The sequence below is a fragment of the Rhizobium sp. T1470 genome, assembly GCF_042140505.1.
GTDB lineage: Bacteria > Pseudomonadota > Alphaproteobacteria > Rhizobiales > Rhizobiaceae > Rhizobium > Rhizobium favelukesii.
Genome location: NZ_CP148094.1, coordinates 56,515 through 171,857 on the forward strand (window position 1 = coordinate 56,515; position 115,343 = coordinate 171,857).

Sequence of the window (115,343 nt, forward strand, 5' to 3'; positions counted from 1 at the left end):
ACATGTTTTTGACGCGGTGATTGAGCTCGGCAATCAGGACTTGCTTGTGCTGCTCGGCCTCTGCAAGTTCTGTGACGTCCACGAAGGTGACGACGACGCCGTCGATGCCATCTCCGCCGTCCCGATAGGGAATCAACCGTACCAAGTAATGTCTTCCCGCCGCATCGCGCGTTAGGTGATGGTTGAGCTCCGTTCCCGTATCGAAGACCCTTTGGATGTCGTCCTTCAAGCCGGCGTATTCAGTTTGGCTCGACAAATCGGTCAATGGCCGGCCGACATCGGTAGGTCTCAGGTTGAAGAACGACGCAGCAGCGGGAGTGAACGTCCGGATTACCAAAGAGCGATCAAGGAATATCGTGGCAATCCGAGTGCTTTCAAAGAGATTGCGGAGATCGCTATTGGCCCGATCCAATTCCTCGATCTTTCCGTTCAGCTCCGCATTGATCGTATTCAGCTCCTCGTTCAGCGATTGCGTCTCTTCCTTTGACGCTTCGAGTTCCTCATTGCTGGACTGGACCTCCTCGTTGACGGAGATGAGTTCCTCGTTGGATGATTTCAATTCCTCCAACGCAGTCTCATATTCCTCGATCGTGGATTGCAAGCGCTCGCGCGTGTCCCGTAGCTTACGCTCAAGCTCACTGATGCTGTCTATCGGCCCAATTATTGGCTTGTTGTAGTCCGCTGGATGGCGGGGCCCCGAAGGCCGGAAAACGACCATAAAGAGGTTCGCTAGTGCTGCGGTCCTTTAGCGGCTCGACGGTGAAGTCGACAAACTGCAATTGGTCATCATCACCTTCCATGGCGATGTTGTGCCGAACCACGGGCCTCTGCGTTTTGAGCATTCCTTTAGCGCCGATCTTAAATCGAGGCGCAGGCCTTTCCTTGCGAGCGTCAGCAATTGCCTGCTTGGTACACCCTGCGGAACCTCGAGGTATTTCCCCGTTCCGCCCGAATAATAGAAAATATCGGCATCGACGCTTATGACCACGTGGGCCGGAGAATATTGATCCAGGATTCGCGCTTCTACGATTTGACGCAGCGAGTGCCCCGTCTCACGGGTCGACTTGTTGCCGTCCTGCAAGGCCGGCGACCGGTCATGACCGGACAATGATGGCAGACGTGGTAACTTCGCTGGATGTTCCCGTGCCTGGAAGAGTCTTTGCTTCTTATCCAACGTGGCGAAGAGATCGCTATGTTGCCCGAGGCTTTCGGAGCTCCCCAAGAACAGAAATCCGCCCGGCTTCAAAGCGTAATGGAATGTAGGGATGAGGTGCCGTTGAACGACTGGTCCGAAGTAGATGAGGAGGTTCCGGCAAGATATCAGGTCCATTCGGGAGAAGGGTGGATCGCGTATCAGACTGTGAGGAGAAAAGACGCACAGCTCGCGCACATCGTTGCTGATCACATAGCTTTCGGAATCGATCCTGAAGAAGCGTTGACGACGCTCCTGGCTCACACCATCCAGCAGAGCTCGGGGATAACGCGCGCTCCTGGCAACTGCCAGCGCCGCTTCGTCGATGTCGGTCGCAAAAATCTGCACCTTCAGAACAGCAGAGACCCTTTCGATGTGTTCCTTGAACACCATGGCAATCGAATAGACTTCCTCGCCCGTCGCGCATCCCGGAACCCATATCCGAATAGTATCATTGGCTCCCTTGCCTTCGAAAAGTCGGGGTATCACCCCTTGTTCCAAGGCTCGGAACGCGTCCTCGTCACGGAAGAAGTTGGTAACGTTGATCAGCAGATCGTGGAAAAGAGCCGTGACTTCTTTCGGCTCCTCCTTCAGCAAGTCGATGTATTCCCTCAAGGATTCGGCCTGCCTCACCTGCATTCGGCGCCGTACACGACGAAAGAACGTCATCGTCTTGTAACCAAGAAAATCATGGCTGGAATGGGCGGCAAGAATTGCGCAAATCTCGCGCCTGGTGTTCTCAAGCTCCGCCTGTTCCTGCTCGCGGCTTGTTTGAACGGTATCTTTCAAATTGTCGAAGCTTCGAGCATAGGCCGTCAACCTGGCAGCCATCTCCGGAGCCGGAACCGCGATGTCGATAAAGCCTCCCGCAATGGCGCTTTGCGGCATTTCCGGATTCTTTAGCTCGGAGCCGTCGGAAGTCTGGGCAAGCGTCAAACCGCCGGCTTCCTTAACCGCCTTTGCGCCCAGCGTGCCGTCTCCGTCGCCGCCTGACAAAATGACCGCCACCGAATAGTCGCCTTGATCCAACGCCAACGAAACCAGGAATATATCGATGGGCTTGCGCTCACGGTTCATTGGATCGAGTTCGCGGGTGCGAAGTATGCCCTTGTCAATCGTGAGGGTTACATTGCAGGGCATCACATAGACATGATTGGACTCAACGCGGGTGTTGTTCGCCGCGACCGTTACCGGCATCGGCGTGTAGCGGGCCAAGATCTCGTGTAAATAACTTTCGCGGTCCGGGCGAAGATGGGTGATAACTATGATTGCTACACCTGGATCTGCGGGCATTTGGCGAAAGAACGCGTCCAGGGCCGGGACGCCGCCGGCCGAAGCGCCCACACCAACGACAGGAAATCTTGAATCCTCTGACATCGGACCCTTCATTGGAATCTATTACAACCCCGCAGACTATTTTATGCCGCGTTACATGGGAGCATATAGGGCGAAATCGTCAAGACGCATCAGTTCACCGGGGGCCAGTGGCGTTCAGAAGCTGTTCCGTGGGTTTCTCGGTCGAACGGCCCCTCCGCATGCAAAGTCGGAATGGCGACATCGTCTCATGGCGCCTATGGCCGCACGTCTCGCTTAGGTCGAAAAGCATTCTAGCGGACTGGGGAGGGTTCACGCGGCCGGGGGGCCGAGCGATTGTGCCTGGTTTTCAATTAATCGACCGGCAGCCAGAAATATTGGGCCATCAACTCGTGCGACCTGTAATTGCCGCCCATCGCCTTACCACTGTTATTCGACAACTCCGAAGACTGGGCCGAATCCGCCATGCCAGGATCGGTCATTGCGGCCCATTGCCGGATTGTAAATCCCCACGCCTCGTCCACCATCGAGGAACAATGCATTGGGGCACTTCAAATGATCACGGAAAAGCCGCGCGAAATCATAAAAATTCACCCTGTCTTCGCTGATCGCGAAGCGAACAGCCTTGCCGCAGAGCCCCACACCGCTCCGCCGCGTTCTATCTGTCGACCCGACAATAAAGATCGGATTCACCTTGTTCTGGATAGCGAGCATTGGACCGGACTGGGTGGCGAAACGCACCCTTTGCCGACGCTTCAGAAATTCATCCGTCGGCAGTATTCCGGCGCTTGCGTCATCGAGAAAGAACACCCCGTTCGGCTCTTTATAGAAATTCGGTACCGGGCCGAGGAAGCCTTCAGGCTCTGCGGTATTGGCGGATCTCAATTCCCGCCCGTTTTCGACGTAGAGTCCGATTGGTGAGAAATCCGGTAGGTACATGCCGGCGTTGACGGCAAACGCCAGCGTTCGCCCCTCGTCGCGGACGGCTTTCGCAACGCTTGAAAAGTAGCGGTAGGGCTCGCCATCGACGTTCTTCCAGAACAATCTCAGGTCGGCTTTACCCACTTCCACTGTGCAAACGACATATCTCGTCTCTTCGAAGGTTTGTCGCGCGCATTGTTGGACAAGAGCGGATGGTAAGGATACTATTGATGCTGCCAGGACCATGGCAGCAACGAGCACACCATGTTTGAGATCGGGCATCGTTGCCGGTCTCCTTTTCAATCGCCAATGGATCGATCCTCTCAATGATCGCACAACTTCTGAGCGCCGGGGCGATCCGGACTGTTTAGCCCAACCAAGCGCCCGCATTTGTGGATGATGATCGAGTGGCACCTAAAGACGAGGCGCTGCCGGCGCACCTTGGACGCGCTGTGTACAAACAATGCCGGCGGCGATTGCAGCCTCTACCAGAGCCTGCCTTGCTTCCTCCGCTGGAAGCTGTCCCTCAGTGACCGCCGCGCACGTTGCAAGCGCATACTCGAAGGCTGGACCAAAAGTTACTGGCCACCGTTCGGCGAGAAGCGCCGAAGCTTCGTTTGTACTCTTCACATCGACCGGATGCGCCTGACCAGGCAACCAGACTTCGAGCCCATACATCCAATCCCCGCGGACGACCATCATCATGAACCTCCTATGAGTCGCGATGGTCACCATACTGCCATTCCCACTCAGCCAATTTAAGGCAACGGGACCACAATATCGCAGTTTGAACACCTGGCGGAAAGCCGACCGGTTGACCCGTCGGAAATCGGCAATGGTGCGAAAGTCAGGCTTCAGGTGTCTGAGCAACCAGATCACCTCGATGTTGCGGCGCGTTTCCGCTTCCAGTCGCCGGCTGGAACGCACACGGTTGATATACCCGTACACGTAAAGCTTCAAAAGGTCGGCTGGGTCGTAACCCGGACGGCCGGTCTCCTTCGCCGCCACCCGCACGAACCCGGAGGCTTGGAGATCGAGGCCGTCAACGAAAGCCTCAATGAAGCGAACCGGATTGTCCGGCCCCACATAATCATCAACCGCTTCCGGCAGAAGCAGCAATTGAGAGCGGTCTGTTCCTGAAAGATGCGCCATGGCAAAAGCTACCACGGCAGTCTAACGTGAGGAATCCCCGACGGGGTTTTCAGACGGTCTGCGGGAATTTCGCGACAGGAGCTTTTCGGCTCACGATCATACGGAACTAAGCTGCACTCGGAGGGGAAACCATGGAGGCCAGCGTACGGAAGCTCTTCGAGCGATACGAACGCGTTTTCAAGCAGTCCCTCGATGGCGACATAGACATGGATCAGGTCGCATCGTTGTATGCCTCCGACTTCATAGCGGCATCGCCTGTTGGGGTGATGACCGGAAAGAACGACGATCAACTCAAGCAAGCCATGGCGCGAGGCTATGCGCACTATCGGGCGATAGGGACGAAGCAGATGCGGATACGCAATATCCGCCTCTCGCACATAGATGAACACCATTGCGTGGCCCATGTTGCATGGACGGCAACCTATGTCCGCAAGGATCAATCGGACGTAGCGATAGATTTTGACGTTCACTACTTCGTCCAGGAGCTGGACGGAGGGGCGAAAGTTTTTGGCTGGGTGTCAGGCGACGAGCAGGCGCTTTTAAGGAAGCGCGGCATCATCTGAAGTCCACTCACTACGCCGACGACGAGACCGCTCCGTCGCTGAAATCCCAATTTCGCAACTAAGCTGCCCCTCCTGAAGTTATAGCGGAATTTCTGTCGCAAAAGTTGGACGCAAAACGACACGCTTTGCGTCTGATTTTTACGACGGTAAGTAGTCCACATTTTAGTTAGGGGCTGGCGCGACAACAGGCTCTCTTTCGGCGACGGTGGAATCGTCCTTCGGATCGTCCGGTTGCTTCCGTGCTTGTCGGGATTTGTTGACTATTGCCCTTGGTCTTTCTTTTGGAGCGGATGCACTGATGGCAGTACCCTTGGCAGCCGCAGCTTTCGATCCCTCGGTCTTTTTGCGATTGCGGCCTTAGAGCCACGGGCGGTTTGAGTGAGCTTGGCGTCGGTAAGTTCGAGGGAGACGTTATGCGCCAGGTTGTACGGGTTACGAAAAGAGATGGCGCAGTACGCGCCTTGTGGACATGGCAAGGAAAGCCATCCCTGGCACAGGCACGTATTGAGCCGCGTGTCCTCCCAGGTGACCTTACTCAAAGGCAGACACGGACGCCGGCTTCTTTCAGTTTGCTGCGGCGTTTCCGACGCGGTGTCCAGCATTCTGGGTGGCGTTAACCGTATTTGCGGTATCGCGGCCAATTCCCTTGATGGTGTTGGCGCAAGAAGCCATGAAAACTATCAGAAACAGGGCGGCGGCTAGTCTCGTTACAACGGTCATGGCACATAATCCTTGTTGAAGACGGATAAGTAACGTCTCGTGCTTCCAATTTGTTCTCCCAAAAGGTCACGAGCATCGACCTCACGCACCGGTCGGTGAAATGTCGGCTAATGTTCCTGACGGTCGATGTTGGAACATCCTGATAGAACCGGAGTTGAGGGGTAAGCTTGGTCGTCATATTCCAGGAGAATATGACGGGTCTCAAGGCGATCGCGAATGCGACACCCAAAGCGAAGCGTGGCTGCGAGGGAGATCTCGATGAGTGATATGCCGAAGTTTTGCAGGTGCGTTTTTCTGACCTGCGACGTTGGAGCTCCAGAGGGACATGGCGATCTCGATCACCGGCGGCGATAACGTTTGAGCTGGGAGGATACTATGCCCAAGCAAGATGATCCCGCGACCTTCGCAGACCGCCTGTCGGCGATGACAGACGACGAGGTGTTTTTAAGGATGCAGGACCTCGAAAAGCAGAGCGAAGCGCTCTCTCGCGCACGGATGGACCTGGACGATATTCTCGCGTTTATTGCATTGGTGGAAACCGAAATCGAGCGGCGGTTCCCAGGTCAGGCACTACAACCATATAAGGAATGGCAGCGGAAGGGCTCCGAATAAGCCTTCATCGCCCGCCGCAATCGACGTCAGAGCTCACAGACGATGCCTTTTGGATCGAGCCCGTCGCGACATCGGATGTCGCGCCCGCAAAGCTGATCTTGGATGCTCAATCCGGCCGCTAGCTTTCGTTAAGGCGGAGAGCTTTCTTCAACGGGAGACATTCGATTATTCTTCCCGTACTGTCGGTAATCTCGAACACTTGACCATCGACAACGTCGCCTTGCAAGACCGCCTCGGCCAACATTTCTCGGGCCGCGACTATGGCCTCTCGATGAGCGGCGGCAGCGCTGTCAAGGTCTACGCCTTCCTCATCTTTGATAATCTCATTGCCTTTGCGGAGGTGGAAGAAATACTTGGTCATCTGCAACCACGGGAAAAGATTGAACCAAAAAAACGCATCGTGTCTTTGTTGGTTCCGAGCCTGTATGCAATTTCTCTATCCTGCCGTTCTGGGAGGGATAAAGCCTTGGAATGAGGCCCATATCGGACACACTCGCCTCACGCAGGCAGACAAAGCGGTCGCACACCTTGGGAGAGATCGATAGGCGCCGCGCTCAGGTCATAGTTCTCAGCTGAGAACTTTGGTGCGGTCGTATCCGAGGGCGAGATACTAAGACCCTGGTGGTCGTCCTCTCGACACCCTGCACGGGAACGATCCCGTCAGAAGGCCCTGGCACCCCCACACGGCGTGGCACCTGCGCTGAAACTTCCTGATGAAGGGTCTTGATCTGGAAATCTATTCTGCCTGTGTTGACGAAGGTCCGCCACCGCGCGGTTAAATTGCAGTTGAGCCTGTCCAATTCGCCTTGACCCGACTCGCAGACTCAGCGCAATTTACGCTCATTGTTCATTTTGAAGCAGAAGAGCGTTTATGATGCCGACCAGCGCGAAACCGCTTGCCGAACGCGATCAACCGGTTCGATCGCTGACGCGCCTCGTCGAGGCCGACGCGGATCTATTAAGCGCGCAGCTGCAGGCGTTAAGGGCGCGCGCATTCCCCCCCACATCGCAAAAGCAACTGCGCAAGTTCATGGCGGGAGAGGCGGCAAAGCTCATCGGCATCAGCGATGCCTATCTACGTCACCTTTCCCTCGAGGGCACCATCCCAGAGGCAGAAAAGAACGGCGCTGGTCGCAGACTTTATTCTCTCGAGCAGATCCATACCATCCGCCAGCAGCTTGCTTCGACCAAGAAGGGTTATTCGCCTATCCGAGCTGATGGGGACGACCTCCAAGTGATCGCAGTGACCAACTTCAAGGGCGGTTCGGGCAAGACGACGACTGCCGCTCACCTTGCTCAGTATTTCGCCCTTCGCGGCTATCGCACCCTTGCCGTTGACCTCGATCCCCAAGCGTCCCTGTCGGCGCTCTTCGGGCTGCAACCCGAATTCGACCTTGAACCAAACGAAACGCTCTACGGCGCCATCCGTTATGACGAGCAGCAGGTTCCTCTCGCCAGCATCATCCGCAAAACCTACTTCGCCGGCCTCGACATGGTTCCGGGAAATTTGGAGCTACAGGAGTTCGAGCACGATACGCCGCGTGTTCTCGCGGAGCGGGGAAGGGCGCAGGACAGGATGTTTTTCGCCCGCGTAGGCGGCGCGTTGCAATCGGTCGAGAAGAACTACGACATCGTCATCCTCGATTGCCCACCGTCGCTTGGCTATCTCACTTTATCGGCTCTCTGCGCCGCGCGAAGCGTGCTTGTGACGATCCACCCGCAGATGCTGGACGTCGCGTCCATGTCGCAGTTCCTCCATATGACGGCAGGCCTCTTCGATGTCGTGGAGAGGGCAGGGGGTGATGCGGACTATGATTTCTTCCGCTACGTCGTCACCCGATATGAGCCGAGCGACGGTCCTCAGAGCCAGATTGTTGGACTCCTACGCAGCCTCTTTGAGGAGCGTGTGCTGACGAATCCTCTTCTGAAGTCCGCAGCGATTTCAGATGCCGGACTGACAAAACAGACCCTTTACGAAGTAGGACGGGAGAACTTCCATCGATCGACCTATGACCGCGCAATGGAAGCGATCGATAATGTGAACTCCGAGATCGAGGCGCTTGTGAAGAAAGCGTGGGGGAGGGCATCATGAGTAAGCGGCGCGATGCAATGCGCGACATGCTGGCGCCAATTACCGGCGGCGCATCAGAAGCGATGCGGCAAGCTAAGCCCGCCGTACAGTCCGGGGCGCTGCTATCTATGAATCGCGCCTTCGAGAGCCTCACGCAAGACGCGGTAGCCGCCGAGGCCCTGCGGGCGCAGATTGCAGCAGGAGCTGCGATAGTCGAGCTTGATCCAGCCGACATTGAAGCGTCCTTCGTCAAGGATCGTCTGGATGGTTTTGCATCTCAAGATTTCCTGGAGCTGCAAGAAAGCCTGAGCCAGCACGGGCAGATCTTGCCGGTTCTGGTCCGACCTCATCCCACCAGCCGGGGCAAGTATCAGATTGCCTTCGGGCACCGTCGAGTCGAAGCCATACGCAGACTGGGCCTGAAGGTTAAAGCCGTTGTTCGCGAGCTTGACGATGACGGTCTTATCGTTGCGCAGGGTAAGGAAAATCTCGAACGGAAAGATCTCTCTTTCATTGAGCGGGCCCTGTTTGGCCTTCGCTTAGAGGAGAGGGGAGTGAAGCGGGAAACAATCCTTGCTGCACTCTCCGTGCACAAAGGCAACCTGTCGACGATGATTTCGATTGTCCGCAGTATCCCGGAGGCGCTCATCATAGCGATTGGCCCTGCGCCAAAGATCGGCCGACCGCGCTGGGAGCAACTGGCGGCCAACCTTGCTGCGCGCAAGGACGCCGATTGGATGGGCCTCGTCAATACGCCGTCCTACGAAAAGCTTTCGAGCGACGAGCGATTTGAAAAGGTCATGCGGGAAACAGCGCCAAGGCGCGTCCGCCCCGAAGCTCATAGCCATGTCGTTACGAAGACCGGCATCAAATTTGCCGAAATCGAGCGTGGCGCCCGAAAGACCAGGCTTGTCATTGACGAGCGGCGAGCACCGGAATTCGCAGCCTATCTCGTGGACCGTTTGCCCGAGCTATTGGAAACCTTCCAGGCGCAACGCCGCCCGGACAAGAATTGAAACACGCTAAGGAGCAGTAATCGCAAAAGAAAAAGGCCCCCAAACGACCAAAGTCGTGGAAGCCTCTCTCTGATTTCTAGACAAGATCGAGAATCGCATTTCCACGAATCGTAGTCAAGAGTCTTTGGCACCGTTTCGGTGAGCAAATTTCTTTTGCCTGATCGAAGGTGAAGGAAATGGAGAGTGGAACTGTGACGACGCCCTTTGGGCGGCGGTCGATGACGCTTGGGATGCTGTCAAGCCAAGTCGCGTCTCGCGAGATTGAGCCAGACAAGACGGTCGATAAATGGAAGCTGTATCGGGCTCTATGCGAGGCCAGGCCTTTGGTAGGGGTAACAGACCGGGCGTTGGCAGTGCTGAATGCCCTGCTGAGCTTTTATCCGAAAAACGCGCTTGCGGAAGAGCATGGGCTCGTTGTGTTTCCCTCGAACGCACAGCTGTCGCTGCGCGCTCATGGAATGGCCGAGCAGACGATTAGACGGCACCTGGCCGTGCTCATCGAGGCCGGGCTGCTGATCCGCAAGGACAGCCCGAACGGCAAGCGCTACGCTCATAAAGGCAAATCCGGCGAGATCGATGAGGCCTTCGGCTTCTCGCTGGCGCCTTTGCTTGCCCGATCCGAGGAGATCGAGCGCCTGGCCGCTGAGGTTGTTGCTGAGCGCATGCACCTGCAGCGCCTTCGGGAACGCTTGACGCTGTGCCGACGCGATATCACCAAACTGATCGAAGCGGCCCTCGAGGAAGGCGCGGCTGGCGATTGGATGACGATCAGCGCGCATTTGCGCGGTCTTCTGGAGCGACTGCCGAGAGTTCCGGCCGCCGGGCAACTCGCAGCGACCCTCGACGAGATGGAACTGTTGCGCGAAGAGGTGGTCAATCAGTTGGAAATACAGCTGAAAACGCAAAATCAAAGCGGCAATCCCGCTCAAGATGAGCGGCACATACAGAATTCAAATCCCGAATCTACTTCTGAACTTGAACCAGCTTTCGAAAGAAAGCAGGGCGAGAGGGCAGTGGGCAACAATGACCCGAACACCGAGCCGTCAGATGAGCGAGGGCAGAAAGCACCACCTTCCGGCGGAGTGAGCGGTGGGGTGGCCGATCTGTCTGCCCGGCACAGCCTGAAATCGTTCCCGCTCGGCCTTGTCCTCCAAGCCTGCCCGCAAATCCTCGACTATGGCCCCGGTGGAACGATCGGCAATTGGCGAGACCTGATGTCGGCGGCCATCGTCGTGCGATCCATGCTCGGCGTAAGCCCCTCGGCCTACGAAGAAGCCTGCGCAGGGATGGGGGCTGAAAATGCCGCGACTGTGATCGCCTGTATCCTGGAAAGGGGGGGACAGATCCACTCGGCAGGCGGATATCTGCGGGATCTGACCCGAAGGACCGAAAGGGGTGAGTTTGCGATTGGGCCGATGCTGATGGCGCTTGTTCGAGCAAATGCCGGAGCGCGGCGCAATGTCAGCTGAGGGGAGGAACATTCCGGTTGTAGCCGAAGATGCCGGCCACGGCGCCGGGGTCGCATTGGCCCTCAAGCTGAGAACAGTCGTTTGCGCCGCCAACCTGTCCACAGCACTGACTATGCCGACCGGGTTTCCGTCGACGTCGTAGCATTGGGCATCGGGCTGCTCGCAGGCAGTCCGCACGTTTCGGTGGAATCGACGTCATTCCCTTTGGGCTCACAGCCAAGCTACGCGCCGCAAGCGGCTGAAGCGGTTCGAGAATTTCACGCTGCGATCATTGAATCGACTACTGCACCAGATGATAGCGGAGCGGCTATCGACAAACTTTGATACAAACCGGCGTGGAGCTGAAACATTCCACGTACATCCAAGGCGCAAATTTCGCCGCAAGGGAAAAGGTTCTCGATCTTGTTCCTATTCCTCCGCAAAGGACCGGATGAAATCTGGATCCAGTTTACGAGTGCCACCTGACCGAAAGTCGAAGGCACTGCCAAACAAGGAAGCCTATCATGAAAACCTGTTTGCTCATCCTTTGCGCCGTCGCTGCAGGAGCCGTGTCTCTCAACTCGGCCGCAGGAAATACAGCGCACGGACCTCATCAAGGAAGGCATCGGCGTGCCTGACAAGGAAGTCGTTCAGGTACGTGTTGACTTCAATCCGGGAGCGTCGACCATCAACCATACGCATCCTGGCGAAGAAGTCGCCTACGTACTGGAAGGCAAGCTTCAGTATAAGCTTGAAGGACGCGACCCCGTCACGCTGAGGGCCGGCGGTTCTCTGTTCATTCCGTCGGGTGTGGCACACTCCGCGAAAAACGTCCGTGATGGCAGAGCCTCCGAGTTGGCCACCTACATCGTGACCAGGGGCAAACCCTCGTCGTTCCAGTCAAGTAGGCGCAGACGACTTCAATACGGGATGCATTGACATGACACATAAATCACTTGAGAAGATAGAAGTCTCACGCCGGACGCTGCTCTTCGCCGGCACTGCGGTGGGCCTGTCTTCGGTTATCCTTCCATCGGCAACGGTAGCGGCGGACTGGAAAAATCCACGGCCGGCGATTGTCGACGGCGTGAGACCCTTCAAGGTAGGGGTTCCGGAGAAGGCACTAATCGACCTGCGCAGGAGGCTTCTCGAAACCCGGTGGCCCGAGAGCGAAACCGTAACCGACCGCTCACAGGGCGTGCAGTCGGCAAAGCTGAAGGAGCTGGTCGACTACTGGCGCACTTCTTATGACTGGCGCAAGGCGGAGAGAAAGCTGAACTCGTATGCGCAGTTCATTGCCAATATCGATGGATTGGACATCCACTTCATCCATGTCCGGTCGCTGCATGAGAATGCGTTGCCGCTTGTCATGACCCACGGCTGGCCGGGATCGGTGTTCGAACTGCTTAACGTGATCAGCCCGCTTACCGATCCGACGGCACACGGCGGCAGCGCCGACGACGCGTTCCACGTCGTTCTTCCGTCGATACCGGGGTTTGGCTTTTCCGAGAAGCCGACAACGGCGGGCTGGAACCCACAGCGCATTGCCAACGCCTGGGATACCCTCATGAAGCGGCTTGGCTACGATCACTACGTTTCCCAGGGCGGTGACTGGGGAGCGATCATCAATGATGCACTCGCCCGTCAGGCCCCGCAGGGGCTGCTGGGCATCCATGTCAATCGTGTCGAGCGCGCGACTACCTTTCCTCCCGATGCCGCAGCGGCACTCAAGGCTGGAGGTCCACCGCCAGAGATGCTGTCCGCGGACGAGAGAGTTGTGTTCAACGAAGCCAAGGACTTCCTAGCCAATGGTTTCGGATACGCGGCGATCATGGGCACGAGGCCGGAAACGATTGGCTACGGGATTGCAGACTCCCCGGTTGGTTTGGCTGCCTGGCTGTATGACAAGATCGCCGATTGGGTTTATACGCGCGGCGAGCCCGAGAAAGTATTGTCGAAGGACGCAATCCTCGACAATATATCCCTCTACTGGCTAACCAACACGGGACCATCGAGCGGTCGGCTTTACTGGGAAAACATTGTCGCCGGGGCGAAACTGACGCCGAGCAAGGTGCCAGTGGCCGTAACCGTGTTTCCGGGCGAGGTCTACCGGCCGCCGAAGAAATGGCTTTCAAGAGCGTACCCGCAGCTCATCTACTACAACCAGGCGCCGAAAGGCGGACATTTCGCTGCCTGGGAGGAGCCCGAGGTATTCACTCAGGAAATTCGGGCGGGGTTCAGGAGCTTTCGCTCATGAGGCGCTTTCTGTCGCGCAGGCGACGATGGTGTTGGCGAACCCGGACTTCGTCGATCGACTGAAGGTCTGCGCGCCAATGAACGAGGCGGACCGCAGCACGTACTTCGGTGGGACGGCGAACGGCTTCACCGACTATCCCTCCTTGGGCGACGCCGCTGCGGACACTGAGGCCGTCTGATGCAGCGGGACAGCTCAATAACATGGCGTCGCATCGAGAAGAATTCGCTTAATCTGGCCGGACTTAACGTGGCCGTCATCGGTGGGACGGGCGGTATCGGCCGCTCCCTTGCCCACGATCTCGCCAAGCAGGGCGCCGACGTCCTCGTCGTCGGCCAGACGTTCAGGGACGCGGAGACGAAGAACATCAGCTTCCTGAAGGCCGATCTCATTCTCGTCATCGACGCAAAGCGTGTCGCCGATGAAATGCCTGCCGAGACGCCTGACCTCGTCCTCATGACGGCGGGGATCATGGCCGGTCCGAAGAGAGAGGTCACGGCAGAGGGCATAGAACGCGACTTGGCGCTCAGCTATCTCAGCCGCTACGTCATCCTCAACGCGATCGCTCCACGTCTTGGCACGGGTCGCCCGCAACCGCGCATGAAGCCTAGCGTCTTCGTCATCGGCTTTCCGTGTTCGGGTCAGTCGGCCAATGTCGAGGACCTGAATTCGGAGAAGAGCTACGGCCGCATGAAGGCGCATATGAACACGGTCGCGGGCAACGAGGCCTTGGTGCTGGACGTCGTTCGGCGCTTTCCCGACGTCGACGTCGTCGCACTGAACCCAGGCTTCGTTAAAACGGGCATCCGGGGGAACTTGTTCGGGTCCAACAAGCTTCTTCTGAAGATCATCGAGGGACTGACCAGTTTTATGACGATCGAGCCGGAGGTCTGCTCGACAAGGATTACACCCATGCTTGTGTCGCCGGATCTGGAAGGGCGCAGCGGGGCGATGTTCAACAACAAGGCGCAGGCGATCCTACCAAGCAAGAGTCGCCAACCCTTCTTATCTCCACGCCGTCGTTGACGCGTCGGAAAGACTGGTCGCACCGATCCTGACAACTGATCGACGAGCGTAGGCAATAGAGGGAAACCCCGATGACAGATCAGAAGCCGAAGCTCGTCGGTCTCAACCACATTGCTCTCGAAGTTGGAGATGTTGATGAAGCGCTCCGCTTCTATGGCAAGATCTTTTCGTTCGAGCTGCGAGGCACTCACAGCGACGACACAGGAAGCTTGGAAATCGCCTTCATCGATATGGGCGACCAGTTCCTGGCAATGAGCCGGGGAAGGTCGCAATCTCCCGATACGAGCCGGCACTTCGGTCTCGTCGTGGATGATCGCAGCGGTGTGATGGCGTTGGCTGTTGCTGCAGGCGCGACCGTTTTAGACGGCAGGCCATTCAACTTTCTCGATCCATGGGGCAACCATGTCGAGGTCGTCGAATACCGGGACGTACAGTTCACGAAATCGACGACTGTCCTCAACGCCTCGGCGTTTGGCGGGAGGAGAGCGACGAGGCGAGGGCACAAATGGCCGCAAAGGGATTCCTTTGATCCACGTGGTAGAGGACGCGGCGACGGCAAGCGCGCCGCGCCCGGTGCTTGTCACTGCCCCTAGCTTGTGGTCGGCTCCCATTTGAAGTGGTCGCCGTCCGACTGGATATGGCCGACGCCTGGGAACGGAAAGTGTGGGGCGAAGATGAGCTCGTTCGTCTGAGCGAGCTCCTTCAAAGTATCGATCCGATTCTTCTCACCGCCGGCCGCGTCATTGTCAAAGCTGACCGGCCATTCCGGTTTGGCAAGCGAAATGATCGAGCTGTGGACGGTGTCGCCGATGTCGAGCATCTTCTTGCCAGACACAATCTCATAGCCGACGTGGCCGGGCGTATGTCCTTTCAATCCGATCGAGGTAATGCCGGTGGCGACCTTGGCGCCCGGCTTGAAGGTCTTCACATGGCCGAGCTGGTCATTTTTCTTGGCGAACGCCCACCGACGACATGCGGATCGTCGCCTTGGGAAAGGCAAGCTTGCCGTCCTTGACGAGGCCGCCCATGTGATCGGGATGCGAATGCGTGATCAGCACGTCCGTGACGTCCTCCGGCTTGTAGCCAGCCTGAGCGAGAGACTGTTGAAGCGCACCGCCCACGCCGGCGTCGATGAGGATCAGCCGCTTCGGCCCCTTGACCAACAGCGCGTCGACGCTGAGCGTCACAGTATCCGTGGGCGCACCAGCCGCCTTCAACACTTCTCCGACTTCTTCAGGGCTGTGGCCAACGCCGAATATCTTGCTGTCGTTCGGTCTAACAAACTGAGCGTCATGCAAGGCCACAATGTCGAATGAGCCGAGTTTGAACGCTTTTGCATCTGGCTGCTGCTGAGGCATCTGCGCTGATGCGGTCGTGGCCAGTGCGGTGGTGAGGGCGAAACAAACGGCGAAGGAAGCTCTGGGGGCGTGCATGAACACAATCCTTTCCAGCGCGGGGACGTTCGGACAAGCATCTTCTTACGCTCAAATGCCTACTGCGGTCACTTCGAATTCTCATGAAGACCGGCTTCTCCGCCATAGCGACTGGCTCGCGCCGGACCGGTGGATACCGGTGAAACCGGGACCTTGACGATCGGCGGCCGATGATGGCGCCTCGGCGCCCCTCGAGCATGCTCGCTCGAACATGGAGGCCGGGCGTTTGAACTGTTGCATTCGATTGGACGATGCCGAAAGGCGGCTGGCATCCTACCGACCGCGCCCCGGAGAGGTATTCGCCTTCGGCGCGCAGCTTGCTGTGAAGCCGAGATGAATTTGCCGACATCGAACGCGATCTCGCCACCACGCGGGATAGCGAGGAGTGTAAACGGGCGGCCGCGTGACCGCGGCGTGTTCAGCGATCATCCTTCATGGCGGCACGCAGCGCATCGTTGATGCGGTCCTGCCAGCCTGGACCATCTGCCTGAAAATAGGCGAGCACGTCGCTGTCGAGCTTCAGGGAGACCGGTTCCTTGACATTTGGCAGCGCTCGTCGCTCGACGGCAGGCGCCGCAGCTACCTTCTTTGCCGGCTTGAACAAGGCCTCCGCGGCGTCTAGAGGATTGACGGGGCGGCGTGGTGTTCGTGTCATTCTTGTCTCCAATGGCTCGGTGTATCTGCTGTCAGGGCGTCGCCTCATCAGCCGCCCCGTCGCTTGCCTGGACGGCCGTTCCTTCTGGCGCTTGCGGACTGATTTCGGAGTTGTGTTTGCCGCGCGAACGTCGTTCCAGCAACGCATTGTACCGATCGCGCATCTCGGCTGCTTCGATCTCGCCAGCCACCCACAGCTCGACGATCGCCATGAATTCGGCGTCTCCATCAATCGGAGTGCCGCGGGTGCTGGCCTGCGCGATCACCCGCTCGGCAATGGATCTGCGAGATGTCATGCTGTCCCTCTACCGGCTTCAAAGACGCCGCCAACGGGCTCTGCGGTGGCGAGACGGCGTACGTCGAAGTGCGGAATCCTCGGCCGGCCAGTGCTTCCCGGTAGCTGCCACGAGACCATTTCGAATGTACTTCAGTCAAGCGTGCCTGTCGAACTCTCCTGCGAGCAGGGCATGGGCGGCGCCCGTCTGACGCGGGTGATATCGGGCACCCCGGATCATAGGGACATCGTCCTGTCCGAAGCCGAGAGGGCCGCGAACGATCAGATGGCCATCTGCTGGTTGCGATCGTCCAGCCGGTTTTCGTCCAAAACCTCTGACGCTTTCCCAACAAGGTATCGCACGACGTGAAGATCATCGCGGCCAGCGTCCGCGGCTGGCGAGCTTCGTCTCGAACATCGAGAGCGGCCGTTGGTTAGACATCGCCGAAGCAGCGGATGTGCTCAGTTTGGAAAGGCAGGACGGCAATGGGACGGTCACCGCGCGACACCTGCCATGCTCTTCCGCTTTACCAGTTTGCTCGAAATGACGATCGGACCCTGAGTTGCGTCGCCGACCGCGCCGCCATACCCGATAAGCATCAGCGCGGCCCGTTCTCCCATTTCCTCCATGGGCTGCTGGATCACAGACAGAGGAGGGGAGCAGTAGGCGCAGACAGGCGATCCGTCGAAGGACACGATCGAGACGTCGTCGGGAATGCGGTAGCCCTTCTCCTGCGCGGAACTCATGAAGGATATCGCCATGTCGTCGCTTGTCGCGATAACGGCGGTCGGCTTGTCCCTCTCCTCAAGAAGCAGGAGGAGATCCTGATCGAGACGATTAAAGGTGTGGGCGGCGAGCTAGAATTCATCGGTTCGCCAACCGGCCTAAAGGAGATGGGGCGAGGGGCGTTTCCGGATGCGGATCCATTCAGCCGCTTCATGTTTCGCAGATGGTTCCGAAAGACCATGTGCATGGGCGCCGCGATCCATGAAACCGGCGGCGCGCGGATGGGGGCGTCCAGCAAGGATTCAGTCCTCAACGGCTATAATCGGTGCTGGGACGTTCCCAATCTTATCGTCACCGACGCCTCGGCATTTCCTGGTAGCGGCGTCGCCGGAACGACTCTTACGGTGATGGCCCTGACGATCCGGGCCTGCCGGCACGTCGTGCAGGGGCCCGCGGGCACGGGGAAGCGGTTCCGCCATAGGCGGATGTAGGGTGCGACGGCGGCGAGCTCCGGCCGGTACACCATCCTCAAGGCCTCCTCGAATGAAACCCAACGAAATTCGCTATGTTCGCCATTGATGACCACAGCTGCCCCAGCATCTACGAAGCCAACGAAAACCGGTAGCATGCTGATAGCATCGCGACCGACCTCATAGAATTGCTCGCATATGTCTGCCGAATAGAGGCGATCACAGTTCAGGCCGGTTTCTTCTTTGACGTCGCGTGGCGCGGTTTCCCATGCCTTCTCACCGTCCTCGATGCCGCCGGAGATCTGGCACCATTCGCCAATCAACGTGTGATTTCGACGCAGAAGCAGCACTTGGTTTTCAGCGCCCGTAGCACGGAGAAGAACGACCGATACAGCAAAACAACGGATGGGAATTTCAGCCATGAGGTCATCAAACGCGCGAGAAGGGGCAAAAGTTAGGATAGCGCGACAGTTCCGGGCCCCGGATTGAGAGGACCGGCTTTCCGCGACAACGGCCTCCATTGCATAAATTGCATAGAATAGGTATTATAGGTAATTCAGTACGAGGCTTGGGCCATGAAGCAATTCACCTTCTCAGATATGAACCGCGCTTCGGGGGAGATCCTCGAAGCGGCTTTGATCGAACCTGTCACTCTCACGAAGCGCGGGAAGGACAAACTCGTCATTCTGACCGCCGAGCAATATCGCAAGCTCATCGGTCGTTCTCATACCGTTGTCTACGGCTTGATGGATGCTCCCGAAGACATCCACCAGGAACTTATGACCGGTCTTGAGGATATTATCGAGGGTGACAATGCTTGAGCCTGGGCAGATTGTCCGCTTTTTCTACCTGTGGAAGCGCCAAGCGGCTGCGGGTGAAGAGTCCGGCCGCAAGGCGAGGCCCGTCTGCGTCGTCGTTCGCACCGCGGCGGCGCCGGAAGCTGTGTTTCTGTTTCCCATCACATCGCAATTGCCCGACACGGAGCGGCTTTCTCTTGCCGTCAGCCAAATGGAATGCCGTCGCGCCGGCCTGGATTTTCCGTGCTGGATCGTTCTCGACGAGTACAATCGGGTTGAACTCGACAAGGCATTTGACTTCGAGACGACCACGCCCCTTGGCAGTTTCAGTCCTGCCTTCCTCAAGAAAATCGCACTCACCGTCAAAAATGCCGCCGCAGCCCGAAGGCTCACAGGTATCACGCGTTCCTGATGCCCGGTGCCTGCCTAATGTGGCGATAGCGCCGACATGCGCGGCCTTGCAGTCTCGATGAGGTGCGCCCTCGGCCCGCCATTCTCTATCCCTTCAATGGTTGCGCAAGGCAGGCCCACCGCGGTCTCGATGGGGCATGTCTGACCGGAGAACGCCTCACGCTGCTCGGCTCGATCGTCCTCCCGCAACGGCCGGCTCGTTTTCTTCCCCTGACGGCGACCACCCCACGTGACAGGTCACGCGGGGACCCCGGATCGCCGTCATTCCTCGCGGTAGCCAAGAAAGCCTCGGCCCATGGGCCGTCCTCCACTTCGTTGCGGCCCTGCGGGTGCGCGCCGATCGTCGCCGGTCTGATCGACAGCCATCGAGACTGCGATGGGCGCGGCTCGAGCAACCGAAAAGGAATGCGACAATGGCTACCATCGGCTCCTTCACCGCCTCAACCGACGGCTTCACCGGCACCATCAAGACCCTCAATCTCAACGTCAAGGCAAAGATCGTCAGGGTCGAACGCGCCTCCGAAGGCGCCCCGGACTTCCGCGTCCTGGCCGGCAACGTCGAGTTCGGAGCAGGCTGGCAGAAACAGGCCCGAGACACCGAGCGCGACTACATCTCGGTCAAGCTCGATGATCCGAGCTTCCCGGCTCCGATCTACGCGACGCTGAGCGAAGTCCAGGGCCAGGAGGGCCTCCAGCTCATCTGGTCGCGTAACACGCGCCGGTAAGCAGAACCAGAAAGCCCCGCCACTCAAGCGGGGCTTTTCTCAATGTCACTTGTTGAGTGCATCCTTCAGCGCCTTTGCCGGCGCAAAGGTGAGCTTCTTGGCGGCGGCGACCTTGATGGTCGCGCCGGTCGCCGGATTGCGCGCTTCGCGCTCCGGCGTGTCCTTCACTTTAAATTTGCCGAAACCTGGGATCGAGGTTTCCTTGCCGGAGGTGGATGCCGCAGTGATGGCCGAACACGGCTTCCACGATCGCCTTGCCCTGTACCTTGGTCAGGCCATGTTCGCCGGCGATCTTGTCTGCAATTTCGTTGGTTGTGGTCATGGTGAACTCCCGTTTGAAGCTCCGGAATCCTTTCCACCACGCGGCTCCTCTGTCATCGGCCACGATGCCCAACGAACTGACTTCGGCGGCATTTCCACAGCTTCCTATGGGCTTATAGCCCTTCGACCGTTTCCGGCGCGCGAGTTTGAGGAAGTGCGACGCCGCTGCGAGCTCATCCGAAAACACCTCTGTCTATTCCCGACCGCTCGTCCCGATCCGGCCCCATGAACGAACAACAGCCGTTTCACCGAACAGCGTTGGCTCGTATCGACAGGGTGTGGAACCGTGCCATGTTCCTGCTTAGATCAGCGCGATGGCAATAAAGGCGATAGGGATCGAGCGACATGGACAACAGGATCGGAGATCTGGTGCTCGGCGTCCGCGTTCTCACATTCAGATGCTGAATCTTGGTACCCGCTTCGTCGTTTATCTCGTTGACCATGGCGACCGCCTGTCCAGCCGCCTCGATCTCCTTGATCGCCGGTTGAATGGGAGAGATGACCAGTTCCGAGGCGCGAATGATGCTCGTCTGAAGTGAGCTGTCGACGCCAGGTGCATCGATCACGATGAGGTCGAAGGACGTTGCAAACCGCTCGATGGCCGTCTCGAGCGTTCGTGATGTCGATGCGGTCGTGACTTCGATGTTGTCGGGCACATTTTGCTTGTTGTGGCACAGTCGCCACCATCCCGACAGGTTCTGCCTGCTATCGGCGTCGATCAGAAGCACACGCTCGTTTCTAAGCGCATACTCCCCCGCCGCCAGGGTGACGAGCGTGGTCTTGCCCGCGCCACCCTTATTGCTCACCGCGGCATAGATCCGGCTCATCTTGATCGACCCTTTGAAAGCTGACGTGCTCAGTGTCTCTGTGAATATAACTCTATACGTATAGTAATCGTCAACCGAAATGCTGGCGATCAAACACATTCTATGGGCGATCGCCCCTAGAGTGGGATCACATGCCAATGGCACACGATGTGATTACACGATGTGTCTGTGTCGAACTAAAGTATTTAAATAGCGTGTGAACACGCGATGTGATTGCTCACATTGCGCACATGGCTGTTGTCCCTGCGAAGCTTCGTTCGTTCGCGGTCAGGCCCCATCAAGGCTCTCCGATGACAGCTTGAAAAAACAATACTAAATACGTATAGTGATGTTTGGCAGGATACGCAAATTTGTGATACAAATTTGCTGACGATCGACGGACAAGCCGTCGATGGCGCCTGCGGCGATTGTTTCGAAGAGGATGAAATGGCGGCAAGCCAGCGCAAGGTGATCGAATCGGGAGCGGCAGACAAGCGGAAGGATCGGGTCGTGCACGCGCGTTTCAGCACCTCCGAAATCGCCGTCATTGCGCGCGTTGCCGCAGGCGCCGGAATGACCATCTCGGCCTTTATGCGGTCACTGACATTGGAAGGCGCGGGCGTCCGCCCCTTCTTCACCGATGACGACCGGGCAATTCTGGATCTGCTTTTGTCGGACATGCGGGCGATTGGCGTGAACCTCAACCAGCTGGCGCGCGCCGCAAACAGCAGCGGTCACGTTGATGCCAAGGCGATCTCTGCTCAAACGGCAGATATTCAAAAGATCGTCGCCGCCGTCATGCTCGAGCTCAGGCGTTTCGCGGCGCGCGGCGCCCAACGGCGGCGAGGAACCGCCTGATGGAGTTCTTCTTCGGTGCGTTCGAGAATGAGTGGGAGCGGCGTAGGGCAGCGCTGCTACACGAGCGGTCGCTGGGCCGGGGCAAGACTTTGGAGGAAGAGGAGCGCCGGCGCCGCGGCGGAGCGGTCCCGACCGCATCTCTTGTCGCCGGCCGAATGCATGGTGGGACCAAACGCGGCCGCCGTTCGGCCGGGTTGAGGGCTGGATTTGGCGCCGGCGAACCTTCCATGCGGTCCCGGTTTGCATCACTCGCGTCCGGCAGCCAACCGGCCGTGGTCAAGATGGCGTCCTTCGGTGGCGGCAGCAGGCTTGGCGCGATGATCGGCTATATCTCGCGCAACGGCGACGTCGTCGTCGAGAACGAGCGTGGCGAACAGCTGCGGGGCCGCAATGAACTGTCCACGGTCCCGGGCGAGTGGGACCACCTGATGAAGAATCGCGCCGAAAGCCGCGATATCGGGTCATTCGTGGTGGAGGTGAAGGAGCAGTTCGATCCGGCATCGGCTATTCACGAGCAGGCGCGGGCGATCCTCAAACGCGGGCTTGGTGACCGGATGTTCGCCTTTGCCGCATCGCCTCGCAATGATGACACGGGCTTTACCATCGAGGGCGTCACTGTCTTGCGCGACAGCATGGGTGAGCGCCTCACCGGTGACGGGAAAGCATCGGCGATCGTGCAAGGTCGTCTGGATGGTGACGAGGGCGAGCAGAGCGTGGCAGCGACGTTTCGCTTCACCGGTTACGGCAACGGCACAGACTACGGCTCCGCCCGGCTTCGTGATCTTGTCAGTCGGTATCAGGTCGTCGCTTACGACGAGCAAGGGGGTGTGATCGCGGATGCCAAGCAGGCCGGTGATGTCGTGCAGCTCAAATGGCGCGACGGCCTGCATAGCCGCAAGCCGCGCGACGTCATGCATGTCGTCCTCTCGGCACGGGCCGGAACGGATGTCCAGGCTTTCCATGCCGCCGCACGAGGGTTCCTGGCGCAGGAATTTGCCGGTTACCGCTATGTGTTTTCCCTGCATGACCCGTCGAAGGACCCAAAGCCCGAGGAGGCGGGCGGCAAACGGCCGCATGTGCACGTCCATGCGATCGTTGCCATGCGTTCGGATGCCGGCGATCGGATCGAAACGACGATTTCGGTGTTTCGTCGCTGGCGGGTGACGATGGCGGAAAAGGCACGCGCGCACGGCATCAATATGGAAATGACCGATCGGCGCGAGCGGGCGAGTGCCGCGGCCTATGGCAAAAACCAGGTGCGTCCGACAAATCGCCACGGGCGAACCGAACACGAGGCAACGAGCGAGGCCGCGCAGCGACGATATGATGCGAAGCGGTCCGACAGACATAGCTTGCCTCAAACAGAGCGAAGCCGACGCTATACTGATTTCGCTAAGCGCCAATGGGAGGCTGTGGCCACAGAACATGGCGGAGAAGGAGTCGAAAGCTTCGCTCAATCGCAGCTTATCCGTTTAGAATCAGAAGTGGTGCGTGATCATCCCCGAGTGCCTGGTGGGCGTAAGACGGAAAGTTTGCGCTCGCAATTCATAACGCATCTGGTATCTCTGGATCAGATCGTTTCGAGGGATGAGCCAATGCGTCAAATGAGCCGATCCGAATTCGAAGCCTATGAGAAGCGTGTCGAGACCGCCCTGTTCCAGGCGGAACGCGTCATTCCCGCAAACGAGCGCGCAAACTTCGACGAGATTGCCTCTGCAGCCCGTGAGCATGTAAGTGTGCGGCGCGAACTGATGGAACTGCAGGAGCAAAACGGTGAGCGGATCGCCAGCGATGAGCCAAGGCTGCGCGAAGGTGACAACGATGCCAACGTGCGCTGGGACGAGTCGGTCGCGCGCCATGGGCTGCGGACCGTCGAAGCAGCAAACGAGATCATGCTCGAGGTGGAGCACTACCGTGAAGCGATCGACCTCGCGGATGCAGGCGAAGGCAACGCCAATAAAGCGTCGTTGCAGGCAAGCCTGGACCTTGTAATTGCCCGTGTGGGTGAGCTCGGTGCCTCCGGCAATACATTGATCCGAGAAATCGCCGAGGTGGATCACGACCTCAGGATTGCGATCGAAGCGGCCGAGCGCTCGCGGCAGCGCGGTGGCAAGATGAGACAGGAAGGGAACGGCACCTCGGTGATCCAGTCACCAGCCGCCGAGGCAGCGTACCGCGATCGCGACGATGAGCCAGGCCGTGTTCAAACTGACGAGGAACGGGCCGGGCCGGTGGCCGATGGGACGCAGCAGACCCGGGATGGTCCCGGCCCTCGACCAGGTGACACGACGCGCACCGATCCAGCCCAGCAACTCATTCCGAGGCTCGAGCAGCTCCAGCGCGAGACCGATGAACGGCAAGAGCCTGAACGCGACGACCGCGAGCGATAAAGAAGGCTGGTCCATGCGAGACGAACGGCGCATCATTCAATCCTGAGCCCGCGCATAGGGCCGAGGATGGCCTCGCAAAAATTTTGGCATCATTTTTGTGGTGGCAATGGCGATGCAAGGCGTGTCGGCCGAACCCGATCCTTTAGCTGTCCGCGGCTCTCTGACTTCAAATCTCTTTCGAAGCGCCGTAAACTCTAGCGGTGGGGGCTTAGCAGATGTAGCAAAAACACGCTCTCTTGCGCCAGAATTCCGGGGGCCGGGGAGCGGATCGGACGGGTGGTGGCATGAGCGAGGCGACGGGGAATTTGCGCGACAGTTCAGGCGCGGCGGTACGGCCGCCGATCGCCTGGGCGCTCGCGGCGATCGCCGGGCTCGCGCTCGACTGGCTCTATCCGCTGCCGTTCCTGCCGGCGGCAGTCCGGGCGGCTGGCTCGGCGGCATCGTGTTCCTCGCCGGCCTGGCGCTGCTGATCTGGGCGGCGGCGACCTTCCGCCGCGCCGGGACGCAGGTCCCGACCACCCAGCCGACAACGACGATCGTCGACGCGGGCCCCTACCGCTTCACGCGCAACGCGATCTATATCGGCATGTTCCTCGGCCTCATCGGCCTCGCCGTCGCCTTCGACAGCCTGTGGCTCATCGCCCTATTGGTGCCGTTCTATCTCGTCATCCGCTACGGCGTGGTCGCCCGCGAGGAGGCCTATCTCGAGCGGAAGTTCGGTGACGTCTATCTCGCCTACAAGGCTCGCGTCGGACGGTGGCTGTAGCGAGACGAAGAGGGGCAACCTGCTGGAACCCGAACGACGCAAACGGTTCGAGAAGTGACCTTCGCGGCATCCCCAGCAAGTTGAACCCACCGTGCTTTCCGGCCAAGGCGTCTTCCGCTAATGGCGGATAGTGTTGAAAAAGTCCAAAATCTGGGTTTGCCGAAAAGTCAGCCAATTCGCAATTTGAGCGAATGTTGCCCCCTCGATGCTGTTTCATTTCCGCTGCAGGGCCTACCCACACGCTGCTTGAACGCAAAATTGGAAGGCCCCCAGCTCGATTTTCTGTGTCGGCCTCTACGGCCGTTAAAACATCAGAGTTTGCAGAAAACGGACTTTTTAACAATATCGGCCCTTACCCGACACTCACCAGCAGGTCCAAGGTTTGGTCGCTCGGTATGCACTTTAGCTGGCCGGGACTCGCCGCTGGCAGAAAAGCGGTCGGGGGTGAACGTGCCCATTAGGGACCTTGTGGGTTCGAGCGGCGACTGCCTCACTTTCTCAGCAAGCCCTCCGATGCCCGGTTCGACACCGGCATCATGAAACCTTTTGATTTTTAAGCCGTTGTCGCGCTATGATCGACGCTAAATCCAATCAAAAATCGGTCGACGGCACCAAACCGCACGGTGCCGCGAAGTCGCGCCAAGAGGAGGCATCGACTGTCGAGGTCGTGCCGCCGCCAAATGTCATTGAACCCGATCCAGAGTTGACGCCCGAGGAGGCCGAGCAGGCGCGCAGGAGGTATTTGCTGACGCGTTTCTGGATCAGCGCGCGCCGTTACTGGGGTCGCGGCGGCGACAGGCTCGCTTGGCCGTGCTCAATCGGGCTATTGACCCTGATCGGCATCAATGTCGGCTTCCAGTATGGAATCAATGTCTGGAATCGCGCAATTTTTGACGCCATAGAGCAACACAATGCCCGCATCGTCTATTTCCTGAGCGCCGTATTCCTACCACTCGTGCTCGGAAGCGTCGTCATTGTCACTGCACAAGTCGCCCTTCGTATGATGATTCAGCGCCGCTGGCGTTCCTGGCTCACTACCGCAGTCATCGCGCGCTGGCTCGCGAACGGCCGTTACTATCAGTTGAACCTCATCGGCGGCGACCACAAGAACCCCGAAGCGCGCATTTCGGAGGATTTGCGGATTGCCACCGAAGCACCTGTCGATTTCATCGCCGGGGTCATTTCTGCATTTCTGTCGGCTTCGACCTTCATCGTGGTGCTCTGGACGATCGGCGGGGCCCTGACTCTAACAATCGCAAGTTCGACCGTCACCGTTCCCGGCTTTCTCGTTATCACTGCGGTACTCTATGCCGCGATCACGTCCAGCTCGATGGTGGTCATCGGCCGTCATTTCGTCCACGTCTCAGAGGCCAAAAATCAGGCGGAAGCCGAATTTCGCTACACGCTGACGCACGTGCGGGAAAACGGCGAGAGCATCGCATTGCTCGGCGGTGAAGAGGAGGAGCGTAACGACCTCGACAAGACGTTCGCAAATGTGCTCAGGCAATGGGCGCTCCTTGCACGCCAACACATGCGCACAACACTTGTGTCGCAGGGGTCGAGCCTGTTTGCGCCAGTCGTGCCCGTTTTGCTTTGTGCTCCAAAGTTTCTCGAAGGCAGCATGACCCTTGGTCAGGTAATGCAGGCTGCCTCTGCCTTCGCCATCGTACAGAGTGCGTTCGGATGGTTGGTCGATAACTACCCCCGTCTAGCCGATTGGAACGCCTGCGCACGGCGCATCGCTTCGCTGATGATGTCGCTCGACGGGCTGGAGCGCGCGGAACAGAGCAACGCCTTGGGACGCATCAAGCGCGGTGAGACTGAAGGCGATGCGATACTCAGCCTAAACGATCTCTCCGTGTCGCTTGACGACGGCACCGCTGTGGTCAAGGAAACCCAGGTCGTGATCGAACCAGGCGAGCGGGTGCTCGTGGCCGGAGAATCCGGTTCAGGCAAGAGCACGCTGGTGCGGGCCATCGCAGGTCTTTGGCCGTGGGGTGACGGCAGCGTCAATTTCCACGCCGACAGACGACTGTTCATGTTGCCGCAACGGCCTTATATCCCTTCCGGGACGCTTCGCCGTGCAGTCGCCTATCCCCGTGCCGCCGATAGCTGGACGCTGGATAAGATCAAGGCGGCCCTCGACAAGGTGGGACTCGATTATCTGAACGACAAGATCGAGGAAGACGCGCCATGGGACCAGACGTTGTCGGGTGGCGAAAAGCAGCGGCTCGCGTTTGCGCGTCTCCTGCTACACAATCCCGATATCATCGTACTGGATGAAGCAACGTCAGCACTCGATGAGAAGAGTCAGGATAAGATGATGGAGATGGTGATCCTTGAATTGCCGAATGTCACCATCGTAAGCGTAGCGCATCGAGCCGAGCTGGAAGCCTTCCATAGCCGCAAGATTACCTTGGAGCGGCGCGAGGGCGGCGCAAAGCTCGTCAGTGATATTGATCTTGTCCAGCGCAAGAGAAAACGGAACCTGCTTTTGCGCCTTTTGGAGGATCGGCGCTCCCTACCGAAAGGCAATACGACGCCGAATTGCGCCGGTCCGCCGGTCCCCTGAGGGCGCCCCGAAACGGGCGAAAAGAAGGGCCGCAAACTCATCGCATCTTCGTTAAAAGTGCAAGCGCGGTAGATCTGCGTGATGCGAGGCGGATCCTTCGATTGTGCTACCTGGTATCCCACGAAGGGGAGGTCGTGCTCTACAGCAAAACGCATTCGCCAAACGGATATTCACCTGCCTTAGATCGAAGGGAGTAGAATATATTTTTTTCTTTTCGACTATAATTCCGGAAGGCACGCATTGAACGATTCTCATAGATTTGATCTTGGCAATTTCGCGAGAGGGGCATGCCATGTATCGCAAAGCTCGCCGGTGGGCTTCCCGCTCAGTACTATTGGATTCGTTGGTTCCCCGGTGGTTGGCTGCCGGTGGAAAGGTGAGGCCGCGCAATACTAGCTACAGGCGCGAAGAATCTTCTCAACTTGCGTCATCCGTACCGACTACAGATGCGAACAAGTACGGCACCTTTGGCGACAGTCCCGTCAAAAACTCTGCGCTCAACGAGTATGACAGTGGGCGGCGAGGGGACCTGGTCTGCGGCGCGGACGGTAAGGTCAATATCGACTGTGTATTGCCGTCGTTGACCAACACTTTCGCAACGATTCGCGAACCTCGTTTTGCACCTTTCTCGCGCGGTGCTCCGTCAGCGCAGGCGACTGCGCACCTTGCCGGAGCTCATTCATCAGCTGTTGGCATGCCCTTTGGCGTCTGGGGGTGCGGCTACTTTACCTCTCCCACGCGGATTCTCGATTGGGCCCAGCGCGGGGGTATGCTTCAACAGGACGGTCAATTGCCGGGGACCAGGCCGACCGAGGGTCCGGACTATGTGACGACAGTCAAGCGGACATTCGGCGCCTCGATCAGCGACCCGCTTCTGGATCGTGACTTGTCTCCTCTTTCGGGCTGGCGCGGAACTGCAACGTGGACAGAAACAACGGTCTGGAACGGATCATTGCCAGGCGGCGGAGAGATCGGAACGGGAACCGCTAACTCTAAGGGCATCGGCATCCTTTCTGGCTCGGTTACCACACCGTTGGGCACGCAAACAACATTGGCGCAAAATGTGGCGGCCGCGGCGACGGCCGTCAACCCGATCGTGCTGGAAAACCAGAAACCCGGCAATCCGGAGAGTGAGTGGGGCATTGACGGCGCCGGCAGCTCGAATATCGAGGGCTTCGCCACCGATATCAGCGTCAATCGCGGCCAGACCGTCAGCTTCAAAATCAATACGAATTCCAGCAACTATCGCGTCGACATCTATCGCCTCGGCTATTACGGCGGCATGGGAGCTCGCAAGGTTGCCACGATTCAGCATACGGGCGTCCAGAACCAGCCTACGCCGTTGCGTGACAGCACCACCGGTTTGGTCGACGCCGGCAACTGGTCGGTTTCAGCGTCCTGGGCAATTCCGGCCGACGCAGTGTCGGGGATCTACTTCGCCAAGCTCGTGCGCCAGGACGGAACCGCCGGCGCAAACCACATCCCGTTCATCGTGCGCGACGACAGCAGCCACAGCGACGTCCTCTTCCAAACCTCGGATGAGACCTGGCAGGCCTACAACCCCTGGGGCGGGGCCAATCTGTACCAGGGCAACGGGCCGGCGACAGACTCCGCCCCAGGGCGCGCATACGCGGTTAGCTACAATCGACCGATCACCACGAGGGGCGGCGGCCTCGCGGCCGGGCCGCAGGATTATATCTTCGGTGCCGAGTACCCGGCCATCCGGTGGCTGGAGAAGAACGGCTATGACGTTTCCTATATGGCCGGAATGGACTCCGATCGCCTCGGCAGCCTGATCCAGAACCACAAGATGTTCCTGAGCGTCGGCCACGACGAGTATTGGTCGGGACAACAGCGCAGCAACGTCGAGGCAGCGCGGGATGCTGGCGTGAATCTCTGCTTTTGGAGCGGCAACGAGGTCTATTGGGAGACACGCTTTGCTCCCAGCATCAGTTCTGGCGCCCAGGCGTATCGCACCCTGGTGTGCTACAAGGAGACCAGGGCCGGCCCCATTGATCCGGATAACCAATGGACTGGAACCTACCGGGATCCGCGGTTCGTCTCGCCGACTGCGGTCGGGGGAGGGCGGCCGGAGAATGCGCTGACTGGCACCATGTTCCAGGTCGACTCGTACCGAAGCGATGCGATCACCGTCCCGTATGACGACGCCAATCTGCGCTTCTGGCGCGATACCAGCGTGGCAAACCTGCAGCCGGGCCAGACGGCCACCCTCGAGCAGAACTATCTCGGATATGAATGGGATGAGTCACCCGACAATGGCTTGCGTCCCGCCGGACTCATCGAGTTATCCTCGACAACCTTGCCCGTCAACGAATATCTGCTGGACTACGGCACCAAGACCGGGACGGCCACCGCGACTCACAATCTGACGCTTTACCGAGCTCCTAGCGGCGCCTTGGTGTTCGGCGCCGGCACAGTTTACTGGGCGTGGGGGCTCGATGAGAACCATGATCTCGAGGCCACCCCGGTCGACCCCCGGGTCAAGCAGGCTATGGTCAACCTGCTGGCCGACATGGGTATCCAGCCTGGCACCTTGGAGGCGGGACTGGTATCAGAAACCCAGTCGACGGATGCCACAAAGCCGGTGTCATCGATCACCGCGCCGAATGACGGGACCGCCCTGAAGGTAGGCAATGCCGTCACCGTCAGCGGAACCGCTTCCGATATCGGCGGCGTCATCGCTGCGGTCGAGGTCTCGACGGATGGCGGCACCACGTGGCACCGGGCGGTTGGAGACGAGACCTGGACATACAGCTGGGTCGCGCCGAGAGCCGGCACGTTCACCATCAAGACTCGGGCAGTGGACGACAGCCTCAATCTGGAGACACCCGGTAGCGGCCGCACTGTGACGGTGACCGGCAACAACTTCTTTCCCGCTTCGGCCATACCGCCCACCGTGCCGGATGCCGATGCCAACTCGATTGAAGTGGGAATGAAGTTCCAATCGTCAGTGGCCGGCACCGTAACGGGCGTACGGTACTACAAGAGCGACTTGAACATCGGGCCACATTCGGGCTCGCTGTGGTCGAGCACGGGAACCAGGCTGGCGACGGTCACCTTCACCAACGAGTCAGGGGTAGGCTGGCAGGCGGCGAGCTTTTCCAACCCGGTCGCGATCACCGCTGGCACGACATATGTGGTCTCGTATCACACCAACTACGGACACTATACCGCAACGGGAAACTATTTCGCGTCCCCCGTGACAAATGGACCACTTACGGCGCCGACGAATGCCGGTGTCTACACCTACAATTCGGCCAGCGTCTTCCCGAGCAGCACCTTCAACGGCGAGAACTACTGGGTCGATGTTTTATTCAACCCGACAACCTCGGGCAACACGACACCGACGGCGGTTGCCGACGTAGGGGACGCGACCGAGAAGGGCGGCGTCGCCAATGGCTCGGGCGGCGTGGCCGCCAGCGGCAACGTGCTCACCAACGACACCGATCCGGATGCCGGTGACACCAAGACCGTCACGGCGGTCAGCTTCGGCGCGACGGCCGGCACGCTCGGCTCGGCGCTGAACGGCACGTACGGCAGTCTCGTGCTCAATGCATCGGGCACCTACACCTATGCCGTCAACGAGAACAATGCCGCCGTGCAGGCGCTGCGGCAGTCCACCAACACGCTGAACGATGCCTTCAGCTACACCATGCGTGACACCGCCGGTGCCACCGCCACGGCAAGCCTCACCGTCACCATCCACGGCGCCAACGATGCGCCGGTGCTCGCGGCGCAGACTGCCACCCAGAACGCCACCGTCGGCACCGCCTTTTCGTTTGTGCTGCCGGCCAACACCTTCACCGATGTCGACAGCGGCGAAACCTTCACTTACGCGGCAACCGCCGCCGACGGCTCGTCGCTTCCGGCCTGGCTGAGCTTCAACGCCACGACGCGGACCTTCAGCGGCACGCCGACGACAGCCGGCACGTACGGCGTCCAAGTAACGGCGACCGACCTCGGCGGTCTGGCTGCCAACGAGACCTTCAACATCGCCGCGTCGACGACGCCGAACACGACGCCGACGGCGGTTGCCGACGTAGGGGACGCGACCGAGAAGGGCGGCGTCGCCAATGGCTCGGGCGGCGTGGCCGCCAGCGGCAACGTGCTCACCAACGACACCGATCCGGATGCCGGTGACACCAAGACCGTCACGGCGGTCAGCTTCGGCGCGACGGCCGGCACGCTCGGCTCGGCGCTGAACGGCACGTACGGCAGTCTCGTGCTCAATGCATCGGGCACCTACACCTATGCCGTCAACGAGAACAATGCCGCCGTGCAGGCGCTGCGGCAGTCCACCAACACGCTGAACGATGCCTTCAGCTACACCATGCGTGACACCGCCGGTGCCACCGCCACGGCAAGCCTCACCGTCACCATCCACGGCGCCAACGATGCGCCGGTGCTCGCGGCGCAGACTGCCACCCAGAACGCCACCGTCGGCACCGCCTTTTCGTTTGTGCTGCCGGCCAACACCTTCACCGATGTCGACAGCGGCGAAACCTTCACTTACGCGGCAACCGCCGCCGACGGCTCGTCGCTTCCGGCCTGGCTGAGCTTCAACGCCACGACGCGGACCTTCAGCGGCACGCCGACGACAGCCGGCACGTACGGCGTCCAAGTAACGGCGACCGACCTTGGCGGCCTGGCTGCCAACGAGACCTTCAACATCGCCGCGTCGACGGCCCCCACGACCTATAGCCTATTCAGCGCCTCCAACACGCCGGCCCAGACGAACCTCAACGATGGTCAGCAACTCGAGCTCGGCGTCAAGTTCCAGTCGAACGTTGTCGGTGATATTACGGGCATCAAGTTCTACCGCAGCGCCAACGACAACGGCCAGAACGTCGTCGACCTGTGGACCACCGCAGGCACCAAGCTCGCCACCGCCACCTTCACCAACACCTCGGCGAGTGGTTGGCAGACGGTGAACTTTGCGACGGCTGTCTCCATCGCCGCCAACACCACCTATATCGCGTCGTATCACACGACCGGCGCCTACGTGGCGACCAACAATTTCTATACCAGCGCCGTCACCAATGGCCCGCTGACGGCCCTGTCAAGCGCCGCCGCCGGTGGCAACGGCGTCTACCGCTATGGCGGATCCGCCACCACAGGCATTTTCCCGAATGCCACCTATAACGCTGCCAACTATTGGGCCGATGTGGTCTTCCGGCCGACAACCTCGGGCAACACGACACCGACGGCGGTTGCCGACGTAGGGGACGCGACCGAGAAGGGCGGCGTCGCCAATGGCTCGGGCGGCGTGGCCGCCAGCGGCAACGTGCTCACCAACGACACCGATCCGGATGCCGGTGACACCAAGACCGTCACGGCGGTCAGCTTCGGCGCGACGGCCGGCACGCTCGGCTCGGCGCTGAACGGCACGTACGGCAGTCTCGTGCTCAATGCATCGGGCACCTACACCTATGCCGTCAACGAGAACAATGCCGCCGTGCAGGCGCTGCGGCAGTCCACCAACACGCTGAACGATGCCTTCAGCTACACCATGCGTGACACCGCCGGTGCCACCGCCACGGCAAGCCTCACCGTCACCATCCACGGCGCCAACGATGCGCCGGTGCTCGCGGCGCAGACTGCCACCCAGAACGCCACCGTCGGCACCGCCTTTTCGTTTGTGCTGCCGGCCAACACCTTCACCGATGTCGACAGCGGCGAAACCTTCACTTACGCGGCAACCGCCGCCGACGGCTCGTCGCTTCCGGCCTGGCTGAGCTTCAACGCCACGACGCGGACCTTCAGCGGCACGCCGACGACAGCCGGCACGTACGGCGTCCAAGTAACGGCGACCGACCTCGGCGGTCTGGCTGCCAACGAGACCTTCAACATCGCCGCGTCGACGACGCCGAACACGACGCCGACGGCGGTTGCCGACGTAGGGGACGCGACCGAGAAGGGCGGCGTCGCCAATGGCTCGGGCGGCGTGGCCGCCAGCGGCAACGTGCTCACCAACGACACCGATCCGGATGCCGGTGACACCAAGACCGTCACGGCGGTCAGCTTCGGCGCGACGGCCGGCACGCTCGGCTCGGCGCTGAACGGCACGTACGGCAGTCTCGTGCTCAATGCATCGGGCACCTACACCTATGCCGTCAACGAGAACAATGCCGCCGTGCAGGCGCTGCGGCAGTCCACCAACACGCTGAACGATGCCTTCAGCTACACCATGCGTGACACCGCCGGTGCCACCGCCACGGCAAGCCTCACCGTCACCATCCACGGCGCCAACGATGCGCCGGTGCTCGCGGCGCAGACTGCCACCCAGAACGCCACCGTCGGCACCGCCTTTTCGTTTGTGCTGCCGGCCAACACCTTCACCGATGTCGACAGCGGCGAAACCTTCACTTACGCGGCAACCGCCGCCGACGGCTCGTCGCTTCCGGCCTGGCTGAGCTTCAACGCCACGACGCGGACCTTCAGCGGCACGCCGACGACAGCCGGCACGTACGGCGTCCAAGTAACGGCGACCGACCTTGGCGGCCTGGCTGCCAACGAGACCTTCAACATCGCCGCGTCGACGGCCCCCACGACCTATAGCCTATTCAGCGCCTCCAACACGCCGGCCCAGACGAACCTCAACGATGGTCAGCAACTCGAGCTCGGCGTCAAGTTCCAGTCGAACGTTGTCGGTGATATTACGGGCATCAAGTTCTACCGCAGCGCCAACGACAACGGCCAGAACGTCGTCGACCTGTGGACCACCGCAGGCACCAAGCTCGCCACCGCCACCTTCACCAACACCTCGGCGAGTGGTTGGCAGACGGTGAACTTTGCGACGGCTGTCTCCATCGCCGCCAACACCACCTATATCGCGTCGTATCACACGACCGGTGCCTACGTGGCGACCGATGGCTTCTTCACCAGTCCCGTCACCAATGGCCCGCTGACGGCCCTGTCAAGCGCCGCCGCCGGTGGCAACGGCGTCTATGCGTATGGCGGATCCGCCACCACAGGTCTTTTCCCGACCAGCACCTACGATTCAGCGAACTATTGGGCCGATGTGGTCTTCCGGCCGCAGCTCGCCGCGTGAAGCATGGCCTGCAGAGTGACGATCAGGACCGGCGGACGCTCATTGACCTCTTGGTCGACCAGATCGAATTTTGCCGATATTGTCGTGATCGACAAGATCTCGGATCGGACGCGACAGAGGGGATCCGCGCGGAAGTCCGCAAGGTGGAGACGGATTTCGGCAAGGTTCCTCTTGCAACCCTCCTCAATAGCGCTCTCTTCAATGAAGCAAAAGCTGCCGCGCACCCGTTGTGGCACAAAGAACTGTACAACCCGGGCGCCCATGTTCCAGAGACAGAGGAATACGGGGCTCGAGCTTTGTCTATCGCACAAGGCGTCCCTTCGATCCGGTACGGTTTCGCGCATTTCTGGACGGGCCTCGGCCGGGGGTAATCCGTGCCAAGGGCCACTTCTGGCTTGCCAGGCGCCCGCGTCACGTGGGTCTAATGTCGGCTGCCGGGGTGCAACGGCACTGCGAACCCATGGGGCTTTGGTGGGCGGCCGTTCCCCGGCAAGATTGGCTGGGCCATCCGCAGTTTCGTCAGCATCCGTGCTGCGTTGGACGACTGTCTGGCCAGCTCGGATCCGCGGGACTGGTCGCTCTCGAAGATCCGTTTCCAGCCTGGTAGCATGCCGGTGGAGTTGTAATGTTTGCGACACGAATTCTCTGATGCGAGATAGCCGTCCGGCACCCGTCTACCTTGCGGCTTCGCGATAACGCAGAGGCGGTCTCTTCGCAGTTGATCGCGATCGAAGATGTTCATTTGGAATAATGCCGTTGGGAGGTGGGCGAGGGCACTTTCGTCGAGGTTCTCCCGAGTTGGTGGTGGGATTGGTTGCATTCGTCATCGAACTGTTTCGTGATGACGGGGCGGCTCTTCAAGGAACAAGCGAAAGCGGCGATTTGAGTTCACCCGCAGAACCGCGCTTGCGCTCTCATTCCGGCAAACCCTATTGTCATGAACTAGATATTCACACATTACCGGACGCAACATGACGGCCAACCGCCCGACGCCCGAAGAGACGGGTATCCTTGAATTTCTTTCCATCTGTAACAGCGTCTATTCGGACGATGCGGTATCGCAATCGATTGAAGCCCAGCGGGCCCAATATGACGCGCTTTGTGCCCGTTTCAGCCCGCCGATTCCCGCTGGCCTGACTTTCGCTGATAGTCCGATGCGGACTGTGCCGACAAGGCGCTACAGGCCACGGCATGTGACGAGCGAGACCTTGCTGCTCTATCTGCATGGCGGCAGTTTCGTCGTTGGCTCGCTTGAGAGCCACCACGCGATCTGTGCGGAAATCGCTGACTTTGCGGGTGCGGAACTGGTCGCCGTCGACTACCGGCTGGCACCAGAACATTGCTGGCCGGCGCAGACCGACGATGGCTTCGCTGTGCTTTCCGAGCTTGCCTCGAGCGGCCACAGGATCGTTCTCATCGGCGACAGTGCCGGCGGCAATCTCGCAGCGGGGCTTGCCATGCGGGCAAACCAGGCAGGCGTTTCCAACATCGCCGGTCAGGTTCTGATTTATCCGGCGCTGGGCGGTGATCTGACGGCCGGATCCTATGTCGAGATGAGCGAAGCGCCAGGACTGACGACGGCCGATGTGGCCTATTACCGGGGGATTCTGCAGGCACCGCAAGACGATCCGGTAGCAGCACCGCTCAAGTCTGTCTCTGTTGGTGGACTGCCTCCAGCCTTTATCACCGGCGCGGCCTTCGACCCCCTGCGGGATGACTCTCGACAGTATGCCGCTCGGCTGGCGCAAGCCGGTGTCGAAGTCTGGTTCCGCGAGGAACCGCAGATGGTGCACGCCTGGTTGCGCGCGCGCCATATGAGCGACGGCGCGGGTGCAGGTTTCCTCGCTGTCTGCGAGGCGGTGCGCCGTTTTGCAGCGGCGTGACGCTCACATCAGGTCGCGGGGGATGCGCTTCTCCACGAAAGCCTTCTCGAAAATCTGAACGTCGTCTTCATAGGCCGTTACCAGGGCATTGATGACCCAGTCGGTCTTCGTACAAGCGATCTTCGCCGTCGCAATGGTTCGCACGAACCAGCCGGGGCGGCGCATGTCGCAGGTCCAGGTGGTGTTGCCTGTCATCGATAGCGGATCGCCGGGTGAGATCGACCAGACCTCCTCGCGGAGTTGCCGCGTCGAAAGGCGGGTTTCAGGATGCTCGTAGAGGCCGGTATCCTCGTGGATGCGATAGTCCGTGCGATTGGCCGCCTGCCGCGTGGTCGCTGCAGGCGCATGTTCGATATATTTCGGCAGGGGATCGGGGTTGGCCGGTTCGGGAATATCGATTCGCTGATGCTCGCCGAGCATCGGTAGCGCCAGGCCAAGCGAGGCGATATCGATCTCCACGCCACGGTCTTCCGGCGGCGGCAGGATCATCGGCCAGTATGCAGTGGACAGCGACAAGCGGATGCGATGTCCCTTGCGGAAGCGGTAGCCACAGGCATCGAGCACGAGCCGGATCGAGATTTTTTCGCCGGGTGGAAGCGGAGCGGGTTCGGCGTTGCCGTGACGATGGGTGAGATTGATGACGCCGAAGGCGACGCGTGTCGGCGTTCCGTCCGGATGGATATCGACGAGGCGGGCGCAAAGATTGCCCGTGAGGGCTTCCGATCGGAGCGAAATAGTAAGGACCGGGCGGCCGAGATAGTCATGGTCTGCGGCAAGCGGCGTGGTATCGAACGTGAGCGAACCGGCGTCGTCGGCGCGTTGATCGATCGCCATCTCCGCATCGGGCTTCAGCGTGAAATATTCGCCCGATCCGGTGCCAGTATCCAACGGCGAACGCAGATAAGCTATGTGTTCTGGTGCCTGCGGTATCGGCATGCCCTCAGTCAGCTTGCCGAATTGCTCCACATAGAAACATTGCATTTCCGGCGGCTTCGAACCATCCTTGGCGACCCAGAAACCCGGATCGAACTCGCGCCGTGGAACCGGGCGGACGGCGTCAAGAATATAGGCACGGACCTGCGGCAGGTTTTCGATGCCGTTGTCCTCGCCAAGCAGCCACTTGTTCCACCAGGCGATTGCCTCACCGTGAAAGTCGGTCCGCGGCTTCGGCCAGGCGAAATGCGGGTATTTGTGAACCCACGGTCCGATCAGGGCTCTCGCTTTCTCCCCCAGCCCTTCGACGGCCATCAGAGGGGTATTGCGATAGCCGTCCGCCCAGCCGGCGATCACCAGCGCGGGAATCTTGACGTTCGAAAAGTCCTCTGAGATCGAGCCGTGGCGCCAGAACGCGTCTCGGCGCTGATGCGTCAGCCACTCTTCCATGAAGAAAGGTTCGTGCTCCAGCCGCTCCAGCCACATCTCTTTCCAGCGTTCGCCGACCAGAGCCGGGTCGGGCGAACGGGATTGATAGCCAAGCATGGTGGCTGCCCAGGAGAGTTGCGCGGAGAGATGGCAGCCATTCTTATAGTGGATATCGTCATTGTAGCGGTCGACGGTGGAGGCGATCGAGATGACGGCCTTCAGCGCAGGCGGCCGGAGCGCTGCCACCTGCAGGCTGTTGAAGCCGCCCCAGGAAATGCCCATCATGCCGACAGAGCGATTCGACCAGGGCTGGGCGGCAATCCAGGCGATCAGTTCGCAGGCGTTGGCAAGTTCCAGTTCTGTATATTCGCCGTCGATCACGCCATCGGATTCGCCGGAGCCGCGGATATCGACGCGGACGCCGGCAATGCCTGCAGCTGCGAAGACTGGATAGGTGGATTCGTCGCGAAGGCTTGTTCCGTCCCGCTTTCGATAGGGCAGGAATTCAAAGACGGCAGGCACGGGATCGTTCTGCGCACCATCCGGCATCCAGATACGGGCCGCAAGCCGCGTGCCGTCCTTAAGCGTGATCCATTGATTTTCGATGGTGATGAAGCCGCGCGAGGTCATGCCTGTTCCTTGATGCAATTGTCATGACGCGAGGCGGAGCCTGCCCACCTCGCGTTGTCTCAGTTACCGGCGCTTTCCATGCGCCGTGTTGCGAGTACGCGCTCGAGCCAGCCGATCTCCATCTCCGGCACGGACTTGAGCAGCAGGTCGGTATAGTCGTCAAACGGCGGTGACAGCGCCTTGGATTTCGGTCCGAACCGCACCAACTTACCGCGATGCATCACCGCGACGCTATCGGCAATCGCCCTGACGATTGCGAGATCGTGGGTGATGAAGATGTAAGAGAGCTGCTCCTCCTCCTGCAGACGCAGGAAAAGCTTGAGGATACCTTCGGCCACCAGCGGGTCGAGAGCCGAGGTCGGCTCGTCGCAGAGGATGAGCTCGGGCTTTGCCGCCAGCGCCCTTGCGATCGCCACGCGCTGCTTCTGGCCGCCTGAGAGTTCCGCCGGGTAGCGGTCGATGAAACCGTTGCCCATTTCGATCTGGTCCAGCAGTTCCTTCACCCGCGCCGTTTTCTGGGCACCCCTCAGGCCGTAGTAGAAGGTGAGAGGGCGGCCAATAATGTCGCGGATGGTTTGGCGCGGGTTCATAGCCGTGTCGGCCATCTGGAAAATCAGCTGGATACGACGTAGATCGTCGTTCGGCCGGTTTCTTAAGCTCGGCGTCAGCGCCTTGCCGCCAAACACCACACGGCCTTCGTTTGGCGGGAGCAGGCCGGTGATGACCCGGGCGAGCGTCGACTTTCCCGAACCTGACTCTCCGACGACCGCAAGCGTCTGTCCCTTCGGCACATGCAGAGAAACGTCGTGAAGGACCTTGAAGCCATTGGAATATTCGGCGCTGATGTTCTCGACCTTGAGAAGCGCGCCCGACTGATCGGGCGCCTCCTCGCGTGACGCTTGCCTGACATTCACCAGGGCACGCGTGTAGTCCTGTCGCGGTGCCTCGGTGATCTGCTGAACGCTGCCGTATTCTACTGTCTTGCCATGCCGAAGAACCATGATGTCGTCGGAAATCTGGGCGACCACCGCAAGATCATGGGTGATGTAGAGAGCAGCCGTATGCGTTGCCTCGATCGCGTGCTTGATCGCTGCCAGCACATCGATCTGGGTTGTGACGTCGAGCGCCGTCGTCGGTTCGTCGAAAACGATCAGCGACGGATTGGAGCAGAGTGCCATGGCGGTCATGGCGCGCTGAAGCTGTCCACCGGAGACCTGATGCGGGTAGCGGTCGCCGAATGTCTCCGGGCTCGGCAAACCGAGCACCTGGAAGAGGTAGAGCGCGCGCTTGCGGGCCTCCTCCTTGCTCATCAGTCCGTGCTTGACGGAGGCCTCGATCACCTGGTCGCCGAGCTTGTGCGCCGGGTTGAAGGCGGCAGCCGCCGACTGCGCGACGTAGCAGACGCGGACGCCGCGTATCTGCCGGATGCCACCCTTGCCAAGCGTCAGGATGTCGGTGCCATCGAGGAGCACTTCGCCGCCGGTGATCTCGGCCCCGCCGCGGCCGTAAGCGAGGGCGGAGAGGCCGATGGTCGACTTGCCGGCGCCGGACTCGCCGATTAGACCGAGGACCTTGCCCTTCTGCAGGTCGAAGGAGACGCCATCGACGATCGTCACCCGCTTCGGCAGTTCGCCGGGCGGATAGCTGGTCGCTTCGATCTTGAGGTTGCGAACGGAAAGAAGCTCAGGCATCGCCGCGCCCTCCCTTGAGGCTGGATGTTCGTTTCAAAAGCCAGTCGACGACGAGATTGACGCAGACCGCGAGTGCGGCAATCGCCGAACCCGGCACCAGCGCCGCCGAGATGCCGAAGATGATCCCGTCCTTGTTGTCCTTCACCATGCCGCCCCAGTCGGCCGCCGGCGGCTGGATGCCGAGGCCGAGGAAGGACAGGGTAGAGAGGAACAAGATGGAGAAGGCAAAACGCAAGCCGAACTCGGCCAGCAATGGCGAGAGCGTATTTGGCAGGATCTCGCGGAAGATGATCCAGACCTTGCCTTCACCGCGCAGCTTGGCCGCCTCGACGAATTCCATGACTGCAACGTCGAGCGCCACGGCGCGGCCGAGGCGATAGACGCGGGTGGAATCGAGGATCGCCATGACGAGGATCAGGATGATGATGTTCTGCGGCAGGACCGCAAGAACGACCAGCGCGAAGATCAGCGTCGGGATCGACATCATCAGATCGTTAAAGCGGGAGAAGACCATATCGATGATGCCGCGCGAGACGGCGGCCGTGAAGCTGAGTAGAATGCCCAGCGAGAACGATATAAGCGTCGCGCCGAGCGCCACGAAGAGCGTCGTGCGGGCACCATAGATCAGCCGCGAAAGGATATCGCGGCCGAGGTTGTCGAGGCCGAAGAAATACTGATTGTCCGGTATCTGCCAGACATTGCCGACGACTTCGGTTTCGCCGTAGGGCGCAAGCCAAGGGGCAAAGATTGCGAAGATGAAGGCGATCGCGATGCCGATGATGCCCAACCAGGCAGTGATGGGGATATCTCTCAATCTCATCGCGGGTGCCTCAGTCTTGGATTGGCAACGATGGCCAGGATGTCGGCGATCATGTTCAGGAAGATGTAGACGGCGGCAAAGATCAGGCCGCAAGCCTGCACCACCGGCATGTCGCGCACCGTCACGGCATCCACCATGTATTGGCCCATGCCTGGATAGACGAAGACCACCTCGACGACGACGACACCGACGACGAGATAGGCGAGATTGAGCGCCACGACGTTGATGATCGGGGCGAGCGCGTTGGGTGCTGCATGCTTGACGATCGAGCGGAAGGCGCCGAGGCCCTTGAGCTCGGCCGTTTCCATATAGGCCGACGACATCACCGAGAGGATCGCTGCACGGGTCATGCGCATCATGTGGGCCAGAACGACAAGCACCAGCGTTGCCGTCGGTAGAGCGATCGCGTTGAGCCGCTCGGCAAAGCCCATGCTGCTATAGACCGTTGCCGGAAAGGTCGCGACACCGAGTTTCACGGCAAAGACGAGGATGAGCAGGTAGCCGACGAAGAACTCGGGCAGGGAGATCGCTGCGAGCGAGATCACGTTGATGATCTTATCGGGCATGCGGTTCCTGAAATGCACCGACAGCATACCGAGGGCAATTGCCAGCGGGACCGAGATCAGCGCCGCGAAGCCGGCCAGAAAGAGCGAGTTTCCGAGACGTTTGCCGATCTGTTCGCTGACAGAATTCTTGCTCGCCCATGACGTTCCGAAATCGCCCTGGACGGCATTGCCGAGCCACTCTAAGTAGCGCGTCGTCACCGGCCTATTGAGGCCGAGATCCTCGCGGATATTGGCAACCGCCTGCGGCGTGGCCGACTGGCCGAGATAGGTCGTGGCAAAATCGCCCGGCAGGGCTTCGAGCCCGCCAAAGATCAGGATGGACACCGCAAAAAGCAGGACGAGCGAGAGCACGAAGCGCTCGATGATGAGGGCAAGCAGCGGAAAACGCTTTCTGAATCTCAGACCCGGCAATGGGGTGCCGGTCGATGGATTGGACATGGCGAAGCCTCGCGCTGAAACGTCAGGGGGACCGCAAGGCTTCATCTTGCGGTCCTGGTCCAGTCTGAGATGGCGGGGAGGTCCCCAACACCGTCAGGCATCAAGCCAGACGCGGGTCGCGACGTAGCCGTTCGACATGTCGTTGCCGATATCGTGGACATAGCCCTTCACCTGTTTGGTGCAGGCATTCACGAAGTCGTTGAACATCGGCAGGATGAGGCCGCCCTCGTCGCGCACCATCATCGCCATGGTCCGGTAGATGTCCTTGCGCTTAGTTTCGTCGAGTTCCGAGCGCGCTTCGAGCAGCAGCTTGTCGAAATCCGGACGCTTGAAGCGCGTGTCGTTCCAGTCGGCCGTCGAGAGATAGGCCGTGGAATACATCTGATCCTGCGTCGGACGCCCGCCCCAATAAGAGGTCGAGAAAGGCTGGACATTCCAGACATTGGACCAGTAGCCGTCGCCCGGCTCGCGCTTGACCTCGATCTCGATGCCGGCCTTCTTGCAGCTTTCCTGATAGAGAACCGCCGCATCGACGCCACCGGGGAAGGCGACTTCGGACGTACGCAGCAGCACAGAACCGCTATGGCCGGACTTCTTGTAATGGAAGGCGGCCTTGTCCGGATCGTAGTTGCGCTGCTCGATCCCTTCCGGGAAGAGCGCGTAGGTGTTGTTGATTGGGAAGTCGTTGCCGACCTTGCCGTAGCCGCCGAGGATCTTCTTGACCATCGTTTCGCGGTCCATGGCGTATTTCAGCGCGAGGCGAAGGTCGTTGTTGTCGAACGGCGCCTTGTCGCAATGCATGATGAAGACGTAGTGGCCGCGGCCAGAGGTCGAAAGGATTTCGACTGTCGGAGCGCGCTTGAGGAGATTGACGGTCTTCGGATCGACACGGTTGATGTAGTGAACCTGGCCGGAAGACAGCGCCGCGATTCGGGCCGTAGCGTCGTTCATGCCGATGATTTCGATCGAGTCGACGTAACCGCGGTCAGAACGCCAGTCGTCGGCATTCTTCTCGAAGGTTGCGCGTACACCGGCTTCGAAGCTTGTCAGCTTGTAGGGGCCGGTACCGATGGAGGCGAGGGGATCGTCATTGCCGCCGTTCGGCTGGATCACCAGGTGGTAGTCGGTGAGCAGCAGCGGCATGTCCGCATTGCCCTCGGTGAGCGTCAGCACGAGGTTGTCGCCGTCTGCCTTGATATCTTTGATCGACCCGAGAACCCCGAGCGCACCGGATTCCGACTTTTTGTCGGTGTGGCGCTTCAAGGTTGCGACCACGTCGTTGATGGTCAGTTCCTTGCCATCGTGGAACTTCACACCCTTACGGATCTTGAAGGTCCAGGTCGCAGCGTCCTTAGACGGCTCCCAGGATTCGGCGAGCGCCGGGACGGCGGCACCAGTCAGCGGATCGGATTCGACCAGCATGTCCCCCCAGCAACGGCCGACACAGAACATGAATTGCGACAGGAATTTTGCCGGGTCCTTGGAGTCGGTGGCAGCACCGCCTTCCAGGCCGAGCTTCAGATGACCACCGCGCTTGGGTTCGGCAGCCTCGGCACTTTCGGCGAAGAGTTTGTCGGCGACGGCGAGCGTCAGGCCCGCGGCCATCGCACGTCCCAGGAATTCGCGGCGGTTCAGGTCGCCTGCCGTCACGCGGCTTGCAAGATATTTCGTGTAGTCGTTCATTCCCCTGTTCCTTCTCGTTTCAATTGAAGAATAGGCAAGTGGACCGCAGAACCGGTTTCCTCTTCCGGTGCCAGGTCCGCGTTAATTCGGGAAAACGTCGCGGTTGCCGCCGCCTCTATCTTCCTTTCTCGATATGACGATGGTGCGTGAGCATTGGCCCGCTCTTTGCGGCGGGACGATTGGGAGCGCCGGCTGTTTTTATTGCCTGGCTGTTTTCAAGAAGGTAGAACGCGCGCACGGCGGCGGCCTTCAGAAGGTGCGGGCGAGAGTTTTCGCCAAGCCTCCGAAGGCATGCCGAGACCAGCTCTAAATTTGACCGGCGGAGTGAGGTCAACCCATGTGCGTTCAACCTAGGCTACCTCCGCGTTTTGATCGCATAGCCGGCATCGGCTTCACGAACTTCGAAAATGGATGAATTAGTGGCCAATTTCCGCCGTCGCGGGGCCGGTGAAGCGACATCATCTACGTCGTATGCGACATATGGGTCGTCCTGCCGCAAACCGTGCGGCGTGGTAGGAATGGGCGGCTTGCCTACATCGCCGTGGCTGGAATGAATGGATGGTCTGCTTTCGATGGCTGGATGGATTGCTCCGCATCCCAGCCGCCGACGGCGCGCCGGTTCTCTGGAAGCCCTCGGCTGAGGTCGAGCAATTCTTGAGCCCATCATGCCGTCTCAACCCGCGGTTTTTGCCCAACATGGCGCCCGGCACCGTCCGGCAATGGCAGCGACGCGTGAGCTTCTATGATCGCCCGGGCCTTGGCCAAAACATCAGGTGCAGCTGGGCTCGATTTTCCCGCTTTCGAATCCACATGAAGCAGCATCTGCTCGGCGGTCGCGAGCGTCTCGCCGCTTATGGCGTCAGACATCGTGTGGAAGATATGAAGCCGTTTGTCATCGACTGACAGCAGCTGACAAGCTGAAGAAATCGCCTGCCCAAGCTTGGCTTCGCCCAGATGGCGGATATGGGTTTCGACGGTGTAATAGCTGTGCCCCGCCTCGACATAAGCGAGATCGGCACCGATCAGCCGCAACAGGGCGTCCGTCGTGTCGCCGAAGACCTGCAAGTATCGATGCTCGGTCATGTGGCCGTTATAGTCGACCCAGGCCGGGCTGACCCTGGCTTCCACGAGCTTCAGCGGTACCGCATGATCGGCGGGTGCGGTTTGCTTGGCGCCGGCCCAAAGCGAGTGTTCGAAATCCTTGAGCAGCTCGCCTGCGCCCCAGCCCTGGCCGCCATTGCCGGCTTTAAGAGCCTGAAGGATGCCGGCCAGGTTTTCGTCGCGGATGCGCTCGAGATCGCGGATGGAAAGGCCGTCGGCCTGTTCGTCGGATTGCTGGCCAATCTTTTCGACTAGCGCATCGTCAAGATCGACGACGTCGGTGAGCTTCGTCCAGGGCCAGGCGAGACAGGGGCCGAACTGTGCCAGAAAATGGCGCATTCCCGCTTCGCCGCCAGCGATGCGATAGGTCTGGAACAACCCCATCTGCGCCCAGCGCAGGCCGAAGGAATAGCGGATCACGTCGTCCAGCGTTTCGACGGAGCAGATGTCGTCATGGATCAGCCACAACGCCTCGCGCCAAAGAGCCTCCAGCAGGCGATCGCCGACGAAGGCCTCGATTTCCTTGGTGATGTGCACGCCCTTCATGCCGATCGGCGGCAGTTTCTCGATCGCTGCCTTGATGGTCGCGTGGCTGGTCTTTTCGCCACCAACGATCTCGACGAGCGGCAGGAGATAGACGGGGTTATAGGGATGCGCCACGAACAGGCGTTCCGGAAACTGCATGTCGCGCTGCAGGTCGCTCGGAAGCAGGCCCGACGTGGAGGAACCGATCAGCGCGTCCGGGCGGCAAGCCGCATCGATCTCCATCAACACGTTGCGTTTGAGATCCAGCCTTTCCGGCACGCTCTCCTGGATCCAGTCGGCATCGACGACCGCTTCTTCAAGAGTTTTGCAAAAAGTGAGCTTGCCGCGCGGCGGCAAAGGCGCTCCGGTCAGCATGGCGTAGGCACGCTCGGCATTGGCGATGACTTCGCCGACGATGCGGCCCGCCTCCGGATGCGGGTCGAAGACGTCGACATCTATGCCTGCAAGCAGAAAGCGGGCGATCCATCCGCCACCGATGACGCCGCCACCAACACAAGCTGCCTTGTTGATCTTGATCATGCGGCCCTCAGCGCTTCGTCAGCTTCAGTTTCTTGCGCACGTCTTCCGGTCCAATGATGCGCGCGCCCATGCCTTCGATCACCTGCACAGCCTTTTCGACCAGCCTTGTGTTCGTCGCGAGCATGCCCTTTCCGGCATAGAGATTGTCTTCAAGGCCGACGCGGACGTTGCCACCGGCAAGCACCGCCGCAGCCGGGTAAGCCACCGCGTTGCGGCCGATCGAGAAGGCGGAGAAGGTCCAGCTGCTGGGAACATTGTTCACCATCGCCATGAAAGTATTCAGGTCATCAGGTGCCCCCACGGAATGCCCATGCAGAGCTGGATCAGCACCGGGTCCTCGATCAGGCCCTCTTCTGCAAGTTGTTTGGCAAACCACAGATGACCCGTATCGAAGGCCTCGATTTCCGGACGTACGCCAAGATCCGTCATCTTCTTCGCCATCGCCCGGAGCATCGCCGGCGTGTTGGTCATGACGTAGTCGCCGAGGCTGAAGTTCATCGTGCCGCAATCCAGCGTGCAGATTTCCGGCAGGCACTCGACGATGTGGGAAACGCGCTCCGTCGCACCTGCCATGTCGGTGCCTTGCGGATTGAGCGGTAGCGGCCGTTCGATATCACCGAAGATCAGATCACCGCCCATACCGGCGGTCAGGTTCAACACGACGTCGATATCGGCAGAGCGAATACGCTCAGTAACTTCCTTGTAGAGGTCGTTGCGGCGGCTCGCGGCACCCGTTTCCGGATCGCGGACGTGACAGTGGACAACTGCCGCCCCAGCCTTGGCGGCGTCGATCGCGGAATCTGCGATCTGCTTGGGAGTGATGGGAACGTGGCTGGATTTCGAAACAGTATCGCCGGCACCGGTGATGAAGACATCGCGGTTCATCGCAAGAGGCATTTTGTTCTCCCTCGTGTTAGGCCATTACGGGGGAAGATGGCTCATCATGCTTTGCATTAACGGAAGCATTTGATACTTTATCGGAAGTGATGGAGGCCTAATGCTGACGCGATCCAACGATCGGCTGGATGTCGATCTTCTTGTCATGCCGGAGACGAACCTCATTCTGCTCGCGTCGGTCATCGAGCCCATGCGCGGTGCCAACCGGATTTCCGGCAGCGAGCTTTACAGATGGCGGCTTTTGACGCCCGATGGCTCGCATGTGCTGACCACCAGCGGCATTCCCGTGCCCGCCGCCGGTGGTTTTGGGATGGAACAGGAAGAGACACCGCTCTTCGTGCTTGCAAGCTATAATTGGCGCCGCAGCTCGACGCCGGCGTTGAAGATGCGCCTTTCTCGGGCAGCGCGTTACCGAAGCATAATCGCGGGCATCGAATCCGGAACATGGCTGCTTGCCGAAGCCAGCCTTCTCGATAGGCTATCGGCGACCATTCACTGGGAAGATTTCGACGACTTCTCCCTTGCCTATCCGCACGTGCGGGCGGTCAAGGACCGTTTCGTCATCACAAGCAAGCGCATCACCACGGCGGGTTCGCTCCCGACCGTTGACCTGATGCTGGAGATCATAAGGCAAAGGCAGGGATACACGCTGGCGCTTGAGGTTAGCCGGCTCTTCAGCTACGAGCAGGACTCCGTCCATAGCGAGACCCAGCTTTCACCTTCGGGGACCGGTCTGCACATGCGCGATCCGCGCGTGGTCCAGGCAGTACGGCTGATGGAGGAAAATATCGAGCAGCCCATCGTGCTGACGCGGCTGGCCCGCAGGGTGGGCATCAGTGCGCGCCACCTGCAGGGCCTCTTCCAGCAGAGCACCGGCGCCCCGCCGCACGTCCACTATCTGGCACTGCGGCTGAACGCAGCGCGGCGAAAGGTGATCGAAACCAAGGCGCCTTTCGCCGATATCGCGGCCGCGACCGGCTTCAATTCGGCTTCAGCATTTACGAGAAGCTATCGCGCCAGTTTCTCTGAAAGCCCCTCCGACACAAGGCGTCGCCTCCGGAGGCCGGTCACAGCATCGGAGGCACAGCCATAGGCTGAAATGCGTCCCGTACCATATCGGCGAGTTCGCGCACGGCTTCGCTGGAATGATAAGGATTTCGGCGCAGCACCACCCTGGATGCATCGACCGGCGGAAATCCTTCCTCTGCAGTCAGTTCGCGGCAGCCCGAAGGGATGTTGCTGCGCGAGAGCGTGGTGACGGCAAGGCCCGCGGAGGCTGCGTTCTTAAGCCCGGAACTGGTATCGGCAACGAAGGCGACACGGTACTTCCGCCCCTGCAATTCCAGTGATCGGAAGGCGAAATCCCGCGCCCAGGTGGAATTGCGGTAGACGGCGATCGGCAGCGGCTCGAGGTCGTGGAGCCGATGAACCTGGGACGTGACCCACACTGTCGGATCGATACAGAGGATTTCGCCCGCCGCCTGATTGCTCCAGTCGAAGACGACGGCGAGATCCAACTCGTCGCGCTCCAGGGCCGCGAGATTGCGCGCCGTATAATCGCAGGAGACCGTAACCTCCACGGCTGGATGGCGGACGGCGAAGGCGGCAAGTGCGGCAGGCAGCACGGTCTGGCTGTATTCCTCGGGTATCCCGATGCGCACCGGGCCATCGAGCGGTTTGGTCCGTATGGTCGCGGCCGCTTCATCCAGCAGGTCAATCACACGGCGCGCATAGGGAAGCAGTTGCAGGCCGAGGCGTGTTGGAATTACCCCCCGCGCGCCGCGCTCGAAAAGGGTCTCCCCGATCGTTTCCTCAAGCTTCTTGATCTGCGCGCTGACAGCCGATTGTGTCCGGCCGATGGCCTGTGCAGCGGCAGAGAAATTTGATGTCTCGACGACAACGAGAAATGTACGCAGCAGATCGCTTTCGATGGGTTGACGCATGCGAGCCACAAAAAAATCCGATGGCAGCTATCTCAACTATTCGTTTGTCTGATGTCAAGAACAGGCGCAAACAGAGGCATCAGACCTCTGGTTCGGGAAAACCAATGTCATTCCAAACAGGCACCCGCCCGCTCGGCTTCAGCGAGCATGAGAAGGGCGTGATCCTTGTCGTCGCCGCGACGCTCGCTTGGAGCGCGAGCGGCGTCTACTCCCGCCTGCTGACGACCGATGCCTGGACGGCGATCGCGTGGCGGTCGTTGTTCGGGGGACTGTTCCTTCTCATTCCGAGCTTCTTCCTCGAGGGCGGAATGTCGAAGCGACAGTGGCGCTCCGTCGTGCACCCGTCGGGTCTCGCGATGATTGCCTGTCAAACCGTCAGCCAGGCATGTTTCATCGGCGCGCTTTACACAACGAGCGTGGCGAATGTCGCGGTCATTTACGCGACAGCTCCGTTCATCGCGGCCCTTCTCGGCTGGCTCTTGCTGGCGGAGCGCGCCGCAAGGCGCACGATGGCGGCAGGCGGCGTGTGCCTGCTTGGCGTGATCATCATCGTCGCCTCATCGATCGGAGGCGGTGCTGGCCTTGGCGATCTGCTGGCGCTGGGCATGACGGCCTCTTTTGCAATGATCATCGTCATCCCTAGGATCAGTCCAGGAGTGCCGAGCCTCCCTCCCACCATCGTCAGTGCTTTTCTGACTCTCACGATCTTTGCACCCTTCGGCTCGGTCGGCTCCCTCGATCTCCACAACTGGATCGTACTCGCTGCCTTTGGCGCAACCAATTTCTCCATCGCTCTCGTACTCTTCCTCGCCGGCGCAAGACGCATGCCTCCCGCGAAAGCTGCGCTTATCGGAACGTTGGAGATCGTCCTCACTCCGATGTGGGTTTGGCTCTTCTTCGCGGAACGTCCGCCTGCAGCGACTTTTGCCGGTGGCACACTTATCTTGGCCGCTGTGGTTTGGCATACTCTGGTGGAAGCTAGACATGGTGCGCATTAGATTCAAACATCCTAAACTAGACCCCGAAGTTTTCTCCGACCGATGAGCACACTGACCTTGCAGCGAGCGTAGATGACGCATTCTGAGGAGGCGTCGTCGTTCCCCTCATCGCGCAGCAACTGTTCGATCTGTCCGGCAACTTCTCCGGTCTGACCGACCGCGATCTGGAATTCAAGCTGCCGAATGGCAGGGAGACGAGTTCGCGCATGGAGGTGGTCCGGATCCGCGTGATCGGCCGAAGCTATCTCCGGTGCAACCTCGGGACATGTTCGTCCCGGCTCTTCACATCGATACCTTGAAAGTCCGGTCCAGAATTTCCACTGAATGCGACTTGGCGACCCTTCATTCAGCCCGCTGTTCCGCCGGTCCCTCCGCTCGGGAGAGATTGAGCGCACTGTTGATCAGTCCGACATGACTGAAGGCTTGAGGGAAGTTTCCAACCATCCGCTCGGCGTGAGGATCGTACTCCTCCGCCAGGAGGCCGACGTCGTTGCAAAGTGACAGCAACCTTTCGAAGAGGCGCTGAGCGTCGTCCCTTCGGCCGATCAAGACAAGCGCGTCGGCCAGCCAAAAGCTGCATGCAAGGAATGCACCTTCCCCAGGTGGCAGTCCGTCGTCCACTTCACGAGTCTCGTACCGGAGCACGAGGCCGTCGCGCAGGAGCTTGTGTTGGATGGCCTCGACGGTGGCGATGTAGCGCGGGTCCTCGGGAGGAAGGAATCCGACCATACCAATGTGCAGCAGGCTGGCGTCGAGAGCCTTGGAGCCATAGGCCTGAACGAAGCAGCCAAGCTCGGCGTCGAATGCCTTTCGGCAGACCTCTTCGTGAATTTGATCGGCCACCGCTTGCCAATGCAAGGTAGCCTCTGGATTGGCTTCCTCTCGCGCAGTCGTCGCCGCACGGTCGAAGGCCACCCATGCCATGACCTTCGAATATGTGAAATGCTGGCGTTGACCGCGCACCTCCCAAATCCCTTCGTCCGGTTCTGTCCATATCTTCTCCAGAAAGGGAAGAATTGCGGCTGCGAGCTCGCGCCCGCGGCGGTGAGGCGGCAGTCCTCCCTTGCGCGCTTGCAGCATCGCGTCGGCGACTTCGCCATAGACGTCGAGCTGAACCTGTTCTGAGGCTGCGTTGCCGATCCGGACCGGGCGAGATCCTTCGTAACCCGGAAGCCAAGGGACCTCCCATTCGAGCAGGTTCCGTTCGCCCGCGACACCGTACATGATCTGCATCTGCGCAGGGGCGCCCGCGACAGCTCGCAAAAGCCAATCGCGCCATGCGCCGGCTTCCTCGTAGTAGCCGAGCTTCATGAGCGCGAGAAGCGTCAGCGTGGCGTCACGAAGCCAGCAATATCTGTAGTCCCAGTTGCGCGGTCCGCCGAGTTGTTCGGGGAGTGAGGTTGTCGCAGCGGCAACAATGCCGCCTGTGGGCATGTATGTCAGCGCCTTCAGCGTAATCAGAGATCGTTTGACCTGCGCCGTCCATCCGCCCACCTGCGGGCAGTTCTTCGCGAATGATCTCCAATAGGATTCGGTGTCCTGTAAGGCAGTATCGATGGACTTCGCGGCTGGCCGAGCCAAGTGCGATGGGTTCCATGTCAGCGTAAATGACTGCTGTTGCCCAGCGGAGACGGAAAACGTGCCCACGGTTCGCATCTCGTCCCCGTGCAGAGGAACAGACGACGTCAGGGTCAGCCTGTCAGGTCCGGCAATCGCTGTGATAGTGCCGTCCTCGCTGCTGGTTACCCATGGCACGGTTCGGCCGTAGTCGAAGCGAAGGACGAATTCCAGGTCGAACGTCACGGTGCCGCTCTTACCCTCGACGAGACGCATCAGATCGCTTGTACTATCGCGCAAGGGCATGAAGTCGCAAACCACCGCGGTACCGGTTTCGGTCTTGAACTCCGTCTCGAGAACGAGCGTGTCCTCCCTATAATGGCGTTTCACCACATGGTTCTCGCTCGCAGGTCTGATCGACCAGTGACCATGGCCTTCGTTGCCAAGGAGGGCGGCGAAGCAGGCAGGAGAGTCGAAGCGCGGAAAGCAAAGCCAGTCGATCGATCCATCCTTCGACACAAGCGCGGCGGTCTCGCAATCCCCTATGAGCGCGTAGTCCTCAATGCGACCCGGCAAGTCGACCTCCTTTGCTCGTCGGTCTTGTCTAAGTAGAGACTGAGAAGATGGGTCATGCGTTTCGGATGACCAGAGGATGGTTAAAATGGGCGGATGACTGCGTCTCGTCGAGCGACCGCTTTGGGCGGCTGATAGCGGAAGGCGGCCTTGGCCGGATTGCGTGCCAAAAAGGGGACGTTGCCGCCGTCGCAAAACGTCTGGGGTTCGCTAATTTACTCCGTGAACATAGCGAGTCGTGCTGTGGCGTGTTAGGTGTTGGACTGGGATCAAGCCCAGCATTCACCTGAACACCTGGCAAAGGACAGATGCCATGGGAGACCAGATACGCCCGCTGCAACCAGGGGAATACGCACCCGCATTCGCGCTTCCCTCGGCAAATCAAGAAGGCACGGTTTCTCTCGCCAGCCTCCACGGTCACCCGTTTCTGATCGCCTTCTTCCGCGGGTTGCACTGCCCGTTCTGCCGGCGTCAAGTGGGACAGCTCGGTGGCTTACAGCCTGCCCTGCGCGCGGCGGGGGTGGAAACTGTTGCCGTAATCAACACGCCGGTGGAGCGCGCCCGCATGTATTTTGGGCACCGGCCGACGCCGGCCTTGCTCCTATGTGACCAGGATTGCTCCACGCACCGGGCCTTCGGCGTACCGCGCGCCGAGTTCCTGCCCGAGGACAGCCGCGAGCAGCCTGCATGGCCCTATCGGGCAAGCATGGCGCAATTCGAAGCAGCTCGCATTAACCCGACGGGCGAATTGCCGGAAGCGCTACATCCAATGGCGGCCAATCCCGTGCTCAACGCCAAGGACGGCTTCGAGCTTAATGAAGCCGATCATGCGATCATCGCTCGCCACCCCACACAACTTGTCGGACACTTCCTTATCGACGCCGACGGCATCGTTCGCTGGGTGCAAATTGAAGCGCGCGACGGGCCCAACAGCCTCTCCATCTTTCCAAACGCGGCGGAGATGCTCGCCGCTGCCGGCAGCTTGCGACACTGAAGGCGTCGCATCTTGCGTTTTGAAACATGACCTAGCCGGCACGCTGCCTGACATTCGTCAGGCGTGTTTTCACGTCATCAGGCGGGGATGACTTTGATGGCTGATGGCAAGGATTACAGTATGGGGCACCTACGTCGACATGGCGGAATGGCGGCGAAACGCCGTCGATCCAAGCACCGGGCGTCGCCCAATCGCCGATTGGAATCTTCTCGCCGAGCGTAAGAGCGAGCTTACACTTCCGTTTGCGGATAACCCCTCGTGGCACGGCGTTGAATCCTGCCATCCGCCGCGTTTCGACAGCGATCACCAAGAAACTGAGCGTGATGGCGTTACCCGGGAGTATTCAGGGCGAAACGGTTGCGAATATCGCGAAGATGTCGACCGGCCGTTGCGGGCGCAGCCGTATTATTTCGATATCAACAGCACGCAGGACGGGACTATGGAACGGCACTAATTCGACCTGAGGCATTGAGACGCTGCGAAGCGTCCTTCAGCTAAAAGAAGCGCTCGACGGACTTGACAATTGCGTCGAGAGATTCGGCCTCAAAGCTCACGCCGGTGGCCGCGACAAAACTCGCCAAGTGAATGAGCTTCTCGCGGGCCTCCGGTTCGTTCCTTGGTGACCAGGCAAGGATGTCAGCCCTCAGCCGTTGCTCTTCGTTGCTGAGCTCGCCGATATCCGTGCGTATGCGGTCTCGCAGCGATGCCTGGCGCGCGATAGGGCCAAGCACGACGACGAGGGCGCGATGACGCGAAATCAGATTGGCGAGCTGCGGTCGAATATCGTCTGCCATTTCTTGACCTGTGCTCCTGTTTCCGATGTCCGTCGCACGCAGATGGTTGGCAGCCGTCCACGGTAGCCAGATGCGGTAAGGGTGATGTAAGAGGGAGGTAGGACAATGATAGGCTGCCTTTTATGACGACAAAATTTGACAAGTACGTCGAGGACAAACGTCTCGTTGAGACGACCGATCCGGAGATCGATAAAGCCATCTATCGTTGTCCCGGCTTCGAGGGATCACCCGAACTTGGCGAGCTCGATCGCCGCATTTCCGAAGCGCTCCGGGAGGCACGCGACAGGACCGGGTTGACCAGGGCTGAGGTGGCGCCGTTTCTCGGCCTGCACGAGCAAGTCTATGGCCGCTACGAGCGCAATGAGACGAAGATGCACGTCACCCGGCTCATCCACCTGAGCGAAGTTCTGGATTTTTCACCAATTGACTTGATCATGGCAGCTGCTCCTTATCGCTTTGGAAAGACACCCGCCGAGGCGGACAAGCGCCGAAAGCTCATCAAGGTGGTTGAATCGCTTCCCACTGACGCGGTGGAGTCACTTTTGGCGCTCGTAGAAGCCATGACAAAACTCCGGCCGCACGAAGAATAGAGCGTCGCCCCCCGGTGCTTTGCGGAAGATACCGGAACAGTGAATTCGCTTCTTGGCGGTTATACCGTCCTATACCATGACCGATCGCGATCGATGGCTTTTTCGAATTAGTCGTTGGCCTCAAAACTGGCCAAAAGCGCGATGAATTTCGGCCTCGTCTTTTTCGGAACAGACAAGAAGGCATCGACGAGGCGCTGACCCTCCTCGGTGGCGACAAATTCCTCGCGCAGGAGCGCCTTCTGGCTCAGTGCTGCATTATCTGTGCAGGATGCTGTGGGCAGGCTCTCGAAGAAATACGCAATCGGAACGCCGAGTATGTGCGCGACCTGGTAGAGAACCGAGGAACTGACCCGATTGGTGCCGCGCTCGTACTTCTGGATCTGCTGAAACGAAACGCCGACTGCAACGCCGAGGGCAGTTTGGGAGATTCGGAGTTGCTGCCGCCGCTTCTTGATCCGCTTCCCGACTTCGATATCGACGATATGCCCGCCGCTAGTTTTGTCCTTCGTATCCGCACCGAACCCGTTGGTCCTGACCGAAACAATATGCTGCATAAAAGCGCTCCCGCTGGCCAGATCGTCTGGCAACCAGAAGCCGGGGAGTTCGAAATGCCGTTGATTACCAGCCCCCGTGGACTTTAGCGCGAACGCCTCTTGCATACTCCACAGGCTCCCCGACCGATAATGGTCGCGAAGTCGTCGCCTAAAGCGCACAACAATCAATATGGGGTTTCGACGCCCCAAGACGGATATCCGTCTAAGTTGTATCCTATCAAGCTATTTCACGTTTGCAAAGAACTTTAAGACGATGTCTTAACATGCGCGCGGTTTGAGCCGCTTAGTCCAGCCGGTGCCGTCGCGTTTCCAACACGACCATTCGCAAAAGATACCGGACGAAATAGAGGTCATCGTTCGGTGGGTAACGGCGGCAAATTTCCTCGACAGCTTTGAGCAAAGCGGACGTTTCATTGTGCACCGTCGTTAGAACAAAGCGATGGGCGTCGGCTGCACCCATTAGCGATTTGCTGCGACGGGCCATAGTCGGCCCTCCTTTTATGCCGCGGCCGGGGACCGTCCCGCGATCGACCCATGCGGGCCGCTCCACGAAAGCAGCGTGCCGCACACCCCGTAGGTTTTCCGGTGTAGGTGAAGAAGGTCAGTCGAGATGTCGGCCGACGCCAGCGTTACAGGTCTATCGCGCTCGAGCGGCAGGCTTGCTAGGGGGCGCACCAAATAGCCTCTGCGCCTCATCATTGCGACAAGCGGCGTATAGGTCACAAACAAGATTTGTCGTGCGCCCAGATGAAGCAGGCATTCCAGCACGCCGGTCATCAATAGGTCTGATGCGTCAACGCCCGCGATTGAGGGCGCATCGAGGGCCGTTGCGCATCGTGTCCATTCGTATACTTGCGGCCCCTTGGGAAGGTCGATGCCAAGCGCGCCAGCCACTTCGGCGGCGAAGTTTGGAGCGATTGTCGGGACGAGTCTCGAATAACCAATGACTTCGCCGTGAAGCGCTAGAACGGCATGTACCACCGAAGGCGTATCGAAGCGGTCGCGTTCGCGGTGATCTTGGCGGCGCAGTTCCTCCCACCCTAACTGTTCGACAAACCGCAGATGCCGGAACGCCCAAATGCGCTCCGTGAGATCGGGATCCTCGTGCTCGAATAGTATCCGCAACATATGACTACCTCCGTCTGCATACCCAAAGGATGCAACCGGTGATCAGCGAAATCTATTCGTAAAATGTCCTAATTTTAGCGTTGCAAACCGTGGCGAAACGCTTCGGCAATGAGTTGAGCCCTATTCACGGCTGAGAGCTTTTTTTGAAGGTTCCGGATATGAGCCTGCACTGTACGCTGCGATCGCCCGGTGAACTCGCCGATCTCCCGGTCAGTTTTTCCCGTCGCACACAAGCTCAGGAATTCGCTTTCGCGTTTTGTGATGAAGATTTCCGGCAGAATACGATGGGAGGGCGCTGTCCATCCGAGCAAACGTGCGTGAGCAGTGGAAGCTACAATCGAAAAAAGCTGGACTTCCAGCGGTGTCATAGGTTCGCGCGTACCGGCGACGGAAAAAAGTCCATTAACACCAACTCGCGAATACAGAGGAATGGTGAGCCCATCGACCAAGCCAAATTCTCCAGCCTCACTCATAATTTTCCTTGCTTTAGTACTCAGTACACGGTTGTCGAGCGCCTTAGACCACACAGCCGGCTGGCCGGTTTGCCGCACATAGTGGGCAACAGGATCGGCGTGGAAATAGTTCAGCGCAAGATACCGTTCGAACCAGCCGCGGGGCCACCGCTCCCATACGAAGTAGGAGTCAAGGCGCTCGTGAGCCAGGGGCAGAAACGCCATGGCAAAATGATCCATTCCCAAATGACAGGTCACCCGTTCGACGGCTCCAGCGAGCTCGGCTTTGTCGCGAGCTTTTTCGCCAGCAACCAGAAACTCAAAAAGGATGTTCATCAGGAACTGTTCCACGAAAGCAATCCTTCTCTGAAAGAGCACTACCCACCGCGATCGGTGGCGTATTGCCGACCGCGGGCGACCATTGATAAGGCTCGATGGTTGTAAAGACAATAGCTACTACCCAGATTTGCATACGGCGGCCGGGTCTGAGTAGAGGTGTGGGCTCGCAAGATGCGGCGTTCGTCCATATTCCAACTGGCAAAACAGCGCGCTATTCCATCCTGTTGAGACCATGGAAGCAGGTCTCTGTCGCAAATAGTCATGACATGGAAAGGTTGTCGTCTTTCCATCCGGCGCGACGAGCGCGCGCACTGCAATCGTGACGCCCGCCTTCACGCATGCCTCGCGGCATCGTGGCGGCGGCAGAAACTCGGCCAAAGAGCATGACGGCCTGCCTTTGTCAGCCAGATGAAGCAGCGCCGTCTCGCCGCTCGGCGTTGGATCGCACTACAATATCCGCCAGCGTCCCGGAGTATCCGCCCAAGGTTCTTCTGCGCATGCGGAACTGGATGGACCACGTGTTTCCTGAGCACCGAGCCAAGTGGCAGGTGTGACCGGGAAATATCGATTGGATGCGAGCCAATGGAGCTTGCTCGCCTCGGACTGAATTGTGCTCCGGTGATGGAGGAGAACGTGATAAGTATCGGAATACGGGTATTGGGGGAGGCAATGGTTCAAGATCGTCGGGACGACCTCACGCGCATAACGCTAGCGGTGCTGTTCATCGGTAGCCTTCTCGTTGCCAGTTTTTGGTTGATGCAGCCGTTTCTTCCGGCAATCGTCTGGGCCATGACCTTGGTGATTGCTACGTTCCCTCTGATGCTCTGGGTGCAGCGCCACGTGGGCGGAAGCAGGGGGCTTGCCACATTTATCATGACATTGGTCTTGCTGCTGGTGCTGATCGTGCCGTTTTGGCTGGCTGTCAGCGTCATTGTCACCAACATCGATGAATTCGGCGGCATGATCCGCACTCTTCTGTCCATGCAGGCGCCGCCGCCGCCCACTTGGTTGGCCGACGTGCCGTTGGTTGGCGCACGCGCAACCGAGGCGTGGGCAAAACTCGCGTCGACCCGGCTGCAGGAACTGGTCCCGAGGCTGATGCCCTACGCTGGTGCGGCGACTCAATGGTTCGCGTCCGCCGCCGGCGGTTTAGGCACGATGCTCCTGCATTTCCTGCTGACCACGGCGATAGCGGCCATCATGTATATGGGCGGCGAGAAAGCTGCTGCCACGGCGGTCCGTTTCGGCCGGCGTCTCGCGGGCGATCGAGGAGAAATGGCCGTACGCTTGGCCGGGCAGGCGATCCGCAGCGTCGCTCTCGGTGTTGTGGTGACCGCGGTGGCGCAGACTGCTGTGGGCGGGATCGGCCTCATGGTGGTCGGCGTGCCCTTCGCGGCGTTATTGACCGCAGCGATCTTCATCCTGTGTTTGATTCAGATTGGCCCGGGCCTGGTGATGGTGCCGGTGGTGATATGGATGTACTATTCCAGCGATGCCGTGTGGGCGACCGTGATGCTGGTCTTCACCATTGTGGCGGGAACGATGGACCAGTTCATCCGGCCGGTCTTGATACGCAAGGGGGCGGATCTTCCTATTTTGCTCATCCTTGCTGGCGTCATCGGTGGTCTGATTGCCTTTGGCGTCCTCGGAATTTTCATTGGGCCCACGGTCCTTGCGATCGCTTACACCTTGCTGAATGCCTGGATGACGGATAGCGATCAGGAGGTCGTGCGACAGTAGAGAAACGAGCAAGCAGGGGCCTTGCTCTATCAGCATGGAAATCCCTGTGCGAAAACGCGGGCCGCAGGGAAAGCTTTCCGTGGCGACCAGCACGCAGCCGTTCGTCGTCAATGCGTAAACGATATCGTAAAAGCGTTAGTCTGAGATGCGATCGCAAAGTCACGGATCATCACGACAGCGGATCGCTGTTCGCAGGAGACTTCAGCATGGCAAGCAAGCTGCGCGAAGACCTTTCGCAGCAAGATTCGACCTGGTCAGCCGAAGTGACTTACCGGTTCGCGTTTGACGCTGCTCACAGGCCGCTACCGTCCGATGCAAACGCTGCCCGGCAACGGCTCGAGGGCGGAAACCGAGCCTTCGCCGAACTCCTTGGTCGGGTGGGGCCCTCTAAACCGGCAAGGTTGAGCATCGATGTTGACCCGCATGATGTCGGCCTTCTCCACGGGCACAGCGCAGCGCCCAAACAACAGCCGTTTGCAGCCATTGTCGGTTGCGCTGATGCGCGCGTTCCGGTGGAGCTTATCTTTTCAGAAGGGCCGAACGACCTCTTCGTTGTCAGGGCTGCCGGCAATGGTTTGGGCGACGACGTCATGGGCAGTCTCAGCTATGCGGTTGACCATCTGAAGGACAGCCTGCGCACCATCGTCGTTCTCGGCCACAGTCGGTGCGGTGCGGTTTCGGCAGCGGTCGACGTCCACCTGGAACCCGCCAAATACATGAAAATCATGACGCTGAAGGATCTGCGTCACATCGTGGACCGCACGCTGGTCGTGGTCCAGCTGGGCGCAACCTGGCTGGAGCGCGTGCATGGGACGGAAGTCATACGCCGGCCGGGCTATCGAGCGACCCTGATTGAGGTGGCGATCGTGCTAAACGCGGCATTGACCGCCTATGGCATGCGTCCGGGTCTGAGCCTGGGCGCCGGCGGGGGCATTGACGTCGTCTACGGCGTCTATCTTCTGGAGGAGCGGCTGGTGTGGGCGCCAAGACGTGAGGCGTCGGACTGGTTCGGTCTGGCGCCTGCGCCGTGCGACCCGAATGAATTCGTCATGCTGTGTGATCTTCTGGCATCGTGCGAGCGGGTGCAAACCTTACTCAATGGACCTTGAAGGTTCTTTGCTATTTGAAGTGCCGCGAGGTGACCGCAGGTTTTCGAGTGGTCGGCAAATGATCAATGCGCTGTGGCCGTCAGGATATGTACCGCCGGCGCGAAACAGAAGATGCATTGCAGTTCATCGAATGTCATAGCGCAGTTTTTCCTAAATACCGTCGGCGCCGCCTGTCCGGCGCGCTGATTGGAAGGGCCCCTGGCTCTACAAAGACCAGAGCCCTGGTGGTTCTCCAAAGGACTGTATTGCTCATGACGCGGATGAGGCGGAACGTGATCTTCACGTCGGTGCATTCAGGTAGGCGCCTGACGCGCGAACAGAAAACGACATTGCCGGGCACCTGAGCGCTGGGTGGGATCCGAGGGGGGAAGAGGATCAAATGAGCTGGAACAAGCTTTACGCGCTCAGGAGCTATCTGCGATCATCATTGTGGATCGTGCCCTTCTTCGCACTCGTTCTTCAACAGATACTCTTTCGCACGGCGCTAGTGCTTGAGGAGTGGACGACGTGGGTCCCGCGTTGGCCCCTTGGTACCGAAGGCACCGTCGCGGCGATGCAAGCCATCATCAGCCTGGCGCTATCCTTCATTGTCTTCACCTTCGGCTCACTTCTCGTGGCCATACAGATTGCAAGTGGGCAGCTTACGCCCCGGATCATAGCGACCACGCTTCTGCGCGACAATGTCATCCGCTTCACGGTGGGCTTGTTCATCTTCACGCTGCTCTTTGCGATCGGCGTGATAAGTCGCGTAAACACGTCCGCTCCGTCATTCATCGTATGGTTTTCAGGCATTCTTGGCGTGGCATCGCTGGCCGCCTTTCTCTATTTCATCGACTACTCAGCCCGGCTGCTTCGACCCGTCAGCATCATCCATCGCGTCGCCGAGCAAGGCTTCGAGGTGCTAAACCTCGTCTACCCTGCTCCCCTAGCGAAGCACGAGGAGGGATCTCCGCCGCACCATCGGCTCGGAGAGCCTGCTCGCATCGTCGCGCATCTTGCTTCTTCGGCCATCATTCTTGCCGTCGACGTGAAGGCGCTAACGGCCCGCGCGCAGCGGGCCGACGGCATCATCGAACTCTCGGCGCGCATCGGTGATTTTGTGTCGCAACGCCAGCCGCTGTTCCGCCTCCACGGCGGTGCCGCGGCGGTCCCCGACCACGACCTTCGCCGTACTGTCGCTTTCGGGCGAGAGCGGACCATCGAGCAGGATCCAACCTTCGCTTTCAGGGTGATTGTCGACATCGCCTCCAAAGCCCTTTCGAAGGCGATAAACGACCCGACGACGGCCGTACTCGCGATCGATCAACTGCATCGGCTGCTGCGCAGCGTCGGCCGACGCCAACTCGGCAACGAATACATACGTGATGCCGAGGGGTGCCTGCGCGTCGTGCTTCCGACGCCAGACTGGGAAGATTTCGTGCAACTGACCTGCCGCGAGATCAGGATCTACGGAACGGAAAATCTTCAAATCGCTCGGAGGCTACGCGCTATGATCGAAAATCTGGACGCGGTCCTGCCGGAAACCCGGAAGCCGGCGTTGCGACTGGAACGGGATCTACTCGATCGGATGATCGAAAAGGTTTATCTATTGCCTGAGGACGCAGCACTTGCACGTATCGCAGATACGCAGGGACTTGGTGGTTCGGCAGAGAAACAGCATCTCGCCCGATGTCGCGGGGACAGCGGCGAATTCGAGCGATGAGTCGGGCTCCCCGCCGCGCGGGTCGGAATTGAATGATGACGGGCGCAGGTCGTGAAAGGAATGACTACCGAAGCGACCTGTGTCGAAAAGCCGTTTACCATCATTCCACTGGTCGTGACCGAGGTGCAGGATGTGATCGCCGCCGAGGTTTAAGTCCGGCACCTTCCTTGTCGCGTCGAGTGTTGGGTTAGGCTGATCGCGATCCTACGAGCGTGGTCACCACAGCTATCCAATTCCTTGGTCGATTGGTAAGCCGCAACAACCTCAGCAGCGCGAAAGTACTCCCAACGGCGCAAAAAAACATAGATTTTTGCTAATATTACGAGTAGTAGTTGCTAATATGAGGTCAACGTAGAGTTTCGGCAGGCAGGCTTACTTTTCCAGCGATGATTTTTTCGGCGGAGGTAATTATGTCGCAGGATCCGAAGCATAAAGTTAGCCGGATAGACCAATTCTTCTCAGGACCGAATGCCAGGGCCGATCGTTGGCGCGACCTCGCAGATTCCGCCGAGGCGTGGCTTGCCGGCTCTCTTGATCGAACTGAGCTCGAAGAAGAGCTCGCAGAACTGGCGATCACGGAAGCCTATTTCGCTTATCCGGGCGGACAGCTGCTGTCCGCGCTGCGGGAAAATGCGGTGGCGGACAATGCCGCTGCCATGGCGCACCTTGTCAACCGCATTGTCCGGGCCCTGATGACGCGCTCGTTCCGGCAGGACGCAAACGACTGGGATGCAGGCGAGGATATCCGCGACAACTTTCCAGAGCTCGTGCCATCGTCGTTGACCACACGGGAACATCACCGGCCGTATTTCGAAACGTTGATTGTCACAGGGGTGCCCGCATCGACCTGGCCGGCGCTGTGCACCGAATGGCGCAAACTTCGCCGCCCGCTGGATACGTTCATCTACGAGCCCATCTTCGTCGGCAGTCTCGAAGATGCGTTCTGCGCGACAATTCTCAATCCCAGTATCGCAGCCACCGTCATCAACGAGGGGTTTGCCCTGCGCTCGCGGCAGGACGCGCCGGTGCTGCGGTCGCTGATCGCGTCTCTCGACTCTAAGGAAGCGAATACCGCGTCGCCCCTAGGGTTGGCCAAGATTCTCAAGCGCGTTCGTCCGGAACTCGACTTGTACCTGATGGTGAACAGGCGGGTCGAGGAAATGGCTGGCCAGGCCGATGCTGGAGTGGCCCGCCGGATCTTCTATTCGGTCGAGGAACTGCTCGAACTTCATCTGGCTATCCTCGAGGGCGTGCAAGCGCGGTATGAGACGCCCTTCTTCGACAATCTCAAGAAGTATGCGCAGCGACCGGTTGGCACGTTTCATGCACTTCCGATCGCAAGGGGCAAGTCGATCTTCAAGTCCGACTGGATCCGCGACATGGGCGAGTTCTACGGGCCGACGCTCTTTCTGGCCGAAAGCAGTGCGACCACCGGGGGCCTCGACAGCCTGTTGGAGCCGACGGGTAACATCAAGAAGGCGCAGGAACTCGCGGCAAGGGCGTTCGGCGCCGACCACGTCTTCTTCGTGACCAACGGAACGTCGACGTCGAACAAGATGGCGGTTCAGGCGCTGCTGGGGCCGGGCGATATCGCGATCGTCGATCGCAACTGCCACAAGTCCCACCATTACGGAATGGTGCTCGCGGGTGCGCAACCGCTCTATGTCGAGGCGTTTCCGATGACGGAATACTCGATGTACGGAGCGGTTCCCCTTCGCACCATCAAGCAGGCGCTGTTGAACCTGAAGGCTGACGGAAGGCTGAACCGCGCCAAGATGGTCGATCTCACTAACTGCACCTTCGACGGCCATATCTACAATACGCGTCGGGTGATGGAAGAGTGCCTGGCGATCAAGCCGGATCTGATCTTCCTGTGGGATGAAGCGTGGTTCGGATTTGCGCGGTTCTCGCCGTTCTTGCGTCCTCGCACGGCGATGGGTGCGGCCGACGATATCGAGGCGTGGATCCACGATCCGGAGTCGGTTGTCGCTTACGAGAAACAACAGGCGGAGCTTGGTGCGAGCCCGTCCGACGATACGCTGCTGAACACGCATTTGCTTGCCGACCCGCGAGAGGTCAAGCTGCGCGTCTATCAGACGAATTCCACCCACAAGTCGATGTCGGCCCTACGCCAGGGCTCGATGCTGCTGGTCAAGGATGTCGAGTTCCACACGGTGGAAGCACAATTCCACGAAGCGGTGTTCACCCACGCTTCCACGAGCCCGAACCAGCAATTGATTGCCAGTCTCGACGTGGCGCGCAGGCAGATGGAACTGGAGGGATATGGCCTCGTCCACAATGCGATCGAGATCGCGCTGGCAATCCGCCAAGCGATCGGACGACACCCCTTGATCTCCAAATATTTCCACGTTCTTGGCTCCGACAAAATGGTGCCGGATCAGTTCCGCGAGAGTGGGTTCACCGATTTCCTTGACCCCAAATCGAACTGGGTGGCCGCGTGGCGCAGCTTCAAGGACGATGAATTTTGCCTCGACCCGACGCGCATGACGCTCGTTTGCGGCACCGCGGGACTTGACGGCACGCAATTCAAGAAACTCCTGGCGGATCGTTACAACATACAGCTCAACAAGACGTCCCGAAATTCCGTCCTCTTGCAGTCGAACATCAACAATACGCGCAGCGATGTCGCTCATCTTATCCGCGTCCTGGTCGAGATCAGCAGCGAGATCGCTCAGCGTCTGGTCGAAAGCGGTCCCAACGTTCGCAAGGAATTCGATGCGCGGGTGAAAAGCCTCATGACGGATGTGCCGGACCTGCCGAACTTTTCGCATTTCCATGATGCCTTCCGGGCGGATGCCGGCCAACGGACGAACGAAGGCGACATTCGCGGCGGTTTCTATTCCGCCTACAATGCCGACGGATGCGAATATATCCGGCTTGCGGATCGGGAGATTGACCGGCGGCTGAAAGAGGGCCCCGATCTCGTCTCCGCGAATTTCGTCATTCCCTACCCGCCCGGGTTTCCGATCATGGTGCCGGGGCAGGTGATCACCCAAGAGACGATCGATTTCATGCGCAAGCTCGACGTGAAGGAAATCCATGGCTACGACGCTGCCGAAGGCCTGAGGCTGGTGCGTGCAGAAGCACTCGCGAAACGCACCGGTAAGTCGGCGAAGCGCGCCGCCTGAGTAATGGACCAGAGCATAGGGCAGGAGGATTTTAGGCCAGGTCGACCTTAAATCTGAAACCGCCAATACATAAAAAAGAAGAGCATGCTGCCGAAAATCGCTTACGCGTTTCGGCACATGCTCTGTCACAGGGATGGGTGACGTCATGATCGATTGGTTCTTTCAGACGCTGCGAAACTATCCGGAGATCGCCATTTTCCTGGCGCTCGCTTTCGGTTACTACTTCGGCTCGTTCACCTACAAGGGCTTAGGCCTCGGCGCAGTCACTGCAACGCTCATTGCCGCTGTGATCATCGGACAGATCGGAATTACGGTTTCGGGTCCGCTTAAGCCGACCTTTTTCCTGATGTTCCTGTTCGCCATTGGCTACGGGGTTGGGCCGCAGTTCGTCCGCGGCATTTCGCAGGACGGAATTCCGCAGGCCCTGTTCTCCGTGGTGGTCTGCTTGTTCTGCCTGGCCGCCGCCTACATCGGCGCAAGGCTGGCAGGCTATGGCATAGGTTCAGCGGCTGGACTCTATGCCGGTTCGACAACGATCTCGGCGTCGATGGGACTCGCGACCGACGCCATCAACCGCCTCAATCTTCCACCGGAGGAAACCAAGGCGCTGCTGGACGCCATGCCGGTCGCCTATGCCGTCACCTACATCTTCGGCACGATGGGTTCCGCGATCATTCTTTCCATCATCGGGCCGGCACTCCTTGGCATCGATCTGCCGGCCGCGTGCAAGCGTTACGAGGAGAAGCATGGCGGAAAGAAGGAATTGGGCGGTCCTGGAACGGCCTGGCACCGATTTGAATTGCGGGCTTTTCGCGTCCGCGAAGGGATGCCGATAGTCGGCAAGACCGCGCATGAAGCGGAAGCAATGCTGCCCGAACAGCGCGTGTTCATCGAGGGCATCCGCCGTGGCCAACAGATCATCGACGCCACTGCCGATACCCTCATCCAGGCTGACGATGTCGTGGCCGTGGCCGGCCGCCGGGAGGTGTTGGTCAATCTGATCGGAACGACGGCGGAAGAAGTCGACGACCGCAAGCTCTTGGCGATGCCGATAGAAGGTGTCGATGTCTACGTCACCAGCAAAGAGGTCGATGGCATGACACTGGCCGAGCTGGCCAAAGCCCAAGGCGCTCGCGGCGTTTTCCTACGAAAGATCACCCGCGGAGCGACCGCGACGGATATTCCGATTTTTGCAGACACCAAGCTGCACCGGGGCGATATCGTCAACCTCGTCGGGCGCACGCAGGACATAGCGGCCGCGACCAAGATGCTGGGCCATCCGGACCGCGCGACCGATGTCGCGGATGTGGCGTTCATCGGCGCGGCAATAGCAATCGGGGCTCTGCTCGGCGCATTTGTCTACAGAGTTGGGAGCGTGCCGTTGACGCTGTCCACATCCGGGGGCGCGCTCGCTTCCGGCCTGTTCTTCGGATGGCTCCGCTCGGTACACCCGACCTTTGGTCGGATTCCGTCGTCGACCGTGTGGTTCATGAATTCCATCGGGTTGAACATATTCATAGCCGTGGTCGGCATCTCGTCGGGGCCAGGCTTTGTCGCAGGCCTGCGGGAGCTTGGCTTCAGCCTTTTTCTCTGGGGCGTCTTTGTGACGACCATGCCGCTGGTTCTTGCAATGTATGTCGGGAAATACGTATTTCGCTTCGATGAAGCGATACTGCTTGGTTGCTGCGCCGGCGCGCGCACGACGACGGCGGCCCTTGGCATGATTAACGACCGCGCCGGCAGCCAGATTCCCGGGCTCGGCTACACGGTTACCTACGCTGTCGGAAACATATTGCTGACGACCTGGGGCATGGTCCTCGTGATGTTGATGACATAACCGCGAAAGGCTGACCTTTCGCGCAATTCCTACAGCAGGAGCAGGTCATGGCTGACGCCCTTACGCTACACAAGTTCGAGGCTCTAAGTCCTTTCGAGATTAAGGATGAGCTGATCCAGCTCGCCCGGAACACCTCAAAGACCACCCAGTCGGCGTTCCTGAATGCCGGCCGCGGCAATCCCAACTGGGTCGCCACCACGCCGCGTGAGGGCTTTTTTCTGCTTGGGCAGTTCGCCGTCACCGAATGCAGGCGGGTGATGGAGCATCCGGCGGGACTCGCCGGGATGCCGCAGGCGAAAGATATCGCGGCGCGGCTGGAGTCGTGGCTGACAAAGCATGCCGACATGCCGGGTGCCGGCTTCCTGTCTTCGATGCTGCAGTTCGCAACCAGGACCTTCAGCTTCGACCCGGACGCCTTCGTGCACGAACTCGTCGATTCCATCATCGGCGACAACTATCCGGTGCCGGACAGAATGCTCGTCCACAACGAGCGGATCGTGCACGAATATCTGATGTGGGCGATGTGTGGCAAGCCGCGGCCGCCCGGCAAGTTCGATCTTTACGCCGTCGAAGGCGGCACGGCTGCGATGTGCTACATCTTCAAGACTTTGAAGGCCAATCGCCTGCTGCATCCTGGCGATACCATCGCGCTCGGGACGCCCATTTTCACTCCTTATCTGGAGATGACGCACCTGGAGGACTACGACCTCAAGGTCGTGCATATCAGAGCACCGCAGGAAAATCGGTTCCAGTTTACGGACGAAGAGATCAAGAAACTGGAGGACCCGACGATTAAGGCGCTCTTCATCGTCAATCCCGGCAATCCCACCGGCATGGCGCTGAGCAAGGAGACCATTGGCAAACTAACGAAACTGGTGAAGACCAAGCGCACGGATCTGATGCTTTTGACGGACGATGTGTACGGCACCTTCGTCGACGATTTCCGCTCCTTGCTCGGTGAGCTTCCGCAGAACACGATCGGCGTCTACTCGTATTCGAAGTACTTTGGCTGCACCGGGTGGCGGCTTGGCGTCATCGCCGTCCACGAGGAAAACATCTTCGACACGATGATCGCCAAATTGGCAGACGCAGATTTGAAGGCGCTGGACAAGCGGTACGGCGCGCTCACGCTCGAGCCGCGCAAAGTCAAATTCATCGATCGCATCGTCGCCGACAGTCGCGACGTGGCCCTCAACCATACGGCGGGGCTCTCGCTTCCACAGCAGGTGATGATGAGCCTCTTTTCCCTCTGCGAGATGATGGACGGAGAAAAGCATTATCAGGCCGCCTGCAAGGAGATTGTCCATCGGCGCGCCCGGACCATGATAGACAGTATGGTTCTCAAGGTCGACGCGAACCCGAACTTCGACGCCTACTACGGCCTCATCGACTTTGAGTTCTGGGCTCGCAAGAATATCGGCGATGAAGCGGTCGAATACCTCAAGAAGAATATCCACCCGCTCGATCTTGCTTTCCGCTTGGCCGAGGCACATGGGATCGTGCTTTTGAACGGCGGCGGCTTTGAGGCGCCGAACTGGTCGTTGCGCGTGTCCTTGGCGAACCTGCCCGACGAAGCGTACGAAGACATCGGGCGCGGCGTGCGCACGATTGCCCGCGGCTACAGGGACGCATTCGAAGCGTCGAAAACCGCACCCAAGAAGTGAAAGACTAGTGTCATGCGAAAGGCGGCACGTCTGGGGAGGTTCTGGTCCAGATTGTCTCGGTTCGAGGCCGCGCAGCCGCACTATTGTGCCTTGCGGGCCGGCCGCCTGCTGCTGGAATTGGACCAAGCCCGATTTGAAACCGGCTGTGAGAAGCAGGCCATCGTTATCAGTCAATAACAAGCGGAGGGAGGCGTACTTCCATGAGAAGGATAATGCAAAAAGTCATGTGGTCGACTGCGGCTGCGCGTTTATCGGCGCTTGCGCTGATCTGTGTTTTGGGAGCACCGCCGGACGCCGGCGCCGGCGAGGCGGAAGCCAAGGGCCTGCTCAAGGCGATGTCGGATTATCTGGATGCGCAGGAGACCATTTCATTCGGATACGACAGCAATCTCGAGGTCGTCACCAAGGACCACCAGAAAATCTTGCTTGCGAGCTCGGGCAAGATTAAAATCAGGCGGCCCGACAAGATCCGGGTCGCGCGGACCGGCGGGTTTGCCGATATCGAGATGATTTTCGACGGAAAGACGCTCAGTGTGCTCGGCAAGAACCTCAATCTCTACACTCAGGTGGAGGTGCCCGGTACGGTTGAACATCTGGTCGACGAATTGAGGGAAAAGCTTCACAAACCCATTCCCGGCGCCGACCTATTGCTTCCCAAAGTGTACGACGAACTGATCGCCGACGTGGTCGATGTGAAGGATCTCGGCAGCGGCGTGATCGGCGGCACCGAATGCGATCATCTCGCGTTCCGCGCCAAGGAGGTCGATTGGCAGATATGGATCGCCCAGGGCGAGCACCCCTATCCCTGCCGGTATGTGATCACTGCCAATAAGGTCGATCAGGCACCGCAGTACAGCATCCAGATCAGAGATTGGAAAACAGGCACTGGGGTTACCGCTGATGATTTCGTCTTCGATAATGCAATCGGTGCCAAGAAGGCCGACCTCGCGGAGCTGAAGGATATAGACGAACTACCCGCACACTTTTCCGTAGGAGGTGGCCAATGAGCCTATTGAGGAAACTGGGAATTCTGCTGGTGGCTGCGGGCACGGGCTTTACCGTGCTCGACGCGGGCGAGGGACTTTCGATCCTCGGCGTCCATGGATTTGTCTCGACGGCGGAGGCGAGGGTAGGGCGTCCGCTGACGCCGGTCAGCGTCGCTGGCGTGGCCCGGCGCTCGGCACGCCGTTGTGCGTCCGGAGTGTATAACTGCTGAGCTAGCCGAAGCAGCCATAGTCGACGGCGTTTGTCGTATCGGAGTCGTCTCACCGTTGGCCGACGTCTAGGGCGTTATCGGTCCTGCGGCTCGTTGAGTGGCCCAAAGCTACTGCGACATTTCGGTGTTGCAGGGAAGGGACGAACTCGAACGATGGGGCGTATCTTCCCGAAGTCCTGACCCCAGCTCACCTGAGGGAGGAAAGCACTCTCGTCAGGCCTAACGTTGATGCAGCGGATAACCCGTAGCCTTGCGAAAACTTTATAAAAAACGCGCATCCTCGCCCGCATCGTGCTATTATTAGTTGTTTCTAAACTGTCGGTTCCTGCCGTGATCGGTCCTGATCGTGGCTCGGTGCGGTTTCCAAACAAAACTCCACACATGCACGAGCACTCGTCCTGGCCAAGGGCGAGGCTGTTTGGGAGGACGACAGTACCATGAGACGGTTTGTGTCAATCGCAATCGCAGCTGCAGGTCTTTGCTTGGCTAGCCAGGCGCTGGCTGCAGACGTGGACATGTCAAAGCCCACCTGCAAGGAAGTCGGTGCCATGCCTGCAGCCAAGACTATTGGCGTGGCCATGTGGGTGAACGGATATGTCCATGGCAAAGCTGGAGATGGCATGGTGGACGGTGACAAAGCCCATGCAAATGCGCAAAAGATTGCCGACTATTGCAAGAACAACGCCAGTTCTACGGTGGCCGGCGCAATAGAAGCAGTCTCTAAAATGTAGCAGACGGTATGACGGTGGCGGCATGAGGCCGCCACCATGGGCATGAGGCCACAATCGTGGCCGCTTCAACGGGAGGACGAACAATGTTCGGATTCAAGCCTCTATTCAGTGCCTTGATGGCTACGATATTCCTCGCAGGCGCGCCAGCTATGTCCTTGGCAACAGAGCAAGGACAACAGCGCAAGGCTGCGCGTGATGTCCGCCAAGACACCCGCCAGGGTGCGCGCGATACAAAGCAGGCGTGCCGCTCCGCTAACGACAAAAGCAACGCCGCGTGCCGACAGGACAAACGGAACGCTAAGCAAACGGGGCGTCAGACGGGCAGAGACATCAAGTATTGAGCGCATACGACTTGCGGCACAAAGCAACCCCGTTAGGTGCCGCAAGACAGTGACTTCAAGCCTTTCAGATCGGTTTGAGGTCCGGCTCAGGCGCGCCCTTTAGCCCCGGGTGGATGTTTTCGGATAGCCACCGGCCCCCGCCGAACAACCATTCGGTCCCTCAACTTCAGGCAGAGGGTGCGTCGGAGTGCCTAGCTTTTTGTTGAATTCAGCAAAAGCACCACGATGGCGGCAAAGCAACCACCGTTCCGACCGCTGTTCAGTTGACCGGAAAAGGAACCGCTGCAATCCAAACGAAAAGAGACTGCTGGGCTTCGTATGCGAGCAACCCGACCGAGGGCATCCAGTTGCATATCTGGAGCGTGCTCGGCAAGGTACCGGCGAAACCTCATTGCCGAGGTTTCGCAGCTAGAGGCGGGTTACGTCATACTGACCAAACAGTGCACCCCCTAGACCAATTCGATATTAATAGCTTTCGGTCCCTTGCCCGTCCGATCCGGTTCCATATCGAATGAAACCTTCTGGCCATCACGAATGGCTTGAATTCCAGACGCTTGCAGCGCCGAAATGTGAACAAACACATCCTTGGCTCCTCCGTCAGGGCTGATAAACCCGAAGCCTTTGTCTGCATTGAAGAACTTTACCGTACCTGTCGCCATGAATTTTCTCTCAAAGTTAAATAGCATCTCAACATGCAACCAGTACGGTTCTTTGGCAAGTGGTGTTAGCAAAACGCTAGGTTACATAGATTATTAATAATACATGATTTGCGCTCGCTTATGTTTTGGATAGCTAGTACCGCGCCACAGAGATTATGACGGGTTGGGTTATCGTAGAATGGGCAAGTCTTCTGGTGGGATGAGAAGTTGGATGCTGCGTGCTGCGCCTGGCACGCGGGATATAAATCCTGCCTTCTCGAGGGTCAGCACCATCTGGTGAACAGACGGAGCCGTAACGGCGAAGTGGCGACGCATGTCGGCTTCGGCCGGAGGCTGTTTGAAGATGCGGCTGTAGGCGTAGATGAAGGCCAGGTACTGGCCTTGGACTTGCGTAAGGCCATGTCTTGCCGTTGCGGCTTGCGGGTCAAGTGAGGGACTCATTTTCGGATTCATCTGCGTCTCCGCGCTGAAGGAGGTGTCGATGAATATAAAGTTTCACGTAGAGCTTAGCCAATCGGAACGTGATCAACTGGCCGTTTTGTTGAGCGGGGGACGCCATGCGTCGCGCAAGATCAAGCGCGCCCAGATCCTGGTGGCGGCGGACGAAGGCTTCAGCGACGAGGTGATCGCGGCAACCTTGAACGTCAGCGGATCGACGATTTACCGGACCAAGCGCCGGTTTGTGGAAGCCAATCTGGAAGGCGCGCTCAGTGAAGAACCGCGCCCGGGTGTTGAGCGCAAGCTATCGAGCAAGGAGGAGGCGCTGTTGGTGGCGACCGCCTGCTCAAAGCCGCCGCCCGGGCGAGCCCGCTGGACCCTGGAGCTTCTGGCCGATGAGATGGTCCGACTCACCGATCATGACGAGTTGTCCTCGGAGACCGTACGTCGCCGGCTGGCTGAGAATCATCTCAAACCTTGGCGCAAAGACATGTGGTGCATCCCAAAGCTCGATGGGGAATACGTCGCGCGCATGGAGGATGTTCTCGACCTCTACGCAGAGACGCCTGATCCACAAAGGCCCGTGGTCTGCTTCGACGAGAGCCCGACCCAACTCATCGGCGAAGTGCGCGAGCCCATTGCGGCCAAGCCTGGCCAGCTTGAACGCTACGACTGCGAGTATCGCCGAAACGGCACGGTCAATCTGTTTGTCTTCATGGACGCCCACCAGCCCTGGCGCAGGGTGAAGGTCACCGATCGGCGAACCAACCAAGACTTCGCCCAGTGCATGCGCGAACTGGTCGACGTCGATTATCCCGACGCCCCGATCATCCGCGTGGTGATGGACAACCTCTCCACCCATTCCGCCGGGGCGCTTTACGACGCATTTCCAGCCCCGGAGGCTCGAAGGGTGCTGAAGCGACTGGAGTTCCACCACACGCCCAAGCACGCCAGTTGGCTCAACATGGTCGAGATCGAGATCGGTGTCCTGCGCAGCCAATGCCTCGACCGTCGTATCGACAATAAAGACACCATAATCGCCGAAGTCGCAGCCTGGGAGCAGCAACGCAACGCTAATGGCGCAAAGATCCAATGGATGTTCACAACCGAAAAAGCCCGCCAAAAGCTCCGCAAAGCTTACCCCGTCAAAGAGTCATAATCTCTGTGGCGCGGCACTAGTTGAGTATGGCTTCAGGCCTTCAGCGAAACTAATTCCTCCGTGAGGTTCAGGATACGCAACAGGCCAAGAATTGGCCAATTGGAAAAGACGAACGCAGGATGGGCGACCTTTCCTTTGTTTCGCGCCTATTCCGCCATTCTGGCGAGCACATTGGACATGTCATTCGCCAGCGACGTTATCGCGTCTTTGATCGATCTTGCATTTGCCGACGAAATCAGCTCGCACCGTCGCCAATCATCATCAATCGATCGAGCGCATTGCGGTTGCGACAGACAGCAGCTTATCTGAAGACAATTCCGGACCCCGCCGGCTCTTTCGATCACCCCAAAATCCGCGTTTTTCGGTCTCGGGGAACCAGAACGAGCGCTCGCATGGCTTGAAAAGAGAAGTTGATGACGCTGGTCGCGCGCTTCAATCGCTGAATAGGTGTTGAAAGATCCCGAGAACGAAGCGTGCCATGGGACGTAGGTCAGGTCCATTGCCCAGCCCTCATTTGCTTTAAATTTCCCTCAAAGTATCGCAACCACGGCCTTGGCGAGGTCATCGAGCCGGTCTTCCTTGAGGCCCGCGACGTTGAAGCGGGAATCGCCGACCATGTAGATCCCGAACTCGTCTCGCAGGCGGTCGACCTGCGCTTCGGTCAGGCCGAGGCGCGAGAACATGCCGCGGTGGTCGGCGATGAAGTCGAAGCGCGAGGAGTTGGACTGGCGACGGAGCGCCTCGGCAAAGGCGATCGATGAGATTGGGGGTTTCCCGACGGAATCCATCACAGAGGATCTGTTGACCACCCTTTCCATGCTCAACAAGGGTTACAAAACCCGTTACCTGAATGAGCGCCTGTCGATGGGTTTGGCCGCTGAGAATTTGACTGGCTATTTCGTACAGCGCGAGCGCTGGTGCCAGGGGGGAATTCAAACACTCTATCTCCACAACGGCCCACTGCGCGGCCCCGGTCTGTCACTTTTTCAACGCATCATGTTCCTTCCGCTGTCGTGGTTGGTGCAGTATCTGGTGCGCTTTACGATATTGATCATCCCGATCATATATCTCTGGTTCGGCTTGTTGCCGCTCTACTTCACCAATGCTGCGGACTATATCTCCAATCAGGTGCCGTTGCTGACGGCCTATTTCCTTTTGATGCTCTGGATAACACCGACGCGATATTTGCCCGTCGTATCGAGTGCAGTCGGAGCTTTTGCGACGTTTCGGATGTTGCCAACTGTCATTTCCAGTGTGGTACGTCCCTTCGGCAAACCGTTCAGGGTGACCCCGAAGGGCAGCGGCAACCATGCGATTGGATATGATGCATACAGCCTTGCCTGGATAGCGGTGTTGATATCGGCGACGGCCATCGGTCTTGTCGTCAATATCGTGCCTGAGACCTCGCATGTCGAGGCGCAGTTCTCACCGATTGCGGCTTGCTGGTCGGGCATCAACATTCTCGTTCTCGCTATCGCGTCCTTGATCTGCTTCGAGAAACCGCGGCGGCTCTTCGATGCGTTCAAACTTGATGAAGCGGTTCACGTCGACGGCGTTCCCGGCCGCATGGTCAGTCTGGCGCTCGACAAGGCAGTCGTTGCCGTGCCGCCGGAGACGCGCTTTGCATCCGCCGATGTCACGCTGTCGCTCGAGGGTTTTTCGCCTTTCAAAACGGAATTAAGGATGGTCACCCAAAGACGAAGGAGCATTGCTCGCGTAGGCGACACGGAGGCCTTTTACCTGCACCTTCATTTCGATCTTAGCGGTTCGGCCCGCGATAAGATGATCGTCAAGCTTTATACCGGACGTTACTCCCAGGACGTTCGTGACATTGACAAAGTCGCGGTCTCGATCAACCTTCTGCTTCGGACTTTCGGTCGAACCCGGACGCTTTGAGCGAGGTGTCTCCCGGCCCTGCGCATACACAAAATTTAGTGGGATCGGACAGCGGAAATGGCTGCTTAGCCCCATTAAACCTTTGCTGCCGGGAAGGCGAGGAATGACCGTGCCGATACGGCCGGCGCGCGGCGACATAGCCAGTCATCCGGATGGTCGTTCGGCTGAATCAAACGCACATGTGTGGCACGGTCAAGTCGGCTTCCCATCATGCGTCGGCACAGTCCTGGGATCTTGACGCAGGCCTGCGTTCGTTCGGCCCTAACAGTTAAAGGTGTCATCATTGGCCTGGCTATCAACGCCAAACGGGCGCTAGCCACGCCCGATTCTAGTCTTGCCCCAGCGTCTGCGGCTAGCGGCCAATCCCAAACCTAAGTTTGGATTACAGGCGTTTGAGGGGTGGTTGTAGGGTTGCTGGAGCCGCCACCAAGGAGCACTCGAAAGCGACACTTTCAGAAACATAGGTTCGAGCGCCGGATCCATGACGGTATGCGACATCAGCGTCCTGCCGGGTGGAGAGTGACAGGCTAGTCTTCACGCAAAACAGGAGCGCGTCATGTCGCAGGCAGAAACAAAACCCCGTATGAATCCGCAGCAGCCAAATAGCAGCTTGGAAAAAACCTTTCATCTCGGCAAGCCAGGAACTGGCGAGTTGGTTCCATCGCGCTACGCGCTGCGGATCGGCGAAATCGATGTCCTGGTGGTCAGCGACGGGGTGTTGCCGCTGCCAACCAAGATGTTGGGACACAATGCCGACGCCGCGGACCGGGCTGCCTGGCTGGACGACATGTTCCTGCCGCCGGACGCTTATGATTGGGCGCTGAACGTGGTCGTGGTGCGCAGCGACGAGCAGACCATACTCATCGACGCTGGGCTAGGATTGGACCCGGACCTGAACTTGCCGCGGGCCGGTCAGTTGATCAAGCGGCTGGAGGCCGCCGGCATCGATCTTGCGTCCGTGACCGACGTGGTGCTTACCCACTTGCACATGGACCACATCGGCGGGCTGCTCATCGACGGGGTGAAGGACAGCCTGCGTCCGGACCTGCGCATCCACGTGGCGGCCGCCGAAATCAAGTTCTGGGAAGCTCCCGATTTTTCTCACGTCTCCATGCCGCCGGGGTTCCCGGATGCGCTTCGGGCGGCCGCCAAGCAGTTCTCGAAGGAATACCGTGGTCAGCTACGGCTATTCGATGAGGAATACGAGGTGGCACCGGGGTAGTCGTCCATCGCACCGGCGGCCACACCCCAGGGCACAGCGTGGTCCGCCTGGCGTCCGGCGGCGAACGACTGACCTTCGCCGGCGACGCCGTGTTCGCGGTCGGGTTCGAACACCCCGACTGGTACAATGGCTTCGAACATGACCCCGAGGAGGCAGCCCGCGTCCGGGTGCGTCTCTTGCAGGAGTTGGCGGCGAACGGGGAACTGCTGGTGGCCACTCATCTGCCGTTCCCCTGCGTCGGCCATGTGGCGGTCACCGGCGATCGCTTTCGTTGGGTGCCAGTCTTCTGGGACTACTGACCGTTATTGGGTTAGGGCCGACCAGACGACTGCATGCGTTTGAACAGCTAGTCGATCGCTGCCTCACCGCCTGTATCGTCGCCGACGTAGACCTCGGTTTTCAGTACCGTTAGGAGGTCGGATCATCTCGCGCCCGCGCCGGCCCGGCTTGTGCTCCGGCCGCGCGGGTGCATCTGTTCGACATCAGCCAGCCTTTAGACGACGGCCCTTTTTATCAGCCTGGTTCGGCCGCGCGCCCAAATTCGTCCGGGCCGGTGATCAACGAAAATCAAATAGTGGCGCGCGTCCTCAGCCTCGGCCGAGCAGAAGAGATCAGAAGATTATCCACTCTGAGCGGATAATCTTTAAAGTGATAGGGGAATTATCAACCGCTGCGACATAGGGCACTTAAGACCTGAGAGATTGCTCGCGAGCGATGATCGCAGGAGATTGCAATGGTTGAACTACCCCGCAAGGAAGAATTCGAGTCCACGAATCCCGGCATAAACGGAGACGATCCCGCCGAACAGATCTCGTCCGCGCCTGTTGCCGCTCCCCGCCGGAAATCTGCCATCAAGAAGGGTGTGCTTGCCGTGGTCCTGCTAGCCGGAGGGGCGTATGGCGTCCACTTCGGGCACCACTACTGGACCGTCGGCCGGTTTATCGAGTCCACCGATAACGCCTATGTAAAGGCAGACTACACGACGGTTGCTCCGAAGGTGGCCGGCTACGTCAAGGAGGTGCTCGTTAATGACAACGACGCCGTAACCGCAGGGCAGGTTCTTGCGCGGATCGACGATCGTGACTTCCAGGCGGCACTTAACCAGGCGCGGGCTGAAGTAAAGGCTTCTGATGCCGCTATCACGAATATCGACGCGCAGATCGAACTACAAAAATCGGTCATCGGCCAGGCGCAGGCTTCGGTCGATGCATCGAATGCCTCGCTCGTCTTCGCCAAATCCGAGGCCAACAGAAACACGCGCCTGATCAGCACCGGGGCGGGCACGCAATCGCGTGCGGAACAGAGCCGGTCACTGATGGATCAGGCGACCGCCGCAGTCCAACGCGACCAGGCTGTGTTGATTGCCGCGCACGACAGGGTGCCGGTTCTAAAGAGCGAGAGCGACCAGGCGGTCGCTCAACGGGAACGAGCCGCCGCGGCCGCACAACAGGCCGAACTGAACCTCTCTTACACGAATATCGTCGCGGCGGTCGACGGAACAGTCGGCGCACGCTCGATCCGCGTTGGACAGTATGTCACCGCTGGCACGCAGTTGATGGCGGTGGTGCCCCTGCATTCAGTCTATGTCGTTGCCAACTTCAAGGAAACGCAACTCACCTACGTTCGGGCGGGGCAGCCGGTAGACATCAAGGTGGATAGCTTTCCAGGCCTCGAAGTGAAAGGGCACGTGGACAGCGTCTCGCCAGCGAGCGGCCTCGAGTTCTCCCTGCTTCCCCCGGACAATGCGACGGGCAACTTCACAAAGATCGTCCAGCGAATCCCGGTGAAGATCATCATCGATGACGAAGCCCGCGCGGCTCAGCTCCGGTCCGGAATGTCCGTAGAGCCGGAAATCAACACAAGACTCGCGCGGCTCTCGGAAGCGAAGTAACGGGCGCTGGCGGGTAACCCTCTGTCTTTTCCGATCACAGAAATACCGTGGTGAAGATTCCGCGACTGCGGAAGGAGCAATGTCATGGCTACACTTAAGCTCGTAGCGAACAACAAAGAGCCGCCGCAGGCCGCATCGTCTCAATCCGCCAAAACCGGGATGAGCCCTCTCCGAACGTGGTGCGCGGTCGTCGGATCGACCTTGGGCGCATTCATGGCCGTCCTCAATATCCAGATCGTCAACGCGTCGCTCGCAGACATTCAGGGCGCGATCGGGGCGGGCAAGGATGACGGCGGCTGGATCTCGACTTCATATCTCATTGCGGAAATCGTGGTCATCCCCCTCAGCGGCTGGCTCGCGCAGGTCTTCTCCCTCCGGAAGTATCTCCTGACCAACGCCATTTTGTTTCTGGTCTTTTCCGTTGCTTGTGCGTTCGCCACAAACCTCGAACAGATGATCGTGCTCCGTGCCATCCAGGGCTTTGCTGGTGGAGTCCTGATCCCCATGGCCTTCACGATCATCATCACGCTGCTGCCAAAGCCGAAGCAACCGATCGGACTGGCGCTCTTTGCGCTTTCGGCCACGTTCGCTCCAGCGATCGGGCCGACCATTGGCGGATACCTGACAGAGAATTACGGCTGGGAATTCATCTTCTACGTGAACCTCGTCCCCGGCTTGCTGATGGTCGCTCTGCTCTGGGCCTCACTCGACGAAGCTCCGATGAACCTGGGCTTGCTTGCCAAGGGGGACTGGCCTGGCATCGCCACTTTGGCGATCGGCCTTGCCGCCCTTCAAACGGTGCTGGAGGAGGGCAACAAGGAAGATTGGTTCGGATCCGAGTTCGTCGTCAAGCTCTCGATCGTCGCCGGAGTCTCTCTGACGCTTTTCCTGATCATCGAGTTCAAGACCGCTAACCCACTTCTGAATCTGAGGCTCCTCGCGCGCCGTAACTTCGGGTTCGGTATCTTGGCGAACACTATGCTCGGCATCGCGCTCTATGGGTCTGCGTTCGTGCTGCCGATCTATCTGGCTAGAATCCAGGGCTACAATTCCGAACAGATCGGCATGGTGCTTGCCTGGACCGGTATCCCGCAGCTTATTCTCATTCCACTCGTTCCCAAGCTGATGAAGCTGATCGATGTCCGGTTGTTGATCGCCGTGGGCTTCGCACTGTTCGCTTCCTCGAATTTCATGAACGTCCACATGACCGGAGACTATGCAGCCGACCAGCTTTTCTGGCCGAATGTCATCCGTGCCATCGGACAAGCCCTTGTCTTCGCGCCGCTCTCGGTCGTTGCGACTGCTGGCATCGAACAGGAGAATGCAGGCTCCGCATCGGCGTTGTTCAACATGATGCGCAACCTCGGTGGCGCGGTCGGGATCGCATCGCTTCAGACCTTCATATCGAAGCGTGAGCAGTTCCATTCGAACATCCTCACGAACTCGATCAGCATCTTCGAAGAAGCCACACGAAATCGCGTCGCCAAACTGACAAAGTACTTCATGAATCACGGCGTCAGCGACCAGGCCACAGCCACCCATAAAGCCATTGTCGCCATTGCATCCAGCGTGCGTAGGCAGGCCAACGTCATGGCTTTCAGCGATGCGTTCTTTCTGCTTGGCGCGGGCCTCGTCGTTGCTTTGTTCGCAACGCTTCTCCTCAAAAAGCCAAGCGGCCAGATGTCTGGCGGCGGCGCACACTGAACAGCAATTCTCAAGGAGATCACAATGAACACGATCACACGAGAACCGATTTCCCGGAGACACCGCGGGAGCGTCGGCCCCAATGTCGATCCTGGCTCCATCCTTGCCATCCTGGAATGGCTCGCCGGCGACGAGTGCCATTCGATCGACGAAGCCGGCTTGGTTGCGGGTCTGGGTCTCAGGCTACGGCAGATCGGCCTCCTTATCGACAGACTTACGCTCCATCTGATGACCCTTCATCCCGAGATCCTCGGCCGAACGGTCGCATGGGCTCCATCCGAACCCGTCGAGATCCATGACAGGGATCACGGGATCAAGGTCGAGTTCGCCTCAAGCCCACTGGTCAAGGTGATGGAGTCACGTGAGCCGATGATCGTTGATGCGGGCGACCGACAGTCTCCATGGCAGCATATCGACGTGTTTGCGGGACGGAATTTGGTCCAGCTCATGATTGCGCCGCTCTGCAACGTCGACGGACCGGTGAGTGCGGCGGGATTTGGGACGAAGCGGCCAGGCGGTTTCACGCTGTCCGAAATCCGTGTCATCGAGCGGATCCTGCCTTCGTTGCGCAATACCTGCGAAATGCGGGTCATGCGTCACGCCGAGCTGTCCTTGCTCGATACGTACATCGGGCCGATGACGGCTCAACGAATCCTCGCCGGCAAAATCCGTCAGGGCGAGATCGAGACGATGCAGGCAGCACTTCTGCTTTGCGACATGAAGGGGTTCACCGAACTCTCGAATCGCCTGCCTGACGAAAAGGTGCTGCAACTTCTCAACGCCTACTTCGATGCGGTGATCCCTGCGATCACGAGCAACGGCGGGGAAGTGCTGAAGTTCATGGGGGATGCGGCACTTGCATTCTTCCCGACATCCGACGCTGTGGTTGCGTGTCGACGCGCGTTGGCAGCAACCGCGGAGATCTTCGCCAATCTTGCTGGATTCGAACAGAACGGTGCCCGCGTCGAAGCAACAGTGGGATTGCACTATGGCAAGGTGAGCTATGGGAACATCGGCTCCGGACGGAGGCTGGATTTAACGGTCATCGGTTCGGACGTCAATCTGCTCAGCAGGATACAGACTGCCTGCGGGGGGCTCGGAAAGTCGCTTCTCATGTCGGACATGTTCCGTCGTAGCTCCGGAGCCGACAACATTCTCTCCACCAAATTTCACCGCCTGAAGGGTTTTGCCGATCCGATCGAGCTATTCACGATTGCGGAATAGAGAAGGCCTCCCTTCAACCGGTCTTGACTGCCAGCACGGAGGCCGACTGTCCGGCCTGCCCCTCGCTCAACGGGTGCGGGATCGGCAACCCATACCGTATGCGGATCAGCCGGACGTCTGTTTTGTCCGGAGACGTTAGGCATAGTTGGCGTCCAGGTGGCCGACGCTGACCAAAAGGCGTCTCTCAAGACCCTCGCGAAGCTCGGTTTCGTCCAGTGAGCGCTGCGTGATTGATCGCGTTCGTGCGCACGGTCGAAGTTGGATCGTTCAGTGCGGCTGCTCGGGATCTGAAGACATCACCCTCCGCGATTTCGAAGAGCGTCGGTGGGTTGGAAAAGCTGGTCGGATCCCGTCTTTTTCTCAGGTCGACGCGGGCCCTTATACTGACCCCCGACGGGCAGATGCTGTTCGAGCGGATCGGTCCACTGCTGCGGGAACTCGATGCATCGGACGATGGGCTATCAAGTAGCGGCGGACTAACCGGACGATTGCGATTCAGTATGCCCGTCGAAATGTCAGAGCTGTTTCTCGGGGCGATCTTCACCAAGTTTGCCGAGGAATACCCTGACCTAACGCTGGACGTCGGGTTGACAGACAGGTTCGTCGACATCATCCGGGACGATTACGATGTCGTCTTCAGGGTCGGGGAGGTCGTGCAACCCGATCTGGTTGTTCGGCATCTCGCGGATCTCGACATGGTTCTCGTTGCAGCCCCGTCGCTTCTATCGAAACGGGGCGTGCCGAGGACAATCGATGCCTTTCAGAGCATGCCCTTTGCGCGGTACTCCGTTGGCAGCCGACCGGCACACATCGCCTTTGCCGACGGGTCCAGGATCCTCCCAACCGGGCGAATAGACTGCGACAGCGGCATCGCTCTACATACGGCAGCGCGGCACGGTCTCGGAGTAGCCTTGCTCTTGCGTTGTGTGGTGGTAGACGACTTGGATTCGGGAATATTGATCGATGTGACACCTGCAGGTGCGCTCAAGCCGATGCGCTTCAGCGCTGTTCACGCGCTTGGTCGGACCGTGCCGTCACGCGTCAAACTGCTTTCCGATTTCGTAGCGCTTGAGGCTCAGAAACTCACTATTCGTGCTCAGTCACCTGGAGATGCCGCTGCGGCGAGGGATTGACGCTGCGGGCGTACCTTCCGCCCTCAGTTTCTCCCTTGTCGCGCTGCCATGTCCAGAGATAAGGACAGCGGATGGTCGAACCATTGGCCGGAGTATCAGCCATTGCGTTTCAGTCTCGTTCCGTGGAATCGGCATACTGTCGTTCTACTTCAAGGAGCGCATGTTACGATACATGCAAGTTATGATTGTTAAAATGGCATAAGCTTAATTATGGAACTGAACTGCGGTATCAAATGTGCCGATAGCCATCTAGTCGCTAACTATGCCCAATATCCGTCTATTGAGTTTATTTTCAACCTATGAGATTACAACCATTACAGATTTTTATATTTTTTTTGCTACTTTAACGCAGAGTAGGATATGGCGCTTTTCGGGCATTGGAGCAAAGCATCTCACGGTGAGGTGCAGATCGATTCTTGGCCGTTCGGCCCTTACTTACTCTTGGTCGTCTCCGTGGTCGCGGCCTACATTTCACTCGATCTTAGCGGCGATACGCTTCACAATGGCGATATCGACGATCAACTTCGCGGTCTTCTCCTTCGATTGCTCATGAGCTCGTCGGGTTGGTACGATCTCAGTTTACCGATGGTCCGCGGTCCGGAAATATACATCTCTCCATGGTCGCGCCTGGTCGACGCACCTTATGCATCCATCGCATTCGGCCGACAGTATTTTCTCGGGCAAGAGCAAGCGATCAATATCGCGTTCAAAATATGGCCGCCGATCTTGGGTGCCATCTTTAGCATCTTGATCGTCAGTGTATTGAAGTGACTTTATCCCTCGAAAGCGGATCTTCCAGTCAAAACACTGCTGGGGCTGCTGATTGTCATGCCATATGCCTTTTGGGAGTTCAGTCCGGGTCGGATCGACCATCATAACCTGCAGATCGTCCTACTGTTACTTGTCATATATGGCATAAGTCGCTTCGACATGGTCGGTGGAGCCACTGTTGGCATGGGCGTGTCGGTTTCGACGGCTGTCGGACTTGAGACGCTACCGACTTCTGCCCTGACTTTGATAGCGCTCAGTTGTACGTGGGTGTTCGGCGTTCGCGGCAGTCGGACAATGCTGGGTTCGACGGGGATCGCTTGCTTGGTCATGCCGCCAATTTTAATGCTCGTCCTAATCCCACCCCTCACTACTGGGCAATGTCTGCCGACGCCTTTTCGATGCCCTACATACAGGCACTGTCGGGATTTGGCTTAGTATCGGTTTTGGTCTCCATAGGTCTGGGAGAACGCTATAATTGGACGGTGCGCGGAATCCTTCTCCTATTTCTCGGCGCAGCCGTTCTTACTTGTATCCTCTTGCAGTATCCCCTGACGGCTTCTGGTCCGTTCTCCATGATAACCGGCCCAAGCCGTCTGTACTGGTTCGACCGGATCCAGCAGGAAATGTCGTCTTTACAATTCTTTCGCAGCCACGATCACATCGCCATCGCGCTGCTGGCGACCATGAGCTTGATGCTCGTCTTTGCAGCCCCCTCCGCGCGCCGGTATATCAGCGAAGGACGGCCGCAACTACCAATCATCTACCTGCTTGCCTGTGGACTGCTTCTTGTAGTCTTTTTGTCGAACCGCTTTTTGAGAATTTCGGTCGGCGTCGTTCCATTGCTTATGCCGCTCGCCATTAGAGAGCTGGTCTTGGGCTGGCGATCCTTATCCGAAAACGGGTCGAAGGTCTTGGCAGTCATCGGCTGCTTTGCGTCCCTGCTTCTCGCGTTGATTGTTCTTACTCCGAAGCGTCCGGAGGCCCGCGAAAACTACGACGCATTCGACTATCTCTTGTGGAATTCCTGTGAACACGACGATCTCACCACCATCAGTTTGCTTGGACGGTCGAAGATCATGACTCCGCCCGCCCTAGGTCTCCATATCATTGTCAACGGACCAGGAAACGTCAGCGTATCAAGTATCCCGTTCCACCGCGCAGCCCCTGCAATTAGGCGATTCCTAAGGACATTCATGACTTCGGATGGCTCGGAGCAGACCGAGCTTCTGGCAGATTTCGACTATCTCGCCATTTGCCGGACACCAATGGGATTACCGGGTGAGGGTCAGCTGCCGCTACTGCCGCGCTTATTGGCAGGCGAAGAGGTCGAAGGATTGGAACCGATCAGTCCGGCTCGTCCTACGGATCTGATGCTTTTCCGAATAAATCGTCCCTACTGAAACCTAAACGAACCAGTTCAAGCTCGAGTTGGTCGCGTGCCGCGTTTGACCCAGCGGAGGGTAATCTTGTTCTTCTGCCCGATCGGCGCTTCATCCTGAAACCAGATTTCGATCACCTTGCCTTTGGCCGGTCCGTCGGCGATTTTTTCTCCGAGGTGCCGATTACGATGAAGCCGGCCGTTTGTTCCGAGACGATTGCGCCCCCCGGATCCCGGGATCATCTCGCCCCCATCAGGCTGGGGTCCTGCTGGCTGTAGTTGTGTCAGTTGATCGCGGCCGCGCGTCCAGATTTGCGGTGCTGATTTCGCCGCAAGCTTTCCCCGGATAGATCGATGCGGTGGGCGTTGTGAACGAGGCGATCGGGAAGTAAGCCTCACGACGACGCACAAAGTATTTGTTGATGTGCACGGATTCTGCTTGGAACGACATAAAGCGACTATAGTTCTCCTGGCAACGTTGCTTCAAAAAAGTCTTAGGCACCCTATGTCACTTCAACTCCGCCCTAACCTGCCGCCATTTCTTCAAGACGAGAACGGTCACATCCCGATGGCAGACGAGACGACGAATTGGCTCGTCATCGTGACGCGGGAGGCTCTGGAAGGAGTAGCTTCGCCACCAGACGCATCTGAGGAACGACTACTCGAATACGTTGACACGTTTGGCCAGGTTGCGACGTACAAGCTGGAGCATGGTCGTGCCGGAAAAGAGGAAACGATTTGGGTGCAAATGGAAGATGTCGCGGAGTGGAGAAGTGCTCGGTCCGGTCAGTGACTTCAGCCCGAGCCGGGACGCCGCCGAACCCAAAGCCATGAAATTCGTCGCGTTCAGTTCAGTAGCCCGTCATTTCAAGATAGCCGACACCTGATGTTGTCCCCGTGAAGGCAATCGGTCCCTCCCAATACGGCGTGGAGGTTGTCATCCAGGCTTGGTCGTTCAAAGGTTGAGTGATGATATCGACCGACTTGCCCGGAATTCTGATGCGCCATGCAACCGGCATCTGACGCCCGTTCACCGTTGCTCGTCGTACCGGTTCCATTAGAAGCGCCGCGCCCAAAAGAGGTGTGGTCCGCCCATCGGCGCTAATCCAGTTAGCTGAGATGTAACCATCCTGGTCATCCCGGAGCCGAAATGCCATCACTTTGTCGCCGGTATCCAAGTGCAACGAGAACCAGTCCCAACCTGTCTGGTTGGCCGCGAGCGGCTGCGAAGACCACTCCCGGTCGAGCCAAGCCTTCCCGCTGACCTTGATATCTGCCCCATCAATCTTGAGCGCACCCGAAACCTGATAGAAGGGCTGCGAATAATAATAGCTTGACTGACCGTTCTCAGATTTCACGGAGAACCCATGATCTCCTTGCAACACCAGCGGACCGGTTGCCGTCAGGTTCAGCCTGAAGCTAAAATCCGGTCCGTCAGCGTTCAGCTCGATATTCGCGAGCGCCTCGCGATCCACATTTTGACTGCCCTTCATCTGCCAAGTGTCGATCCACGCTTGGAATGGCAAAGCCACTACGTTTGCCTGTCCGACGCCTCCACGGCCAAGTCGTTCCCCTACGTATTGATGGTTCTCGGTGGTGACCGCCGCGTGACCGATCCAAATTTGTGGGTCCGCGAACCCTGGGCGATCGCCCGGCGCCATGGCAGATCGAAAGAGCGTCCACTGCGCTCCATACTGCTTCCCATCCTCGCCAACGAGATTTGCGGTCACATACCACCATTCAATCCGGTAGTCGGGATGAGCTCCGTGATCGGTGGGAAACGATAGAGCAACGCCTTCTTGAGGTACGGCAAAGCCTTCCGCGTCCGACCCAAGTCCAGCAAAACCCTGCGGATAAGCGCTCCCGGCTGGACAGATCATCGATAATGCCACCAGAGCGGAGGCCAGGCACCTAGCGTTCATCAGCGAAAATCCTGAGCAAATCGGCCGGGTTGATTGAGGCTAGGCGTCTGACGGGCACCAGAACCGAAAGGAGCGCAGCCAAAAGGGCGATCGCGCCCAACCACAGCCAGTCGAGCGGGAAGATCGTCATCGGCAGCCGCCATCCGAAAGCCTCGACATTCACGATTGCAAGCAGCACCCATGCGAGTGCCAGACCTACAGGGATCGAGGCGACAAACGTTGCAAGCCAAAGGGCCAGTGTGCGCAAAACTTCGAACAGTGCGAGATCACGCCGCCGCACGCCCATGGCCCAGACCGGAGCAAGCTGGGGAAGCCGAATGCCGGAAAGCGTCAGCAGGCTCGAGAACATGGCGAACCCAGCAACGGCGAGAGTGAGAACATTCAACGCGCCTGTCACTTTAAACGTCTGCTCGAAGATGGACCTCGACTGCTGTTTGAGGGCAGCCTGATCGACAATGCTCATCTCAAGCAATCCAAATTTATCGACCAACTGGCGCTTGAGGTCCTGGGCCTGCGAAGGCGGTACACGAATTCCGTACCGAAGCTTTGAAACATCGGGGTAGTGTTCGACAAGCGAATTAAGCCCGACGATGATTTGTCCTATCGGATTGCCGTAGTCCGAATAGATCCCGACGACTATCGCGTTCCATCCGCCGGGCATGGTGATGGTCTGCCCGGGCTGAGCGGCGCCGCGCCGCCAGATCTGTTCATTGATCAAAACGCCCTGCCCCGCCGCGACCTTGTCCCAAGCGTCATTGTCCGCGACGATCAGTGGCCAATGTTCCCTGTAAGTCGGATCATCGGCAACCCCGTAGATCTGCAGCTCTTCACCAAGAACCTCGCCTTCGACACTCCAAATCGGTAAGACCGCAGTCGCATGTTGCGGAAGCCATTCCCGCAGCCGCCTGGCCTCATCTTCATCCTTGGCGGTGACGTAAAGCTCCGCAGCCAAGCGTTGATCCAGCCACCCGTTAAAGGTCAGCCGAAAGCTTGAGACCATTGTTCCGACACCGATATTTGCTGACAACGCCAAAAGAAGCGCCATCAGGGCAAGCGACAGGCCCGGCAGTTGCAGGCGCGTATCGGCCCAAAACCATCGAGCGATGGCACTGCGTGATGCCCGTTCTGCGCCAAGAAGAGCAATTGTAAGAAGACCCGGCAGCATCAGAGCCGTGCCGAGCAATAAGCAACCGAGGACCGCAAAGCCCATCATAAGCCCCGATCCCACAGCGGCGACCATTGCCGCCAATCCGAGAAGTATGCTTGCTGTTATAGCCTGGTAAACGAGCCCTATAACGGATGCCCTCGCCCACGCCCTTGGCTGGGCGGCCGCCAAAATCGGCAACCTCCAGACCCTCCACAAACTTTGAGCCGATGACACGGCCGTGCCGCCAAGGGCGATTGCCAGTCCTGCCAGCCACCATTCCGGCCGCAGCGAAAGAGAGCCAGAGATGTTCGCGCCGTATAGGCCTCTGAGCGTAGCAGCCACGCCCGGCATGAGCGCTGAAGCGATGAAGTAGCCAATGACGACCCCGATCATCCCGGACGAAAACGCCAGTATCGCAAGCTCTGTCACGAGCATCAACGTCAAAGCACGCAGAGAGATGCCGAGGGATCGAAGCGTCCGAAATGTCCCGCGTCTTTGCTCGAACGAAAGGCCGGTGGCCGAATAGACGATGAATAGCCCGACAATGAAGGATAAAAATCCAAACGCCGTCAGGTTGAGATGAAAGCTGTCAGTGAGGCGGGCTACATCGGGATGATCCTGGTTTTCACGGAGCGTAACCTCGGGCGCAATCCTGTCGAGCGGAGCCAATCCCGCCGGCTGATTTGGAGCAACTACCAAACGGCTCAACTTGCCATGTGCGTCCAGCAATCTGTCGGCCACCGCGATATCGGAAAAAGCCGCACCATCGGGTGTCTTCTCCGAAATCTTGAGATCCATATCTGTGGCGCCGCGCAGCTTTTCGGCCGTTCTCGCCGAGACGACAAGCTGGCCCTTCCCCGAGACGAAGCCAAACAAGTCAGAACCACTAGTGATCGGAAAAGCCTGCGCCTCGCTTGGCATGGTCAGCAGGTCGATGCCGATTAGCCGTATACGCAAGTTTCCAAACCTGTGACTTCCCTCGATCACAGGAGAGACGTTCCATCCTCCCCGGCGCAGCCTTGCGTAGATCTCAACAGGAATGCTGCCGCCGTCCCTCGCCACAATCTGTCGGAGAGCTCCTTGCTCCAAAACAGATGCCGCCCGGACATAGCTCGCCCTAGCTTCCGCATTGATTGCCTGAACGCCTGACCAAAGCGCGGTCGCAAGAGCAATCCCCAGGATCAAGGTTAGAAACTGGAGAGGTCTCCGTCGCCAGTGTGAGAGGAGTGCTGCGAAAGCGGCCAGCCTCATTCACTGATCCTTCCACCATGGAGGACGACCTTTCGATCCAACCGATCAGCGAGACGAGACGAGTGCGTTACCAGAAGAAGAGCTGATCCGGCATTTCGTGCGAGCGAAAGCATCAGATCGAGGACCGCATCACCGGTGGCTTCGTCCAGGTTTCCGGTCGGCTCGTCCGCGAGAACCAGAGGCGGCCGCGCCGCCAAGATTCTACCGATTGCGACCCGTTGCTGCTGGCCGCCGGATAATTGCTCGGGATAGCGGCCAAGATAACTTTCCAACCCAAGCCCTTCGATCAGCTGTCTTTCCCATGCGGCATCGTATCTGTCAGCAAGTTTGGCATGAAATGAAAGGTTTGTGGCAACACTTAGTGAGGGGATGAGGTTGAACTGCTGGAACACGAGGCCTACATCCGATCGGCGATATCTTGCCCTTTCGCTCTCTCCAAACTGTCCTAGGTCCCGCCCATTCATAAAGATCGACCCTGCGTCGGGCTGGTCTAGCCCACCTGCCAAATGGAGAAGTGTGCTCTTTCCACTGCCCGACTCTCCCGTGAGCGCCACGCTTTCGCCTGCTGCGACACTGAGATCGACACCCTTCAGGATTTCGATTATGCCCTCGGCGGTCGAATATGACTTTCTGATGCCGGATAGTGATAGGATCATACTGCTCTCTGGCACGGGTGCGAAGATGACATGTCAGCTGACCTAAGGAGGCACGACGTCACGGCAAGGTCCAAACTCTCAGACCACGAAAATCTGATGTAGACACGGCGAATTTCCGCTATTCGTCACCGCGCCAGCCTTTGCGCCGCGAGAGCCAACCAGATCGTGGCGTTGCTTCCGCGGTGGTCTTACGAAAAGCTCGCTGAAGGACGCGGAGGTAGAATGCACCTTTCATTGCAGTGTCAGGCAATCGCGCAACATTGTTCAGCCCGAGGCGCGCATGGCAGTCGGTTCTAATTATCGCCCAACCCCCGAAGCAGGATCATCGATCGCCACTATGCTGCAACTGCAAAGTAGGCTGTTGACCTTACACGTCTTCAACGACGCTCTTTGCGCAAACGAGACTGACCAAATTCAGACAATGGTCTCCCCGCCGTCGACGACGAGGATTTGCCCGGTGATGTAGGACGAGCGGTCCGAGACAAGGAAGAGAATGGGCTCGGCGATCTCGGAGACGTTCGCCCAGCGCCCGAGCGGCACTTTCTCGGCGATGTAGGCCTCGATCGCGCCGCGCCCGCCCATCTGGGCGATGAACGGTTCGTTGAACGGCGTATCGACCCAGCCCGGGCAGAGCGCGTTGACGCGGACGCCGTATTTGGCGTAGTCGCCGGCCATTTGCCGGGTCATTGCAATGACGGCATGTTTCGTCGTCGTGTAGGCGATCATCTCGCGATCGTAGAGCACGCCTGATGAGGAGGAGGTGTTGAGGATGACGCCGCGACCGGCTTTCTTCATCAGCGGCATGACGAAGCGCGCCGCCATAAAATGCGCCCGAACATTCAGGCTCCACGATCTGTCGAACCCGGCGACCGCTACCTGTTCGAGATCGCCCGCCACCTGGGCGCCGGCGTGATTGTGGAGGATGTCGATGCGGCCGTGACGTTCGGCGACCGAGGCGATGCCGGCTTTGAGTGCTGCGTCGTTGGTGACGTCGAGAACGAGGCTTTCGGCCTTGCCGCCGGCGGCTTGGATCCGACCGACGGTTTCGGCGGCATTGTCGGCGCTCAGATCAGTCACCACGACGAACGCGCCTTCCCCGGCCATGAGCAACGCGCCGGCCTGGCCGATGCCCGATCCGGCTCCGGTGACGATCGCGACGCGATTTTCAAGAATCATGGTGTTTCCCGTTCAGTTTGTTGTTTTTTCGCGCATCAGGAAGCGCGCGATGAGGATCAGTCCCAGCGATGCGATGAGCACCATGGTGGCGATGGCGTTGATCTCCGGCGTCACGCCACGGCGGATCGAGGCAAAGACGTAGATCGGCAACGTCGTATTCGATCCCGCCACGAAGAACGCGATGATGAAATCGTCGAAGGAGAAGGTGAAAGCGAGCAGGAAACCCGCCAGGATCGACGGCAGGATTTGTGGCAGCACGATTTGGCGGAAGGTCGTCAGCGGCGTTGCGTAAAGATCACTCGACGCTTCGACGATATCGCGCCCGAGGCTGGCGATACGCGCTTTCACGATCATCGTCACCAGCGCCATGGTGAAAAGTCCGTGGGCGGCGGTGATAGAACCGTAGCCGAGTGACAGCTTCGGCGGTTGCTCGCCGGGCCAGATCGCCGCCAGCAGCGGATTGATGAAGCCGAAGACTTCAACGAGAGCGACGAGCGTGGCGATGCCGATCACAACACCCGGAACGACGATTGCCGCGGCAAACAGGCCATCGAACACGGCCCGCGTCCTGGCGCCGAGCCGCTCCATGCCCAGCGCAGCCATGGTGCCGAAGATGGCCGCGAGTGCAGCGCTGGTAAGCGCGATTACGAGGCTGTTGCGAAGAGCTTCCATGAGGAAGGTGTTGGACAGCGCCTTGCCGTACCATTGCGTGGAAAAGCCTGTGAAATCCGAGGCATTGCGGCCCGCATTGAACGAGAACAGCACCACCAGCGCAATCGGCGTGTAGAGAAAGAGATAGACTGCCGTAACAAGCCCACGCATCAGACAAGATCCACCTGGCGGGTGCCCGCGACGCGCCACGCAATGCGCATGGCGACGAGAAGCACGATAACGACGACGACAACGAGGGTGACGGCGATCGCGGAGCCGAACGGCCAGTTGCGCGATTGCAGGAAGAGGTCGACCAGCGCGTTGCCGATGAAGAAAACCTTGCCGCCGCCCAGCAGCTGCGGGATCAGGTACTCGCCGAGCAGCAGGATGGTGACCAGCGCCACGCCCGTCATCACACCCGGCAGCGACAGCGGCAGCGTTATGCCGAAGAAGGTCGAGAGTGGCTTGGCGCCGAGGTCGGCAGAGGCTTCCAGCAATCGGCGATCCAGCTTCTCCAGGCTGACATAGATCGGCATGATCATCAGCGGCAGATAGCCATAGACGATGCCGAGGAGAACTGCGCCCGGCGTGTTCAGAAGGCGCACGTTCTCGATACCGACAAACTCCAGCAGATGCGGGATGCCGCGCGCACCGAGAATATACATCCAGGCATAGGTGCGAACGAGCAGACTGGTCCAGAACGGCACCACCACAAGAGACACCAGCAATAGCCGATGCTGCGGACTTGCCTTCACCGCCAGATAATAGGCGACCGGATAGGCCACCAACAAGCAGACAAAGGCCCCGATCGGGGCAAGCACCAGCGTATTCTTGAAAGCCGCCGCACGTGATCCGAGATTGGCGAATTGGGCAAAGGTAAATGCCGCCTGATAACCGCCCTCCGGTGCCCGCTCGCCAAAGGCGAAGACAACGATGGCGATGAACGGCAAGACCAGGAACACGAACAGCCATGCGCTTGCCGGCGCGACGAGCGCGACAGTGATCAGTCGCTTTCTGGTGTCCGGTGACACGGCCATTCTGAACGTTCGCTGTTTGAAGTCCACGAGGCGGCTTGCCTCTTCCCGTACCCGGGGAGAGGCATTGCATGAAGGCAGGGTCACGCCGACTTGAACCGCGCCATCAGCTCGGCACGACCCGGATCGGTCAGGGTTACGGCGGCGCCGAATTCCAGCGGCGTCAGTGACGCTTCATCCGGATAGACAATCTTGTTCGAGGTGACCTCCTTCGGCAGCAATGAAATGACGCGGCTGTCGGTGGCCGGCGCGCCGTTGGCGATGTGCTCCTTCGCCGCGTTCGCAGGATCCATCAGGTAGTTGAGAAGGGCGTAGCCGGCCGCCTTGTTCGGAGCGTCCTTCGGGATCGCGTAGTAGTCGGTCCAGATTTCGCCGCCGTCTGCCCCAAGCACGTAGGCAAGCTCAGGCATGTCGCGGTTGAGCTGCGCGCCGTCATTCGTCCAGCACATCGTCATCCACGCGTCCGTGGCGCGCATGCCCGGCTGATAGTCGGAGTTGATGGCGAAGAGATGCGGCTTCACCTTGATCAGCAGCTCTTCTGCCTTCGCCAGTTCCTCCGGCTTGATCGAATTGAAACCGTAGCCCAGCGAAACCAGCGCGCTGCCGATTGTGGTCAGCTGATAATCATGCACCATGGCGCGGCCGTCGGCTTCGGTCTGGACAATCTCGAAGAAGTCCTTCCAGCTCGAAAGCTTCGTCTTGATCTTCGAAGTATTGACGGAAAAGCCGGTCGTGCCCCAGTTCTTCGGCACGGCATAGGTCTTGCCGTCGATCTGGCCTTCCTTGGTGAAGCGCGGGTTTTCAGTCGACCGGCTGAAATTCGGAATCTTTGAAAGATCCAGCTCTTCGATCAGGCCGAGCTTTTGGTGGGTTGAAATCGTGTAGTTGGTCGGCACGAACAGCGACCAGCCGGAAGCACCCGCCTGCAGCTTTGCCAGCATTTCCTCGTTCGACCCGAAAACGTTGACTTCGACGGCAACGCCCGTTGCCGCCTTGAAGTTCTCGAAGGTCGCCGGGTCGTGATAGTTCGGCCAGGTCGCAATCGACATCTGCGTACCAAGTTCGCCGGCGGCGTAGGCCGATGTCGACAGCGCGCCGGGAAAGCGCGACATCACGGCGGTCGCAAGACCGAGGCCGGTGACGCCGAGGAAGTGACGGCGGCTGACGGAGCCGCGCTTCAGGCGCATGAACTCGTCCATGAAGCCTTCGGCGGAAATGGGGAGGTTATCCTTATAGTCGTCCTTGCTCATGATGCTGTTCCCTTGTTTTGATTTTATGCTGCACTTGATGCTGGAAAGACGTGGGCTGCGAGTGGATCGAAACCGAGGAAAACCGCCTCGCCCGGCTCGACCAGGTCGCTCTCGTTCATGTTGCGCCGGTCGGCCGTGACCAGGAAGTCGCCGAGCCGCGGAACCGTCACCGCATATTCCGCAGAAGAACCGAGGAAGATGCGATGGGTGACCGTGCCCTTGAAGCTGGCAAAGCCGGGCGCCTGCGCCCGTGTCAGGCGGATAAATTCCGGGCGGATCGCGACGATCATTTCGCCGGGCGAAACAACCCGGCTCCGGGCAGCGATAGCCGAGCCGTCAGCAAGACGCAGCGTCGTGCCGTCCGCCTCCATCGTTGCCTTCACCCGATTGGTCTTGCCGACGAAATCGGCCACGAACAGGTCGGCTGGGCGATCATAGACCTCCTGCGGTGAGCCTAGCTGGCGAATGCGCCCTGCGCTCATCACGCAGACGATATCTGCCATCGAGAGCGCTTCCTCCTGATCATGGGTGACCAGAACAAAGGTAATGCCGAGTTCACGTTGCAATGTCTGTAGTTCGATCTGCATGGCCGAGCGCAGCTTCTTGTCGAGCGCGGCTAACGGCTCATCGAGCAGCAGCACCGACGGACGGTTGACGATCGCGCGCGCCAGCGCCACCCGCTGCTGCTGACCGCCGGACATCTCGTGTATGCGGCGCTTGGCGAAGCCGCCGAGCCGCACCATTTCAAGCGCCTCGGTGACGCGCCGGTCGATTTCCGCCGCCCCAAGCTTGGGCCGCATCTGCTTCAGACCATAGGCAACGTTGTGCCGGACGTCGAAATGCGGAAACAGTGCATAGTGCTGGAAGACCATGTTCACCGGGCGTCGGTAGGCGGGGACGCCGTTCATCTCGCGCCCGTCGATCAGCACGGTGCCTTCGCTTGGCTGCTCGAAGCCCCCGATCATGCGCAGGCAAGTGGTCTTGCCGCAGCCGGAAGGACCGAGCAACGCCAGAAAGGCGCCCTTCGGCACATTGAGGTTGATGTCCGTTACGGCGGTCACAGCGCCATAGTTCTTTGTGACCGAACGGAATTCGATATCGTTCGTCGAAGCGGATGCCACGTCTGTTCCCTGCGGTTGGTTTGGATTGGACAGTCTAGCGCTGCCTTTTGCCACCGTCGTTAAGGAAAGACCAAGCTCGCCCTTCCCTCACGGTATATACCCCGAGAGAGGTATTTTAGCCATCAGGCCTTCGTGGAAGGTATATACACGGGGAGCACATATTTTCTTTGCATTCGATCGGGAGAGCGACAATGAGCACTGACCTGGAGGCGTTATTTCAGGCCTTCAACGCCACAGTGGGCCGGCTCGCCATGAGCGATGCGGAATTCGGCGAGACCTTTCGACAGATGATGGCGGCGCTCGTGCGCTTCGACTACGTCGTTGTTTTCGCCTATCGCGGTAAGGAGCGGCCGATCGATCTCTACAGCACCTTCGACCCGAAGGAGCACATCATTTTTGTGACGCTCTATCAGGCCGGACCGTACCTGCTCGACCCGTTCTACCACACTGCCCACGAGCGCCGCGCAGGCGTGTTTCGCATGCGGGAACTTGCACCCGACAGGTTCTTTTCAAGCGAGTACTATCGTACCTACTACGTCCAGACGGGGCTGGCGGAGGAAATCGGCTTCTTTGTCACTGCCGATGACGACATCACTATTGTTCTCTCGCTGATGCGCCGGGAAAAGACCGGACCCTTCCCGTCTTCGGACTTCGCTCTCTTGAAGAAAGCGGAACCGCTGATCGCAAGCATGGTCCGGCATTACTGGGCAGGGCTTGGATCCCGCTTCGATGCGCAACTGCATTCACGAGGTGGCGGTGGCCGCAGGCGCAAAGCTGGTGAAGGGTCCCTGCAGCCCGCCGAAGCCGTGTGGCGCGATCTTAATCTCACCAGCCGCGAGACCGCGATTGTCGACCTTGTCCTACAAGGACACTCTTCCGAGGCGATCGGCCTGAGGCTCGCCATCTCGACCGGCACCGTCAAGGTCCATCGCCGCAACGTCTACCGAAAGCTCGGAATATCATCACAGACGCAATTGCTTGCCATATACCTTAGAAATCTTTCCTGAGGCGCGGGGGGATCCAACGCGTTGGTTCCGGTGCAAACGTGTCTGTTACCTTTTTATGGGATCTGAAGGAAATGATGGCCGAACGCGGCATCCTTGTCGGCCACTCAACGATCCATCGCTGGTTCATCCATTTCTCTCCCTTGCTGACAGAGCGCTTCAACCAGCGCAAGCGTGCCGTTACTCGGAACTGGCATGCCGACTTACATCAAGGTTCGGGGCCAATGGAGATCTCTATCGCGCCATCGACACCGTCGAGTTCAGGTTCAGCGAACATGGGGACCTGTCGGCTGTCAAACGCTTCGTTGGCAAGGCGTTCAGCCGCCGTGGCCGACCAGAGCGAGTCGTCATCGATGGCAGCCAAACCAGCAGGGAAGCCGTTGCTTCCTGCGATACGACAAGTCGCCTACGGGATCGCACGCGGCGCAGGCTGAAGCCGATCCGCATCCGGCCGAGCCGATATCTGAATAACCGCATCGGAACAGGATCACCGGCGGACCGAGCGGCGTTTCAGGTCAACGCTCGGCTTCAAGTCCTTCGCCAGTGCGACTGCTATGCTAGCGAGCATCGAGATGCTTTACATGACGCGCAAACGGCAAGCGCGTTACACCTGTAACCCAGCCCCATCGCTTGCCAAGCAGTTCGTATCCTTGCTGCTACGCTCTGAAAACGGGCGAACGCGTATCGCGCGCGTATGCTAGAGCGCCGTACCTTTAATCGAACCCATAGCCTGCGGCTGTAAAATAGTTTCGACATTCTTGGCTGTTGAAGAGGTTGCAGATGGATCCGAGCGCATTTGAGAGTGCGTCAAACGTGCGAGCGGCGGCGGCTCGGAGATGGGCCTTAATTTTGGCGAAGGCCATTTCGATCGGGTTCAAATCTGGCGAATAAGACGGCAGAAACAGGAGCCACGCACCAACTTCCTTGAGGCAGGCTTTGGCTTTATCGCTCTTGTGAACGCGAAGATTATCCAGGATGACGACATTGCCTGGTTCGAGTGTCGGCGCAAGCTGGGTCTCGATGTAGGTGTCGAAGATTTCCCGGTTCATCGGCCTGTCAATAATCCAGGGCGCAGTAAGACCGAAACAGCGCAAGCCTGCAATGAATGTCTGTGTCCCCCAGTGGCCAAAGGGCGCATCCGTGATGAGACGCTCGCCGCGCGGGGAGCGCCCACGCAGTCTCACCATCTTTGTGTTCACCGAGGTTTCGTCCAAGAAAACAAGTCGATGCGGTTCAAATCGCATCCGGGGTTGGCGTTTCGAAATCCAGACATCACGATCCTTTCGGATATCAGCGCGAGCGCGTTCCGACGCCATTATCTGTTTTTTTATATGTGTATCCCTGCGTTATCAAAAACCGCGACAGGGACGATGGTGGAATAACCAATCCATGTTCATCCTCAAGGCGACGGGCAAGCTCTGGCATGGTGATATCCGGTTTGCCTTCGACCTGTGCGACCAGGAAATCGCGAAACGCCGACAGTTTCCCTGCACCTGGTGGCCTTCCTTGACGCGCGGGGGTTATCAGCCCAGTCCGCTCCCGGCGTTGCAGCAGCTTGATCGCACTGCTGTCGCTGATTGCGAAATGACGGGCAGCGGCTCGCCGTGATTGGCCGCTAGCGACCATGGAAACAACACGCTGACGAAGATCAACAGAATGAGATTTACCCATGTGATTCACCTCCAACCGCAGTGAATCACACCAATACCCTCGTGAAAACCCCACTCGATTCTCAATTCAAGTGCGATGCTCTAGAATTTGCAAAACAACCTCAGCCCGCGACGCGACGCAGGAACAGCGACAACTCGATCGCAACCTAGTGCGGGAACCAAGGCTCCGAAAACGAAAAAGCCTGCCGCGGGAGGAGGTGCGGCAGGCTTTTCGAAAAGAACCGAACAGCGACTGGGAGGAGGAGTGCCGCCGTTCCTACAGACGCCCTTGGGAGGAGGAGTGGGCCGTCTGAAACTCGAAGCTTTGCGGGAGGAGGTGCATCGCTTCGATGGCTGTCATCATACACCGACCATAAACCGTGCCAATGCCTTATGCTGCACTGCAGCTATGCAAAAAATACAAGTCGGAAAGGCTGACGAACAGAGCAAGGATCCAACCGATCTTAGACGCGGACGATCAACGCAAAAACGCCCGCGTCATCAGCGGGCGTCGAGCAGTCTTAAAGACCAAATGCTGTGCGGTTAGCGCGCGATCGATGCGCGGGCAACGCTGCGGATGTCGGCGCGGTCAATACCGAGGTCCTGCAGTTCGCGGCTGGACATGCGGCCAAGTTCGGTAACGGTCTGACGGAACTTGCGCCAGTTGTTGAAAGAGCGTGCTACGTTCATGATGATCCCCTTTCCTGAGGCTTGTCTGACGTCAGCAACCTTGCTTGGTTCCGGCGTCGTTTCGATGATTGGAATATAGATGTTTCAATCGGTTCAAAACAGCGACAATCCCTCACCCCACCTATGCGCACAACGCATAGGATCTTCCTTTTTTCGCGGGGAAATGCCTGTTTTTAAGCCCGGAGGCGCCGTCAGGAGGCGTGGGCGATTTGGCCCTGGGAGATAGAGTCGGGCATTGATACGATCGCTCGGAACTAAGGGCGCATTATCCGAGGATGCGTATCAAACTCCGGCGACCAAGGGAGCCTCTGGCAAGCAGCCCTACCATCGAAGCGGATTTAAAACCTTGGTATCCATCGCAACGCATCCTACCGGCTCGCAGTTTCGGCGCTTATGTCGTGCCTTAGCGCGGTTGCGGGGGTCTGTGACCACAGAGACTTTGTAATGTCCTGAGGGCAAGACCCGCCCTCGCCATAGCGTCGATTACACTCAGCAGAAAAATTTCTTCCGAATAACGAGATGTTTCCTGTAAAGAACATGACTCGTAGGAGATAGCGATGACCGACAACGAGAAGTATGGACAAAAGCAGACCATTTTGTCCCAGGATCCGCACCGGATTCGCGAGCCCCGGGAAAACAATCTGGAAATGGCCATAGGGCACGAGGTCAGAACCTATCGCAAAGCGCTCGGCATCACCGTCACCGACCTCGCAGCAGCGACCGGTATTTCGGTGGGCATGCTGTCGAAGATCGAGAACGGCAACATTTCACCGTCGCTGACCACGCTGCAGGCACTGACCAGAGCGCTCGGTGTGCCGCTCACGGCCGTCTTTCGCCGGTTTGAGGAGCCCCACAATGCGATATTCGTCAAAGCCGGCGAAGGTGTGAACATCGAGCGGCGCGGTACGCGCGCGGGGCATCAGTACAGCCTGCTCGGTCACATCGCCAACAATACCAGTGGCGTCACTGTCGAACCTTATCTCATAACGCTGACGGCCGAATCCGATGTCTTCCCGACGTTCCAGCATGAAGGTATGGAGTTCCTCTTTATGCTGGAGGGCGAAGTGGTTTACCGCCACGGCGATCAGCTCTACACCATGCAGCCGGGTGACAGCCTGTTTTTCGATGCCGATTCGCCTCACGGACCGCAAGAACTGGTTCAACTGCCGGCTCGCTACTTGGCAATCATCAGCTACCCGCAGAGGCGGAGCCAAACCAATTGATTTTGCTTTGCGGACCAGACAGCTGGTCTAACGCATCGTTTTTGCGTCCACGCCGAACTCGAGACTCATCTGGATGAGTTCGTCCCAGAGGCTTTCGGCAAAGCCGCGCAACACCAGAAGCTCGAAACTTTCCATGCCCGTTCGCGTGATCAGCGCCGAGATATGGCCGATCAGCGTTATGGCGGATCGGCCGACGGGGAAGTTGGCGCTGTCTAGGTCGACGGCCGTGCCCTTGGCAAGGACGGTCTCGACAGCCGGTCCGCTGATGCCGATCCGGATGCGGCCATGGCCTTGATCGGAAAGCCAGGCCCTGCCGTCCAGAAGCGGCGTCCTGCCGAAAATTTCAGTGGCGGAAAGAGGCGCATCGCCGACGACGAACCATTGTCCCGGGCCATAGGGACGTACCGAATGAGGGGTACCATCGCCGATCCTTGGGATCAGGCTCTGCAGCTCGCCGCTTCCACGCGCTGCGAGAACCTGCAGTACGTGACCTTCCGGCAGAGCCGTAAGCCTGATCCGCTTACCGGTTGAAGATGCGCCGAACGAACCGGACTTGGCGTCCGCAAGGGCAGGACGGTGAAGGTGCGAAAAATCAACCATGGAGCTTTCCGTTTTCCGGATCGAAGAAAACCGGGCTGCAGAGCACGGCCTTGGTGTATTCGTTTTTCAGGTCGTTCCAGACGGTGACATGCTCGCCGTGGCGCTTCGGGCCGTGTTTGACCAGGGCCAGACCGATGGTCGAGCCAAGGTTAGGCGAATAGCAGCTGGAGGAGACGTAGCCCTGGTCGCTTTCGAGCGAGGGTACGGCACCATCCGAGAGGATATGCGAGCCTGTCTTGAACGTCGTCGCTGGATCGAGCGGTCTGACGCCGACGAGTGAAAGCCGATCATCTGCCGTCAAACCTTCCCGTGAGAGCATCGCCTTGCCGATGAAGTCCGGCTTGGCCGTGGAGACCATTTTGGCGAAGCCGAGGTCCGACGGGATGACCGTGCCGTTGATCTCGGAATGGGTGACATGGCCTTTCTCGATGCGCATGACGCCCAGCGCCTCGACACCGTAAGGGCAGATTCCGTGCGGCTTGCCGGCCTCCATGATCGCATCGGCGATCGCTTCGCCGTAGCCGGCAGGAACCGCCAGTTCGTAGGCCAACTCGCCGGAAAACGAGATGCGGAACAGCCGTCCGGTGAGCTTACCGCCGCAGAGCGACACTTCCTTTGCCCCAAGGAATGGGAAGGCCGCGTCGGAAATGTCCTCATCCACCAGCGTCTGAAGGATCATGCGGGATTTCGGTCCGGCAACGGCAATCTGTGCAAATTGATCGGTCGAGGAGGCGAACTGCACGTCGAGATCGGGCCATAGCGCCTGGGCGCAGAATTCCAGATGGTTCATGACGCCTGCCGCATAGGCGGTGGTCGTCGTCATGAAGAAATGAGTTTCGCCAAGGCGGCTCGTGGTGCCGTCATCGTAGATCATCCCGTCTTCACGCAGCATCAGGCCGTAGCGCGCCTTGCCGACCGGTAGCTTCAAGAAGGCGTTGCAATAGATCCGGTTGAGGAATTCGGCGGCGTCCTTGCCGAAAATCTCGATCTTGCCGAGAGTGGAGACGTCGCAGATACCGGCATTCTCGCGGACATTCAGCACTTCGCGATCGACGCTTTCACGCCAGGTCGTTTCGCCCACCTTCGGGAACCAGGAGGAGCGGTACCAAAGGCCCGTTTCGACGAAGACCGCACCGTTCTTCTTGGCCCACTCATGCAGCGGCGACTTGCGCACCGGCTGGAAGTGCTTGCCCTTGGAAGCGCCGGTCAGCGCACCGAAAGAAAGCGGCGTGTAGAACGGGCGGAACGTCGTTGTGCCGACATCGGCTGGCGAGACCTTTCGCGCTTCGGCAAGAATGCCGATGGCGTTGACGTTCGACAGCTTGCCCTGATCGGTTGCCATGCCGTTGGTGGTATAGCGTTTGGCAAGCTCGACATGGCCATAGCCCTCGCTGACCGCGAGGCCGAGGTCCTTGAGGTGGACGTCGTTCTGATAGTCGACGAAGGCCTTGCCCTTCGATCCGTGGACGCGCCAGAGCGGCTTTGAGACGGTTGTCGTGTCGGCCTTTGCGGCGAAAGCGGCTGTTGCATTCGAGAAGTCGAGCGCCTGCAGGGCCGACGTGGCTTTGCCGGCACCGTCTGCAAGGCAAGCTTCGACGCTGCCAATGCCGGCAGCGGCACCAGCGGCGGTCAGTCCCTCTTGCGTTTCCGGAGCGAGGAAAGCAGCCTTGGCATCCGACCAGACCGGCTTTGCGCCGCGATGGCAGGCGAGATGAATGATCGGGCTCCAGCCACCGGACATGCCGAGCGCGTCTGCGGAGATCGTTTCGGGGCGGCCATTGTTGAGGACGGTCACACCCTTGACGCTCTTGCCGCCCTTGGCGTCGACAACCACGGCGCCCGGGAGGATGCGTGCCTTGCCGGACCATGTGCGCGGGGCATCCGGGCGGCTGTCGACGATGGCCGCGACCTCAAGGCCGGCCGCTTCCAGATCGGCGGCGGTCGCGTAACCGGAGGCATCGTTGGTGAATATGACCGTGCTTTTTCCGGGCGCGATAGCCTGTCGGTTGAGATAGGAGCGCATCGCCCCTGCCATCATCACGCCGGGGATGTCGTTGCCGCCGAAAACCAGCGGCCGCTCTTCTGCGCCGGAGGCGAGGATCACCTGTTTGGCGGCGATGCGCCAGATGCGCTCTACCGGCCGGTTCGGGTTCACCGTGGCGGTGTTCTTCTGTACGCTTTCGACAGCGCCAAAGACATTGCCGTCGTACCAGCCGAACACAGTCGTCCGGGAGAAAAGACGGACGTTCGGCATATCTGCCAGTTCAGCCAGCGTTTGAGCCAGCAGATCGCTTGCAGATTTGCCGACGACCGGCGCCGTTTCTGATAGCAGCGAGCCGCCGAGTTCAAAACCGTCGTCGGCGAGGACGACGCGGGCACCGGCGCGGCCTGCGGTCAGGGCGGCAGCGAGACCTGTGGGGCCCGCGCCAATGACCAGAAGATCGCAATGCGCCCAGCATTTTTCGTAGGCGTCCGGATCAGGCTCATAGGTTGAGCGGCCAAGGCCTGCCGCCTTGCGGATGATCGGCTCGTAGACCTTTTCCCAGAAGGTCGCCGGCCACATGAAGGTCTTGTAGTAGAAGCCGGCGCCGAGGAAGGGCGAGAGCAGGCTGTTGATGGCACCGAGGTCGAAATCGACCGAGGGCCAGCGGTTCTGGCTTTTTGCTTTGAGGCCACTGTAGAGCTCGACCAGTGTGGCGCGGGTATTGGCTTCGGTGCGTCCGCCCTCGCCGATCGTGACGAGTGCATTGGGTTCGGCGGCACCGGCGGTCAGGATACCGCGCGGGCGATGATATTTGAAGCTGCGGCCGACAAGCTGGCGGCCGTTTGCGAGAAGCGCCGAAGCCAGCGTGTCACCGAAAAAACCCTGCATCGGCTTGCCGTCGAAGGTGAAATCGAGCGGCTTGGCGCGCTCGATGCGACCGCCCTTGGAAAGACGATGGGAACTCATGCGGTCTCTCCGCGGGCGCTGGCATCCGATACCGCATAGATCGCGTGGGTCGTCGTATCGCGCTCGACCACCAGCCAGCGGCGGCAGCCGGATGTGTGGTGCCAATGTTCCTTGTGACGTCCGCGCGGATTGTCGCGCAGGTAGACGTATGCGTACCAGGTGTCCTCACCGGCATTGGGTGCCGGGCGGGTTATGCCGGCGTCGCCGCGCACGGTGAATTCTTCCTTGGGGCGCGGCCCACAATGGGGGCAGGCGATCAGGCTGGCCATGTAAACTCCTATGAAAGAACACAAGGGGCAAAACGCCTTCAATTAGCGGCTTTCCTTGGGTTCGGTTATGTTTTGACCGGCATTTGTGCCGCTCGGCAAAGTCTTCCGTTCCGCGGGACAGAATGTTTCCGTCCTGCGGCTCTCGAACCATTCTCCAATGCGTGACCCTGATGCCGCTTCTGGCTTCGGTCACAGGGTGGCGTTCGGCTCCCGGTTTCCCATTCTCCTCAAGAGGCGCAGCCCAGTCCTGCCGGGCTCGCTAGAAACCAATCACGACAACCTGGGATATCGTCGACGCGCCTTCCATGGTGCTTTCGCCGCGCAGCTCGTAAGCGCGCTGGTCCCGCAGGATCCGGAAGGCGATCGTCAAAAGCTTGCGCGCGATCGCAACACGCGCCTTGTTCACTCCTCTGATCTTCAAGTGTTCATACTGGGCTCGAAGCTGCGGATCGCTGGCGATGGCAGGGGTGACGGCTTCAACAAAGGCCCAGCGCAGCCACTTGTTGCCCTGCTTGATGATCTTGCCGTGGAAGGTCTTGCCGCCGGAAGAATAGGTCGAGGGCACCAGTCCGGCATAGGCGGCAAGCTTCTTCGGATTGCGGAAGCGCGCTATATCGTCGATCTCCGCGTCGATCAGCCTTGCAAAGAACTCGCCAATGCCAGGGATGGTCTTCAGCAGCTTCACGTTGGTATTGGCCTTGGTCATCGTCCGGATCGTCGCCTCCGACTGCTTGATGCGCACATCGATGTCGCCGATGAAGTCGAGGCCACGGTCGATCTGGATGCGGTCGATCTCTGAGACTTTCACCTGCGCCAGCTGGATGCGGCCGGCCTTGCCGAACAGATCGCCGAGCTTCTTTAGCAGTGCCGTCTGCTCCGGATAGCGATCAAACACCGTCACAATGCGGTTCTTCGTCATCGTGCGCAGCCGGACGTAAAACATCCGCTCGCGCAGGGCGACGCGCAGCTCTCTTGCGCGTTCGCCGGGCGCCCAGGCCTCCGGTACCAGGTCGGCTCTGAGCAGATGCGCCAGCACCGTCGCGTCGATCTTGTCGGTCTTGATCTTGGCGTCGGCGATCGCCTTGACCTTCCAGGGATGGGCGAGGACGACATCATCACAAATGTCGTCGAGCCAGTCGTACATCACCATCCAGTCGCGCGTCGCTTCGACAACCGCATGCGAGTTCTCGCGGTAGCGCTCCAGAAACCCGCCCAGCGACTGTCGCTCGTTCTTCACCCGGCCGGATCTCAGCGTCTTGCCATTGCTGTCCTGCACCACCAGGTGGCTATAGGATTTGTGGTAGTCGACGCCGATATGGTAATCATAAGAGGCAGTCATGCTTCCAACTCCCTTGTTGAGATTTGCAAAACCCCAATAGGATAAGCCGAAAGGCTGGAAGTGGGACTGTCCCTCGATCATCAACTGCATCTCGGTGATCCGTTCTCTCAGCGGGCGCGGCCTCTTTCATGCCATCTCCTCAATGCAGATTGGGTTGCGAGCCGACGCCCTTTTCATCGATCATCCGGCCGCGCGCGAAGCGGTCGAGCCGGAAGGCGCGACCGGTCTCATGCGGTTCGTTTTTGGCGATCAGGTGGGCGTAGCAGAAGCCGGAAGCGGGCGTGGCCTTGAAGCCGCCGTAACACCAGCCGGCGTTCAGGTAGAGATTGTCGATAGCTGTGCGGTCGATGATCGGCGAGCCATCCATGCTCATGTCCATCACCCCGCCCCAGGCGCGCAGCACCCGAACACGCGAAAGCGCAGGGATCATCGCGACGCCGGCCTCGGCGACATGCTCGACCGTCGCCAGATTGCCGCGTTGGGCATAGGAATTGTAGCCATCGATATCGCCGCCGAAGACGAGGCCGCCCTTGTCCGACTGCGAGACGTAAAAGTGCCCGGCACCAAAGGTGACGACATTGTCGATAAATGGTTTCAGTCCTTCCGAGACGAAAGCCTGCAGCACATGGCTTTCGATCGGCAGTTTCAGGTCGACCATGTCGGCAACGGTGGTGGAATTGCCGGCCGCCGCCAGTGCCAGCTTGCCGCAACCGATAAAGCCCTGGGTTGTCTCGACACCGACGACGCGGCCGTTTTCGCGTCGGATGCCGGTGACCTCGCAATTCTGGATGATATCGACGCCGCGGCTGTCGGCGCCGCGCGCATAGCCCCAGGCAACGGCATCATGGCGCACGGTGCCGCCGCGCCTCTGCATCAGCGCGCCCTGGATCGGGAAGCGGGCATTGTCGAAATCGAGGAAGGGCAGCAGCTGTCGCACGGCGTTACGGTCGAGCAAGTCGGCATCAACGCCGTGCAGACGCATGGCATTGCCGCGCCGCGTGTAGGCGTCGCGCTGGGCGTCAGAATGGTAGAGGTTGAGTACGCCGCGCTGCGAAACCATGGCATTGAAGTTGAAGTCCTGCTCCAGTCCCTCCCAGAGCTTCATCGACAACTCGTAAAACGGGTTGTTGCCCTGCAGCAGGTAGTTGGAGCGGATGATTGTGGTGTTGCGGCCGACATTGCCGGAGCCGACATAGCCCTTTTCCAGCACCGCCACATTGGTGACGCCGAATTCCTTAGCGAGATAATAGGCCGTGGCCAGACCATGCCCGCCGCCGCCGACGATGATGACGTCATAGTGGTTCTTCGGAACCGGGCTGCTCCATGCAGGCTTCCAGCCCTTGTTGCCACGCAGGGCATTCAGAAAAACGGAAAAGGCAGAGTAGCGCATGGCAATGGAATCCCGGTGAACCGCGCCGATCATGACAGGATTGCATTTCGACACTTGCAGAAAAGAGACATTTACAGCCATTATTCAGACATGGCGTCAGATGACCTGAAAAACGTCCAGAAGATCGGGTTTATCCTCATCCCGGGATTTGCGCTGATGTCTTATGCCTCGGCAGTTGAGCCGCTGCGCGCAGCCAATCTTCTTGCGGGCCGGGATATTTATGCGCTTTCAGCGCATGTCGTTGAAGGAAATGCCGGGATGACGTCTTCCGGCATTCCCGTCCCCGCCGCGCCGCTGCCGGGCCGTGGCTCCGGTTTCCATACCGTCTTCGTCTGCGCCGGCGGCACGCCGGTCGACTGGAATGTTCCGGCTGTGCTGGCCTGCCTGCGCCAGCTTGCCCGCGACGGCGTGCGCATCGGCGGCATTTCCGGCGGTCCTTATCTGATGGCAGCGGCGGGACTGCTGGAGGATCGCGACTTCACCATCCACTGGGAGCATGCGTCGGCCTTGGTGGAGGCCTTTCCCGGTCTTGCTCCCCGTCAGGCGCGCTATGTTCTCGATGGCAACCGCATCACCTGCGGCGGCGGCGTGGCCCCGCTCGACATGATGCACGCGCTGATCTCGGAACGTATGGGCTCGGATTTCGCCCGTCGGGTCAGCGACTGGTATCTTCATACCCAGGTGGAAAGCTCCGGTGCGCCCCAGCGGGCGTCGCTGGCGGAGCGTTACGGGGTCAATCATCCGGGCTTGCTGATGGTGCTCGAGAAGATGGAGGCGACGATCGAAGCGCCGCTCGATCGGCAGGCCATGGCCAAACTGGCCGGTCTTTCGCCACGTCACCTGGATCGTCTTTTTTCCAGCCAGATGGGCTCATCCTTCCTTCTCGAATATCGGAAACTGAGGCTTGATCATGCCCGGCGGCTGTTGCAGCAAAGCCCGCTTTCCATCTCTGAAATTGCATTCGCCACTGGATTTTCCAGCGGTGGACATTTTGCGCGGAGCTACCGTGCGGCATTCGGGGAGTCACCGCGAGCGCACCGTCAGCCCGGCAGTTTCGAGCGTCCTTAACCAACATTCTTTCCAGATGAGAAAATTTCACTCTCAGAACAGACTTGTTCTGTTGACGGACGAGTTAGGCTACCTGCCGTCGGCCATTTATCCACTCTTCACATTGCCTAAAAAGAAAATAACTTTCTTCATAGTTGAAATCCAAAAATGCACCTGCTATCCATCTTTCATCAACGAAACGAAGGATTGTCCCCATGTGCGGAATTGTCGGATTGTTTTTGAAGGACAGGAGTCTGGAGCCGCAATTGGGTGCCATGCTGTCCGATATGCTGGTCATCATGACCGATCGCGGGCCGGATAGCGCCGGCATCGCCATTTACAGCGCGCCCTCGGATGGCCGCGCGAAAATCACCGTTCAATCGGCTGATCCGAAGCAGGATTTTGCCGGCCTTGAAGCGCTGTTGAAGTCGGCCGATTCAAGCGTCGCCGTGGAGCTGAAAAGCACCCATGCGGTCATCGAAGCCAACGCGGACAAGGCTTCGGCGGTGCGCGATCTGCTGGCCCAGGAGCGGCCGGAAATTCGTGTCATGGGCGCGGGCGACAGCGTCGAGATCTATAAGGAAGTAGGGCTGCCGAAGGACGTCGTCTCCCGTTTCGGCATTCGCCAGATGGCTGGCACGCATGGCATCGGCCATACCCGCATGGCAACGGAATCGGCCGTCACCACGCTTGGCGCCCATCCGTTCTCAACCGGTGCCGACCAGTGCCTGGTGCATAACGGCTCGCTCTCCAACCACAACAACCTGCGCCGCGAACTGGTGCGCGAAGGCATGACCTTCGAGACGCAGAACGACAGCGAAGTCGCCGCCGCCTATCTGACGGCCGAGATGGAAAAGGGCAAAGATCTGGGGCAGGCGCTGACCAGCGCGCTCGATGATCTCGACGGCTTCTTCACTTTCGTCGTCGGCACCAAGTCGGGCTTCGGCGTGGTGCGCGATCCGATCGCCTGCAAGCCGGCCGTGATGGCCGAAACCGATCAGTACATCGCCTTCGGTTCCGAATACCGCGCGCTCGTCAACCTGCCGGGCATCGAAAATGCCCGCGTCTGGGAGCCGGAGCCGGCCACCGTCTATTTCTGGGATCATGAGAAGGCGGCCTAACCGTGGATGTCAGCGTCAAACGAGAAAGTCTGGAAGCAATGCGCGTATTCGACCTTGCCATAACGTCGCTGCGCGAACTGAACAGCGCACTTCACACCATTGCCCCCGGCGCCAATGATATGAATTTCGAGGTCGTCAATCCGCGCGGCAGCCATTCGGTTGCCGTCGGTATCGATCAGCCGGTCACCGTCGAAGTGCGCGGCAGCGTCGGCTATTATTGCGCAGGGATGAACGACGGCGGCGCCGTGACCGTCCATGGTTCGGCCGGGCCTGGTGTCGCGGAAAACATGATGTCGGGAACGGTTGTCATCGAGGGAGATGCCAGCCAGTATGCCGGGGCGACAGGTCGCGGCGGGCTTCTGGTCATCAAGGGCAACGCCGCCTCGCGCTGCGGCATTTCGATGAAGGGCATCGATATCGTCGTTCAAGGCAATATCGGCCATATGTCGGCCTTCATGGGCCAGTCGGGTCATCTGGTGGTGCTTGGCAATGCCGGCGATGCGCTTGGGGATTCTCTTTACGAGGCCAAGCTGTTCGTGCGCGGCGAGGTGAAGAGCCTCGGCGCGGACTGCATCCAAAAGGAAATGCGCCCCGAACATATCGAAAAGCTCGCTGAGCTGCTGGAGAGGGCGGGCATTTCCGATGTCAAGCCGCAGGAGTTCAAGCGCTACGGCTCGGGCCGCACGCTCTACAATTTCAACATCGACAACGCTGATGCGTACTAAGGCAGGGAACCGTACATGAGCTATCACAACCCCTATACCCCGCCGCGCAAGTCAGCGACCTTCGACGATTATACGCTCGCGGAAATCCGCCGCGCGGCGGCGACCGGTATCTATGACATTCGCGGCGCCGGCACCAAGCGCAAGGTTCCGCATTTCGATGACCTGCTGTTCCTCGGCGCCTCGATCTCGCGTTATCCGCTCGAAGGCTATCGCGAGAAATGCGACACCTCCGTCGTGCTCGGCGCGCGCCATGCGAAGAAGCCGATCGTCCTGAAGACGCCGATTACCATCGCCGGCATGAGCTTCGGTGCTCTTTCGGGCAATGCCAAGGAAGCACTCGGACGCGGCGCCACGATCGCCGGAACATCGACTACCACCGGTGACGGCGGCATGACGGATGAGGAGCGCGGCCACAGCCAAACGCTCGTCTACCAGTATCTGCCGTCGCGTTATGGTATGAACCCGAAGGATCTGCGCCGTGCCGATGCCATCGAGATCGTCGTCGGCCAGGGCGCCAAGCCCGGCGGCGGCGGCATGCTGCTCGGCCAGAAGATTTCCGACCGCGTCGCCAATATGCGTAATCTGCCCAAGGGTATCGATCAGCGCTCGGCCTGCCGTCATCCCGATTGGACCGGCCCGGACGATCTCGAAATCAAGATCATGGAGCTGCGCGAAATCACCGATTGGGAAAAGCCGATCTATGTCAAGGTCGGCGGCGCGCGTCCCTATTACGATACAGCGCTTGCCGTGAAGGCCGGAGCCGACGTGGTCGTGCTCGACGGCATGCAAGGCGGCACGGCGGCGACCCAGGACGTCTTCATCGAGAATGTCGGCATGCCGACGCTCGCCTGCATTCGCCCCGCCGTCCAGGCGCTGCAGGATCTCGGCATGCATCGCAAGGTGCAGCTGATCATCTCGGGCGGCATCCGCTCGGGTGCCGACGTGGCGAAGGCCTTGGCGCTCGGTGCTGACGCGGTTGCCATCGGTACGGCAGCGCTGGTCGCAATTGGCGATAACGATCCGCACTGGGAAGGGGAATACCAGAAGCTCGGAACGACGGCCGGCGCCTATGACGACTGGCACGAGGGAAAGGATCCGGCCGGCATCACCACGCAGGACCCGGAGCTTTCCAAGCGCCTCGATCCGGTCGCCGCAGGACGCCGTCTCGCCAACTATCTCAAGGTGATGACGCTCGAAGCCCAGACCATCGCGCGCGCCTGCGGCAAGAACCATCTCCACAATCTGGAACCGGAAGACCTCGTCGCGCTGACGATCGAGGCTTCCGCCATGGCGCAGGTGCCGCTTGCAGGTACCAGCTGGATCCCCGGCAAGGGAGGCTTCTAGCCCTCGATAAAACTTCGGCCGTCGCTGATCTTCCAAGGCAGCGGCGGCTATTTCCATGAAAAGGTGTCTGAATAATCCAAAGGGGAACACAGTGACACTCGATCTTGCTACTTTTGCCAAGGACCGTGGCATCAAATATTTCATGATTAGCTATACCGACCTGTTCGGCGGTCAGCGGGCAAAGCTTGTTCCGGCCGAGGCGATCGCCGACATGCAAAAGGACGGCGCGGGCTTTGCAGGCTTTGCCACCTGGCTCGACCTTACGCCTGCCCATCCCGACCTCTTCGCGCTTCCGGACGTCTCCTCGGTCATCCAGCTTCCCTGGAAAAAGGACGTTGCCTGGGTCGCCGCCGATTGCGTCATGGAAGAACAGCCGGTGGACCAAGCGCCGCGCGTCATGCTGAAACGGCTGATCGCAGAAGCTGCCAAGAAAGGTCTTCGCGTCAAGACCGGCGTCGAGCCGGAATTCTTCCTGATCTCGCCGGATGGTGGCAAGATTTCCGACGAATACGATACGGCTGAAAAACCCTGCTACGATCAGCAGGCAGTCATGCGCCGTTACGATGTGATCGCCGAAATCTGCGATTACATGCTCGAACTCGGTTGGAAGCCCTACCAGAACGACCACGAGGATGCGAACGGCCAGTTCGAGATGAACTGGGAATATGACGACGCGCTGCAGACGGCCGACAAGCACTCCTTCTTCAAGTTCATGGTGAAAACGGTCGCCGAAAAGCACGGCCTTCGCGCCACCTTCATGCCCAAACCCTTCAAGGGCCTGACCGGCAACGGCTGCCACGCTCATATCTCCGTCTGGGATCTGGAAGGCAAGACCAATGCCTTCGCCGACAAGGAAATGCCGTTCGGTCTTTCGGCCAAGGGCAAGACCTTCCTCGGCGGCATCATGAAGCATGCTTCGGCGCTTGCCGCGGTGACCAATCCGACGGTCAACTCCTACAAGCGCATCAATGCGCCGCGCACCATCTCCGGCGCGACCTGGGCCCCGAACACGGTGACGTGGACGGGCAACAACCGCACGCACATGGTCCGCGTTCCAGGTCCGGGGCGGTTCGAACTGCGCCTGCCGGATGGCGCCGTTAATCCGTACCTGCTCCAGGCGATCATCATTGCCGCGGGCCTGAACGGCATCCGGAAAAACGCCGATCCGGGCCGCCACTACGACATCGACATGTACAAGGAAGGCCACACCGTCACCGACGCGCCGCGCCTGCCCCTGAACCTGCTCGATGCGCTCCGGGAGTACGATAAGGATGAGGAACTCAAGGCCACGCTCGGCACGAGTTTCTCCCGCGCCTACCTGAAGCTCAAGCATCAGGAATGGAATGCCTATGCGTCGCATTTCACCGATTGGGAGCGGCAGACGACGCTCGATATCTGAGGGTTATCGTTTCGAAAAAGAGACGCCACTTCGGCAATCGTTTGATCCGGAAAATGACATATGAAAAACTTCGTGCTCACCGTGGCTTGCAAGGCGACCCGGGGAATCGTGGCGGCGATATCCGGCTATCTGGCGGCCAAGGGCTGCAACATCAACGACAGCTCGCAGTTCGACGACATGGAATCCGGAAAATTCTTCATGCGCGTCAGCTTCGTTTCCGAAGATCAAAGAAAGATGGAGGAGATTGCCGAAGGCTTCGCCGAAATCGCCAAACCCTTCGGCATGAAATACCGCTTCAATGACAGCGACGAGCGCATGAGGGTGCTGCTGATGGTCTCGCGCTTCGGACATTGCCTCAACGACCTGCTCTACCGCTGGAAGATCGGGGCGCTACCGATCGAGATCGTCGGCGTCGTTTCCAACCACTTCGAGTACCAGAAGGTAGTGGTCAACCATGACATCCCCTTCCACCACATCAAGGTGACGAAGGAGAACAAACCGCAGGCCGAAGCGCGACTGATGGACGTGGTCGAGCAATCCGGCACCGAACTGATTGTGCTTGCCCGCTATATGCAGGTTCTGTCGGATGCCGTTTGCAAGAAGATGTCGGGCAAGATCATCAACATCCACCACTCGTTCCTGCCGAGCTTCAAGGGCGCAAACCCTTACAAGCAGGCGTTCGAGCGCGGCGTGAAGCTGATCGGCGCGACCGCCCACTACGTCACCGAAGACTTGGACGAAGGTCCGATCATCGAGCAAGATGTAGCGCGCGTCACGCATGCGCAATCGGCGGAGGACTATGTCTCGATCGGCCGCGATGTCGAAAGCCAGGTGCTGGCACGCGCCATCCATGCGCACATCCACCACCGAACCTTCATCAATGGCAACCGTACGGTGATATTCCCGCCGAGCCCCGGCTCCTATGCTTCTGAACGAATGGGGTGAACCATGGCGACGCGAATTGATGGGAAGAAGGCTGCAGCTTCGGTGATCGAGGCTGTGCGGCTTGCAACGTCGGAGCTTGAGACGGAAGCAGGAGTAACGACCGGACTTGCGGTCATCATCGTCGGTGATGATCCGGCGAGCCACACCTATGTCGGCGCTAAGCGTCGCCTAGCAAAGGAATGCGGCTTCAACTCCACACAGCACACGCTGCCGGAGGAGACCGCGCAAGATGAGCTCGCAAGCCTCGTGGCATCACTGAACGACGACGCCGCCGTGCACGGCATCCTGGTACAATTGCCGCTACCGAAGCATCTGGACGCGGATGCGATCATCCAGTCGATCCGACCGGAGAAAGACGTCGATGGCCTGCATGTGGTCAACGCCGGCAAGCTTGCAACCGGCGATCTGGCAACTGGCCTGATCTCATGCACACCGGCGGGCGCCATGCGTCTCGTCCGCTCCATCCATGGCGAGGACCTTACGGGTCTGGCAGCCGTCGTCATCGGTCGCTCCAACCTGTTCGGCAAGCCGATGGCGCAATTGCTGCTCAACGCCAATGCGACGGTAACGACGGCGCATTCGCGCACGAAGGACCTGCCATCACTGGCGCGGGGCGCCGATATCCTCGTGGCGGCGGTGGGTCGGCCTGAAATGGTGAAGGCAGACCAGATCAAACCGGGCGCGACCGTTATCGATGTCGGAATCAACCGCATCGATGCGCTGGAGCTCGGCGCGCGCAAGGGCCGCCTGGTCGGCGATGTCGCCTATGACGAAGTTTCCGAAGTCGCTGGCGCGATCACACCGGTTCCGGGCGGTGTCGGGCCGATGACGATCGCGATGCTGATGGCCAATACCGTTACCGCCGCCTATCGTACCTGCGGTCGTGAACCACCACGGTTCTAGACCGGCGCCAAATGCAACGGCGATACAGAGTTTATCACTCTTGCGCGTTTATGCGGCGGCGATATACTGAGGAAATAAATATTCCGCAAAAGAAAATGGGAACGAGAATATGAGTCTTAGCTGGCGTTTTTCCGCCCTTGCAGACCGGCATCGGGCACTGGGATCGAACCTTGAGCGGCATGGGAACCGCCTGGACCTACGACAAGGACATCTATGAAGAGCACATCGCGGTGCGTACCAAGGCCGGCATCATGGATGTCTCCGGCCTGAAAAAGGTCCATCTCGTCGGCCCGCATGCGATTGCCATCCTGGAATATATCACCACCCGCGACATGACAAAGGTTTATCCCGGCAAGTCGGTCTATGCCTGCATGCTCAATGATCGCGGCCATTTCACCGACGATTGTATCGTCTATCGCACCGGTCCCAACTCCTGGATGCTGGTGCACGGCTCCGGGACAGGCTTTGAGGAAATCGTCAAGCAGGCACAGGGCCGCAATTGCGCCGTGCTGTTCGATGACGACCTGCACGATCTGTCGCTGCAGGGGCCGCTCGCCGTCGACTATCTCGAAAAATACGTGCCCGGCATCCGCGATCTCAAATATTTCCATCACATGCAGGCGACGCTGTTCGGTGCCCCGGTGATGATCTCGCGCACCGGCTATACCGGCGAACGCGGCTATGAAATCTTCGTGCGCGGCCAGGATGCTGGCATGGTCTGGGACCGTATCGTCGATGAAGGCAAAGAGATGGGCATCATCCCCGTCTGCTTCAGCGTTCTCGACATGCTGCGGGTGGAAAGCTACCTGCTTTTCTATCCCTACGACAATTCGCAGATGTACCCCTTCGCCAACGAGCAGCCCGGCGACAGCCTTTGGGAACTCGGCCTCGATTTCACCGTCAGCCCCGGCAAGACCGGCTTCCGCGGCGCTGAGGAACATGCTCGCCTGAAAGGCAAGGAGCGCTTCAAGATCTTCGGCCTCCTCGTCGAGGCCGATGGCCCGACCGATCTCGGCGACGAGGTCTGGGATGGCGACAAGAAGGTGGGCGTCATCACCTGCCCGTCCTATTCCAAGCTCACCAACCGTTCGATGGCGATCATGCGCGTCGATGTTGCCTATGCCGTGCAGGGCACGAAGCTCCAGGTGAAGGGCAAGAACGTCAACGCGCCGGCGATCGCCCACACCATCACCTTCGACGATCCGAAGAAGACGAAACGGACGGCGCAGGGCTGAGGATATCGGCATGCTCGTACAAGGGATCAAAAGCAGGCCGGAATATAAGGGGCTCGACATCGATCCCCACGCGAAACGCCACCTCTTCGTCCTTGAGGGCGAAGGGGCTGCGGCCCTTACGGACCGGGTGGAAACCAAGGGCAAGGATTTCCTGGCAAAATCGGAAATCCTCTATCTGGCCGCAGGCGCAGCGCCAAAGGCCTACGACGTCACTCTATCGGCTTTGACGCCCGATATCTTCTGGCAGGCGCCGACGCTTCAGCCGCTGCTGTTTCGCCTGCGCGCCTGTCTTGAGCAGGCGCGGATGGGAACGCGGCTCTACATCGCCGGCACCGAAGGCTTCATCGGCCAGATCATGCAGGTGGCGCTCGAATTCGGCATCGATTTCAACTCGATCCGCACCGAACACCGCGGCTCCACGGCGCGCCGGGTGCAATGCGTCCACTGCAAGGGCATCACCGACAATGTGACCACAAGCCCCTTTGCCTGCACCCATTGCGGCTTGCCGCTTCTGGTGCGCGATCACTACTCCAGACGTCTCGGCGCCTTCCAGGGCGTCAACATCGATGCGGAAGAACCGGGTACTGCGCCAGCCCCTGAGGAGATGTTCCCGTGAGCCTCAATACCGACATGCCTGTGCGGGTCGCTGCGGTGACGCAGGTGACCGATTTGGTCAAACGCTTCCGCTTCGAGCGGATGGATGGCCATCCCATGCCGTTCTTCTCCGGCGGCGCCCATGTCGTCGTCTCGATGAACGACAATGGCCTTTTGCGCCGCAATCCCTACTCGCTGATGTCCAATCCCAACGACAACAGCGCCTATGAAATCAGCGTGCTCAGGGTTCCCAATTCCCGTGGCGGCTCGATCTTCATGCACGAACAGGTGAGGCCCGGCGATCAGCTGACCGTCAGCCAGCCGGTCAATCTCTTCGCGCCGGACCATCGCGGCCGCAAAAATATCCTGTTTGCCGGCGGCATCGGCATCACCCCGTTCATCGCCATGATGGAGCAGTTTAACCGCGACAATATCGCGTTTGAACTTCACTACGCCATCCGCTCCCGTTCGCACGGCGCCTACTGGCAGCAGCTGCTCGACCGCTACGGCCCGCGCCGGATCAAGATCTACGTCGACGAGGAAAAGACCACCATTCCCGTTGCCGAGATAGCCGACAACCAGCCGCTCGGTACGCATCTGTATGTCTGCGGTCCGGCCGGCATGATCGACGGCGTGCTGATGACGGCGCTGAAAGCCGGCTGGCCGAAGGAAAACCTGCATTCGGAACGTTTCCTTGCGCCGCCCGCCGGCCTGCCGTTCCAGGTCTTCCTCGAAAAATCCAAGATCCAGATGACCGTCGGCGAACACCAGAGCATTCTGGAGGCGGCCGAAGCCCATGGCTGCGATGCCCCCTACATGTGCCGCGGCGGCGCCTGCGGCCAGTGCGAAACGGAGGTGTCGTCCTGCGACGGCACGCTGGAGCACAACGATATCTACCTGTCGGACGAAGAGAAGGCGTCCGGCAAGAAGGTTATGATCTGCGTCTCGCGTTTCAAAGGCCAGCAACTCGTTCTTCAACTCTAACAGTCGTATTCAGACAAAAGGAGGTCCGGACAGATGACCATCACGTTCAGGAACGAAACGTTCCGCGACGATTTCACCTTCCGCAACAGCCTCTACAACATCAGGCGTTTCCCCTTCCCCTTCGATCGCGACGAATA

At 59.3% G+C, this 115,343-nt stretch carries 90 protein-coding genes and 17 pseudogenes (2 of these 107 only partly in view); 61 read left to right on the plus strand and 46 right to left on the minus strand.

The window, feature by feature from the left end; translation table 11 throughout:
- The 5 genes and pseudogenes from WGT02_RS34565 to WGT02_RS34585 form a co-directional block, all read right to left on the minus strand.
- Positions 1-601, minus strand: the 5' portion of a protein-coding gene (locus WGT02_RS34565; protein ID WP_318246600.1) for a PAS domain-containing protein. Its footprint begins 386 nt before the window's first position; only the first 601 of its 987 coding nucleotides appear in the window; the start codon lies at positions 599-601; its stop codon lies off the left edge, out of view.
- Positions 602-745: 144 nt separating this feature from the next.
- Entirely contained in the window at positions 746-2,569 is a 1,824-nt protein-coding gene (locus WGT02_RS34570) for a CheR family methyltransferase (RefSeq protein WP_318246599.1), read from the minus strand.
- A gap of 366 nt (positions 2,570-2,935) precedes the next feature.
- A complete protein-coding gene (locus WGT02_RS34575; protein ID WP_208245437.1) occupies positions 2,936-3,709 on the minus strand; it encodes a phosphodiester glycosidase family protein in 774 nt (257 codons plus the stop codon).
- Positions 3,710-3,841: 132 nt separating this feature from the next.
- Entirely contained in the window at positions 3,842-4,162 is a 321-nt protein-coding gene (locus tag WGT02_RS34580) for a DUF982 domain-containing protein (RefSeq protein WP_341353349.1), read from the minus strand.
- Positions 4,163-4,213: 51 nt separating this feature from the next.
- Positions 4,214-4,579: pseudogene (locus WGT02_RS34585) on the minus strand (transposase); the annotation flags it as partial.
- A gap of 131 nt (positions 4,580-4,710) precedes the next feature.
- Here WGT02_RS34585 and WGT02_RS34590 point away from each other — a divergent pair.
- Positions 4,711-5,142: a nuclear transport factor 2 family protein gene (locus tag WGT02_RS34590; RefSeq protein ID WP_208245432.1), complete on the plus strand. Its 432-nt coding sequence runs from the start codon at positions 4,711-4,713 to the stop codon at positions 5,140-5,142.
- Positions 5,143-5,706: 564 nt separating this feature from the next.
- Here WGT02_RS34590 and WGT02_RS34595 read toward each other — a convergent pair.
- Positions 5,707-5,862: a hypothetical protein gene (locus WGT02_RS34595; protein WP_024318726.1), complete on the minus strand. Its 156-nt coding sequence runs from the start codon at positions 5,860-5,862 to the stop codon at positions 5,707-5,709.
- A gap of 375 nt (positions 5,863-6,237) precedes the next feature.
- On the opposite strand from WGT02_RS34595, the gene WGT02_RS34600 reads away from it, so the two are divergent.
- Positions 6,238-6,474 (plus strand): hypothetical protein, encoded by a 237-nt coding sequence (locus WGT02_RS34600; RefSeq protein ID WP_208245430.1) that lies wholly within the window; start codon positions 6,238-6,240, stop codon positions 6,472-6,474.
- A gap of 118 nt (positions 6,475-6,592) precedes the next feature.
- On the opposite strand, the gene WGT02_RS34605 is transcribed toward WGT02_RS34600, so the two are convergent.
- Positions 6,593-6,835, minus strand: coding sequence for a DUF6894 family protein (locus tag WGT02_RS34605; RefSeq protein ID WP_024318728.1), 243 nt, complete (start codon positions 6,833-6,835; stop codon positions 6,593-6,595).
- A gap of 513 nt (positions 6,836-7,348) precedes the next feature.
- On the opposite strand from WGT02_RS34605, the gene repA reads away from it, so the two are divergent.
- The 8 genes and pseudogenes from repA (at position 7,349) to WGT02_RS34645 (ending at position 14,882) form a co-directional block, all read left to right on the plus strand.
- Positions 7,349-8,566, plus strand: a complete 1,218-nt coding sequence (repA, locus tag WGT02_RS34610; protein ID WP_024318729.1) for a plasmid partitioning protein RepA — start codon at positions 7,349-7,351, stop codon at positions 8,564-8,566.
- Positions 8,563-9,561 carry a plasmid partitioning protein RepB gene (gene repB / locus WGT02_RS34615; RefSeq protein ID WP_208245427.1) on the plus strand — a complete coding sequence of 333 codons (999 nt, stop codon included), beginning with the start codon at positions 8,563-8,565 and terminating at the stop codon, positions 9,559-9,561. Before repA ends, repB begins: the two co-directional genes overlap by 4 nt.
- A gap of 176 nt (positions 9,562-9,737) precedes the next feature.
- A complete protein-coding gene (gene repC, locus WGT02_RS34620) occupies positions 9,738-11,030 on the plus strand; it encodes a plasmid replication protein RepC (protein WP_208245425.1) in 1,293 nt (430 codons plus the stop codon).
- A gap of 570 nt (positions 11,031-11,600) precedes the next feature.
- A pseudogene (locus WGT02_RS34625) lies at positions 11,601-11,917 on the plus strand (cupin domain-containing protein); the annotation flags it as partial.
- A 32-nt stretch (positions 11,918-11,949) separates the two neighbouring features.
- Positions 11,950-13,266, plus strand: coding sequence for an epoxide hydrolase family protein (locus WGT02_RS34630; protein WP_208245423.1), 1,317 nt, complete (start codon positions 11,950-11,952; stop codon positions 13,264-13,266).
- Between the two features lie 19 nt (positions 13,267-13,285).
- Positions 13,286-13,444: pseudogene (locus WGT02_RS34635) on the plus strand (alkene reductase); the annotation flags it as partial.
- On the plus strand, positions 13,444-14,289 hold the full coding sequence (locus tag WGT02_RS34640; protein WP_208245419.1) for an SDR family NAD(P)-dependent oxidoreductase: 846 nt from the start codon (positions 13,444-13,446) through the stop codon (positions 14,287-14,289). The pseudogene WGT02_RS34635 and the gene WGT02_RS34640, both read left to right, overlap by 1 nt.
- Before the next feature lie 71 nt (positions 14,290-14,360).
- Positions 14,361-14,882, plus strand: a complete 522-nt coding sequence (locus WGT02_RS34645; RefSeq protein ID WP_225040499.1) for a VOC family protein — start codon at positions 14,361-14,363, stop codon at positions 14,880-14,882.
- Here the strand turns inward: WGT02_RS34645 and WGT02_RS34650 are convergent.
- The 4 genes and pseudogenes from WGT02_RS34650 to WGT02_RS34665 all read right to left on the minus strand — a co-directional run bounded on the left by WGT02_RS34650 (position 14,879) and on the right by WGT02_RS34665 (position 17,397).
- Positions 14,879-15,722: pseudogene (locus WGT02_RS34650) on the minus strand (MBL fold metallo-hydrolase). The gene WGT02_RS34645 and the pseudogene WGT02_RS34650 sit on opposite strands and share 4 nt — an antisense overlap.
- Before the next feature lie 418 nt (positions 15,723-16,140).
- Positions 16,141-16,377 (minus strand): BrnA antitoxin family protein, encoded by a 237-nt coding sequence (locus tag WGT02_RS34655; RefSeq protein WP_024319207.1) that lies wholly within the window; start codon positions 16,375-16,377, stop codon positions 16,141-16,143.
- Between the two features lie 31 nt (positions 16,378-16,408).
- Positions 16,409-16,672, minus strand: coding sequence for a hypothetical protein (locus WGT02_RS34660; protein WP_208245417.1), 264 nt, complete (start codon positions 16,670-16,672; stop codon positions 16,409-16,411).
- A 473-nt stretch (positions 16,673-17,145) separates the two neighbouring features.
- Positions 17,146-17,397 carry a substrate-binding domain-containing protein gene (locus WGT02_RS34665; RefSeq protein ID WP_231052434.1) on the minus strand — a complete coding sequence of 84 codons (252 nt, stop codon included), beginning with the start codon at positions 17,395-17,397 and terminating at the stop codon, positions 17,146-17,148.
- Positions 17,398-17,451: 54 nt separating this feature from the next.
- Here WGT02_RS34665 and WGT02_RS34670 point away from each other — a divergent pair.
- Positions 17,452-17,868 (plus strand): annotated as a pseudogene (locus WGT02_RS34670) (GMC family oxidoreductase); the annotation flags it as partial.
- A gap of 29 nt (positions 17,869-17,897) precedes the next feature.
- Here WGT02_RS34670 and WGT02_RS34675 read toward each other — a convergent pair.
- A pseudogene (locus tag WGT02_RS34675) lies at positions 17,898-18,269 on the minus strand (NUDIX pyrophosphatase); the annotation flags it as partial.
- 153 nt (positions 18,270-18,422) lie between these two features.
- On the opposite strand from WGT02_RS34675, the gene WGT02_RS34680 reads away from it, so the two are divergent.
- From WGT02_RS34680 to WGT02_RS34690, 3 genes are all read left to right on the plus strand, one after another.
- Positions 18,423-18,668, plus strand: a complete 246-nt coding sequence (locus WGT02_RS34680) for a type II toxin-antitoxin system prevent-host-death family antitoxin (protein ID WP_024319210.1) — start codon at positions 18,423-18,425, stop codon at positions 18,666-18,668.
- Positions 18,661-19,056 (plus strand): hypothetical protein, encoded by a 396-nt coding sequence (locus tag WGT02_RS34685; protein ID WP_024319211.1) that lies wholly within the window; start codon positions 18,661-18,663, stop codon positions 19,054-19,056. Before WGT02_RS34680 ends, WGT02_RS34685 begins: the two co-directional genes overlap by 8 nt.
- Before the next feature lie 412 nt (positions 19,057-19,468).
- Complete coding sequence (locus WGT02_RS34690) at positions 19,469-19,780, plus strand: DUF736 domain-containing protein (RefSeq protein ID WP_208245415.1); 312 nt, start codon at positions 19,469-19,471, stop codon at positions 19,778-19,780.
- Positions 19,781-19,825: 45 nt separating this feature from the next.
- Here WGT02_RS34690 and WGT02_RS34695 read toward each other — a convergent pair.
- The 3 pseudogenes from WGT02_RS34695 to WGT02_RS34705 all read right to left on the minus strand — a co-directional run.
- A pseudogene (locus tag WGT02_RS34695) lies at positions 19,826-20,102 on the minus strand (HU family DNA-binding protein).
- Positions 20,103-20,207: 105 nt separating this feature from the next.
- Positions 20,208-20,448 (minus strand): annotated as a pseudogene (locus tag WGT02_RS34700) (WGR domain-containing protein); the annotation flags it as partial.
- A gap of 30 nt (positions 20,449-20,478) precedes the next feature.
- Positions 20,479-21,027: pseudogene (locus WGT02_RS34705) on the minus strand (ParA family protein); the annotation flags it as partial.
- A 264-nt stretch (positions 21,028-21,291) separates the two neighbouring features.
- Between WGT02_RS34705 and mobC the strand changes: the two are divergent.
- The 8 genes and pseudogenes from mobC to WGT02_RS34745 all read left to right on the plus strand — a co-directional run bounded on the left by mobC (position 21,292) and on the right by WGT02_RS34745 (position 36,448).
- The gene (mobC, locus tag WGT02_RS34710) at positions 21,292-21,765 is read left to right on the plus strand and encodes a plasmid mobilization relaxosome protein MobC (protein WP_318246544.1); all 474 of its coding nucleotides are present in this window, start codon (positions 21,292-21,294) and stop codon (positions 21,763-21,765) included.
- A complete protein-coding gene (locus WGT02_RS34715; RefSeq protein ID WP_208245413.1) occupies positions 21,765-24,155 on the plus strand; it encodes a conjugal transfer protein TraA in 2,391 nt (796 codons plus the stop codon). The genes mobC and WGT02_RS34715 overlap by 1 nt, the downstream gene beginning before the upstream one ends.
- A gap of 284 nt (positions 24,156-24,439) precedes the next feature.
- Positions 24,440-24,625, plus strand: a complete 186-nt coding sequence (locus WGT02_RS34720; RefSeq protein ID WP_225040493.1) for a hypothetical protein — start codon at positions 24,440-24,442, stop codon at positions 24,623-24,625.
- A complete protein-coding gene (locus tag WGT02_RS34725; RefSeq protein WP_225040491.1) occupies positions 24,598-24,921 on the plus strand; it encodes an isoprenylcysteine carboxylmethyltransferase family protein in 324 nt (107 codons plus the stop codon). Before WGT02_RS34720 ends, WGT02_RS34725 begins: the two co-directional genes overlap by 28 nt.
- Positions 24,922-25,492: 571 nt before the next feature.
- Positions 25,493-27,493, plus strand: coding sequence for an ABC transporter ATP-binding protein/permease (locus tag WGT02_RS34730; RefSeq protein WP_208245411.1), 2,001 nt, complete (start codon positions 25,493-25,495; stop codon positions 27,491-27,493).
- Positions 27,494-27,785: 292 nt separating this feature from the next.
- Positions 27,786-34,565 carry a DUF4082 domain-containing protein gene (locus WGT02_RS34735; RefSeq protein ID WP_208245409.1) on the plus strand — a complete coding sequence of 2,260 codons (6,780 nt, stop codon included), beginning with the start codon at positions 27,786-27,788 and terminating at the stop codon, positions 34,563-34,565.
- 5 nt (positions 34,566-34,570) lie between these two features.
- Positions 34,571-35,172: pseudogene (locus tag WGT02_RS34740) on the plus strand (GTP-binding protein); the annotation flags it as partial.
- 364 nt (positions 35,173-35,536) lie between these two features.
- Positions 35,537-36,448 carry an alpha/beta hydrolase gene (locus tag WGT02_RS34745; protein ID WP_208245408.1) on the plus strand — a complete coding sequence of 304 codons (912 nt, stop codon included), beginning with the start codon at positions 35,537-35,539 and terminating at the stop codon, positions 36,446-36,448.
- Positions 36,449-36,451: 3 nt separating this feature from the next.
- On the opposite strand, the gene WGT02_RS34750 is transcribed toward WGT02_RS34745, so the two are convergent.
- The 7 genes and pseudogenes from WGT02_RS34750 to WGT02_RS34780 all read right to left on the minus strand — a co-directional run bounded on the left by WGT02_RS34750 (position 36,452) and on the right by WGT02_RS34780 (position 46,701).
- On the minus strand, positions 36,452-38,440 hold the full coding sequence (locus WGT02_RS34750) for a CocE/NonD family hydrolase (RefSeq protein WP_208245406.1): 1,989 nt from the start codon (positions 38,438-38,440) through the stop codon (positions 36,452-36,454).
- Positions 38,441-38,499: 59 nt separating this feature from the next.
- A complete protein-coding gene (locus WGT02_RS34755) occupies positions 38,500-40,131 on the minus strand; it encodes an ABC transporter ATP-binding protein (protein ID WP_208245404.1) in 1,632 nt (543 codons plus the stop codon).
- A complete protein-coding gene (locus WGT02_RS34760; protein ID WP_024317720.1) occupies positions 40,124-40,951 on the minus strand; it encodes an ABC transporter permease in 828 nt (275 codons plus the stop codon). The genes WGT02_RS34755 and WGT02_RS34760 overlap by 8 nt, the downstream gene beginning before the upstream one ends.
- Positions 40,948-41,955, minus strand: a complete 1,008-nt coding sequence (locus tag WGT02_RS34765) for an ABC transporter permease (RefSeq protein WP_024317719.1) — start codon at positions 41,953-41,955, stop codon at positions 40,948-40,950. Before WGT02_RS34765 ends, WGT02_RS34760 begins: the two co-directional genes overlap by 4 nt.
- A gap of 93 nt (positions 41,956-42,048) precedes the next feature.
- Positions 42,049-43,638, minus strand: coding sequence for an ABC transporter substrate-binding protein (locus tag WGT02_RS34770; RefSeq protein WP_024317718.1), 1,590 nt, complete (start codon positions 43,636-43,638; stop codon positions 42,049-42,051).
- Positions 43,639-44,301: 663 nt separating this feature from the next.
- Positions 44,302-45,804, minus strand: a complete 1,503-nt coding sequence (locus WGT02_RS34775; RefSeq protein WP_024317717.1) for a carnitine 3-dehydrogenase — start codon at positions 45,802-45,804, stop codon at positions 44,302-44,304.
- A gap of 7 nt (positions 45,805-45,811) precedes the next feature.
- A pseudogene (locus tag WGT02_RS34780) lies at positions 45,812-46,701 on the minus strand (3-keto-5-aminohexanoate cleavage protein).
- Positions 46,702-46,801: 100 nt separating this feature from the next.
- On the opposite strand from WGT02_RS34780, the gene WGT02_RS34785 reads away from it, so the two are divergent.
- Positions 46,802-47,794 (plus strand): GlxA family transcriptional regulator, encoded by a 993-nt coding sequence (locus WGT02_RS34785; RefSeq protein ID WP_208245401.1) that lies wholly within the window; start codon positions 46,802-46,804, stop codon positions 47,792-47,794.
- Here WGT02_RS34785 and WGT02_RS34790 read toward each other — a convergent pair.
- On the minus strand, positions 47,769-48,644 hold the full coding sequence (locus WGT02_RS34790) for a LysR substrate-binding domain-containing protein (RefSeq protein ID WP_024317714.1): 876 nt from the start codon (positions 48,642-48,644) through the stop codon (positions 47,769-47,771). The two genes, WGT02_RS34785 and WGT02_RS34790, sit on opposite strands and share 26 nt — an antisense overlap.
- A gap of 104 nt (positions 48,645-48,748) precedes the next feature.
- Here WGT02_RS34790 and WGT02_RS34795 point away from each other — a divergent pair, with 104 nt between their 5' ends.
- Together WGT02_RS34795 and WGT02_RS34800 are read left to right on the plus strand one after the other, a co-directional pair.
- Positions 48,749-49,642 (plus strand): DMT family transporter, encoded by an 894-nt coding sequence (locus WGT02_RS34795; protein ID WP_024317713.1) that lies wholly within the window; start codon positions 48,749-48,751, stop codon positions 49,640-49,642.
- An 89-nt stretch (positions 49,643-49,731) separates the two neighbouring features.
- Positions 49,732-50,057 (plus strand): annotated as a pseudogene (locus tag WGT02_RS34800) (hypothetical protein); the annotation flags it as partial.
- Here WGT02_RS34800 and WGT02_RS34805 read toward each other — a convergent pair.
- Positions 49,985-51,775, minus strand: a complete 1,791-nt coding sequence (locus WGT02_RS34805) for a glycoside hydrolase family 15 protein (RefSeq protein ID WP_208245399.1) — start codon at positions 51,773-51,775, stop codon at positions 49,985-49,987. The pseudogene WGT02_RS34800 and the gene WGT02_RS34805 overlap by 73 nt on opposite strands.
- Positions 51,776-52,085: 310 nt before the next feature.
- Here WGT02_RS34805 and WGT02_RS34810 point away from each other — a divergent pair, with 310 nt between their 5' ends.
- Together WGT02_RS34810 and WGT02_RS34815 are read left to right on the plus strand one after the other, a co-directional pair.
- Positions 52,086-52,766 carry a peroxiredoxin-like family protein gene (locus WGT02_RS34810; RefSeq protein WP_024317711.1) on the plus strand — a complete coding sequence of 227 codons (681 nt, stop codon included), beginning with the start codon at positions 52,086-52,088 and terminating at the stop codon, positions 52,764-52,766.
- A 103-nt stretch (positions 52,767-52,869) separates the two neighbouring features.
- Complete coding sequence (locus WGT02_RS34815) at positions 52,870-53,220, plus strand: hypothetical protein (RefSeq protein WP_040680820.1); 351 nt, start codon at positions 52,870-52,872, stop codon at positions 53,218-53,220.
- A 40-nt stretch (positions 53,221-53,260) separates the two neighbouring features.
- Here WGT02_RS34815 and WGT02_RS34820 read toward each other — a convergent pair whose 3' ends face one another.
- Complete coding sequence (locus WGT02_RS34820) at positions 53,261-53,560, minus strand: hypothetical protein (RefSeq protein WP_024317709.1); 300 nt, start codon at positions 53,558-53,560, stop codon at positions 53,261-53,263.
- Between the two features lie 122 nt (positions 53,561-53,682).
- Here WGT02_RS34820 and WGT02_RS34825 point away from each other — a divergent pair, with 122 nt between their 5' ends.
- Positions 53,683-54,150 carry a helix-turn-helix domain-containing protein gene (locus WGT02_RS34825; protein ID WP_024317708.1) on the plus strand — a complete coding sequence of 156 codons (468 nt, stop codon included), beginning with the start codon at positions 53,683-53,685 and terminating at the stop codon, positions 54,148-54,150.
- A gap of 107 nt (positions 54,151-54,257) precedes the next feature.
- On the opposite strand, the gene WGT02_RS34830 is transcribed toward WGT02_RS34825, so the two are convergent.
- The 3 genes from WGT02_RS34830 to WGT02_RS34840 form a co-directional block, all read right to left on the minus strand.
- Positions 54,258-54,893 (minus strand): helix-turn-helix domain-containing protein, encoded by a 636-nt coding sequence (locus WGT02_RS34830; RefSeq protein WP_225040489.1) that lies wholly within the window; start codon positions 54,891-54,893, stop codon positions 54,258-54,260.
- A 309-nt stretch (positions 54,894-55,202) separates the two neighbouring features.
- Positions 55,203-55,832, minus strand: coding sequence for an acyl-homoserine-lactone synthase (locus WGT02_RS34835; RefSeq protein WP_024317705.1), 630 nt, complete (start codon positions 55,830-55,832; stop codon positions 55,203-55,205).
- 74 nt (positions 55,833-55,906) lie between these two features.
- Entirely contained in the window at positions 55,907-56,635 is a 729-nt protein-coding gene (locus tag WGT02_RS34840; protein WP_208245398.1) for a LuxR family transcriptional regulator, read from the minus strand.
- A 570-nt stretch (positions 56,636-57,205) separates the two neighbouring features.
- On the opposite strand from WGT02_RS34840, the gene ydiK reads away from it, so the two are divergent.
- The 10 genes from ydiK (at position 57,206) to WGT02_RS34890 (ending at position 70,112) form a co-directional block, all read left to right on the plus strand.
- Positions 57,206-58,363, plus strand: coding sequence for an AI-2E family transporter YdiK (gene ydiK / locus WGT02_RS34845; RefSeq protein WP_225040487.1), 1,158 nt, complete (start codon positions 57,206-57,208; stop codon positions 58,361-58,363).
- Between the two features lie 206 nt (positions 58,364-58,569).
- Positions 58,570-59,472 carry a carbonic anhydrase gene (locus tag WGT02_RS34850; RefSeq protein WP_024317702.1) on the plus strand — a complete coding sequence of 301 codons (903 nt, stop codon included), beginning with the start codon at positions 58,570-58,572 and terminating at the stop codon, positions 59,470-59,472.
- 379 nt (positions 59,473-59,851) lie between these two features.
- On the plus strand, positions 59,852-61,174 hold the full coding sequence (locus WGT02_RS34855; RefSeq protein WP_024317701.1) for a DUF2254 domain-containing protein: 1,323 nt from the start codon (positions 59,852-59,854) through the stop codon (positions 61,172-61,174).
- Between the two features lie 410 nt (positions 61,175-61,584).
- Positions 61,585-64,323, plus strand: a complete 2,739-nt coding sequence (locus WGT02_RS34860) for a decarboxylase (RefSeq protein WP_208245396.1) — start codon at positions 61,585-61,587, stop codon at positions 64,321-64,323.
- Between the two features lie 145 nt (positions 64,324-64,468).
- Entirely contained in the window at positions 64,469-66,160 is a 1,692-nt protein-coding gene (gene aspT / locus WGT02_RS34865; RefSeq protein WP_024317699.1) for an aspartate-alanine antiporter, read from the plus strand.
- A 47-nt stretch (positions 66,161-66,207) separates the two neighbouring features.
- Positions 66,208-67,824, plus strand: coding sequence for an aspartate 4-decarboxylase (gene aspD, locus WGT02_RS34870; RefSeq protein WP_208245394.1), 1,617 nt, complete (start codon positions 66,208-66,210; stop codon positions 67,822-67,824).
- A gap of 212 nt (positions 67,825-68,036) precedes the next feature.
- The gene (locus WGT02_RS34875; protein WP_225040485.1) at positions 68,037-68,831 is read left to right on the plus strand and encodes a DUF2092 domain-containing protein; all 795 of its coding nucleotides are present in this window, start codon (positions 68,037-68,039) and stop codon (positions 68,829-68,831) included.
- Positions 68,828-69,040, plus strand: a complete 213-nt coding sequence (locus tag WGT02_RS34880; protein ID WP_024317696.1) for a hypothetical protein — start codon at positions 68,828-68,830, stop codon at positions 69,038-69,040. The genes WGT02_RS34875 and WGT02_RS34880 overlap by 4 nt, the downstream gene beginning before the upstream one ends.
- 437 nt (positions 69,041-69,477) lie before the next feature.
- Positions 69,478-69,771, plus strand: coding sequence for an HdeA/HdeB family chaperone (locus WGT02_RS34885; RefSeq protein WP_024317695.1), 294 nt, complete (start codon positions 69,478-69,480; stop codon positions 69,769-69,771).
- 116 nt (positions 69,772-69,887) lie between these two features.
- Positions 69,888-70,112, plus strand: a complete 225-nt coding sequence (locus WGT02_RS34890) for a hypothetical protein (RefSeq protein ID WP_231052461.1) — start codon at positions 69,888-69,890, stop codon at positions 70,110-70,112.
- A 449-nt stretch (positions 70,113-70,561) separates the two neighbouring features.
- Here WGT02_RS34890 and WGT02_RS34895 read toward each other — a convergent pair whose 3' ends face one another.
- Together WGT02_RS34895 and WGT02_RS34900 are read right to left on the minus strand one after the other, a co-directional pair.
- A complete protein-coding gene (locus WGT02_RS34895) occupies positions 70,562-70,771 on the minus strand; it encodes a cold-shock protein (RefSeq protein WP_024317693.1) in 210 nt (69 codons plus the stop codon).
- Between the two features lie 168 nt (positions 70,772-70,939).
- Entirely contained in the window at positions 70,940-71,224 is a 285-nt protein-coding gene (locus tag WGT02_RS34900; RefSeq protein WP_225039569.1) for a LexA family transcriptional regulator, read from the minus strand.
- Positions 71,225-71,252: 28 nt separating this feature from the next.
- Here WGT02_RS34900 and WGT02_RS34905 point away from each other — a divergent pair, with 28 nt between their 5' ends.
- Positions 71,253-72,368, plus strand: a complete 1,116-nt coding sequence (locus WGT02_RS34905; RefSeq protein WP_208245192.1) for an IS630 family transposase — start codon at positions 71,253-71,255, stop codon at positions 72,366-72,368.
- A gap of 530 nt (positions 72,369-72,898) precedes the next feature.
- Here WGT02_RS34905 and WGT02_RS34910 read toward each other — a convergent pair.
- A pseudogene (locus WGT02_RS34910) lies at positions 72,899-73,123 on the minus strand (aminotransferase class I/II-fold pyridoxal phosphate-dependent enzyme); the annotation flags it as partial.
- On the opposite strand from WGT02_RS34910, the pseudogene WGT02_RS34915 reads away from it, so the two are divergent.
- The 8 genes and pseudogenes from WGT02_RS34915 to WGT02_RS34950 all read left to right on the plus strand — a co-directional run.
- A pseudogene (locus WGT02_RS34915) lies at positions 73,107-74,264 on the plus strand (glycosyltransferase); the annotation flags it as partial. The pseudogenes WGT02_RS34910 and WGT02_RS34915 sit on opposite strands and share 17 nt — an antisense overlap.
- A gap of 583 nt (positions 74,265-74,847) precedes the next feature.
- A pseudogene (locus tag WGT02_RS34920) lies at positions 74,848-75,785 on the plus strand (MBL fold metallo-hydrolase).
- Between the two features lie 434 nt (positions 75,786-76,219).
- Entirely contained in the window at positions 76,220-77,377 is a 1,158-nt protein-coding gene (locus tag WGT02_RS34925) for an HlyD family secretion protein (RefSeq protein ID WP_024318948.1), read from the plus strand.
- Positions 77,378-77,461: 84 nt separating this feature from the next.
- Positions 77,462-79,081, plus strand: a complete 1,620-nt coding sequence (locus WGT02_RS34930; protein ID WP_024318949.1) for an MDR family MFS transporter — start codon at positions 77,462-77,464, stop codon at positions 79,079-79,081.
- Between the two features lie 24 nt (positions 79,082-79,105).
- Positions 79,106-80,305 (plus strand): adenylate/guanylate cyclase domain-containing protein, encoded by a 1,200-nt coding sequence (locus tag WGT02_RS34935; RefSeq protein WP_208245389.1) that lies wholly within the window; start codon positions 79,106-79,108, stop codon positions 80,303-80,305.
- 242 nt (positions 80,306-80,547) lie between these two features.
- Complete coding sequence (locus WGT02_RS34940; RefSeq protein WP_309475155.1) at positions 80,548-81,438, plus strand: LysR family transcriptional regulator; 891 nt, start codon at positions 80,548-80,550, stop codon at positions 81,436-81,438.
- A 360-nt stretch (positions 81,439-81,798) separates the two neighbouring features.
- Complete coding sequence (locus WGT02_RS34945; RefSeq protein ID WP_208245387.1) at positions 81,799-82,209, plus strand: hypothetical protein; 411 nt, start codon at positions 81,799-81,801, stop codon at positions 82,207-82,209.
- A 317-nt stretch (positions 82,210-82,526) separates the two neighbouring features.
- Complete coding sequence (locus WGT02_RS34950) at positions 82,527-83,609, plus strand: hypothetical protein (protein ID WP_208245385.1); 1,083 nt, start codon at positions 82,527-82,529, stop codon at positions 83,607-83,609.
- 829 nt (positions 83,610-84,438) lie between these two features.
- Here the strand turns inward: WGT02_RS34950 and WGT02_RS34955 are convergent.
- The 8 genes from WGT02_RS34955 to WGT02_RS34990 all read right to left on the minus strand — a co-directional run bounded on the left by WGT02_RS34955 (position 84,439) and on the right by WGT02_RS34990 (position 93,795).
- Positions 84,439-85,509 (minus strand): lipocalin-like domain-containing protein, encoded by a 1,071-nt coding sequence (locus WGT02_RS34955; protein WP_208245383.1) that lies wholly within the window; start codon positions 85,507-85,509, stop codon positions 84,439-84,441.
- Positions 85,499-87,907, minus strand: coding sequence for an FtsX-like permease family protein (locus WGT02_RS34960; protein WP_208245381.1), 2,409 nt, complete (start codon positions 87,905-87,907; stop codon positions 85,499-85,501). Before WGT02_RS34960 ends, WGT02_RS34955 begins: the two co-directional genes overlap by 11 nt.
- Entirely contained in the window at positions 87,904-88,563 is a 660-nt protein-coding gene (locus tag WGT02_RS34965) for an ABC transporter ATP-binding protein (protein WP_208245379.1), read from the minus strand. The genes WGT02_RS34960 and WGT02_RS34965 overlap by 4 nt, the downstream gene beginning before the upstream one ends.
- 414 nt (positions 88,564-88,977) lie before the next feature.
- Positions 88,978-89,739: an SDR family NAD(P)-dependent oxidoreductase gene (locus tag WGT02_RS34970; protein ID WP_024318740.1), complete on the minus strand. Its 762-nt coding sequence runs from the start codon at positions 89,737-89,739 to the stop codon at positions 88,978-88,980.
- Positions 89,740-89,751: 12 nt separating this feature from the next.
- Complete coding sequence (locus WGT02_RS34975; RefSeq protein ID WP_208245378.1) at positions 89,752-90,561, minus strand: ABC transporter permease; 810 nt, start codon at positions 90,559-90,561, stop codon at positions 89,752-89,754.
- The gene (locus WGT02_RS34980; RefSeq protein ID WP_024318742.1) at positions 90,561-91,427 is read right to left on the minus strand and encodes an ABC transporter permease; all 867 of its coding nucleotides are present in this window, start codon (positions 91,425-91,427) and stop codon (positions 90,561-90,563) included. Before WGT02_RS34980 ends, WGT02_RS34975 begins: the two co-directional genes overlap by 1 nt.
- An 80-nt stretch (positions 91,428-91,507) precedes the next feature.
- The gene (locus WGT02_RS34985) at positions 91,508-92,674 is read right to left on the minus strand and encodes a spermidine/putrescine ABC transporter substrate-binding protein (RefSeq protein WP_024318743.1); all 1,167 of its coding nucleotides are present in this window, start codon (positions 92,672-92,674) and stop codon (positions 91,508-91,510) included.
- A 23-nt stretch (positions 92,675-92,697) separates the two neighbouring features.
- Complete coding sequence (locus tag WGT02_RS34990) at positions 92,698-93,795, minus strand: ABC transporter ATP-binding protein (RefSeq protein ID WP_208245376.1); 1,098 nt, start codon at positions 93,793-93,795, stop codon at positions 92,698-92,700.
- Positions 93,796-93,986: 191 nt separating this feature from the next.
- On the opposite strand from WGT02_RS34990, the gene WGT02_RS34995 reads away from it, so the two are divergent.
- Complete coding sequence (locus WGT02_RS34995; protein WP_208245375.1) at positions 93,987-94,802, plus strand: helix-turn-helix transcriptional regulator; 816 nt, start codon at positions 93,987-93,989, stop codon at positions 94,800-94,802.
- A 53-nt stretch (positions 94,803-94,855) separates the two neighbouring features.
- A pseudogene (locus tag WGT02_RS35000) lies at positions 94,856-95,500 on the plus strand (IS6 family transposase); the annotation flags it as partial.
- A gap of 12 nt (positions 95,501-95,512) precedes the next feature.
- Here the strand turns inward: WGT02_RS35000 and WGT02_RS35005 are convergent.
- A protein-coding gene (locus tag WGT02_RS35005) for an IS630 family transposase (protein WP_112334086.1) occupies positions 95,513-96,470 on the minus strand; the annotation gives its coding sequence in 2 pieces (ribosomal slippage) (positions 95,513-96,118 and positions 96,120-96,470; 957 coding nt in all).
- 521 nt (positions 96,471-96,991) lie between these two features.
- Positions 96,992-97,138 (minus strand): DUF1127 domain-containing protein, encoded by a 147-nt coding sequence (locus tag WGT02_RS35010; RefSeq protein WP_003552150.1) that lies wholly within the window; start codon positions 97,136-97,138, stop codon positions 96,992-96,994.
- 557 nt (positions 97,139-97,695) lie between these two features.
- On the opposite strand from WGT02_RS35010, the gene WGT02_RS35015 reads away from it, so the two are divergent.
- Complete coding sequence (locus WGT02_RS35015; protein WP_024319108.1) at positions 97,696-98,361, plus strand: XRE family transcriptional regulator; 666 nt, start codon at positions 97,696-97,698, stop codon at positions 98,359-98,361.
- Between the two features lie 27 nt (positions 98,362-98,388).
- On the opposite strand, the gene WGT02_RS35020 is transcribed toward WGT02_RS35015, so the two are convergent.
- The 5 genes from WGT02_RS35020 to WGT02_RS35040 all read right to left on the minus strand — a co-directional run bounded on the left by WGT02_RS35020 (position 98,389) and on the right by WGT02_RS35040 (position 104,909).
- On the minus strand, positions 98,389-98,961 hold the full coding sequence (locus tag WGT02_RS35020) for a sarcosine oxidase subunit gamma family protein (RefSeq protein WP_024319107.1): 573 nt from the start codon (positions 98,959-98,961) through the stop codon (positions 98,389-98,391).
- Complete coding sequence (locus WGT02_RS35025) at positions 98,954-101,911, minus strand: sarcosine oxidase subunit alpha family protein (RefSeq protein WP_208245373.1); 2,958 nt, start codon at positions 101,909-101,911, stop codon at positions 98,954-98,956. Before WGT02_RS35025 ends, WGT02_RS35020 begins: the two co-directional genes overlap by 8 nt.
- A complete protein-coding gene (locus WGT02_RS35030; protein WP_024319105.1) occupies positions 101,908-102,180 on the minus strand; it encodes a sarcosine oxidase subunit delta in 273 nt (90 codons plus the stop codon). Before WGT02_RS35030 ends, WGT02_RS35025 begins: the two co-directional genes overlap by 4 nt.
- 259 nt (positions 102,181-102,439) lie before the next feature.
- Positions 102,440-103,519 carry an IS110 family transposase gene (locus tag WGT02_RS35035; RefSeq protein ID WP_208245371.1) on the minus strand — a complete coding sequence of 360 codons (1,080 nt, stop codon included), beginning with the start codon at positions 103,517-103,519 and terminating at the stop codon, positions 102,440-102,442.
- Between the two features lie 139 nt (positions 103,520-103,658).
- Positions 103,659-104,909, minus strand: a complete 1,251-nt coding sequence (locus tag WGT02_RS35040) for a sarcosine oxidase subunit beta family protein (RefSeq protein WP_208245370.1) — start codon at positions 104,907-104,909, stop codon at positions 103,659-103,661.
- 90 nt (positions 104,910-104,999) lie between these two features.
- Here WGT02_RS35040 and WGT02_RS35045 point away from each other — a divergent pair, with 90 nt between their 5' ends.
- The 11 genes and pseudogenes from WGT02_RS35045 to WGT02_RS35095 form a co-directional block, all read left to right on the plus strand.
- On the plus strand, positions 105,000-105,977 hold the full coding sequence (locus WGT02_RS35045) for a GlxA family transcriptional regulator (protein ID WP_024315641.1): 978 nt from the start codon (positions 105,000-105,002) through the stop codon (positions 105,975-105,977).
- A 194-nt stretch (positions 105,978-106,171) separates the two neighbouring features.
- Positions 106,172-107,077: a glutamine amidotransferase family protein gene (locus WGT02_RS35050; RefSeq protein ID WP_208245369.1), complete on the plus strand. Its 906-nt coding sequence runs from the start codon at positions 106,172-106,174 to the stop codon at positions 107,075-107,077.
- A gap of 38 nt (positions 107,078-107,115) precedes the next feature.
- Entirely contained in the window at positions 107,116-107,802 is a 687-nt protein-coding gene (locus WGT02_RS35055) for a GXGXG domain-containing protein (protein WP_208245368.1), read from the plus strand.
- Positions 107,803-107,817: 15 nt separating this feature from the next.
- The gene (locus WGT02_RS35060; RefSeq protein ID WP_024315638.1) at positions 107,818-109,146 is read left to right on the plus strand and encodes an FMN-binding glutamate synthase family protein; all 1,329 of its coding nucleotides are present in this window, start codon (positions 107,818-107,820) and stop codon (positions 109,144-109,146) included.
- A gap of 91 nt (positions 109,147-109,237) precedes the next feature.
- Positions 109,238-110,545, plus strand: coding sequence for a type III glutamate--ammonia ligase (glnT, locus tag WGT02_RS35065; protein ID WP_208245367.1), 1,308 nt, complete (start codon positions 109,238-109,240; stop codon positions 110,543-110,545).
- 60 nt (positions 110,546-110,605) lie between these two features.
- A complete protein-coding gene (gene purU, locus WGT02_RS35070; RefSeq protein ID WP_024315636.1) occupies positions 110,606-111,490 on the plus strand; it encodes a formyltetrahydrofolate deformylase in 885 nt (294 codons plus the stop codon).
- Between the two features lie 3 nt (positions 111,491-111,493).
- Positions 111,494-112,393 carry a bifunctional methylenetetrahydrofolate dehydrogenase/methenyltetrahydrofolate cyclohydrolase FolD gene (gene folD / locus WGT02_RS35075; protein ID WP_208245366.1) on the plus strand — a complete coding sequence of 300 codons (900 nt, stop codon included), beginning with the start codon at positions 111,494-111,496 and terminating at the stop codon, positions 112,391-112,393.
- Positions 112,394-112,502: 109 nt separating this feature from the next.
- A pseudogene (locus WGT02_RS35080) lies at positions 112,503-113,628 on the plus strand (aminomethyltransferase family protein).
- Between the two features lie 10 nt (positions 113,629-113,638).
- Positions 113,639-114,244: a dimethylamine monooxygenase subunit DmmA family protein gene (locus WGT02_RS35085; RefSeq protein WP_024315633.1), complete on the plus strand. Its 606-nt coding sequence runs from the start codon at positions 113,639-113,641 to the stop codon at positions 114,242-114,244.
- Positions 114,241-115,206, plus strand: coding sequence for a PDR/VanB family oxidoreductase (locus WGT02_RS35090; protein ID WP_024315632.1), 966 nt, complete (start codon positions 114,241-114,243; stop codon positions 115,204-115,206). The genes WGT02_RS35085 and WGT02_RS35090 overlap by 4 nt, the downstream gene beginning before the upstream one ends.
- A 33-nt stretch (positions 115,207-115,239) precedes the next feature.
- A protein-coding gene (locus tag WGT02_RS35095) for a DUF3445 domain-containing protein (protein WP_024315631.1) crosses the window boundary here: on the plus strand, positions 115,240-115,343 show its 5' portion. The gene runs 937 nt beyond the window's last position; 104 of the gene's 1,041 nt are visible here — the first part of the coding sequence; it begins with the start codon at positions 115,240-115,242; its stop codon lies beyond the right edge, outside the window.

Excerpts from the sequence above, each read along its gene's own strand:
- WGT02_RS34570 (WP_318246599.1), bottom strand. The coding sequence starts at position 2,569 with ATGTCAGAGGATTCAAGATTTCCTGTCGTTGGTGTGGGCGCTTCGGCC.
- WGT02_RS34575 (WP_208245437.1), bottom strand. The coding sequence starts at position 3,709 with ATGCCCGATCTCAAACATGGTGTGCTCGTTGCTGCCATGGTCCTGGCA.
- WGT02_RS34580 (WP_341353349.1), bottom strand. The coding sequence starts at position 4,162 with ATGGTGACCATCGCGACTCATAGGAGGTTCATGATGATGGTCGTCCGC.
- WGT02_RS34590 (WP_208245432.1), top strand. The coding sequence starts at position 4,711 with ATGGAGGCCAGCGTACGGAAGCTCTTCGAGCGATACGAACGCGTTTTC.
- WGT02_RS34595 (WP_024318726.1), bottom strand. The coding sequence starts at position 5,862 with ATGACCGTTGTAACGAGACTAGCCGCCGCCCTGTTTCTGATAGTTTTC.
- WGT02_RS34600 (WP_208245430.1), top strand. The coding sequence starts at position 6,238 with ATGCCCAAGCAAGATGATCCCGCGACCTTCGCAGACCGCCTGTCGGCG.
- WGT02_RS34605 (WP_024318728.1), bottom strand. The coding sequence starts at position 6,835 with ATGACCAAGTATTTCTTCCACCTCCGCAAAGGCAATGAGATTATCAAA.
- repA (WP_024318729.1), top strand. The coding sequence starts at position 7,349 with ATGCCGACCAGCGCGAAACCGCTTGCCGAACGCGATCAACCGGTTCGA.
- repB (WP_208245427.1), top strand. The coding sequence starts at position 8,563 with ATGAGTAAGCGGCGCGATGCAATGCGCGACATGCTGGCGCCAATTACC.
- repC (WP_208245425.1), top strand. The coding sequence starts at position 9,738 with ATGGAGAGTGGAACTGTGACGACGCCCTTTGGGCGGCGGTCGATGACG.
- WGT02_RS34630 (WP_208245423.1), top strand. The coding sequence starts at position 11,950 with ATGACACATAAATCACTTGAGAAGATAGAAGTCTCACGCCGGACGCTG.
- WGT02_RS34640 (WP_208245419.1), top strand. The coding sequence starts at position 13,444 with ATGCAGCGGGACAGCTCAATAACATGGCGTCGCATCGAGAAGAATTCG.
- WGT02_RS34645 (WP_225040499.1), top strand. The coding sequence starts at position 14,361 with ATGACAGATCAGAAGCCGAAGCTCGTCGGTCTCAACCACATTGCTCTC.
- WGT02_RS34655 (WP_024319207.1), bottom strand. The coding sequence starts at position 16,377 with ATGACACGAACACCACGCCGCCCCGTCAATCCTCTAGACGCCGCGGAG.
- WGT02_RS34660 (WP_208245417.1), bottom strand. The coding sequence starts at position 16,672 with ATGACATCTCGCAGATCCATTGCCGAGCGGGTGATCGCGCAGGCCAGC.
- WGT02_RS34665 (WP_231052434.1), bottom strand. The coding sequence starts at position 17,397 with ATGAGTTCCGCGCAGGAGAAGGGCTACCGCATTCCCGACGACGTCTCG.
- WGT02_RS34680 (WP_024319210.1), top strand. The coding sequence starts at position 18,423 with ATGAAGCAATTCACCTTCTCAGATATGAACCGCGCTTCGGGGGAGATC.
- WGT02_RS34685 (WP_024319211.1), top strand. The coding sequence starts at position 18,661 with ATGCTTGAGCCTGGGCAGATTGTCCGCTTTTTCTACCTGTGGAAGCGC.
- WGT02_RS34690 (WP_208245415.1), top strand. The coding sequence starts at position 19,469 with ATGGCTACCATCGGCTCCTTCACCGCCTCAACCGACGGCTTCACCGGC.
- WGT02_RS34715 (WP_208245413.1), top strand. The coding sequence starts at position 21,765 with ATGGAGTTCTTCTTCGGTGCGTTCGAGAATGAGTGGGAGCGGCGTAGG.
- WGT02_RS34720 (WP_225040493.1), top strand. The coding sequence starts at position 24,440 with ATGAGCGAGGCGACGGGGAATTTGCGCGACAGTTCAGGCGCGGCGGTA.
- WGT02_RS34730 (WP_208245411.1), top strand. The coding sequence starts at position 25,493 with ATGATCGACGCTAAATCCAATCAAAAATCGGTCGACGGCACCAAACCG.
- WGT02_RS34735 (WP_208245409.1), top strand. The coding sequence starts at position 27,786 with ATGTATCGCAAAGCTCGCCGGTGGGCTTCCCGCTCAGTACTATTGGAT.
- WGT02_RS34745 (WP_208245408.1), top strand. The coding sequence starts at position 35,537 with ATGACGGCCAACCGCCCGACGCCCGAAGAGACGGGTATCCTTGAATTT.
- WGT02_RS34750 (WP_208245406.1), bottom strand. The coding sequence starts at position 38,440 with ATGACCTCGCGCGGCTTCATCACCATCGAAAATCAATGGATCACGCTT.
- WGT02_RS34755 (WP_208245404.1), bottom strand. The coding sequence starts at position 40,131 with ATGCCTGAGCTTCTTTCCGTTCGCAACCTCAAGATCGAAGCGACCAGC.
- WGT02_RS34760 (WP_024317720.1), bottom strand. The coding sequence starts at position 40,951 with ATGAGATTGAGAGATATCCCCATCACTGCCTGGTTGGGCATCATCGGC.
- WGT02_RS34765 (WP_024317719.1), bottom strand. The coding sequence starts at position 41,955 with ATGTCCAATCCATCGACCGGCACCCCATTGCCGGGTCTGAGATTCAGA.
- WGT02_RS34770 (WP_024317718.1), bottom strand. The coding sequence starts at position 43,638 with ATGAACGACTACACGAAATATCTTGCAAGCCGCGTGACGGCAGGCGAC.
- WGT02_RS34775 (WP_024317717.1), bottom strand. The coding sequence starts at position 45,804 with ATGATCAAGATCAACAAGGCAGCTTGTGTTGGTGGCGGCGTCATCGGT.
- WGT02_RS34785 (WP_208245401.1), top strand. The coding sequence starts at position 46,802 with ATGCTGACGCGATCCAACGATCGGCTGGATGTCGATCTTCTTGTCATG.
- WGT02_RS34790 (WP_024317714.1), bottom strand. The coding sequence starts at position 48,644 with ATGCGTCAACCCATCGAAAGCGATCTGCTGCGTACATTTCTCGTTGTC.
- WGT02_RS34795 (WP_024317713.1), top strand. The coding sequence starts at position 48,749 with ATGTCATTCCAAACAGGCACCCGCCCGCTCGGCTTCAGCGAGCATGAG.
- WGT02_RS34810 (WP_024317711.1), top strand. The coding sequence starts at position 52,086 with ATGGGAGACCAGATACGCCCGCTGCAACCAGGGGAATACGCACCCGCA.
- WGT02_RS34815 (WP_040680820.1), top strand. The coding sequence starts at position 52,870 with ATGGCAAGGATTACAGTATGGGGCACCTACGTCGACATGGCGGAATGG.
- WGT02_RS34820 (WP_024317709.1), bottom strand. The coding sequence starts at position 53,560 with ATGGCAGACGATATTCGACCGCAGCTCGCCAATCTGATTTCGCGTCAT.
- WGT02_RS34825 (WP_024317708.1), top strand. The coding sequence starts at position 53,683 with ATGACGACAAAATTTGACAAGTACGTCGAGGACAAACGTCTCGTTGAG.
- WGT02_RS34835 (WP_024317705.1), bottom strand. The coding sequence starts at position 55,832 with ATGTTGCGGATACTATTCGAGCACGAGGATCCCGATCTCACGGAGCGC.
- ydiK (WP_225040487.1), top strand. The coding sequence starts at position 57,206 with ATGGAGCTTGCTCGCCTCGGACTGAATTGTGCTCCGGTGATGGAGGAG.
- WGT02_RS34850 (WP_024317702.1), top strand. The coding sequence starts at position 58,570 with ATGGCAAGCAAGCTGCGCGAAGACCTTTCGCAGCAAGATTCGACCTGG.
- WGT02_RS34855 (WP_024317701.1), top strand. The coding sequence starts at position 59,852 with ATGAGCTGGAACAAGCTTTACGCGCTCAGGAGCTATCTGCGATCATCA.
- WGT02_RS34860 (WP_208245396.1), top strand. The coding sequence starts at position 61,585 with ATGTCGCAGGATCCGAAGCATAAAGTTAGCCGGATAGACCAATTCTTC.
- aspT (WP_024317699.1), top strand. The coding sequence starts at position 64,469 with ATGATCGATTGGTTCTTTCAGACGCTGCGAAACTATCCGGAGATCGCC.
- aspD (WP_208245394.1), top strand. The coding sequence starts at position 66,208 with ATGGCTGACGCCCTTACGCTACACAAGTTCGAGGCTCTAAGTCCTTTC.
- WGT02_RS34875 (WP_225040485.1), top strand. The coding sequence starts at position 68,037 with ATGCAAAAAGTCATGTGGTCGACTGCGGCTGCGCGTTTATCGGCGCTT.
- WGT02_RS34880 (WP_024317696.1), top strand. The coding sequence starts at position 68,828 with ATGAGCCTATTGAGGAAACTGGGAATTCTGCTGGTGGCTGCGGGCACG.
- WGT02_RS34885 (WP_024317695.1), top strand. The coding sequence starts at position 69,478 with ATGAGACGGTTTGTGTCAATCGCAATCGCAGCTGCAGGTCTTTGCTTG.
- WGT02_RS34890 (WP_231052461.1), top strand. The coding sequence starts at position 69,888 with ATGGCTACGATATTCCTCGCAGGCGCGCCAGCTATGTCCTTGGCAACA.
- WGT02_RS34895 (WP_024317693.1), bottom strand. The coding sequence starts at position 70,771 with ATGGCGACAGGTACGGTAAAGTTCTTCAATGCAGACAAAGGCTTCGGG.
- WGT02_RS34900 (WP_225039569.1), bottom strand. The coding sequence starts at position 71,224 with ATGAATCCGAAAATGAGTCCCTCACTTGACCCGCAAGCCGCAACGGCA.
- WGT02_RS34905 (WP_208245192.1), top strand. The coding sequence starts at position 71,253 with ATGAATATAAAGTTTCACGTAGAGCTTAGCCAATCGGAACGTGATCAA.
- WGT02_RS34925 (WP_024318948.1), top strand. The coding sequence starts at position 76,220 with ATGGTTGAACTACCCCGCAAGGAAGAATTCGAGTCCACGAATCCCGGC.
- WGT02_RS34930 (WP_024318949.1), top strand. The coding sequence starts at position 77,462 with ATGGCTACACTTAAGCTCGTAGCGAACAACAAAGAGCCGCCGCAGGCC.
- WGT02_RS34935 (WP_208245389.1), top strand. The coding sequence starts at position 79,106 with ATGAACACGATCACACGAGAACCGATTTCCCGGAGACACCGCGGGAGC.
- WGT02_RS34945 (WP_208245387.1), top strand. The coding sequence starts at position 81,799 with ATGGCGCTTTTCGGGCATTGGAGCAAAGCATCTCACGGTGAGGTGCAG.
- WGT02_RS34955 (WP_208245383.1), bottom strand. The coding sequence starts at position 85,509 with ATGAACGCTAGGTGCCTGGCCTCCGCTCTGGTGGCATTATCGATGATC.
- WGT02_RS34960 (WP_208245381.1), bottom strand. The coding sequence starts at position 87,907 with ATGAGGCTGGCCGCTTTCGCAGCACTCCTCTCACACTGGCGACGGAGA.
- WGT02_RS34965 (WP_208245379.1), bottom strand. The coding sequence starts at position 88,563 with ATGATCCTATCACTATCCGGCATCAGAAAGTCATATTCGACCGCCGAG.
- WGT02_RS34970 (WP_024318740.1), bottom strand. The coding sequence starts at position 89,739 with ATGATTCTTGAAAATCGCGTCGCGATCGTCACCGGAGCCGGATCGGGC.
- WGT02_RS34975 (WP_208245378.1), bottom strand. The coding sequence starts at position 90,561 with ATGCGTGGGCTTGTTACGGCAGTCTATCTCTTTCTCTACACGCCGATT.
- WGT02_RS34980 (WP_024318742.1), bottom strand. The coding sequence starts at position 91,427 with ATGGCCGTGTCACCGGACACCAGAAAGCGACTGATCACTGTCGCGCTC.
- WGT02_RS34985 (WP_024318743.1), bottom strand. The coding sequence starts at position 92,674 with ATGAGCAAGGACGACTATAAGGATAACCTCCCCATTTCCGCCGAAGGC.
- WGT02_RS34995 (WP_208245375.1), top strand. The coding sequence starts at position 93,987 with ATGAGCACTGACCTGGAGGCGTTATTTCAGGCCTTCAACGCCACAGTG.
- WGT02_RS35010 (WP_003552150.1), bottom strand. The coding sequence starts at position 97,138 with ATGAACGTAGCACGCTCTTTCAACAACTGGCGCAAGTTCCGTCAGACC.
- WGT02_RS35015 (WP_024319108.1), top strand. The coding sequence starts at position 97,696 with ATGACCGACAACGAGAAGTATGGACAAAAGCAGACCATTTTGTCCCAG.
- WGT02_RS35020 (WP_024319107.1), bottom strand. The coding sequence starts at position 98,961 with ATGGTTGATTTTTCGCACCTTCACCGTCCTGCCCTTGCGGACGCCAAG.
- WGT02_RS35025 (WP_208245373.1), bottom strand. The coding sequence starts at position 101,911 with ATGAGTTCCCATCGTCTTTCCAAGGGCGGTCGCATCGAGCGCGCCAAG.
- WGT02_RS35030 (WP_024319105.1), bottom strand. The coding sequence starts at position 102,180 with ATGGCCAGCCTGATCGCCTGCCCCCATTGTGGGCCGCGCCCCAAGGAA.
- WGT02_RS35035 (WP_208245371.1), bottom strand. The coding sequence starts at position 103,519 with ATGACTGCCTCTTATGATTACCATATCGGCGTCGACTACCACAAATCC.
- WGT02_RS35040 (WP_208245370.1), bottom strand. The coding sequence starts at position 104,909 with ATGCGCTACTCTGCCTTTTCCGTTTTTCTGAATGCCCTGCGTGGCAAC.
- WGT02_RS35045 (WP_024315641.1), top strand. The coding sequence starts at position 105,000 with ATGGCGTCAGATGACCTGAAAAACGTCCAGAAGATCGGGTTTATCCTC.
- WGT02_RS35050 (WP_208245369.1), top strand. The coding sequence starts at position 106,172 with ATGTGCGGAATTGTCGGATTGTTTTTGAAGGACAGGAGTCTGGAGCCG.
- WGT02_RS35055 (WP_208245368.1), top strand. The coding sequence starts at position 107,116 with ATGCGCGTATTCGACCTTGCCATAACGTCGCTGCGCGAACTGAACAGC.
- WGT02_RS35060 (WP_024315638.1), top strand. The coding sequence starts at position 107,818 with ATGAGCTATCACAACCCCTATACCCCGCCGCGCAAGTCAGCGACCTTC.
- purU (WP_024315636.1), top strand. The coding sequence starts at position 110,606 with ATGAAAAACTTCGTGCTCACCGTGGCTTGCAAGGCGACCCGGGGAATC.
- folD (WP_208245366.1), top strand. The coding sequence starts at position 111,494 with ATGGCGACGCGAATTGATGGGAAGAAGGCTGCAGCTTCGGTGATCGAG.
- WGT02_RS35085 (WP_024315633.1), top strand. The coding sequence starts at position 113,639 with ATGCTCGTACAAGGGATCAAAAGCAGGCCGGAATATAAGGGGCTCGAC.